This window comes from Loktanella sp. F6476L, assembly GCF_023015725.1.
GTDB lineage: Bacteria > Pseudomonadota > Alphaproteobacteria > Rhodobacterales > Rhodobacteraceae > Yoonia.
This window is the reverse complement of record NZ_JALKAR010000001.1, coordinates 735734-851076: the sequence shown is the minus strand read 5'-3', so window position 1 is coordinate 851076 and position 115343 is coordinate 735734. Positions and strand designations below refer to the sequence as shown.

The following is a 115343-nucleotide window of genomic DNA, read 5'->3' as shown; positions in this document are numbered from 1 at the left end:
TCAGTCCGAGCTAGAACTGGTGCGTAAACTGCGCCGCGAAGCTGGCGCGGATCAAATGCAGGAGGCGGCGCAGTGATTTTGAAAACAAATCAACGGCACCCAATTGAGCGCGCAAAACACTCTTATTGGGCAAAAAAAAGAGGCCGATTAATCGCCTCCGTCGCCGTCTCCATCACTATCCCATTCGCCGCCGTCGGCAGAAGGGTCATCCGAAGAACATCGTTCTCCTCCATGCCATTCAACCCAAACATACATCCCGTCATCGCGTTTTTGCAACGTGCTGCGCCTGCAGTAATCTTTCAAACCGAGAAACGACAAGACGATTACCATCCACACAATTTCGAAGACGCTTTCAGCGACGAAATACACGAAGACAACATAGAGCACAAAGAGCGCATAGGGCCAAACAGCCTGCATAGCCGAGCGACAGCTCGTCATGAGAATTTTCCTTTTTCAATTGAAGATAAGCAGACGAGACAGACGCGTTTGCGTGAAAGCGGGGCAAAGTCTTTAAACCCCTACGCTTCATATCAACCTGTAATTTCGGTTCTGTCTCATGTCTGCCTAAGACGTAACACGGGCTTTGTAACAGATTTGCGACAGCACTTTACTCGAAGACCTGTCCTGACTTTATTGAACGGAAAATCAGAATGACCGATAAAGCATATAACTTCGCATATCTTGATGAACAAACCAAGCGGATGATCCGCCGCGCGATCCTGAAGGGCCTTGCTATCCCGGGGTATCAGGTGCCCTTTGCCTCACGCGAAATGCCAATGCCTTATGGTTGGGGCACGGGTGGTGTGCAGGTGTCTGCCGCCGTTTTGACTCCTGACGACACGTTCAAGGTCATTGACCAAGGGGCGGACGATACGACAAACGCGGTCTCGATCCGCACCTTTTTTGAACGCACGGCGGCCGTGGAAACGACAACCGAAACCAGCGAAGCAAGCGTGATCCAAACACGTCACCGCATTCCCGAAGAACCGCTGACCGAAAATCAAATTCTAGTCTATCAGGTGCCTATTCCAGAACCGCTGCGTTTTCTCGAGCCACGCGAAAGCGAGACCCGTAAAATGCATAGCCTCGAGGAATACGGGCTGATGCATGTGAAACTTTACGAAGACATTAGCCGTCACGGGCATATTGCGACGTCTTATGCCTATCCGGTGAAGGTTGAAGGGCGCTATGTGATGGATCCATCGCCCATTCCAAAGTTCGACAACCCCAAGCTGGGCGATATGGCCGCGATCCAACTGTTCGGCGCGGGGCGTGAACAGCGCATTTACGCATTGCCACCCTACACGCAGGTGGTGAGTCTCGATTTCGAAGATCATCCATTTGAGGCCACGAAAGCGGATCATGTGTGCGGGCTTTGCGGGTCTGATGAAAGCTACCTTGATGAGGTAATCACTGATGATCAGGGCGGCCGTCTCTTTTGCTGCTCTGACACCGACTATTGCATGGGACGCCGCAACGCCGGCCACTTTGGCCCCGCAACAACCGAAAGTGAGGTCGCAGCATGACGCCGCTCTTATCCGTTCACAACCTCACCAAACGCTACGGTGCGCATATTGGGTGCGCTGACGTGTCGTTTGACCTGTACCCGGGTGAAGTCATGGGCATTGTCGGGGAAAGCGGGTCTGGGAAATCCACGCTCCTCAACTGTATGGCAGGCCACCTGATCCCTGACGCGGGCGAGGTCGTTTTTGATACCCGTGCAGATGGCCCCAAAGATACCATCACGATGTCCGAACCCGAACGCCGGATGTTGGGCAGGACCGATTGGGCCTTTGTTCACCAACACGCCCGCGACGGGTTGCGCATGGGTGTCAGCGCTGGCGGCAACGTCGGCGAACGCTTGATGGCCGTGGGCGAACGCCACTACGGCGACATTCGTGACAAGGCGGTGGATTGGCTTGGTCGGGTCGAAATCGACGCCAATCGCGTAGATGACCGCCCCACAACGTTTTCGGGTGGGATGCAGCAGCGGCTACAGATCGCGCGCAATTTGGTGACGGGCCCGCGGCTTGTTTTCATGGATGAACCGACCGGTGGTTTGGACGTGTCCGTTCAAGCACGCCTGCTTGATCTGCTGCGTGGATTGGTGCGCGATATGGGACTGTCTGCGATCATCGTGACCCACGACCTTGCCGTTGTACGGCTGCTTGCCGATCGGTTGATGGTGATGAGGGACGGGCACGTTGTCGAAGCGGGTCTTACCGATCAGGTGCTTGATGACCCGCAACATGCTTACAGCCAACTTCTTGTTTCCTCAGTCTTACAGGTATGACCGATGATTGATCTTAAAGAGGTTTCGAAAACCTTTACCCTTCACAACCAAGGCAGCGCTGTGATCGAAGTGATTAACGATGTCTCGCTGTCCGTCGCTAAGGGCGAATGCGTGGCCCTGACAGGCGCTTCTGGTGCAGGCAAATCAACGCTGATGCGCATGATCTACGGCAACTATCGGACGCAAGCAGGTGAAATTCGGATCGGCGATGTTGATATCGTGCAGGCGCAACCGCGCGAGGTTATCAACCTGCGTCGTGATGTGCTTGGCTACGTCAGCCAGTTCCTGCGGGTCGTGCCACGTGTGCCAACTCTGGATGTGGTGGCCGAACCATTGCGTGCGGTGGGTGTGTCTGCCCAGGATGCCGAAACACGGGCCAAACGGCTGTTGTCACAGCTGAATATCCCAGAACGGCTGTGGTCCCTTTCACCCACAACGTTTTCAGGCGGCGAACAACAGCGCGTAAATATCGCGCGAGGTTTCGCACATGAATATCCTGCAATGCTGTTGGACGAACCCACCGCGAGCCTCGATGCTGCCAACCGCGAAGTCGTGCTGTCTTTGATCGAAGACGCAAAGGCCCGCGGTGCTGCGATCATCGGAATCTTCCACGATGAAGCGGCCCGCGACCGTCTGTGTGATCGTGAAATAGACGTGAGCCAATTCACGCCAAAGGTGGCGGCATGACGCAAGGACGCCTCATCGCAGTAGTTGGGCCGTCCGGCGTCGGCAAAGACAGCGTGATGGCAGGTCTGCATGATTTGATGCCAAGCATGCATCTGGTGCGTCGGGTCATCACACGCGCACCGGGCCTCGGCGGCGAAGATTATGATGCCGCGACCCCTGCCGCGTTCGAAACCTTGGTGCAAAATGGGGCATTCGCGGTCCATTGGGGCGCGCATGGTTTGCGCTATGGCATTCCGCTCAACGTACGTGACAGGCTGCACACTGGGACGAACTGCCTCGTAAATTTTTCACGCAAAGCGCTCAGTGATGCCGTCAAGATTTTTCCCAATTTTGTTGTTTTGAACATTACTGCATCTGAGGAAACGTTGGCCAAACGCCTTGCTGCGCGTGGTCGCGAAAACCAAGAAGACATTGCAAAAAGGATATCAGTCGCAGACAAACCTTTGCCTGCGGGTTTGAAGGTCATCTATGTGTCGAACGACGGCCCCTTGCCCACAACGATCGCACATGCAGCCAAGCTGCTTCAGCCGGTCAGGGCATGACGATGGATCAGTTCAAACCGGCCATCTTCCCGTTCACCGCACAGGGCGATTTGGTTAATCACAAACGGCTTGGGCAAATCGGGCAAATGGCTGCTTGCAACATCCGTCCAACGTGCGATGTCGTGCGCAGGCAAACGCCCCGAAAGGGTCAGATGGAAACGGAACTCTTCCATCACATATGGATAGCCCCATTGCGTCAAAAGCGCGTCTTGGCGCGCACTCAATCCAGCGGCACGGCGGCGGTCCAGTTCAGCCGCGCTGGCGGGCGCGCGAAACGTGTCGAGATCACACACGCAGGCCTGCGCCACGCGCCGTACCCCAGACACATCACCACCTGGCATCAACGCAAGAAAACCGCCCAACGTGGTCAATTCCAAACCACCGCTGACTGCGGGTCTCACCGCCGCGGCAAGATCTGCCGCCGCGCGCTCAAGTTCCGCGAAAGATCGCCCTGCTGCCAGCCTGAATGGCGGCTTCAACGTCCCATGGAACCCGTACTTCATCGGTGTCATCGTGATGTCACGCAAACCGTGCACAGATGGCTGAACAACGTCACGACCTGTCACAACATCCCAACCCAGCCACGCGGCACCAAAATCTGCCAAAGCGCCTTCCGGCGGGATAAAGTAAATCGCAAATCGAGAATATGACATGAATTCCCCTTTTCCTGCGCCAACATTTACAAAGTCTTGTGACACCAGCACGACAAACGACATTTGTTTGGCGAATGCACAGCTCGTTTTGGCAGATCAAGTCCTAACCGGATCGATTACAATCGAACAAGGCGTGATTACCGATATCGCCGAGGATGACGTTGTCCCCAATGGTGCCGTTGACTGTGCCGGTGATCTAGTTCTGCCGGGATTGGTCGAGTTGCACACTGACAACGTCGAACGTCACATGGAACCCCGCCCCAAGGTGGATTGGCCCCATCTGCCTGCCCTTCTAGCACATGACGCGGAACTTGCATCTACAGGGATCACGACCGTCTTTGACGCCATGCGCGTGGGGTCGATCTACAGCAGTCAAAAAGGGCAATATGTTGAATATGCTCGCACGCTTGCAAATGAACTATTGGCGGCACGCGCCGAAGGTCTGTTTAAGATCAGCCACTTCCTGCATCTGCGGGCTGAGATTTGTTCAGAAACGCTCCTTGAAGAATTGGCCACCTTTAGTGTCGACGATCGGGTCGGCATTGTTAGTTTGATGGACCACACGCCCGGCCAACGGCAGTTCCGTGATCTTACAGCGCTTAAAACATACGTCGCCAAGAAACGCGGTATGAACGACACCGAATTTGCGGAACACGTTGAAAATCAAATAAATCTGCAAAAACGATACGGCGCAAAGCACGAAGTCGGCGCGGTTAACGAGGCCAAACGCCTCGGCGCTGTGCTGGCCAGCCACGATGACACCACCGGAGAACATGTTGCAACTTCAGCCAAGAATGGCGTTGGTTATGCCGAATTTCCAACGACTGTTGAAGCCGCACAAGCCTGTCGCGCGCACGGGATCGCAGTGATGATGGGGGCGCCCAACCTAATACGGGGTGGGTCGCATTCCGGCAACGTTGCGGCAGAAGATCTGGCAAACGCTAACCTTCTGGACATCGTGTCTTCCGACTATGTCCCGTCGGCCTTGCTATTATCCGCCTTCCATCTCGCCAAAACTTGGAACGACGTCCCACGCGCAGTCGCCACGGTTACCCGCAATCCGGCCAAAGCCGCCGGTCTCACTGATCGCGGACAATTAGAGGTTGGGCTACGCGGTGACGTCTTGCGGGTGCATCAGAACCGCAAAGCACCGATCTTGCGAAACGTCTGGAGCCAAGGCCGGCAAGTGGGATGACGGCTACTACGAGGGAGGGTGAAACCTGCTGACGGTTGACCCGCCCCCTTTGAAATAAGGCAGAAACCGTCACCGCAGTACGAAATTCATAAAAAAGGGGCCCCCGCAGGGACCCCGTTAGTTTCGCTTATCGGGCTCGTGATTATACCGCTCAATGTTTTTTGCCTGCGGCCCGATCCGCGCCGGGGGTGAGCGCACCCACCCCGGGTCTCGAACTGCGCCGAATCTTCGCGAAGATTCGGCGCAGATAATTTTAGCTACACCCAGACGTCCCGCCACAAGTGTTGCACTTCATGCATGTCCCGTTGCGCACCAGCGTGTAGTTCCCGCATTCGCCGCAAGCCTCGCCTTCGTACCCCTGCATTTTTGCCTTGCTACGGGCGTCCATGCTGGTGGCGACAGCCACGGTTGATGTTTCCGTCACAACAGTCTCGACCGCTAGATCACCCTCACCAGCCGGGGCTTTCGCAGTTTCACCACCGCCGCCGTTCAGCACGATCAGCTCTTGTGGCATCCGCTTGCGCAGGTAACCTGTGGAAGAGATTTGTTTCAGCACCTCTAATGACTTGGACGCTGCTGCATCGGATGGCGCTGTGACGTTGGACACACCTTCTTGTTCGCCGCGACCGATATCATCGAAAGACGCACCTTCCGGTTTGACGTGGGCCAGATCGGTCCGGTCAAGGTAGGACACAGCCAGTTCGCGGAAGATATAGTCAAGGATCGACGTCGCATTCTTGATGCTGTCGTTGCCTTGAACCATGCCAGCTGGTTCGAACTTGGTGAATGTGAACGCGTCGACGAATTCTTCCAGCGGCACACCGTATTGCAGACCAACAGACACCGCGATTGCGAAGTTGTTCATCATGGCGCGGAAACCGGCACCTTCTTTGTGCATGTCGATGAAGATTTCACCAAGCTTGCCGCCCTCGTATTCGCCTGTCCGCAGGTACACCTTGTGACCACCAACGATGGCTTTTTGGGTGTAGCCTTTGCGGCGCTCCGGCATTTTGGTGCGTTCTTGCTCTTTGTAGATTTCCTTGATGATCACCTTTTCGACGATCTTCTCGGCGAGAACAGCGGCCTTTTCGTGCATGGAACCGCTTTCAAGCGTTTCCATCGCTTCATCGTCGTCTTCGACCAAGGCGGCTGCCAATGGCTGGGACAGTTTGGAACCATCACGGTACAGCGCATTCGCCTTCACACCCAGCGACCATGACAATTCATAGGCCTTCTGGCAGTCCTCGATTGTCGCATCGTTTGGCATGTTGATCGTCTTGGAAATCGCACCAGAGATGAACGATTGCGCTGCGGCCATCATGTGGATGTGGCTGTCGACAGACAGGTAACGCTTGCCCTTCTTGCCGCATGGGTTCGCACAATCAAACACATTGAGGTGCTTTTCCTCGAGGAACGGTGCGCCTTCCAGCGTCATTGTCCCGCAGACGTGATCGTTTGCGGCGTCAATTTCGGCCTTTGTGTAGCCCAAGTGGCGCAGCAAATCGAACGTTGGATCGTTCAGTTTCTCGGCTGGGATGCCGAGCGTTTTGGTGCAAAACTCTTCGCCCAAGGTCCACTGGTTAAACACAAAGCGGATGTCGAATGCGGCTTTCAGCGCGCCTTCCACTTTGTCGATCTCGGCTTGGCCGAAACCGTGACCAATCAAGGATGTGTGGTTGATTGCAGGCGCTTGGCCGATGGAACCGTGACCAACTGCGTACGCAATGATCTCTTCAATCTGGGCAGAGCCATAGCCGAGTGTATCCAACGCCGCAGGCACAGATTGGTTGATGATTTTGAAGTAACCACCGCCAGCCAGCTTTTTGAACTTCACCAGCGCGAAGTCAGGCTCGATACCAGTCGTGTCACAATCCATCACCAGACCAATCGTGCCGGTTGGCGCAATCACAGACACCTGTGCGTTGCGGTAACCGTGTTTTTCGCCCAACTTCAACGCTTCGTCCCATGCGCCTTCGGCCAGTTTGATCAAACGCTGATCAGGGCAGTTCGCCTGGTCCAAAGGCACAGGTTTCACGTCCAGCTTTTCGTAGCCGTCTGTATTGCCGTATGCGGCGTTGCGGTGGTTGCGGATAACTTTGAGCATGTGCGCTGCGTTCTTCGCATAACCCGGGAATGGCCCCTGCTCGCCCGCCATTTCAGCGGAAGTCGCATAAGACACACCCGTCATGATCGCAGTCAGCGCGGCACCCATAGAACGGCCTTCGTCACTGTCGTAACCGTAACCCATGTTCATCAGCAAACCGCCGATGTTGGCGTAGCCCAGACCCAACGTGCGGAAATCGTAAGACCGCTGCGCGATTTCCTTGGACGGGAACTGCGCCATCATCACAGAGATTTCCAGCGTCACAGTCCACAGACGCGTGGCGTGCATATAGTCTTCGACTTGGAACTCGCCGTTCTTATAGAATGTCAGCAGGTTCATAGACGCGAGGTTACAGGCCGTGTCATCAAGGAACATGTATTCGGAACACGGGTTGGACCCGCGAATTGCACCGTCTTCTGGGCATGTGTGCCATGCGTTCACGGTGTCGTGGTACTGGATGCCCGGATCGGCACAGGCCCATGCGGCGTGGCCGACTTGTTCCCACAGATCACGAGCGCGGATTGTGCGCTGCACTTCACCGTCACGGCGGTTGATCAGGTCCCAGTCGTCGTCATTTTCGACAGCTTTCAGGAACGCATCTGTAACACGGATAGAGTTGTTCGAGTTCTGGCCAGAGACGGAAGAATAAGCTTCGGAATCCCAGTCGGTGTCATAGGTCGGGAATTCAATCGACGTGTGACCCTGCTTTGCATAATCCAAAACGCGTTTGATATACGTCTCAGGGATCGCAACTTTTTTCGCTTCACGAACAGCTGTTTGCAAGCTCGAGTTCACCTTCGGATCGTAAGCATCCGCTTCCTTGCCGTCCCAGTCTTTGATCGCTTTGAAGATCGCGTTCAGGAACTTTTCGTGCATCTTGGATCCAGCAACGATGGACGCTACTTTCTGCTCTTCGATGACCTTCCAGTTGATGAAATCTTCGATATCTGGGTGGTCCGCATCTACAATCACCATCTTGGCAGCACGGCGTGTTGTGCCACCGGATTTAATCGCACCTGCAGCGCGATCGCCGATTTTCAGGAAACCCATCAGGCCGGACGATTTGCCGCCACCGGACAGGGCCTCACCTTCGCCGCGCAGCGAGGAAAAGTTGGTGCCTGTGCCGGAACCATACTTGAACAAACGCGCTTCACGCACCCAAAGGTCCATGATGCCGCCGTCGTTTACCAGATCGTCAGCAACAGACTGAATGAAGCAGGCGTGCGGCTGCGGGTGTTCGTACGAAGATGTGGACTTCGTCAGTTTGCCAGTCTTGTAGTCAACATAGTGGTGGCCTTGGGCCGGACCGTCGATCCCGTAGGCCCAATGCAGGCCTGTGTTGAACCATTGCGGGCTGTTTGGTGCGGCACGCTGTGTCGCCAACATGTAGCGCATTTCGTCAAAGTAGGCGCGGGCATCTTCTTCATTCGTGAAGTAGCCGCCTTTCCAGCCCCAGTACGCCCATGCGCCCGCGAGACGGTCGAAAACCTGTTTCGCAGATGTCTCACCGCCGAAAGTCGCATCTTTGGTCGGGACAGAGCGCCACAAGAACTCAGGAACACCCTTTTCTTTGACCTTCTTCATCTCTGAAGGAACGCCAGCCTTGCGGAAGTATTTCTGGGCGATGACGTCTGACGCGACTTGGGACCAGCCGTCAGGAATCTCGCAATTGTCCAACTTGAATACGATTGTGCCGTCCGGGTTGCGAATTTCGGACGTCGTCGTGTTAAATGCCAAAGCATCATATGCGTCTTGGCCGGCTTTGGTGAAATTGCGTTCGATTCTCATCGCGTCTGCCCCGTAATGTGCGCCGTCGTTGCGGCCTGTCCCTAGTCCCGAATCCAAAAAACCGGATCCGCATGTCTGCGTGCTTTGACGATGGTCCGAACGTTTCCAGTGGCGAAAACCTAAATTTTCAGCCTGAAAGTCCACAAATTGTATGAGCTTCTGCCCGTTCCCCATCCCCAACACCACATATTGTGTGGTCGTTAGCAACTCGCACAATCTGGCGCATCCCCCCCTTGGGGGTCAACGGATTTTTTACCACTATATGTAGATTAAAGCAGTTGACGACTGAGTTTGAAAAAGGGCGGGAAACACTTCCCCGATTCATCCTCAGAGTTCTCCACAGAAGGTTAACCGGACCTGTGGAAAAGACGAACCGAAGAAGTTTAATAAACTGGCTGACTTAGCCCCAAGGGTTCATCTTTTGCTTTAACGCCGGCGTCAGGCGATTCCGTGAGAATCGGTTCGGCACCCTTCGCGCACTACATTTGGTAGCTGTGCAGATTCGCCACGGCGCAACAAACAAAACAGGCGGTCCGCCACGAAGGCGACCGGCTCGTTTGTCACAATTTTTGTGAAGTGGTCGGGGCAGAGAGATTCGAACTCCCGACCCTCTGTTCCCAAAACAGATGCGCTACCAGGCTGCGCTATGCCCCGACTGAGGCTTGATTTAGAGGGTACGATCGGGATTGAAAACCCCTAAATTCTACAAAATGAAGATTTTTTATTTTGGGCAAGGTAACACGGAATCCGCGCCAAAAGACGGGTGCTGAATCATAGCCCCTTCTGTAATTCCCAACCGTGACGACAAGCCGCCATTGATCTCGAGCACGGCAAGAATCCCTTTACCGCCGTCGATCGTGGTTTCATCGCCGGGAATCGCATTCTCGTGGATATGGGACACCACGCCGGCAGGCGTGATGAACAACATATCCAGCGGAATCAGTGTGTTTCGCATCCAGAAAGTCGCATGACCGGGCTGATCATAAACAAAAAGCATGCCCCCAAGCGTTGGCATGCTTTGAACGAACATCAAACCTTGCGCGCGTTCCTGATCATCATCGGCAACATCAACCTTGAAGTTTGCCTGACCAAAATCGCCAACGACCCGCACTACGTCCTCAGAACAAGCCGCAGACGCAGCCCCTGCCCCAAAGCACACCAGCAGCAATCCTGCCGCACATCTTTTTATCAACTCACGTTGTCCCACGTCACCACATCAATCGCCATTCGCCCACGTTCACCATTGAACAAACGCACACCAATCGCTTCGCCGGCCTGCAAATTGGCCAAACCAGAGCGACGCAGCACATCTATGTGGACAAAGACATCTTCAGGGTCACGGAAGACATTTGCAAACCCAAATCCTTTGGCTTTGTCGAACCATTTCACCCGTGCAGGTTCAATCGTGACTTTCGCGATATCTTCGGGCGATAATTCTTCCATATCCCGTAGCGGGGGAATCGAATCTACGACGACGGCGATATCAACAACGCTGACGGCTTGCAGGCCACGATCTGTTTCCTGCACTTCAATTTCAATTTCGGCACCATCCGCGACAGAGCCTTGCCCAAAGTTGCGCAGCACATTTGCGTGCAACAGCACGTCCTTGCCGCCGTCTTCGGGCACGATAAAGCCAAAACCCTTGGTAGGGTCGAACCACTTCACATGGCCTTTGATAGTGTGGGTCGGAGTGGTCGATGACATTTGTATTACTCTTCGCGCCGAGCGACATTCGGCCGCTGATTAGATTAGGTATACATTAAACGATCAGAAAACAAACCGCCTGACAAGCGTTTACCGTTCACGCTTCGTGAAATTCATGGGTTCAAGCGCTGTATTTCCCACTGTTGACCTCGCGTTGGACGTGTCCACTGGAAACGATCATGCAATCTATAGGCCCCATCGGCCCAAAACTCTATCTCAAGCGGCGTGATCCGATAGCCGCCCCAATGCGGAGGCCGCGCTGGGTTCGTCCCTTTTTGCGCCGTGATTTTTGCAACCTCAGCCATCAATCTGCCGCGCGATGCCAAAGGCTGGGATTGTGCTGACGCCCAAGCCCCTAAACGGCTCTGAAGCGATCTGGACGCGTAATATGCATCCGAAATAGCAGCATCTTCGCGTTCAACCAAGCCGCGAACGCGCACTTGGCGACGTTGCGATTTTGAATGCAGGACAAAGGCGGCTTTGCCCGATGCTTCAATTTCTTGCCCCTTCTGACCTTCATAATTCGTGTAAAAAACAAAAGCGTCGGCGGTGATTTCTTTCAAAAGGACCATCCTAACGTTGGGTAATCCATCCGAATCAACCGTCGCCAAAGCAATTGCATTCGGATCGTTCACTTCGGTTTCAGCAGCATCATCCAGCCAGCGCTGCGCGATCACAAACGGATCGTCCCCCGCGAAAATTCCGTCCCTATCTGCCATACGTCCCGTCCTTCGTATCAGGTCCTATGTAATGAGTTAGGGCGTTCGCACCCATCTGACAATGTGCTTTAACTTGCTGCGCTCCTCCGCATCGCCTAAACCACAGGAGACATGGCACAAATAAATAAGGGGCAGCCACATGAAGTCTGAATTGATGAAGGGCAAACGCGGCCTGATAATGGGCTTGGCAAACGACAAGTCGATTGCTTGGGGCATTGCGAAGGCCTGCGCCGACGCAGGCGCCGAACTGGCGTTCTCTTATCAAGGTGACGCGCTTCTGAAACGTGTTGGCCCACTTGCTGCACAAACAGGATCCGACATCGTTCTGCCGTGTGACGTCAATGACGAAGCATCCATCGACGCTCTGTTCGCTGAACTCGAAAAGAAGTGGGGCAAGCTGGACTTCGTCGTTCACGCCATTGGCTTTTCTGACAAAGGCGAACTGCGTGGCCGCTATGTGGACACCAGCCGTCAGAACTTCCTGACATCCATGGACATCTCTGTTTATTCATTCACCGCCGTTGTGCAGCGCGCGGAAAAGATGATGAACGAAGGCGGGTCCTGCCTGACATTGTCCTACTACGGCGCAGAACGTGTGATGCCGCATTACAATGTCATGGGTCTGTGTAAAGCAGCGCTTGAAGCCTCCGTGCGTTATCTGGCTGAGGACCTCGGCAAAGACGGGATTCGCGTGAACGCGATTTCAGCAGGTCCGATCAAGACGCTGGCCGCATCCGGCATCGGCGATTTCCGCTACATCCTGAAATGGAACGAATATAACTCACCGTTGCGCCGCACGGTAACAATCGAAGATGTTGGCAAATCCGCGCTTTACCTGCTGTCGGACCTCGGGTCCGGCACAACGGGCGAAGTTCTGCACGTTGACGCAGGTTACCACGTTGTCGGTATGAAAGCCGTCGACGCGCCTGATATCACAAAAGAATAAACTGTTTCGGCGGCGCGCCCTGCGCCGCCACCGCAAACGACCACCCAAAGGAAGACACATGACCGACCGCCTGCCCCACGAAAAAGGATTCCACATCAGCTGGGACCAGATCCACCGCGATAGCCGTGCACTTGCATGGCGGCTTGACGGCAAAGGGCCAGACGACGGGGCATGGAAAGCAGTTGTGGCCATCACACGCGGCGGCATGGCCCCTGCGATGATCGTGGCACGCGAACTCGACATTCGGACTGTCGATACCATCTCTGTGGTTTCATATCATTCGGGTGGTGGCGCGGCTGACCAACGTCGCGAAGCAAAGGTGTTGAAATCACCGGACGACGAAATGATGGGCGACGGCACCGGTATTCTGATCGTCGACGATCTGGTGGATAGCGGAAAAACGCTCGAACTCGTCCGCACGTTGTACCCCAAAGCGCATTTCGCCACCGTCTACGCCAAACCCGAAGGTGAACCGCAAGTCGACACGTTCATCACAGGTGTTAGCCAAGACACATGGATTTTCTTCCCATGGGATATGGCGCTGCAATACGTCGAACCATATCGCGGCCAGGACTAAGCGTTCGCCCTTTGCAAACCGAGAGTTGCTTTATCGACGTTTGGACGGCCACCAATCTGGCTTTCGTCTGTCTTCGGCTCTCGGTTCTTCCGGCAATTCACAAAAGTAACGCGGCGCAGCCGCACATTTGGATCACACCATGAGCATTTCGCGGACCAACGCCACGTTTTCACCACCCGTGATGGAAGCCCGCCGTTGGCTCGACGGCGTGATCCATCCCGCAGACCGCCCCCTTTTGAACGTAAGCCAAGCTGCACCCGTCGATCCGCCACCTGCGCCTATGCGCGATGCGATGGCGGATATGATCCGCGACGACGCAGAAACCCACCTTTATGGGCCTGTTTTGGGCCTGCCAGACCTCCGTGCCGAAATCGCGACACGTTGGACGGCTGCATATGGTGGCGAAGTCCGCCCAGATCAGGTCGCGATTACCTCTGGCTGCAACCAAGCCTTCGCGGCCACAATTTCCGCGATCTGTACTGAAGGCGACGAGGTCATCATCCCCGTCCCGTATTACTTTAATCATCGCATGTGGCTGGACATGGCGGGCGTGAAAACCGTCCCGTTGACGGTTGGTGACGGGATGATCCCGGATGCAGATGCCGCCGACGCGCTCATCTCTGACAAAACCAGCGCAATTGCGCTGGTCAGCCCGAATAATCCTGCAGGCGTTGAATACCCCGCGGCCACCCTATCTGCCTTCCGCGATCTCGCGCGCCGCCGTGGCATAAAGCTGATCGTTGACGAAACCTACCGCAATTTTGACAGTCGGACCGGTGCGCCACATGATCTGTTCGTTGATCCGCAGTGGGACGATACGCTGATCCAACTGTATTCGTTTTCAAAGGCCTACCGGCTGACAGGCCACCGTGTTGGCGCGATGGTGGCAAGCACTTCCCTGCTCGCCGAAGCGGAAAAGTTCCTCGATACCGTCACGATCTGCCCAAACCAGCTCGGCCAACGTGCAGCCCTATGGGGGATGCACAATCTGGACGACTGGCTTGCAGGTGAACGGCTTGAAATCCTCGACCGCCGTGCCGCGATCGAAGAGAACTTCCCGCGGATCGCCGCCAAAGGATGGAAACTGCTCGGCTGTGGCGCCTATTTTGCCTACATGCAGCACCCATTTGATATGGCGTCCGACGTCCTTGCCCAGAAACTGGTGCAAGACGCAGGCATCCTCACGCTGCCCGGCACAATGTTCATGCCCGATGATGTCGCGGGCGGCGCACAGCAATTGCGGATCGCTTTTGCCAATATCGACCGCGCAGGTATCGCAGTTTTGTTCGATCGGCTCGAAAACCTGACCCTGTGACCTTGCAGACCGGTGGGCTGCGTCTTATTCATCGTCAACCAAGTTTGAGGGACCGATCCAATGGCCAAAAGTAAAGCAAAACAATCCGCCGCATGGGTGATCGTTGTCCTCTTGCTGATAGGCCTTTTAGGCTTTGGCGCGGGCGGTCTGTCCGGCACAATCCGCAGCATCGGCACCGTTGGCGACAAGTCCATTCCAGTGGTACAGTACCAACGCGCCCTGAACGAACAAATTCGGGCTTTCGAAGCACAAGTCGGCACCCCTGTCAGCTTTGTCCAAGCCCAAGCAATTGGCCTTGATCAACAGGTCCTGAACGGCGTGATTGCGGAACGGACGCTCGACAACGAGGCGGCTAAATTGGGCCTGTCCGTTGGTGACGAACGTGTTCGTGAAGAAGTCCTGCGCGTCCCCGGCTTCCGTGGTCTGGACGGTGGTTTTGATCGCGAAGCCTACCGCAGCAGCCTGCAACGCAATGGCATGACCGAAGCCGAATTCGAAACCAGCATCCGTGAAGAAGCTGCCCGCACATTGTTGCAAGGCGCAATCGTGGACGGCGTTGAGGCACCACAGGCCTATGCTGACACCCTCGCCCGCTATATCGGCGAACAACGTTCAATCACTTGGGCGACCCTGACGGCTGACGATCTGACACAGCCCGTTCCCGGCCCAACAGATGCTGACATCCAGACGTTTTACGACGAAAACCCTGATCAGTTTACAGCACCCGAAACCCGCGCCATCACCTACGCATGGCTGACACCGGATATGATCCAAGACGACGTGACTGTTGATGCGACAGCCGTGCGCCAGTTGTACGACGACCGGATCGCCCAATATGTGCGTCCAGAACGCCGTCTTGTTGAACGTCTGGTCTATCTTGACCAAACCGAAGCAGACGCCGCCATTGCTGCGATCACTGCAGAAGAAACTACTTTTGAAGACCTCGTTGCGGAACGTGGCTTGGCCCTGACCGATGTCGACATGGGCGACGTCGATGAAAACGATCTGGGTGCCGCAGGCGAAGCCGTATTTGCGACAAACCCCGGCGATATCGTGGGACCCTTTGAAACCGACTTTGGCCCTGCTCTGTTCCGGATGAATGCGGTGTTGGCCGCTGACGAAACAACCTTTGATGAAGCAGAACCGGAACTGCGCGCAGAGCTGGCCGCATCCCGTGCCCGCCGTGTCATCGACGATTCCCGCGAAGGCATCAACGACCTGCTGGCAGGTGGTGCACGTCTCGAAGATCTCGCAGACCAAACTGACCTGCGCATCGCAACCATCGACTGGTCCACTGAAAATCGCGACGACATTGCGGCATACGATTCGTTCCGGAATGCCGCAGCGACAGTCGCAGAAGGCGACTTCCCCGACCTGTTCGAACTCGAAGACGGCGGTATCTTCACGCTGCGTCTAGACGGGATCACGCCGCCTGCCCTGCGCCCGCTTGCCGACGTCAAAGACGCAGCTGCAGACGCATGGCAAGTCGCCCGTACCCAACAGGCCGTCCTCGAAGAAGCAGAAGCCGTCGCCGCTGAACTCACTGCCACAGCAGGTTTCGAAACTGTCGCATTGGTTGCCACATCCGAAGAAAACCTGACGCGCCGCAGCTTTGTCGAAGGCACACCACCGGGCTTTATCCAACGTGTGTTCGAAATGGAAACAGGTGAAGTGATAACAATCGACGCAGGCACATTTGCCGCCATCGTCCGGTTGGAAACGCAATCTGTGCCCGCCGCCGACGATGAAACGCTGACCGCTGATCGTGACGTGTTTGCCAATTCGGCATCTGCTGGCATCGCGCAGGACATCTTTGAAGTCTTCAACGCTGAAATCCAGCGTGACACAGATGTTGCGATCAATCCTGCTGCCGTCACGGCTGTTCACACATCATTCCAATAAGGCCTCAGGGCCACCCGTTTAAGACCCGATAGGACGATCATGGCCTTGCTTCCCGACTACACCGACTTTGCATCTGGCTATGAGGCCGGCAAAAATCAGGTCGTCTACACACGGCTCGCTGCAGATTTAGACACGCCTGTCTCGTTGATGCTGAAACTGAATGGCGCGGGCAAGAACGCGTTCATGTTGGAAAGCGTCACAGGCGGTGAAGTCCGTGGCCGTTATTCCATCATCGGTATGAATCCTGATCTGATCTGGGAATGTCGCGGCACATCAAGTCGCCTGAACCGCACCGCACGGTTTGACGAAGCCGCATTCACTGATTGCCCCGACGATCCTTTGACAGCGCTGCGTGGCATCATTGCCGAAAGCCGGATCGATTTGCCTGCTGACCTGCCCGGTGCTGCAGCTGGCCTGTTTGGCTTCTTGGGCTACGACATGATCCGGCTGATCGAACATCTGCCTGACGTCAATCCCGACCCCATCGGCTTGCCCGATGCCGTAATGATCCGTCCGTCCGTTGTGGCCGTGCTGGATGGTGTGAAGGGCGATGTGATCCTCGTGGCCCCTGCTTGGACAGACAGTGGGCTATCCGCTAAAGCCGCCTACGCGCAGGCCGCAGAACGCGTGATGGACGCAACCCGCGCGCTTGAACGCCCTGCCCCGGTTGATAGTCGCGCCTTGGCTAATCCTGATCCTATCGCGCCAGAACAATCCAATTTCAGCCACGACGCCTATCTTGAAGCCGTTGAGAAGGCGAAAGAATACATTCGCGCCGGTGACATCTTTCAGGTCGTGCCGTCCCAACGCTGGACACAAGATTTCCGCGAACCACCGTTTTCGCTGTACCGATCGCTACGCCGCACAAACCCGTCGCCGTACATGTTCTACTTCAACTTCGGCGGCTATCAGGTGATTGGAGCCTCGCCCGAAATCCTTGTGCAGGTGCTTGGCAAACAGGTCACAATCCGTCCGATAGCAGGCACGCGTCCGCGCGGTGCCACGCCCGAACAGGACAAAGCAAACGAAGCCGATCTAATGGCCGACAAAAAAGAGCTGGCAGAGCATCTGATGCTGCTTGATCTTGGACGGAACGACACGGGCAAAGTATCCAAAATCGGGACGGTACGACCGACCGAGAAATTCACAGTCGAATACTACAGCCACGTGATGCACATCGTGTCCAACGTGGTCGGTGAACTCGCCGATGATCAAGACGCGCTGTCGGCTTTCTTCGCAGGCATGCCCGCAGGTACAGTCTCCGGCGCGCCCAAGGTCCGTGCGATGGAAATCATCGACGAACTCGAACCTGAAAAGCGCGGCGTCTACGGTGGCGGTTGTGGCTATTTCAGCGCCAATGGCGACATGGACATGTGTATCGCGCTGCGCACTGCGGTCCTTCAGGACGAAAAGTTGTACATCCAAGCCGGCGGCGGCGTGGTCTATGACAGCGACCCTGAAGCCGAATATATGGAAACCGTCCACAAATCGAACGCGATCCGCAAAGCAGCTGCAGACGCGGCGATGTTCACAGGCTCAGGCAACAGCTAAACAAAAGGCGCCGCGCAATCTGATGCGCAGCGCCCAATTTCTTTCGGTCCTAAATACCTCCGCCGGAGGCATCCCGCACGATCAACGGGCGCAAACGCCTGCGTTTATTCCTCGTCCAGCAAAACCTGTGAAATCGGAACCATGGCGACTTGGCTTGCACGGTTTGCAGCCCCCCACTGGATCAACGCAGAAATCGTTTCACCACGGATCTGGCCAAGCAGAACCACGCCGCTTTCTTGACGAGCACGAAACGCAGCCTGATCTAGGAAACGACGGATAACACGGGCGTCTTGGCCCTCAGCGTCCAGATTGCGGTAGATGATACCTGTCGGCACGCCTTGTTCTTCAGCAGCGCGCAAGGCTGAATTCAGACCGCGTGACACCGTGACCAAGCCCCGTCCATCTTCCGTCAACGCCGAAATCGCCTGTGTGGTGACGTCCTGATCGGCCTGTAAACCAGCCTCGCCTGCATCAAGCACAGCGACCGTTTCAGGCAGTGTGGAAAACGCGGCTTCAAAGAAGATCGCGACATCCGAGGCCGTGGCGGACGCTGGCAAGGCCGCCAGAATACCGACTTCGATGCCAGCAGCGCGGTAGGCTTGCATGCGGTCGGTCGCATCTGGAACCGACGGGTTCAGCATAACAGTGACTGGAAAAGACACGCCCGCAACAGCAGACACCGCACCATCAGAGCTGCCGTCATCCATCAACACAACGGACACCTCAGGGCGGCCCCCTGTATCAGCGTGATCCGCGGCAAAGCGAACCAAAGCAGGCGTTCCTTCGGAGAATTCTTCTTCAGCGACGGTTTCGTCGTCCGTGACTGCGGTCTCGTCTTCTGCACCACCCGTCAGGCGGTTCACCCGTACGCCCGCAGTGCTTGTCGGCAGGCTTGACGCTGTTGCGTCATCTACGATGGCCACAACGACTGGTTCTTCATCTACGCTTTCAGTTGCGGGGGCAGTTTCAGCAACGGGATCGTCCGTCGGCACAACGCCATCCGGTGCTTCAGTTCCCGCAATAGCGGCCGTATCGCCCTGATCCGGTGCCTCCAAAGACGCTGGCTGATCAGGAACAGCAATCTCAGCATCATCAACTACGGCCACGGTCGGGCTTTCAGAGATCACAGTCGGCGCATCTTTTGCAACGGGGGCAGCATCGGCAATTTCTGGCGCTTCACCGGGCAATGGTGCCGCCGGGTTCGTATCCACATCAATCGGTGCTTCGGTTGCAGGCACCAATGGCACAATAGATTGCGGGTTCGGCAAGACAGGCGCTTCACCTGCGACAGTCACGTCCGCCGATGATGTTTCAGCAGGCGCGGCAATCTGGCCCGTGACGTCAATAGTTTGTGGCAGTGCAGCTGGCGCAGTTTCAGACAGGTCTGTCAAATCGTCACTGCCAACGTCCGGCGATTCAGTCTCAGGTGCCACAAGCGGCGAAGGTGCAACGGCTGGAGTCGCCGTCTCTGAATTGCTTTGCGTTTCAGGTGCGACCTGCGTTGCTGCCGTTTCATTTAACGCATCAGGTGCCGCGATCTGCGGTTCAGCAGGCGGATCGTTCCGTGCCGGTTGTTCGCCAACAAGCGACGCACCAGCGGCAGTGATACCGCCAAATACAAGACCCCAAAGTCCACCACTTAAAAATCCGCGCACGACGCGTTCTCCCACCTGCCCTAGTCACCCAACACGCTTCGCCTTGACGGCGCCCCACGTATCAGCCCATTTATATCGGGACTATACCGTCACCTCATGCTTGGACGGTAGCCCCAAATTCCTAGAAAGCCGCCGACAATGCTGCTCTTGATCGATAATTATGACAGTTTCACCTATAATCTGGTGCACTACCTTGGTGAACTCGGTGCGGACGTCGTCGTGAAACGGAACGACGCGATAGATGTCCAAGATGCCATGGCGATGAAACCAGAGGCAATTTTGCTGTCACCCGGTCCCTGTGATCCGGCCCAAGCCGGCATTTGCCTTGCCATGACAGCAGCAGCGGCCGAGACCAAGACACCGCTTTTGGGCGTTTGCCTTGGGCATCAAACGATTGGTGAAGCCTTTGGTGGCAAGGTTGTGCGCTGCCACGATATCGTCCACGGCAAGATGGGGACGATGCACCACACAGGCAAAGGCCTATTCGCGGGCCTGCCAACACCGTTTGAAGCCACGCGGTATCATTCCCTGATCGTCGAACGGGAAACGCTGCCAGATTGCCTGGAAATCACGGCAGAGCTAGAAGACGGCACGATCATGGGGATGCAGCACAAGACGCTGCCGATCCACGGCGTTCAGTTTCACCCCGAATCGATTGCGTCTGAACACGGGCATGCAATGCTCGACAACTTTTTGAAAAACATGAAGGTTCCGGCATGAGTGATGCGATGAAGCCCCTGATCTTTGCAGCCAGCGAAGGTCCACTCTCACGCACCCAAGCGGACATGGCATTCTCATTGTTGTTCGATGGTGCAGCAACCGACGCCCAAATCGGCGGATTATTGATGGCAATGCGGGCACGCGGCGAATCCGTGTCAGAATACGCTGCAGCCGCTGCCGTCATGCGCGCGCGGTGCAATGCCGTCCAAGCACCGGCGAACGCGATCGATATCGTCGGTACTGGTGGCGACGGGATGAAAACGCTGAACATTTCTACAGCGACCGCTTTTGTTGTGGCAGGGACAGGCCTTCCGGTCGCGAAACACGGCAACAAGAACCTGTCGTCCCTATCTGGCGCGGGCGATATTCTGACCGAAATGGGCATTAAGATTATGGTCGGCCCAGACGTGGTCGAGGCTGGTTTGCAAGAAGCCAACATCGGTTTCATGATGGCCCCGATGCACCATCCAGCCGTCAAGCATGTGATGCCAACACGCCAAGAACTTGGATGCAAAACGATCTTTAACATATTGGGACCGCTTACAAATCCCGCTGGGGTCAAACGCCAGTTGACCGGCGCATTTGCACCCGATTTGATCTTCCCGATGGCCGAGACGCTCAAAGAGCTCGGGTCAGAGGCCGCATGGCTCGTCCATGGATCGGACGGCACCGACGAAATCACCATCTGCGGCCCGACGGCGGTCGCGGCTTTGACGCCGGACGGTAAAATCTCGTCGCTAGAAATCCACCCAGAGGACGCAGGCCTGCCCGCGCATCCATTCAAGGACATTCTTGGCGGAACCCCGGCAGACAACGCAGTGGCGTTCCGTGCCCTGCTCGACGGTGCCGAAAACGCCTATCGCGATGCAGTTCTGCTGAACGCGGCTGCGGCCTGTGTCGTAGCGGGCACTGCCGATGGTCTGAAGCAAGGCGTTGATATGGCACGTGAAAGTATCGACAGCGGCAAAGCAAAAGCTGCGGTCGAATCTTTGGCACGTGTCACTTCAGCCGCGTAATGTTTGACACCAGCCGACTTGGGGCATGGGCGGATCTGCCGTTTTTCAACGATGATTTGCCCAACATCAGCGAACAGCTTGCAGAACAGGCGTTCCTGCCGCCTGCACGGCTAACTTTCAAGGCGCTTGAAGACACGCAGCCTGATGCGACCAAGGTCGTGATCATCGGCCAAGATCCCTATCATACGCTTGGCAAAGCGGACGGTTTAGCGTTCTCAATCCCGGATGGTTTTGGCGGCAGGCTTGATAGTTTGGGTAATATCTTCAAAGAGATACAGACCGATCTTCACCAATCACGCACCAAAACGTCGCTTGATGATTGGGCAGCACAGGGTGTTCTGCTGTTGAACACAGCGCTTACCGTCCCGCCCGGTCAGGCAAAAGCGCACGCCAAAATTGGCTGGTCAAAACTCGTGGTTCAGGTCTTACAGCACCTGACCAATAAACCCCGCGCCTTCGTTCTTTGGGGTGGTCCAGCAAAGACCTACGTCAAACACATCACGGGACCGCACCTGATCCACAGCTCGGCGCATCCATCACCTTTGTCGGTGCATCGCGGCTTTTTCGGCTCGCGCCCATTTTCAACAGTGAACCAGTGGCTTATTGAACAAGGGAACACACCGATAAACTGGGCGGACCCGCAATGACCGAAACGATCCTCGACAAGATCAAAGCCTACAAACTCGAGCACGTCGCGGCCTGCAAAGCGGCAGTGCCACTGGCAGACGTCGAAGCCAAAGCCCGCGACGCGAGCCCGACACGCGGTTTCGCCGACAAATTGGCGCAGGCAACCCGCGAAGGATACGGCCTGATTGCAGAGGTCAAAAAGGCCAGCCCGTCCAAAGGATTGATCCGCGCCGATTTCCACCCCGCAGAACTTGCCAAAGCCTACGAAGACGGTGGTGCGACCTGCCTGTCTGTCTTGACCGACGGCCCGTCCTTTCAAGGTGCCGATGAATACCTTGTCGCGGCACGTGCGGCGACCAACCTGCCCGCTCTGCGTAAAGATTTCATGTACGACACCTATCAGGTGGCCGAAGCGCGCGCATTGAACGCCGATTGCATCCTGATCATCATGGCCAGCGTGTCCGACAGCCAAGCGCAAGAACTCGAAGATGCAGCTTTTGGCTGGGGCATGGACGTCTTGATCGAAGTGCACGACCAAGACGAACTCGAACGCGCGACTGCGTTGAAATCGCCGCTGATGGGCATCAATAACCGCAATCTAAAGACATTCGACACCACGCTCGATACCACGCGGACCCTGTCCAAACTGGTCCCCGCCGACCGTCAGATTGTTGCGGAAAGCGGCCTGACAGGCCCTGACGATCTGGCTGATCTGGCCCGTTATGGCGCGCGAACGTTCCTGATCGGCGAAAGCCTAATGCGGCAGGAAGATGTAACTACAGCCACGCGAACTCTGCTTGCTAACCCCTTGATGTCAGGACGCTAAATGCCGGAGCTCAACCACTTTGACGCCGATGGACAAGCGCACATGGTCGATGTATCGGATAAGCCCGTCACCGACCGGATCGCAACGGCGCAAAGTTGGATCAAGATGACACCACAAACCCTTGAACTCATTAAACAAGGGACCGCCAAAAAGGGTGACGTTCTGGGCATCGCGCGGCTTGCTGGTATTATGGCGGCCAAGAAAACATCCGACCTGATCCCGCTGTGCCATCCGTTGCCGATCACCAAAGTGACCGTCGATCTGACGCCCGACGACACTCTGCCCGGTGTGCAAATCACAGCGACGGTCAAAACCTCCGGCCAAACCGGTGTCGAAATGGAAGCGCTCACCGCAGCCTCCACCGCCGCCCTTACCGTCTACGACATGGTCAAAGCGGTGCAAAAAGACATGGAAATCGGCGGTGTCCGCGTGACACTCAAAGACGGCGGCAAATCGGGGCGGTTCGAAGCGGAATGATCACCGTCGCCGAAGCCCAAGACCTTTGCCTCGCCCCTCTGGCCACGTTGGGCGCTGAAACGGTTCCGCTGGCCGAGGCCGCTGGTCGCACCTTGATCCGCACCGCGGAATCCACGCGCCCGCAGCCCCCGTTTGCAGCCTCCGCAATGGATGGCTATGCCGTTGCGGCAGACGCCGTCTCGCCGAACGCAACTTTTCGGGTTATCGGCGAAGCGGCGGCTGGACACGCTTGGGACGGGATCGTGCAAGCGGGCGAAGCTTTGCGTATTTTCACAGGCGCCCCTATGCCCATCGGCACAAGCCGCGTTGTAATCCAAGAAGATGTCAGCCGTGACGGCGATATCATCACATTGAACGACGCACTTGATACATCGGATTATGTGCGCCCTATCGGGGCGGATTTCCCCGACGCATTTGAACTGAGGGCCCCGCGCCGCCTGACGGCATCTGACATTGCCCTGCTGGCGGCGATGAATGTCGCCACCGTTAACGTCGCGCGCCGCCCGCATGTCGCGCTTATCGCCACTGGCGACGAATTGGTCATGCCCGGCGGTGATCCGCGTCCAGACCAGATCATCGCGTCCAATATCTTTGGCCTCAAAGCACTGATCGAGGCAAACGGCGGCACCGCTGATATCCTACCAATCACCGCTGATACCAAAGACGCACTGCACAATACATTCACCACCGCGATCTCGGCTGATTTGATCGTGACGATTGGTGGCGCGTCTGTCGGCGACCACGATCTGGTCGGCGAAGTGGCGCAGGATTTCGGCCTAGATCGTGCGTTCTATAAAATCGCCATGCGTCCCGGTAAACCGTTGATGTCAGGCACGATGCGCGACAAGCCTTTCCTTGGGCTACCGGGTAATCCTGTATCGGCAATGGTCTGCGGCCACTTGTTTTTATTGCCGATGTTGCGGCGGATGGCCGGACTGACGGATGTATTGCCGCAGGTTGTGACAGCCACCCTCGCCGCCGACCTGACCCGCAATGGCCCCCGCGAACATTACATGCGCGCACGGATCACCGAAACCGAAGATGGACGCATGATCACCGCCCATTCCCGCCAAGACAGCGCCCTTCTGACTGTCCTGTCAGACGCAAACGCATTACTGATCCGCCCGATCAATCAACCTGCTCTGCAGGCTGGAACATCCGTGAAGGCAATACAACTTTAACGTTGCAAGTTGACACAAAACAAGAACATCGATAGAACATATCCCAAACAGGTCAGCAACATGACCGACAACAATGGGAAACCGGCGATGCTTACGAAGAAACAACTCGACCTGCTCGAATTCATCCACGTCCGCGTGCAGCGCGATGGGGTGCCGCCATCGTTTGATGAAATGAAGGAAGCGTTGGATCTGCGATCTAAATCGGGGATTCACCGGTTGATCACGGCCCTTGAAGAACGCGGGTTCATTCGTCGCTTGGCACATCGTGCGCGTGCGCTTGAGATCGTGAAAATGCCGGACGCCCTGTCCCAGAAACTTGAAAAGAAAAGTGCAGGCTTCACACCGCGCGTTGTTGAAGGCGGCAAGCCGGATCAAACGCCACCAGCTGCGATGCCGGTTGAGGCGGACGGGTCTGTCAGCCTGCCGATGATGGGTCAGATCGCGGCTGGTGTGCCAATCGAAGCGATTGCACATGCGTCGCATCAGGTGGCCGTTCCCCATTCGATGCTTGGCAAAGGCGAACACTACGCCCTTGAGGTCAAAGGCGATTCCATGATCGAAGCCGGAATCAACAGCGGCGATGTTGTGATCATTCGCGAAACGACGACTGCTGATAACGGCGATATCGTTGTTGCATTGGTCGAAGATCAGGAAGCGACGCTGAAGAAGTTTCGCCGGTCTAACGGCGCCATCGCTTTAGAAGCTGCGAACCCTGCTTATGAAACGCGTGTATTTCGCGATGATCAGGTGAAGGTGCAAGGCCGTCTGGTGGGTTTGATCCGCACCTACTGATCGGCTTGCGCAAACTGCGGGCGATCGCGTTGCAAAATAAACGATAAAGCGGCGGTATCCCCGTCGCTTTTTGCTGTCCAAGGGCGGTCGCCTGTCACGGCATGGGCTGATGTAATCGACAGATCGCCATCCTCGGTAAGTGACAGACCCAATGATCCCGTTTCGCGCAAGCGTTCGATATCAAAAACCGCACAAGGGCGTGGGCCAACTTCGCTCTGGTTGCTGATCAGGATATCCGCTCCGTCACACCCCCGAACCGCGGCAAGTGCCGTCTTTCCAGACACTTGTAAGATACTCCAATCGCCAAGCTTTGTCGAAAAATGTCGCACGCGGCGTGTGATCCCGTCGCGCGTGGCTGCGATATCTTGCGCGACGGGTGCGCCGTCATTTTCAAGCCAAACACCTGTCACAAAACCATCCCCGCGCGGCTTGCTTAATGCACGGCCAGCGTCGGTCATACGCCCGATCATCCCACCGCTATCAGCGATCAAAATTGCCGGGCGCGTCGCTTGTGACCAAAACCCGAAGGCAACCAAAGCGACCGCGACGCCTACATATTTCAAACGGCCCTGCCATAGGATCAGCCACATCAAACCGCCCGCGAGCACCGGAAGGACAAACCACTGCGGTGCCATGACATGACCCACCGCGCCGTCCTGCGCCGACACGACGCTGGCTACCCACAATATCCATTTTAGACCGACGCCCATAATCGCGAGACCAATCCAAGCGAGCCCAAACGGTGCAAGACAAGCTGCCAAGACAGCGGCTGGCATGATCAACGCGCCCATCAACGGTACGCTCAGCAGGTTTGCGATCAGGCCGTAATGGGCGATTTGATTGAAGTGCGCGGCGGCGAAAGGCGCTGTGGCTACCCCTGCGACGAAGGACGAGATGACGACGGAAATGACGCCCCTGCTCCATTTGGGCCAATGCTGCCAGTTCACATGCCGCAGTTGCCGGAACACAAAAACGAGCGCTGCTGTGGCTGCGAACGACATTTGAAAACCGGGACCGGTGAGCGCTTCGGGTTGCAACACCAAGATGATGATCGCAGCGATTGCGACGGCCCGCATCGTCAATGCTGGCCGCCCCAACATCACGGCGATCAACATGACAGAAACCATCGTAAATGCGCGTTCGGTCGCGACATTTCCGCCCGACAATGCCAGATACCCTGCCGCCGCCATCAGCGCACCGAAAGCAGCTATCTTCTTGACGGGCCACAACAATCCGATGCGCGGGATCATCACGAGAATGAGACGCAGCACGGCAAACACAAAGCCCGTGAGCAGGCCCATGTGTAGACCAGAGATCGCCAGAAGATGCGCCAGATTGGACGCCCTTAGGTTCGCCAAGGTCTCTTGCGACATGCCTGATCGGTCGCCGCTCATGATGGCGGCTGCGAATGCCCCCGCTTCACCTGACAGCGTGTCCTGCACCCCGCGTGATACCGCCATGCGCGCCTCGAAAACGCGTAATCCAAAGCCTCCCTTTTCTGCAGGTGCCAATCGGATCAAGGGGTTACGGATGTATCCGACCGCGCCTAGTTGCGCGAACCATGCGTGCCGTTGGAAATCAAAACCACTCGGTTCGGCGGGCCCCGAAGGCGGTGATAGGTGCCCCGTGGTCGCTAATATCTGCCCCGGTCTGACAGGTACGGCGGGCATGGAACCATGAATGGAAATGCGCACCCGTTCGGGTGTTCGGTCTGGCGATAGCCGGTTGAGAAAGACCTGATCCAAGGTTAGCCGCAGCGCGTCGCTGGCCGACCTGTCGATCCCTACGACTCGGCCTTCGATTGGCCCGTAGTAGCGGAACGACAGGACCGGTTCTGCGACGGCTTCGGTACGCCATTTCGCCACACCAACCCCTGCCCCGATCAGCGCCAATGCCAGCAAAATCGGCCTGTGACCTACGTGCACAATGCGTGCACAACCCGTGCACAGCAGCGCCGTGGCTAAAACGGTCATCACAAACGGCCAAGACGGTTCAAACCTGATCGCGAAATACCAGCCGATCCCGCAGGCCAAGCAAAGCGGCACCCAGCCAATCAAATGGCCCCGCTGCGCAAGCAATGCGCCAGTCAACAAGTCCCTGATATTCGCAAGCGGGCGCACTTGTCCTCCGCCGGTTTGCTGCGTATTCCGCAGGTCTGATCCACACCATGTCCAATCATGGTGAACGAAAGGTTAAAATCCGATGTCTGATACACCCGTCGTCACACGTTTCGCCCCGTCGCCCACCGGTGCATTGCACATTGGTGGCGCGCGCACCGCTTTGTTCAACTGGCTTTATGCCCGTGGTCGCGGCGGCAAATTTGTGCTGCGGATTGAAGACACGGACAAAGCGCGGTCAACGGACGAGAACACCAAAGCAATTTTGGATGGTCTGACGTGGCTTGGGCTTGATTGGGATGGTGAGCCCGTGTCGCAAGCCGCCCGCGCAGATCGTCATGTTGAGGTCGCACAGCAGATGCTAGCCGACGGCACGGCGTTCAAATGTTTTGCAACCCAAGACGAAATCGAAGCGTTCCGCGAAGATGCCCGTGCGAACAAGACCTCGACGCTGTTCCGGTCGCCTTGGCGCGATGTGGCAGAGGTCGATCACCCCGACCTGCCCTATGCGGTTCGTGTGAAAGCCCCGCGCGACGGGTCCACGACTTTGCACGATGAGGTTCAAGGCGATGTGACGTGGTCCAATGACCAGCTCGACGATATGATCATTCTGCGGTCTGACGGCACGCCGGTTTATATGCTGGCCGTTGTTGTCGACGATCACGACATGGGCGTGACCCATGTGATCCGCGGCGACGACCACCTTGCGAACGCATTCCGCCAGAACATGATTTACGACGCGATGGGCTGGGATAAACCGACGCTTGCGCACATCCCGCTGATCTTTGGGCCGGACGGCAAGAAGCTGTCAAAACGTCATGGTGCGACTGGTGCCGCTGAATATCAAGCGATGGGTTATCCGGCGGCTGGCATGCGGAATTATCTGGCGCGACTGGGCTGGAGCCACGGCGACGATGAATTTTTCAGCGATGCGCAAGCAAAAGAGTGGTTTGATCTGGGCGGCATTGGCAAGTCGCCATCGCGCTTTGATTTCAAAAAACTGGACAACATTTGCGGTCAGCACATTGCAGTCGCAGACGATGCTGCACTGCTGCACGAAATTGAGGCATTCCTAGCGGCAACTGACGCCACGGCACTGACAGCACAGCAACGTGATGGGTTGAACGCCGCGTTGTATTGCCTGAAAGAACGCGCGAAGAAATTGCCAGATGTCCTTGATAAAGCACACTTTATCCTGACTTCACGTCCCATCGTTCCTGACGAGAAATCAGCGAAATCACTTGATGATGTACACAAAGGTATACTGAGAGAATTGACGCCGCAGTTGCAAAATGCTACGTGGTCCCGAGACGCCTTGGAGGGTGTCGTTTCTTCCGTGGCAGAGGCCAATGAGACGAAACTCGGTAAGCTGGCGGCCCCGTTACGTGCGGTGCTTGCAGGGCGAACCGCGACTCCAAGCGTGTTTGATATGATGCTTGTTCTTGGCAAGGATGAAACGTTGGCGCGTCTGCAAGACGCCACAGCCTGAAACCTTTTCGTTACGTTTCATCGTTACGGGAGACATGAACAACGCGACCACGCCGCGCGGGCCAGAATGGAATGCGCTTCAGAAGGGGAATAAAATGACCGACACACCTAAGACCGCGACGCTCACGATTGATGGGCAGAGCTACGAACTGCCGATCCACTCCCCGACTGCTGGTCCTGACGTTATCGACATCCGCAAGCTGTACGCGCAAGCGGGTGTTTTCACATATGACCCAGGTTTCACGTCAACTGCGGCCTGTGACAGCACGATTACGTTCATCGACGGTGACAAAGGCGAATTGCTGCACCGTGGTTATCCGATCGACCAGTTGGCTGGTCAGTCGCATTATCTCGAAGTGTGCTACGCGCTGCTGTACGGCGATCTGCCGGACGCCGAAACGCTTGAGAAGTTCGAAAAGCTTGTGACCAATCACACGATGATCCACGAGCAGATGCATAACTTCTTCCGTGGTTTCCGCCGTGATGCGCACCCAATGGCCACGATGGTTGGTGTTGTGGGCGCGATGTCTGCATTCTACCATGACAGCACGGACATCAACGACGAACACCAGCGTGAAGTTGCATCCATCCGTCTGATCGCGAAGATGCCTACGATTGCTGCGATGGCTTATAAATATTCCATCGGTCAGCCGTTTGTGTACCCGCGCAACGATCTGGATTACGCGTCCAACTTCCTGAACATGTGTTTCTCTGTCCCTGCGGAAGAGTACAAAGTTGATCCGGTGCTCGCTAAAGCGATGGACCGGATCTTTACGCTGCACGCGGATCACGAACAGAACGCGTCCACGTCTACTGTGCGTTTGGCATCGTCTTCTGGCGCGAACCCGTTCGCGTGTATCGCTGCTGGTATTGCGTGTCTGTGGGGTCCTGCCCACGGTGGTGCGAACCAGGCATGTTTGGAAATGCTCAAGGAAATCGGTTCTGTTGACCGTATTCCTGAGTTCATCGCCCGTGCGAAAGACAAGAACGACAGCTATCGCCTGATGGGCTTTGGCCACCGCGTTTACAAAAACTTCGACCCACGGGCGACCGTGATGAAGGAAAGCGCCGACGAAGTGCTGGAACTGCTGGGTGTTGAAGACAACCCCCTGTTGCAGGTCGCGATGGAGCTTGAAAAGCAGGCGCTGGCTGATCCGTATTTCGCTGAAAAGAAACTGTTTCCGAACGTCGATTTCTATTCCGGAATCATTCTGGAAGCGATGGGTTTCCCGACATCTATGTTCACGCCGATCTTCGCGATGGCCCGGACCGTTGGCTGGATTTCCCAGTGGAAAGAACAGCTGGACGATCCACAGTTGAAAATTGGTCGTCCGCGTCAGTTGTACAAGGGTGAAACAGCCCGCGATTATGTCGCGCCAGACAAGCGCTAAGACTTTGGGGTCGCCTTCGGGCGGCCCTTTTCACATGCTGACCACTGAACGCCTTATTCTACGCGCCGCGCGCCAAGATGATCTGATGGATCTCCACGCGATTTTTCGCGATCCGCGGGCGATGCAGTATTGGTCGACCCCACCCCATGACAGCCCCGAGCGGACCCAAGAAAATCTGGACCGGATGATGGCCGCAGCCGATCCGTTGCTCTATTTCGTGATTGAAATGGATGGCACTGTCGTGGGCACCGCAGGCGGTCACGGCGAGGGCGAAGTTGGGTTTATCCTGCATCCTGACTATTGGCGGCGCGGTATCGTGCTAGAAGCTATGCGCGCGATTTTGCCTCACATCTGGAACGCGACTTCGCTGACACGTGTTTTTGCGGATGTTGATCCGAACAATACCGCTTCGACCGGATTACTGGTGGCGCTTGGGTTTCACGAAACCCACCGTGCGCCAAACACCTATTGTATCAACGGGGTATGGTCTGACAGCGTTTATTTCGCGCTTGATCGACCCACATCTTAACCCGATCAAAATCAGTTTTGCCGTAGTTTCAGGCGATTGCGGACAACTTTCGGTCGCAATCCGCTTTTACCGATGCGCTACAAGAAAATTTTTGAAAGATGGATACACATGAGCGGATGTACAGCCCCAGCAACGTCAATGAGCTTCACCCTTGAAGGTCAGGTCAATGTCAGCATCACAATTACCGAAGTTGACGGCAATTTGCAGTTCGATTTGCAAGTACTCGACGACACTGGTGAAATTGGCGACCTGAACGCAATTTACTTTGACCTGTTCGACGATAGCCTCACAGGTGGCCTGAGCGTCACAGGTGACGACGTCACAGGAACGGCATTCAAAGTTGACGGCGTGACGAAAGTTGACAACTTCACAAACATGAACGGCGAAGTCGTGAAGGACTACGGCAAATTCGACGGTGGCGTTCAGTTCGGCACACAGGGTATGAGCACTGACGATATCCGCAGCACCTCTTTCACCCTGTCACACGAAACAGTCGATCTGACATTGGCTGATTTCAACCTTCAGGACTTTGGCGCGCGCCTCACGTCAGTTGGTACAGAAGACGGCGCACGGGAAGATTCCCTGAAACTTGGCGGCACAGCCCCAGAAGTGCCTGAAGGCCCAACCGAGCCAACAGAAGCTGCCGTTGACGATACCATGACCGTCTTGGAAACTGCCGGGTTTGGCCGTGGCGACACGTTTGATTTCCTCGATTCCGGCGAAGCGTCGATCCTTGCCAATGATCTTGGCGATTGCGACGATCCTTACACCGGATCCGTGGTCAGCATGAACGGTACAACCATTGATCCGATGAGCACACAAAGCACACCGACAATCATCGCAGGTGACAATGGCGGGATGTTGCAGATCACAGCCGACGGCGCGATCAATTTCTCTGCTGACAGCGTCGATGGCACCAACACCTTTGCCGCACTGAATGACGGCGAATCCGCTGTGACAAACTTTGTTTACACCCTTGAAGGCGGTTCGACTGCGACCCTTGAGGTCACAGTCAATGGCATCGGCACCGACGGTGGTGGCGGCGGCGGCGGCGAAACCGACGCCTTCATGATGTAAGAACCCTTAGCGGCCCTCGTAAACCGGGGGCCGTTTTTGCAGGAAGGATACGACGCCTTCTTGGAAGTCGCGTGTTTGGCCACATTTGCCCTGCAATTTGGCTTCGAGTGCGAGTTGCTGTTCGAATGTATTCCCGCTGGATTCGCGCAGCGCCGTTTTCACGTGCTGGTAGGCAACCGTCGGCCCTGCTGCCAGTTTGGCCGCCCGCGCCTGCCAATGCGCTTCAAATTCATCTGCCGCGACGCATTCATAGATCATGCCCCAATCGGCCGCCTGTTCCGCACTGATTTTATCCGCGAACAGGGCCGCGCCCATCGCACGGGCAGTACCGATCTGGCGCGGCAGGAAGTGCGTGCCGCCTGCATCAGGGATCAGACCGATGCGTGTGAAGGCCTGCACGAAATAAGCCGCATCGCTTGCAATAACCACGTCGAACGCCAAAGCGAGGTTCGCGCCAGCACCCGCCGCTGGGCCGTTCACCGCCGCAATTGTCGGGATTTTGCAGTCAACGATGGCCCTCAGCATCGGCACGTATTCGTCCCGCAACGTCCGTTCCAGATCGAGTGCTGCCGCATTGCCGCCGTCGCCCAAATCCTGACCGGAACAGAAGGATTTCCCCTGCCCCGTCATCACCAGCACCCGCGCTTCGGCTTCGGCGGCTTTGACTGCGTGCGTGATTTCGGCGCGCATCTGTGTGTTCAACGCGTTCATGACCTCAGGCCGGCGCAGCGTGATCACCGCCACGTCGTTTCTGATCCAAAGTTTGATTGCCCGATATTCCATGTTCACATTCCTTGACTGCCGCTGACCAGATCAGCCGCTTTGGTCTAACCTAGTGAACCCGTCAGTCTAGAAAAGAGGAACCGAACGTTACGACCGCAAAATCTTGTCTAATGCGGTCTGTTCTTCGTCGGTGAGCGTGCCGTTGGGCGTTTCGGGTATACGTCGAATCGTGGACCAGCCGATCCCGAGTGCCGCAAGGAACAAGCCGGGTGCGGCCAGCCATAAAATCCAGTTCGCGCCGGAGACCGTTGGCGTCAGCAGCACATATTCGCCGTAGCGGGCCACGAGGTAGTCCAGAATATCCTGATCGCTGTCGCCTGCGACGAGGCGTTCCCGCACGATAATCCGCAGTTCTTTGGACAGGTCTGCGTTGGATTCGTCGATGCTTTCGTTCTGGCAAATCGGGCAGCGCAGCCCTGCGGACAGATCGCGCGCACGGCTCTCCAAGACTGGATCGTCGAGCATTTCAGACGGCTCCACGGCCCAGAGCGGGGAAGCGAGCAAAGTGAGGGTCAGGATCAGACGTTTCATTCCGCTGGTCATTCTGCTGGTACCGCCGCTGTGCGTTTCGGCTTTGCCGCACCCGCCCCGACGCGCAGCCTGCGGTCGGTCAAGGAAATCAGTGCGCCTAATGCCATCAGCATGCAGCCACCCCAAATCCAGTTCGCGAAGGGTTTGATATAGATACGCATCGCGTAGCCGCCGTTGGCCTGCGGTTCGCCAATCACGACGTAGAGATCGCGTAAGATGCCGTTGCGGATCGCCGCTTCGGTCGTTGGCATTTGCGCGACTGGATAAAACCGCTTTTCGGGGTACATCACGGTGATGTCACGCCCGTTTTTCGCAACGCCCACTTCGGCCATGGTGGTCACGTAGTTCGGCCCTTCAGCGCGGATCACGTCCTGCAAGGTGAATGTGTAGGCCCCCACGTCATAGCTGTCGCCAAGGTCTGCCACGCGGATATCTTCGGTTTCCCAAGCAAGGATCGCGGCCACACCAAAGGTTGTGACACCGACGCCGATATGCGCGACCGATTTGCCCCAATCCGCACGTGGCAGACGTTTGATCCGGCGCCAACGGCCCGCAAGGTTTTCACGCCCGCCGCGCAACCACAGATCAAGCAGCGCACCGCCGACAACCCAGACGCCTAGCGCTACGCCGACAGGTCCAAGTGCGGACCGCCCGCTTTGCAACGCGTAGGCCAAAGCACCTAGTGAAATCGCGAGCAATGCCCAACCCCAGAGCGGCTTTTTCGCGCGTGTCAGCGTGCCACGTTTCCATGCCAGCAATGACCCGATTGGCAGAACCAGCGCTAAGGCGACCATGAACGGTGAAAAGGCCGCGTCAAAAAACGGCGGGCCAACGGACAGGGTGCGTCCCCAGACCATTTCGGCCACCAATGGCCAGATGGTGCCGATAAAGACGACAAAACAAGACACGGCCAGCAGGATGTTGTTCAGGACAAGCGCGCTTTCGCGGCTGACCGTGCCGAATACGCCGTTTGCTGCGAGTACGCGTGCGCGGGCGGCGTAAAGCGTCAGTGATCCGCCGACAAAGAACGCAAGGATCCCGAGGATGAACACGCCGCGTTCTGGATCGTTTGCGAAGGCATGCACGGACGTCAAAAGGCCGGACCGCACGATGAAGGTGCCAAGCAGAGAGAAACCGAATGCGAGGATCGCCAGCAGGATCGTCCAGCTTTTCAACGCTTCACGTTTTTCAACAACGATCGCGGAATGCAGCAAGGCGGCTGCGATCAGCCATGGCATGAAGGATGCATTTTCAACCGGATCCCAGAACCAGAAACCGCCCCAGCCAAGCTCGTAATACGCCCACCATGACCCAAGGGCGATGCCCACAGTCAGGAACATCCACGCGGCTAACGTCCAAGGGCGCACCCAGCGGCCCCATGCGGCGTCCACGCGTCCTTCGATCAGGGCGGCGACGGCGAATGAAAACGCCATGCTAAGGCCCACGTAGCCGAGGTACAGAAATGGCGGATGAAACGCGAGACCGGGGTCTTGCAAGAGCGGGTTCAAGTCTTGACCGTCAAACGGCGGCAAAGCCAGCCGATCAAACGGGTTCGATGTGAACAAAATGAAAGCGTAAAACGCAACGGAAACGGCCGATTGCACCGCCAACACGCGGGCCCGCAGGGTTTCGGGCAGACCGCCGTCAAACCAAGCGGCACAGCCGCCGAACAGCGTCAGGATCAACAGCCAAAGCAGCATTGACCCTTCGTGGTTGCCCCAAACGCCGCTGATTTTATAGAGCATCGGTTTCAGGCTATGCGAATTCGTCGTGACAACGCGCAGCGAAAAATCGGACGTGACAAATGCCCACGTCAGGGCGGCGAAGGCAAAGCCGACCAAGATGAACTGTGACGTTGCGGCGGGTTGCGCCATGGCCATCCACCCGCGCCAGCCTTTATGGGCACCGACCAATGGAATAACCGTCTGCGCAATCGCGACAACAAAGGCCAGGATCAGGGCGAAATGGGCGAGTTCATTTATCATATGCCCGATATAGCACCGCCCCTCATTCTAGGACAGGCACATCTTGCGGACGGATTGTCACATTTCTGCGGGTTACAAGTTCAGCCCGCCTTGCAATACAAAGGCGACTGCCGACATCAGCAACCCGCCGATCACAAGCCGCACCAGCCACTTGAGCGTATCTTCAATATAACCAAGCCGATCCGCGACATTGTCGCGGTGCACTTCGTTTACGGCACCGCGCGTTTCCAAGGCGTTCAATCGCAGGTCCACCTTTGCGATCCAATCATGATCCATTTTGTGCCTGCCATTCCTGAAGCGCTGCGTTTTCCGTGGTGAATGCCAGCGGTTTTGCGTGGGTTGAAGGTGGCGCTGGCGGTGCGACTGCGGTGAGTGCCTGGATATTTGCGGTCACCTGTCCGGTGCGTGCCATCGTGTCCGCAATGGATTGCTGAAATTCTTGCCCCTTGGCCTGATGCCGTGCCCCGAAATAGAAACTGACAATGGCGCCCATCAGCCACCACAACGGCTCTGGCACAAGTGCAAGACCTTGCATCCGTGCAGCAAACCAAATTGGATCAACCATTGATGCAGCGATCAACGCCAAGGTACCAAAGGCCATCAAAGGGCGTGGTAGACGGTTCAACCCGTCAATGAAGCGGTCGAACCATCCTTTGCGGTTGCCGGAAAATTCAGCCGCGAACTGACGCAAGACTGTGGTTTGGACGTCCGCCGCACGCGCACCAGCGTTTTCACTGTTTTCGCGAAACACCTCAGCCGTTTCGGCCAAGACATTGCGATGATTGCCAAAAAGCATGCCCATGAAATCCGTGATTATCCCCATGATGCGATCCTTTGTGCGTGTTGCGCCGCTGTCAGATGGAACCGTTCGGCAATGAATTCTTCGGCACGGGTGATCCAGCCGCCTTTGCCACCATCGCGGCGTCGAGCATATTTTCGACTGGCGACGCGGCTGTCCGCGAGGGCGTAGTAGTAATTGCGGCGGGCGATCCCGTAGGCATCTGCGATATGATCGGGCGCGGCAGTGGCCGCTCGATTGGCCGCAGCAATCGTTTGCGGACCAATGACGCCATCGACTGTAACAGTGATCCGCATCTCATTGAAAAGCCGCTGCAAAATCTTCACAGCGTGCGATCCGGCGTTCACATACATATCAAACACGCTGGCCTGTAGAACGACCGGCAAGGCGTCGATGCGGGGCCGCGTGAAGTAGTGTTCGAGGAAAATCGCTTCGGCTTGGTCACGGGTCAGACGCTGGACATCACCTGCGTCCACGTCACCGTCGCCGTCCAAATCGAGCCCCAAGCGCCGCATCGTATGGATCGTGACGCCAAAGTTCGTGGCCCCGCCCGGATCGTCGGGGTCGTTCACATAGCCGCCTTCGCGGGCGACGATGTCTCGGGCGATGTCTTGGATGGTTTGCATGTGTGCTGTCCTCTGCCTGCTTACGGCAAAGGTCAGCGCAATTGGTTAATTGGTTGCGTCACCAGCGTCCGGTGCCACGTATTGCCCCTGTTCTTTCAGGGCGTCGATGACTTCCTTGGGCATGTAAGTTTCGTCATGTCTTGCAAGGATTTCAACAGCTTCGAACGTATCGTTCACGTAGCGCCCTTGACCCACCATGCCTTGTCCGTCGCCGAACAGATCAGGCAAAATACCTGTATACACGACCGGAATGACAGCACCGCCATCGGTCACTTCGAAGCGTACGGTTTCGCCCGTGTCGCTTTCAATTGACCCTTCCACGATCAATCCACCGATGCGGAACAGTTCATTCGGCGGCGGAGGCGATTCTGCGACTTCTGATGGGGACCGGAAGAACTGGAACGATTCTTCTGGCAACATTGCGAGGATCACAAGGATCGCCGCCACACAGACACCGGCCAATCCGATGACCTGAATGCGGCGGGTTTTCTTGAGGCTTTTCAATCCGCTCATGGGAACACCGGTGCCATTGTCAGGCCCGCAGTTTCATCAAGACCCAACATGAGGTTCGCGTTCTGAACAGCCTGCCCAGACGACCCTTTGCACAGGTTATCGAGAACAGAGGTCACGAGCACGCGCCCAGAAATCCGGTCTTGGCTAACGCCAATATGGCAATAGTTCGATCCCATCACGTGCCCCGTCCCCGGTTGCTGGCCAAACGGCAGCACCACGACGAACGGTTCATCCTTATAGGCGGCAGCAAGCGCGTCGTGCACCGCCTGCCCGTCACCCTTCACGTAGCACGTGGCAAGGATACCGCGGCTGAGTGGGACAAGATGCGGCGTAAATTGAATTTCGACTTTGCGGCCTGCAATTTCGGTGAATTCTTGATCGAATTCGCCGAGATGACGGTGTTTCCCGCCGTGGGCATAGCCCTGCACGTCGGTCGCACGTTCGGTGAACAGCATGTTTTCCTTGGACGCACGGCCCGCACCCGAAATCCCATTTTTGAGATCGCAAATGATGTCGTCCAGATCAATCACACCAGCGGCGATCAACGGGCGCAGCGCAAATTGCACAGTGGCCGCGTTACAGCCCGTGCCCGCAACTAGGCGCGCATCTTTGATTTGGTCGCGGTAAAATTCGGTCAGGCCGTAAACGGCGGTCTTTTGCAGCTCAACGGCCACATGCGGGGCACCATACCATTTTTCGTAGTCAGCCGGATCGCGCAGCCGGAAATCGGCGCCGAGATCAACAACTTTCACATGCTCGGGCAGGTCCCGTACCAGTGCCTGGGACAGCCCGTGTGGCAGTGCCGCGAACGCGAGGTCTATGCCCGCAAAATCGATCTCATCCAGTTTCACCAAGGGCGGCAAATTCATGTGACGCAAATGTGGGAACACGTCGGCCATCGCCTGACCGGCTTTGCGTTCCGCAGATAGGGCAACGATCTCGAACGACGGATGGGTCGCGATGATACGGACGAGTTCGGCCCCAGTGTAGCCAGACGCCCCGAGGATCGCGATTTTTTGTGTAACTTGATCTTGTGTCACCGGCTTGCCCTATTGCTGTGGTCCTACGTTATGTGGCGTGGACACACGGCAGATGCAAGTCACGCAGCCGCGATCAGGCCAGAAGTGGGGCTGTCTTGCGACGTCGTAACGCAGCCATGCCACCCAACGCGCCGATCAGCAACAAACCAGCGGCAGGCACCGGAACTGGTGACGGATCAACTGACGCCGAATTGCCCGGTACGATTACGCCAAAGGAAAACGCTTGGCTTGCGAATGTCGGCAAGATGCTGACGTACAGGTCACCGCCTGCGTAACTCGCGCCCAAATCATAGGACAAGGTTTGTGACACAACAGCGCCGGCGACGTTGAACGGATCAAAGGACAGATCAAAATCGTTGCCGCCTGCCGGATTGAGCGGATTACCATCATACGCCCAACCTGGGGCAGTTTCTTTGATGCGAACGCTCCCGCCACCATTCTGAAAGCCAGACAACCCGTTCGGGTCTGCGAGGTTGAAGTTAAACGTCAACGTCTGCGCGCCCGCACTGAGACTCGTGAAGTGCAGAAAATCAAAATCCGCTGCAGACACTGTGCCAGTGACTGTCGTGACGTCACTTCCAATAACTGTTGGGGAATTGAACGAGGATCCAAAGCCGCCCGCGACATCTGATTCATTTAAGGTCGCAGCTTGGCCGAAAGAAGCCGTGCCCAGAAACGCAGCCACGCAAAATCGTAATAAACGCATTTATCGAATCCATCATTGGTCCATTAACGATTTGTTAACGTCCAATTCGGGCACGACTGCGGCGTGAATTTGGTAATTGGCTGTCGTTGACTACGGGTAAGCTGCTGTAAACGTAATTTCTTTGCGCAGAAATTGTGTTGCATTGCGCGACACACGCTTAGGATCACCAGTCGTTAAAAACAAGCTTTCTGTTCCCGCCCCGATCATCTCTGGACGCCGCCCAAGGTAATCTGCAAGGCTTTCCGCGACGAGGTTCGCTTGGCTGAACACTTTGACGTTTTCGCCCAATGCGTCCTGAAATGTCTCGGCCATCAACGGATAATGGGTGCAGCCCAAAATCGCCGCATCCGGTTTTGGCATCTTACGGGTCAGCGCATCTACATGGCTACGCACCAATGCGTCCGCCAAGATCAGATCACCGTCTTCGATTGCGTCCACGACACCACCACAGGCCTGCGCTTCGACATCCACACCAATCGCACGGAACGCGAGCTCCCGCTGGAACGCGCGGCTGCGTACCGTTGCAGGTGTCGCGAACAAGGCCACATGTTTAACGTCTACTTCGCGCGGCGGCGAATTATCGCCCCACTGGCGTTCTGTTAGGGCTTCTATGAGAGGTACGAAAACGCCCAAGACGCGTTTTTCTTTTGGTATCCAGCTTTCCTGCATTCGGCGCAAAGCCGCCGCAGACGCCGTGTTGCAGGCCAAAATCACCAGATCACAGCCAGCATCCCACAGCCGTTCGACCGCTTGTGTCGTCAGGTTGTAAATATCGTCGTCGGTGCGCACGCCGTAGGGCGCATGGGCGTGATCGCCGAAATACACAAAGGGCACGTCCGGCAGGCGTTCTTGCACCGCATCCAGAACCGTTAAGCCCCCTACACCACTATCGAATATCCCGACTGCCATTTGACCGCCCCTTATACTTTGCCTCAAATTCATGGCCCAGTCTGGTTGGATCGACCGGGTCCTTGGACAGAGCATACGTGGCCTGACGCAAGAAATCCATCATGCCGTTAGGGTCTTTTTTGCGGGCGTCGATTTCGTGCCGCGGGATCGGTTCGCCGATGACGACACGTACAGGTGCGTTGATTTTGTTACGGAATTCGCGGATCAGCAGCCCCATCCGCAGCGTATTGTGGATATGGCTGGCCAATTGGAACAACCGGCTGTTGTGTCCTTCGAAATAGATTGGCACGACAACTGCATCCGATTTTGCGATCATCTTGGCCGTGAAATTGCGCCACGTCGGGTCCATCGGGCGACCAAAAGGTTTTGCTGACGTCGAAACCGTACCACCCGGGAAAATGCCGATGGCACCGCCTTGCGCCAGATAATCAAGCGCATCTTTACGGGTTTGCATGTTCTGCTTGGCGGCCTCTTTGGTCTCGTCAAAAGACACTGGCAGGATCACCTTTTCCAAGTCCGCAGACCGACGAAAAATCCGGTGTGCCAAAACGCGGAAATCACCCTGTCGCCGATCCGACAGGATGCGCCCCAACATCAGTCCGTCCAGAATGCCGTAAGGATGGTTGGCCACAACAATCACCGGCTTATCGCGCGGGATGTTCTCAAGTGACCCGCCGATGATATCAAGCGTCAGGCCGTAACGGCTTGTAATCACGTGCCAAAAATCAGCGCCCTGTGCGATGTCGTGATCATATCCGCGCGCGCGCCGGATCAGCCGCAACCTGCCAGATGCATTTTCCATCGTCCTGATAAGAACTTTACCAGCCCGCCCCTTGGCCGAACTTGCATAGGAAATATCGCGCGCGATTTGATGTTTCAGCATCACAGGACCTCTTCGTTTACGCGGTGCTACCGATAAATCGTAACACCGCGATGACAAGTCCTTTTGCGTCTACTCTGCCGCCACGGCTGCGGGTGTTGCACGTAGGTTCCCGAGCAAAACTTCGCGAGTTTTGGCGGCTTTGCGCGCGTTGGCTTCTTTCACTGGACCAAAGCCGCGAATATCCAGCGGCAACCGCGCCAGAGCAACCGCATCAGCTTTGGTATCAGGCCGCATCGTCCGAAGAACATCAGCCATGTCGGCCTCATATTCCTTGATGAGCGCCCGTTCCATCCGCCGTTCATCGGTCCGCCCGAATGGGTCGAACCATGTACCGCGCAGCCCTTTCATTTTGGCGAGAAGCGGGAACATCTTTGCCATCCGCGCCCCGTATTGCTTTTTGACGGGTCGCCCGTCTGCACCGGTTCTTGTCAGCATCGGCGGGGCGAGGTGGTAGGTCAGTTTCACGTCACCATCAAACGCTTCCGCCGCTTTCGCATGGCTATCTTGTAGCAATCGCGCGACTTCGTATTCGTCTTTGTATGACAACAGCTTATGGTACCCTTCAGCCACGGCTGCTTTCATATCGGGATCAGCGATGCCGTCCAACAAAGCGCGATACCGCTTGGATAGTCGTTTGCCTTGATAGGCCACCAAATGCTCCGCACGGAATGCGATTTTTTCATCTAGCGTTTTGGGCTTTTCAACCACCGCAGGCGTGAGAACCCGCGCCGCCTGATCGGGATGTAGATACGCCCAACGGCCCAATTCGAACGCATGCAGGTTGCGCTCAACCGCGGCCCGATTCAGCGTGATCGCTTCGCGGATCGCATCGCCGGACAATGGAATACCGCCCATCTGCCAAACCGCGCCGAAGATCATCATGTTCGAGAAGATGCTGTCGCCCATCAAGGCCTTCGCCAGATCAGAGGCATCAAACAGGGCCAAGCGATCCTGCAACCGCGCCTCTAGCGACAATTTCAGCTGATCCGTCGGCAGCTTGAAACCCGTGTCACGGGTGAAATCGCCAGTAATGATTTCGTGGCTGTTCACGACGCCCATGGTCTGGCCCTGCTTCATCAGCCCCAGCGTTTTGGCACCTGCCGAAACCACCAGATCACCGCCGATCAGCGTATGTGCTTCGCCGATTGCCACGCGGATTGCGGCGATATCATCGGGGTTTTCAGCCAAACGACAATGGATATGCACCGCACCGCCCTTTTGCGCGAGACCTGCCATTTCCATCATGCCAGCACCTTTGCCGTCCAGATGGGCCGCCATCGCCATGACAGCGCCGATGGTCACGACGCCTGTGCCGCCGACGCCCGTGATGACGACATTATGCGTGCCATCAATCGCGGGCAGCGTAGGGTCAGGCATGTCCGGCAAATCAACGCTTGCCGTTGCCGCCTTTTTCACGACCGCGCCTTCGACCGTCACAAAGGACGGACAGAAGCCGTTCACGCAGGAAAAGTCTTTGTTACATGACGACTGGTCAATCGCCCGTTTGCGGCCCAGTTCGGTTTCCACAGGCACGATCGACACGCAGTTGGATTGCACACCGCAATCGCCACAGCCTTCGCAAACGTCCGTATTAATGAATACCCGCTTGTCCGGATCAGGGAACGTGCCGCGCTTGCGCCGACGCCGTTTTTCAGCAGCACATGTCTGGATGTAGACAATCGCCGACACGCCTTTGACTTGCCGCAGCCGATCTTGCACGGCGGGCAATTCGGACCGTTCGGAAATTGTCAGACCTTTGGGGAAATACGCGAAGTCCACGTCTTCCTTTTCGTCGTAGACCACTTCGACATTGCGCACGCCCATAGCGACCAGTTCGCGGCAAATTTGATCAGCCGTAAGCCCACCATCATTGCCCTGCCCACCAGTCATCGCGACCGCGTCGTTATAGAGGATTTTGTAGGTGATGTTCGTGTTCGCCATCAGCGCAAAGCGGATCGCTTGCACACCGGAGTGGTTATAGGTCCCGTCGCCAAGGTTCTGGAACACGTGGTCCGTGGTCGAGAAAGGCGCCTCGCCGACCCAGTTTGCGCCTTCACCGCCCATCTGGGTGAACCCAACAGTGTCGCGGTCCATCCATTGCACCATGTAGTGACAACCAATGCCCGCGTAGGCGCGCGACCCGTCCGGTACTTTAGTCGACGAATTATGCGGACAACCTGAACAGAAATACGGAAGCCGCGCCGCGATTTCGGGCTGGTTGTCGGCCTTGCGGGCTTCGGCAAGTTTCGCGAGACCGCCAGTCACGGCGGAAGAACCGCAGCCTTCTTCGACCAGAATGCCGCCAATCTTTTCGGCAATCCAGATCGGGTTCAAATCTGCCTTTGTCGGGAATACTTCTTCACGGCGGCCTTCGGAATGTTCATCGCCTTTGTGCCAGCCGTAAACGCGGCGGCCTTGGCGGTCGTCAAAGATCGCTTCTTTGACCTGTACTTCGATCAGTTTGCGCTTTTCTTCGACAACAACAATCAGATCGAGACCTTCAGCAAAGTCATGGAAGCTTTGCATATCCAGCGGCCAGACCTGCCCGACTTTATAGACGGTGATGCCGAGACGTTCGGCTTCTGCTTCATCTACGCGCAACAAGTTCAGCGCGTGGACCAGATCAAGGTAGTTCTTACCAGCCGCGACAAAGCCGATTTTGGCCCCTGCTTTGCCGAGTTTGCGTTGATCCATTTTGTTAGCGCGGCTGTACGCTTCGGCAGCGAAGCGTTTGTGGTCGATCATCCGCGCTTCTTGCAACTGCGGGGTGTCTACCAGACGGATGTTCAGGCCACCGTCAGGCATATCAAATTCAGGTTCGACCAGCTTCACGCGGTCCGGATCACCATCTACGACAGATGTGACCTCGATCGTGTCCTTCATCGTTTTCAGGCCGACCCATACACCCGCAAACCGGCTGAGCCCCCATGCGTAGACACCGTAATCAAGAATTTCCTGCACACCCGCAGGGCTGACAATCGGCATGTAGGCGTCCAGCATCGCCCAATCGCTTTGGTGTAATGTTGTCGAACTTTCGCCCGTGTGGTCATCACCCATCGCCATGATCACACCGCCATGCGGCGACGATCCAGCCATGTTAGCGTGGCGCATCACATCACCAGACCGGTCCACGCCGGGGCCTTTGCCGTACCAGAGACCGAAAACGCCATCGAATTTGCCTTCACCGCGCAGTTCGGCCTGCTGTGAACCCCAAAGGGCAGTTGCGGCCAAATCTTCGTTCAGACCGAGTTGGAATTTCACATCCGCCTCGCCCAAGACTTTGCTGGCGCGTGTCATCTGCATGTCCACAGCGCCCAGCGGCGATCCGCGGTAGCCAGTGACATAACCGGCTGTATTCAGCCCAGCATCTTTGTCACGCGCTTTTTGCATCAGCATCAAGCGAACAAGGGCCTGTGTGCCATTCAGCAGCACCTGACGCTTGGTTAAATCGTAACGATCATTGAGTGTAATGCGGCCCTGTGTCATCTGCACCTCCCCGATAGGATAACACCCCCACAATAGGTCATACCTTCTGACCTACAAAGCAAAAAGTTCCCCGTAATGCGCAATTGCACCTTAAGAACGTGTTAGCGTAAGGATAATACAAACAAGCACGGGCGCGCAGCCGCAGGAAGAAGATATGGACTGGGACAAGCTAAGAATATTTCACGCAGTGGCTGACGCTGGGTCACTTACACATGCGGGTGATACACTGCATTTGTCGCAGTCTGCGGTATCACGGCAGGTGCGCGCGCTTGAAGAGAGCCTGAACACCACCCTTTTTCACCGTCACGCACGCGGACTGATTCTGACCGAACAGGGTGAGTTGTTGTTCGACGCGACCAAATCCATGAACAAACGTCTCGAAGCGGCATCCGCGCGCATTCGCGATTCCGAAGAAGAAGTGTTCGGCGAATTGCGCGTGACGACAACAACGGGATTTGGCACGCTTTGGTTGGCGCCGCGTCTGCCGAAACTCTATGAACAATATCCGGACCTAAAAATTGACCTGATGCTCGAAGAACGCGTGTTGGACCTGCCTATGCGCGAAGCTGACGTTGCCATTCGCATGAAAGAACCGTCACAGGCTGATCTGATCCGCAAACGTTTGATGTCCGTGCGAATGCGCCTTTACGCGTCCCAGACTTATCTTGATCAACATGGTGCGGTGACGGACATCGAGGAAATCGGCAATCACCGCCTGATTTGCCAGTCCCTGTCATCCGCGCAGGTCAGCGCTGGGTCTACACTAGTACAACACCTGATGAGCTATGATGTCCCGAGCCTGTTCACCGTGAACAACTACTTCGGTGTACTACAAGGTGTGATCAACAACCTCGGGATCGGGGTTCTGCCGGATTACCTTGTTGAAGACTTTCCTGACCTGATCCGCGTCCTGCCTGAACTTGAGTCGGGTGAAGTCCCGGTTTTCCTCGCCTACCCTGAAGAATTGCGCCAATCCAAGCGGATTAGCGCATTTCGGGACTTCGTTCAGGACGAAATCATGGATCACCGACGGAAAATTCGGGATGCGGCAAAAGCCGAATAACGGATTAACAGAAAGCACAATTTGTCCAAAAGTGCTTGAATCGCAATTTGTTAAGCCAAAAAATGGGCAACTCAAGCACGAAGCTATGCATCTGATGCATAGCGGACATGCGATTGTGTATGCATTATTTTCTTGAACGGTGAAGATACCGCTCCTAAGTCAAGTGTCGAAGGCGACGACGCTCTTACGCTCGTCTCCTTCACCTCCCTGTTGGACTTGCCGGGCCTTGCGCCCGGCATTTTTTTTGCCCGAAGCGCAGAAACGCCGCTTCACCTGCACAAAAACGATCCACTGACACAGGTTTTTGACCAAAAACGCAGCGCACAGCGCCTCTCGCACTTCCCCCCCCAGCAAAGCCAGTCTAAAAGGCCGCGAAAGCTCAGGGGACTGCCACATGACCGAACCAGCCATCACATCCGAATTGATCGCATCACACGGGCTGTCGCCTAGCGAATATGACCGTATTCTTGAGATCATCGGCCGCGAACCGACCTTCACTGAACTTGGTATTTTTTCGGCAATGTGGAATGAGCATTGTTCGTACAAGTCTTCCAAGAAATGGCTGCGGACCCTACCAACCGAAGGTCCGCAAGTGATCTGCGGACCGGGCGAGAACGCTGGCATTGTCGATATCGGCGATGGTCAATGTGTGGTCTTCAAAATGGAAAGCCACAACCACCCGTCTTACATCGAACCCTACCAGGGTGCTGCAACCGGCGTTGGTGGTATTCTACGGGACGTATTCACAATGGGTGCCCGTCCGATTGCGGCGATGAATTCCCTGTCCTTCGGGATGCCTGATCACCCTAAAACACGCACGTTGGTCAACGGCGTCGTGGCAGGTGTTGGCGGTTACGGTAACTGTTTTGGTGTACCTGCGGTTGGCGGCGAAGTCCGGTTTGATCCGTCTTACAATGGCAACTGCCTTGTGAACGCGTTTGCTGCTGGCCTCGCGGATACTGACAAGATTTTCTATTCAGCTGCGTCCGGCGTCGGCATGCCTGTTGTGTACCTTGGTGCGAAAACAGGTCGTGACGGGGTTGGCGGCGCGACAATGGCATCTGCTGAATTCGACGACACGATCGAAGAAAAGCGCCCCACCGTACAGGTTGGTGACCCGTTCACTGAAAAACGCCTGATGGAGGCCACGCTTGAATTGATGGCAACTGGTGCTGTGATTTCGATCCAAGACATGGGGGCCGCTGGCCTGACATGTTCTGCTGTGGAGATGGGTGACAAAGGGGGCCTTGGCGTCAAACTGAATCTCGAAGATGTGCCACAGCGCGAAGAAAACATGACAGCCTACGAAATGATGCTGTCGGAATCGCAAGAACGTATGCTGATGGTTCTGAAACCAGAACTTGAAACCGAAGCGCGTGCCGTGTTCACCAAGTGGGATCTGGATTTCGCTATCGTCGGTGAAACCATTGCCGAAGACCGGTTCCTGATCTTGCATAACGGTGAAGTTAAAGCCGACCTGCCGCTGGCCACGTTGTCCGGCTCTGCCCCAGAATACGACCGCCCTTGGGTGGAAACACCTGCGGCGACGCCTTTCAATGAAGCCTTGACCATCGACCCAATCGAGGGCCTGACAGCGCTGATTTCCAGCCCGAACTACGCGGGCAAGCAGTGGGTTTATGAACAATACGACCAACAGGTCATGGGCGACACATCCCGCACACCAGGTGCAGGGTCTGGCATCGTCCGCGTGCACGGCACGCCAAAATCCATCGCATTCACATCCGACGTGACCCCGCGCTACGTCAAAGCCAATCCTGTTGAGGGCGGCAAACAAGCGGTGGCCGAAGCGTACCGGAACCTGACATCTGTGGGCGCGACGCCGCTTGCCACCACCGACAACATGAACTTCGGCAACCCTGAAAAGCCAGAAATCATGGGTCAATTCGTGGGCGCCATCAAAGGTATCGGCGAAGCGGTTTCTGCGCTCGATATGCCAATCGTGTCCGGCAACGTATCGCTTTACAACGAAACCGATGGCGCAGGCATTTTGCCAACGCCGACAATCGGCGCTGTTGGTTTGATCGCGACGCCTGATCTTGCGATCACGGGTACCATGCAGGACGGCGACGTGCTGTTGATGGTCGGCACGACATCTGGCCACCTTGGGCAATCCGCACTGTTAGCCGAAGCTTTTGGCCGCGTTGAAGGCGATGCACCGGCGGTCGATCTGGCCGAAGAAAAGCTGCACGGCGACTTTATTCGCGCCAACCACGCCAACATCCCTTGCTGCACAGACTTGTCCGACGGTGGGCTGGCGCTGGCAGCATTTGAATTGGCAGAAGCGGCGGGTGTCGGCATTGCTGTGACGCTTTCAGACACGGCAACGCTGTTCGGGGAAGACCAAGCGCGTTACCTGATTGCGTGTACACCGGCACAAGCAACCGCATTGGCGGCAGCGGCCAAGACTGCCGACATCCCGCTTACGCAAATCGGCACGGCGTCTGGGACAAACGTAACGTTTGGCACGGCATCCGCACCATTGGCCGCGTTGACCGACACATTCCGCAGCGCGTTTGCCGCGGCAGTGGCGTAACGCCCCATTTCTTTTGGTCATAAATATCCCCGCCGGAGGCACCTGCCCTTGCCGACCGGCGGAACACTTCATACGTTAGGCACAACAGCCCAGAAGGACGCACCATGATCACCGCCCACGACATCGAAACCCTGATCCGCGACAGCTTTCCTGAAGCCAAAATCACGGTGCAAGGCGACGACGGGGCGCATTTCGCAGCCGAAGTCATCGACGAAAGCTTTCGTGGCAAAAACCGTGTGCAACAACAACGGGCCGTTTACGCGGCGCTTAAAGGCAAGATGGACGGCAGCAACGGCGAACTCCACGCACTTGCGTTGACCACGAAAGCCCCTGCATGACTTGGAAGCTCTGGTTTCTTTTGATTATCTTAGGAGGCGCTGGATTGGCCTATGTACTTGGATCGCGTCCAAGGAAATATAGACCTTTGTCTGGAAACCAACCGGGAGCGATTCTTCCTGATGAACCAAAACCAGAGTTGGGCATGGAAGCAATCGACATGGATGTTGTCAAAGAAGCTCAGGCCAAAAATTCAGCTCTTGGAGCCATGACAGGCGGATCGAGAAATGCGGTTGGAGGACGGCAACCAAATCCAAATGCCAGCCTTAACTCGGTAGTGGGCAGATTTGGCGTCAAAGCCATGCGTAAAAAATTTGGGAACAACCGCGACAAATATGGGCGCGACATTTAAACTCACGGGCGCAAGGCGTCGATAGAATAACGCACTCAACGAAAGAGACGGCAAATGACAATCGCAGACCAAATTAAAGAAACCGTCACATCCAACGACGTTGTCCTTTTCATGAAGGGCACAAAATCCATGCCACAATGCGGGTTTTCGTCCCGCGTTGCTGGTGTTCTAAACTTTATGGGCGTTGATTTTGCCGATGTGAACGTGCTCGCCGATGAAGACATGCGTCAGGGCATCAAAGATTATTCTGAATGGCCGACGGTTCCACAGCTTTACGTCAAAGGTGAATTTGTTGGCGGCTGCGATATCATCACCGAGATGACCCTGTCCGGCGAATTGGATACGTTGTTTGCTGAAAACGCTGTGACCTTCGACAAGGACGCTGCAGATAAAATTCGCGAAGCAAACGCCTAAGCACTGCTAAAGAACCAAACGGAAAGCCGTGCCGCCCGAGGTGCGGCTTTTTGTGTTTGTGATCGTGACATGTGTTAGGTGATGCGTAAACTGAACACATTTAGCCCTAGATTTCCACGAGACATAGTCCCATGAACAGCCCCCAGTTTCTTTTCGTTGTCATTGCGGTCCTCATTGGGCAGCTCTTCTTCTTGCGTTGGCTTCTGACGCGGCGCAAAAGCAGCTCAACGCTTGACGCAATTGTCGCGGAACAAGGCTGGGCGCAGCAAGAACTGCCCGCCAGTATTGGGAAAGGCGTCAAAATCGTGCTGCGTGATCCGACGGACAGTTGGGAACTGTATGTGACCTATGCCCGTAACCGAAGCGGCGATGCCGTGATCAATTGGCGTGATACCGTGACCAAAACCGGTGCCGTTGTCGTAGCCCCACCGCTTGCGCCCCATGTCGCTGATATCATGAAAAAAACGCCAGACGGTATGGGCGCGTCAATGGTGACGGGCACCATGACCCAAGCCTTAAAACGTCTGGGCGATCTGCCCGAAGGCGTTGAATTGGATAGAAAAACCATCGGTGAAGCGCAAGGTATCTTGCTAACCAACGAGGCCAGCGTGGCAGTCGCGCAAGACATTTACACGTCCAAACCGCTTGCGACATTGCGTGACGCCCTGCCCCGCAGTGCGCAAACATCCGTCGTTTTGGATGGTGAAGTGTTATCAGTACGTGCCGAAACGGCACCAGGTCAGCCCGGGCACCTGCGTGCTATGGTGGATGCCGGCATTGCGATGCGCAGCTTGCTGACGAAGCGGGATTAACCCGCGCGCCGTTCGACCTCTGCAGCCAATGCTTCTGCTCGTGCCGCGATCTGCGCCATTGCGTCGCTGACTTCGGCTGGGATCACTGGCACTTCGACACGTTCGGTCTGTTTGGGTTGGCCTTCCAGCGTATCAATCCGCGCCTGCAGCTGGGCCATCCGCGTTTCCGCTTCTTTGACCTTTTCTTCCAGTCCAGCGGTTTTGTCGGCTAACATCAGGCCGGACATCAGCAGCATCTTTGCTTCCGGCATCCGACCTATTTGCGCGGACATGTGGGATGCTTCTTCGTTCAGCATTGCTGCGGCAGATTGCAGAAAATGTTCTTCGCCTTCCTGACAAGCCACTTCAAACGTCCGCCCACCAATGGCAATCTCGACATGTGGCATATCAGGCTTCCTCGATCAGGGGTTTGAGTTCTTTCAGGATCGCGTCAACTTCGGCTGATTCCGACGCGCGCTGCGCAGATAATGCTTCAACTTCGGCCATCATGGCGCGGTTGATCAATTCTGGTTCGGCGACACCTTCGCTAGCGGCGGCCCGCAACTGTGCGTTAACTTCGCGCATATCCGCGCTGGATGCCCGCAGACGTTGCAGTTCCGTGTCCAACGCAGCCATCTGATCACGCTGAGCGGAAACCCGCGTTTCAAGTTCTTTGATCTTCGTATCTTGACGGTCTTTCAGCGCTTTCACCCGCTCTTCGAGCTGGGCGTTGGCGAAGCGTTCTTCTTCCAATTGGGTCTCAAGCGCGCCTGCGTCTGCGCCGTATGCGTCATCCGCCGGTGCCTGTTCGGCCATCGCCCCTAAACCGCGTTCAATCCGGTCCATTGCGACGGAAATCCGCTGCTCTAACTGCGTGACGTCTGTCATGCGTCGTCCTCTCGTACCATCAAACCCGCGAATCGCGGAACATTAAGCAAAGCCTAAGCCAACAACAGCGCACCCGCAAATGCGCAACATGATGACGTAGTCCAACCATGCCAAACACTTATGTTGCGTGCTTGATCTTAGGCACCGCCCTGATATGACACCTCCAACGCCAAATTTAGCCCGATAGGACCTTTCCCTTGGATATTGCAGCCCTGCGTGAAGCAAACCCTGACCACTGGATGAAAGCAGCCGCCATTCGCGCGCTGACACTCGATGCAGTAGCCGCCGCGAACTCTGGCCACTCTGGCATGCCGATTGGCATGGCTGATGTTGCAACGGTTTTGTACCAAAACCACCTGAACTTTGACCCAAAAGCACCTGATTGGGCGGACCGCGACCGGTTCATCCTGTCTGCGGGTCACGGATCCATGTTGCTGTATTCTTTGATGTACCTGACTGGTTATGAAGACATCACCCTTCAGGAAATTAAGGATTTCCGTCAGTGGGGCGCAAAGACTGCTGGCCACCCTGAATACGGCCATGCACGCGGCATCGAGACCACAACAGGTCCATTGGGCCAGGGCATCGCGAATTCCGTCGGTTTCGCAATCGCCGAAGAAATCCAGCGTGCCACATGGGGCAAGAACATCGTCAACCACTTCACTTACGTGATCGCGGGCGACGGGTGCTTGATGGAAGGCGTATCTCAGGAAGCGTTGTCTCTTGCTGGTATGCAAGAACTGTCCCACCTGATCGTGTTCTGGGACAACAACAACATCACAATCGACGGCACCGTTGATATTGCGGACAAAACCAACCAGCCGCAGCGCTTTGCGGCGTCAGGTTGGCATGTGCTGGAAATTGACGGTCATGATCCAAAGGCGATTGATGCTGCGATCATCGAAGCGAAGAAAGATCCGCGCCCGTCCATGATCGCCTGCAAAACCCACATCGCGCTGGGTCACGCCGCACAAGATACATCCAAAGGCCACGGCGCTTTGACTGACGCGCAGCAAATGGCCGACGCAAAAGCCGCATACGGTTGGACAACTGGCCCGTTTGAAGTCCCTGCGGACATCAAAAAAGGCTGGGAAGACATGGCGACACGCGGTCAAGCGGCGCACGCCGACTGGCAAGCCCGTTTCGATAAACTGTCCGGCACAAAGCAGGCGGAATTCAAACGCCAGTACGCTGGTGAAGCGCCAGCCAAGCTGTCCGCGGTGATCCGTGCCTTCAAAAAGCAAACGACCGAAGGTGCGCCAAAGATGGCGACGCGGAAGTCGTCTGAGAAGACATTGGAAGTGATCAACGCGATCATGCCGGAAACGATTGGTGGTTCTGCTGACCTGACAGGGTCTAACAACACCAAAACAGCCGACATGGGCGTTTTCCACCCGACTAACCGCAAAGGCCGTTACGTTTACTACGGTGTGCGTGAACACGGCATGGCGGCTGCGATGAACGGCATGGCGCTGCACGGTGGCGCAAAACCATACGGCGGTACGTTCATGTGCTTCACCGACTATGCGCGTGGGTCCATGCGTCTGTCCGCACTGATGGGCGTGCCTGTGACTTACGTCATGACACACGATTCCATTGGTCTGGGCGAAGATGGCCCTACCCACCAGCCGGTTGAGCACCTTGCTATGATGCGTGCGACACCGAACACCAACGTTTTCCGTCCTGCGGATACGGTGGAAACGGCTGAAGCGTGGGAAATGGCGCTGACATCACAAAGCACACCACACGTTCTGTGCCTGTCTCGTCAGAACCTGCCGACAGTCCGTACTTCGCACAAGACAAAGAACTTGTCTGCGCAAGGCGGCTACGTTCTGGCAGAGGCTGAGAACAAGCGTAAAGCTATCATCATGGCGTCCGGGTCTGAAGTCGAAGTGGCACTGGCCGCAAAAGACCTGCTCGAAGCTGAAGGCATCGGCGCACGCGTCGTGTCCATGCCGTGTATGGAACTGTTTGCGCAGCAAGACGAAAGCTACCGCAAGCGCGTGCTACCAGCGGGTCCGGTTCGGGTCGCGGTTGAAGCCGGCGTGCAGCAAGGTTGGGATCAATGGTTGCTTGGCGAACGCGGTAACCACAAGAAAGCCGCATTTGTTGGTATGACTGGCTTCGGAGCCTCTGCACCTGCTGAAACTTTGTTCGAAAAGTTCGGCATCACGGCAGCGGATGTAGCCAAAGCGGTCAAAGACCTGCTTTAAATCTTTATATACAGACGGGCAGGACATCCCTGCCCGTCTGTCCCCACAGATAGTTAAGGTCACTTTATGCATCGTCTGACAATCGCGCTTCTTGCACTTGTGACCGTCAGTGCATGTGCGGCCCCAGTCGAAACGATCAGCAAACGACCAGCTATCATCCCCAAAGCAATTCAGCCGCAACCGACGTCTTTTGCGCCACCGCCTGCAGAACAGGCTAGCATTGATAATTTTGCGCGGTCCTTCCTGAACAGCATCCAGACCCAATCAATCCGAGAACGTCGTGAATTCTGCGGCTTTTTCTTCCGTGATGGCGCAGGTCACTTGCAGGCGACTGCACCACGGCGCGGCACCTTTGCGAGCTGCAACATGCCGGTGCCACAACGGCGCGATAACATCATCGCGTCCTACCACACGCACGGCGCTTATGGTCCGCAGTACGATAACGAAGTGCCGTCTACGACTGATCTGTTGTCCGATTTCCAGCTTGGCGTCGATGGCTACGTATCGACACCGGGTGGCCGGGTTTGGCGGGTCTCAAACGCCAACCGCGATACGTCTCAGGTCTGCGGCCTTGGCTGTGTGATCCGCGATCCGGGCTTTGTGCCCCGCAACGAAAATCAGGTCCGCCAAAGGTATACGGTTGCGACCCTGGCCCAACGCAGCGGCGTTTAACCAACCCGCACGATTCGCGGCGCGCCGCGTTACGATAGCGCAATCCGTTAGCGTTAACGTCCCGACATGGCCAATGATAGCGCCAACCGTTACCGTTAACATACTGATTTATCACGGCTTTGATCTTTGTGAACATCTGCATACAAGTTATAGCAGACCCAACTTTTGGAAAGGTTTGGGTCATGACTGTCACGATTGGTATCAACGGATTTGGGCGCATCGGGCGCTGCACTTTGGCACACATCACAGAGGCCGCGCGCAACGACGTTCAGGTCGTCCGCATCAACGCGACTGGCCCGATTGAGACAAACGCCCACCTTCTGAAATACGACAGTGTGCATGGCCGTTTTGGCAGCCCAGTCAAAGTCAAAGATCAAACAATTGATCTGGGCCGCGGCCCTATTGATGTGATGTCGTCATACGATCCGGAAACGCTTGATTGGTCCGGTTGCGATGTCGTTCTGGAATGCACCGGCAAATTCAACGACGGACAGAAGGCTGACGTTCACCTGCGTCAAGGCGCAAAGAAGGTCCTGATTTCTGCCCCTGCCAAAAACGTGGAACGCACCGTCGTCTACGGTGTGAACCACCGCCAATTGCTTGCCAATGATCGCATGGTATCGAACGGATCCTGCACCACGAACTGCCTTGCCCCGCTTGCCAAGGTACTGAACGATGAAATCGGGATCGAACGCGGTATCATGACCACAATCCACAGCTACACAGGGGATCAGCCAACACTGGACCGCCGCCATTCAGACCTATACCGCGCCCGTGCCGCAGCCATGGCGATGATCCCCACGTCGACGGGTGCCGCCAAAGCACTGAGCGAAGTCTTGCCGGAACTGGAAGGCAAACTCGACGGCACGGCCATGCGGGTCCCTACCCCGAACGTCTCGGCGGTTGATCTGACGTTTGAAGCGGGCAAATCCGTCAGCGTCGAAGACGTTAACGCGATAATGGCTGAAGCGGCTGGTGGCTACATGGGCATGGTCATGTCTTACGACGACGAAGCCAAAGTCAGCATCGACTTTAACCACACCACACAAAGCTGCATTTTTGCGCCAGACCAGACCAAAGTCGTGGGCGGCAAAACCGTGCGCGTTTTGGCGTGGTACGATAACGAATGGGGCTTCTCAGCGCGGATGGCCGATGTCGCGGCGGCCATGGGTCGGATGCACTAAACCACAGTTCGGCATTTTCGAAAAAATTGCCTTTAATGCGCCGTAGTTACATGAAATGGCGCATCCAAATTATTTTGGATGTGACCATGCGCTATTTTGCTATTCTTTCTGTTCTTGCCATTTCCGCTTGTTCTTCGGAGACCAGCACCTTTGAAATTAACGGTGAATCCGTCACCCGTGCTGAATTCGAAGAATATACGCGCGGTTCGCAAACACCCACTGCAGTCGACAGCGTCGCAGACAGCGGGAATGATCTGAGCAATCTTGATCCGGCCTTTGGCGATCTTGCTGACCAGCTCGCGATCCTCGAGGACGCATCGATTGGAAGCCGCAGCAATTCCGCATGGACCGCTGTCCCCACCTCTGGATCGGGTACATTCGAAGGCGTTATCGTCGCGTCCACGTCTGGCGTGCCTGCAGTGAACTATTCGGCAAGCGCCGAAACTACTATTTCGGTCGATTTCTTGGAAAACACGCTGACGGCAGAAAACGGCCAGTTTGTATTGCTAGATGGGAACCTTGAACCGGTCGAAACGCTTAACGGTGATCTTGGGATTTCGCGCGGTTCTATCCGTGGCAGCCGTCAGAACTCTGTCGAGATGTCTGTCAGCGGCACATTGACGGGCGACACCACAACGATGTTCGTCACAGGTGATTTGACAGGTAGTTTCAAAGCATCACCGATCCAAGGCTTGACGGCTGGGACTGGTGACGCAACTGGGATCGTCAATGGTGTTGGTGCCCCAACAACCGTGATTGCAATCGAAGCTCTATCCACAAATTAAGATCATGAGGGTAAGGTCGCACGCATGACCAATCAAATTGCCATCGGGCTTGCGATCTTTATCGTCGGTTTCTTTCTACTGGATCATTTTGTATTCCATTTGGATGCTATGACTGTTGTTCTGCGCAAGATCGTGGGTGCTGTGAAATTCATGGCGTTTTGGCGTTAAGCAGACTGCCCGCAGAAACCGAGCCCCATCTTATCTGGCAAAAGCGGCGCACCCACATGTGGTAAGCCAAACGGCCGTCATCAGAGGTCATAAATCCGCGCGCCCTGTGATTTTAGGCCTGCAGGCCATCACGAAACCTAATCTGCGGTTGACCTTTCGGCATAAATCGCAATGTTAGCGCCAACAGCGGGCATACCCGCACTCACATCTTTGGAGAACCTCCCCATGGCAGTCAAAGTAGCGATTAACGGTTTCGGACGTATCGGACGGAACGTATTGCGGGCCATCATTGAATCCGGTCGTACAGACATCGAAGTTATTGCAATCAACGACCTTGGTCCTGTTGAAACAAACGCACACTTGCTGCGGTTCGATTCCGTGCACGGCAAGTTCCCTGCAACTGTGACGACCACAGAAGACACAATCGACGTGGGCCGCGGTCCGATGAAAGTCACAGCGATCCGCAACCCAGCGGACCTGCCATGGTCTGACGTCGACGTGGTTCTGGAATGCACAGGTATCTTCACATCCAAAGAAGCCTGCCAAGCGCACCTTGATAACGGGTCCAAGCGCGTGCTGATTTCTGCACCAGGTAAAGACGCGGACAAAACTATTGTGTTCGGCGTGAACGATGGCGCATTGACTGCAGACGACATCGTTGTGTCTAACGCATCTTGCACAACAAACTGCCTGTCCCCTGTTGCCAAGGTACTGAACGACGCTGTCGGGATCACCAAAGGTTTCATGACAACCATCCACAGCTACACAGGCGACCAGCCGACATTGGACACCATGCACAAGGACCTGTACCGCGCCCGCGCCGCAGCCCTGTCCATGATCCCGACATCCACTGGCGCAGCGAAAGCGGTTGGTCTGGTACTGCCAGAACTGAATGGCATCCTTGACGGTGTTGCGATCCGCGTTCCAACACCAAACGTGTCTGTTGTTGACCTGACATTTGAAGCGTCCCGCGCGACAACCGTGGAAGAAGTGAACAACGCGATCATTGCAGCTGCAGACGCTGGCCCGCTGAAGGGCATTCTGGGTTACACTGATCTGCCAAACGTCAGCACCGACTTTAACCACGACCCACGGTCTTCCATCTTCCACCTTGACCAGACAAAGGTTCTGGACGGCAACATGGTGCGTATCCTGACGTGGTACGACAACGAATGGGGCTTCTCCAACCGGATGAGCGATACAGCCGTTGCGATGGGCAAATTTCTGTAAGGCCTAAGCCTTCAGCACAAATGAAAGGGCCGTCCTGTTATCAGGGCGGCCCTTATATTTTGTGACGTAAGCCATGCGTTTTGCGCAATTCGGTTATCGCTAACGGTCAGTTGTGCTGCAGTGCAGCACGACCCATATTGAGGGCAGGCAGGAGAAAAGCCTGACGTTACAAAGCGATAATCTGAAGGAGAACGCTATGACTGTACTGAACTTCGTCCGCGACACACTTCAAAAACGCGCGACATATGCAAAGACCAAATACGAGTTGGAAAGCATGTCTGCCCATACAGCGATGGACCTTGGTCTGTTCCGAGAAGACGCCGCGAAAATCGCAAGCAAAGCGATCTACGGGTAATCCAGCGGGCCCACATGGCCTTGAATGAACACCAGCCGCGCCTTACGAGGGGCGGCTTTCGTGTTTCTATTGTGCGTGGGACTGGGACGTCTGTACGATTGCCGAATACTTCGGCAATCTTGCGCGGACTTAAGCGTATGAGACGGTTTTCATTGGCATTGGACGACGGCGTTCTGTGCTTCTGTCATTGAAAGCGACGACGTTGTTGATGCGTTTCTGCAGAAGCAGTGGACGAACGCTTCTAAAGGTTGCGGTCTTAGCGGCGGCGCGTGCTGTGCCTTCGGCCCGGGACTTTGCGAGTGCCTCTAGTGCGATAATACGGCCTGCGCGAGCTTTCATTGCGAGTAGCATGTTATTTCCTCCAGTTTCGTTGTTGCATTAACCATGGAGAAATTTGTGACGCCACGTCAGACCAAAATCTGTATAGTTTTGTCTGCAATGGTGCAGGAAATATCCAAAAGGTTAGTTCTGCACTGATCAAATCGGTATTTTTCGATCATTTTACGCCAAAAAGAGCGAAACCGGACGCACGTTACGGCGTCGGGATTCCAAAATTCTAATGATTATTCGCACCATCAACCCGCTGACGGGCCAATTGTGCGGGCGTTGTTCCAGGAAATTAGAGCATTCATTCAAGATTCGAACTTGAACAAGATATGCAGCGGTTGGGTCAACCGCCGACATTAACTAAACAGTTTACACGCGTTCCCCGTCAGGAAAGCCTATTTGCCCAGTTTTGCCAGCAATTGGTCTTTGACCGCAGGTGGTACAAACTTGGTCACATCCCCGCCAAGGCGTGCGATTTCCTTGACCAGCTTGGACGCAATCGCTTGGTTCTTGGCATCAGCCATCAAGAATACCGTTTCGATCGAATGATCCATGGCGCGGTTCATGCCGACCATCTGATATTCGTATTCAAAATCAGCCACCGCCCGCAGACCGCGCACGATGACTGACGCGCCCACATCGCGGGCGCAATCGATCAACAGGTTTTCAAACGGATGCACCACGATTTCGCAGCCCACGTTTTGACCAAGCGGAACACATTCCGCTTCGACCATCGCTACGCGTTCTTCCAGCGTAAAAAGCGGACCTTTATCACGGTTGATTGCAACGCCGATGACCAAACGGTCAACAAGCGTACACGCCCTGCGGATAATGTCGGTATGGCCATGAGTGACCGGATCAAACGTGCCGGGATAGAGACCAGTGCGCATGGCGAAACCTTTCGTAAGTCTTGGCCGCACGCAACATTATTGCGCGGTGGATTGCAACCGGAAAATACAGATCTAAGGCCAGGTCTTCTAGTGGCCCATAATCATGCCCTGCAGCGCGTCCTTCTCCATTGACAGTTCAGCGAGACGCGCTTTGACAACGTCGCCGATCGAGATCAACCCGATCATCTTGTTGCCATCCATGACAGGCATGTGCCGGAACCGTCCTTCGGTCATTTTACCAAGTACGGTATCGGCTTGGTCTGTCGGGGAACATGTGATGATCTTGGCGGTCATCAATTCAGTGACCTTTTCCGACAAACAGCCGGTTCCGTTTGCGCCCAAGGCCCGCACAATGTCGCGTTCTGACAAGATACCCTCAAGGGCTGCACCATCAGATGACACAACCAGCGTACCAATCTTCTTTTGAGACAGAACTTTGGCGGCATCACCGACGGTCACATCAGGTTTCACCGATATCACGCCGCCTTCCGGCTTTGTTTCCAATATCTTACTGACCAACATGATTTCGCCCTCCGCTTGTATTCCGTAAGTTTAGCGTCGCGCACATGCGGCTATCCTGTCAAGTCTACAGCCGCCTCTAGGCGGGTTACTTCGGCTGACATGCCCGCGCTCAGCGCTTCTGCAAAGCGCGATAGGCGCTCTGATTGGCGGTCAGATCGGTGGCGGACCAGATACAACGTGCGGCGCAAACTGACCTGATCCGTCAGGACCCGCCGCAGTTCGGGGGCCGCGTGAAGCGCAAAATCATGGACAAAGCCGACGCCGCCGTGGCGCAGCATCTGTACTTGAACGGCGACGGAATTCGATGCCATCGCAACTGACCGCGTGCCAATTTCACCTAAGTAGTCGAGTTCCTTGTCGAAAATCATATCTGGAATGTACCCAACGATCCGCCGTTCCGTCAGATCGGACAATTCCGAAATCTGCGGTGCGTCGGCCCTTTGGGCGAGATGCAGTTTATAATCGGTGATCGGTTCAACTGTCAGACGCTGTGCGGCGGGCGGGCTGACCGTGACGGCCATATCGGCCTCGCGTTGCGATAGGTTCACGACGCGCGGCAAGGCGAGTATCTGCACCTCGAGACCGGGGTTCTCCGCCTGTATCTTGGCGACGACCTGCGGCAGCACATAATTCGCAACGCCATCTGGCGATCCGATCCTGATCTGCCCTGTCAGGCCGCGCGTCCCGCCCTGCCCTTCATCCAGCGCTAAGGCCAACGCCTCTTCCGCTTCTGTGGCTCTGTCACGCATCCGCTGACCAAGGTCTGTCAGCGCATAACCTTGCGGCGATTTCACAAACAAGGGTGCGCCCACAGCCAATTCCAATCGCGCGACACGCCGTCCAACGGTTGCTGGATCCATCTTTAAAACAGGCGCTGCGCCTGACAGGCCCGCCGCCCGCGCGACTGCCAAGAATACTCTTAGATCATCCCAGTTCTGCACCATACACCCATACATTTTTGCAAAATGATTTTGGCATATTGACGCTTTTACATGCATTTCCGCAAGGCTAGACTGTACGAAATCAGGAGGAGATTTCCATGCAAGAATTGACCCATTACATCGGCGGCGAACATGTCAAAGGCACGTCCGGCCGTTTTGCTGACGTTTTCAACCCGGCCACAGGCGAAGTTCAGGCCAAGGTGCCGCTTGCCAGCCCTGACGAGCTGGCACGCGCTGTTGAAGTCGCCCAAGCGGCGCAGCCTGCGTGGGCCGCCACGAACCCGCAGCGTCGCGCACGTGTGATGATGAAGTTCGTGTCCCTTCTGAACGACAACATGGACAAACTGGCCGAAGCCCTGTCCCGCGAGCACGGCAAGACATTGCCAGACGCCGCAGGCGACGTGCAGCGCGGCCTTGAAGTGGTTGAGTACTGCATCGGTGCCCCTGAAATGCTGAAAGGTGATTACACCGACAGCGCGGGTCCTGGCATTGATATGTATTCCATGAAACAGCCGCTTGGTGTGACGGCTGGCATTACGCCGTTCAACTTCCCTGCGATGATCCCACTTTGGATGTGTGCGCCTGCGATCGTGTGCGGCAACGCCTTTATCCTGAAGCCATCAGAGCGTGATCCATCCGTGCCATTGATGCTGGCTGGGCTGCTTGAAGAAGCCGGTTTGCCAAAAGGTATCATGCAGGTCGTGAATGGTGACAAAGAAGCCGTTGACGCCATCCTTGATCACGATGTGATCCAGTCGATCGGTTTTGTCGGCTCCACCCCGATTGCGGAATACATCTACGGTCGTGGCTGTTCCAACGGCAAACGCGTGCAGTGTTTCGGTGGTGCGAAAAACCACATGATCATCATGCCGGATGCGGACATGGACCAAGCTGCTGATGCGCTGATCGGTGCGGGCTACGGTGCGGCTGGTGAACGTTGCATGGCGATTTCGGTTGCGGTCCCAGTGGGCGAAGAAACAGCCGATAAGCTGATCGAAAAGCTGGTCCCACGGATCGAGAAACTGAAGGTCGGGCCATACACAGCAGGGACTGACGTGGACTACGGTCCTGTTGTGACTGCTGCCGCTAAGGCCAACATCCTTGGTTTGGTCGAATCCGGTGTGGCACAAGGCGCAGAGCTGGTCGTGGATGGCCGGAACTTTAACCTGCAGGGTTACGAAGACGGGTTCTTTGTTGGGCCGCATCTGTTTGACCGAGTAACAACGGATATGGACATCTATAAGAAGGAAATCTTTGGTCCGGTTCTGTCATGTGTGCGCGCGCAGACCTACGAAGAAGCGATCGGCATGGCCATTAACCATGAATACGGCAACGGCACCGCGATATTTACGCGCGACGGTGACACGGCCCGCGACTTTGCCAACCGGATCAACATCGGCATGGTTGGGATCAACGTGCCAATCCCCGTGCCATTGGCCTACCACACGTTCGGTGGCTGGAAGAAATCCGTCTTTGGTGATCTGAACCAGCATGGACCGGACGCTTTCAAGTTCTACACACGCACGAAGACCGTCACATCGCGCTGGCCGTCGGGCATCAAAGAAGGTGGCGAATTCTCTATTCCTGTCATGGAATAATTTTTCTTTATCTTTTGTGAAACTTTTAGGGCAGCCTTTCCGTGGCTGCCCTTATACGTTCAACAGAGGATATAAATTATGACACTTTTCACACGCCGTAATGTACTTCGTCTTGCTGCGACCGCCGCTGCCGTTCCTGTGGCTGCGAAGATGGCGCAAGCTGCGACAAACCACGTTGTGACAATCAAGAACATGTCCTTTTCGCCAGCGAACCTGACGATCAAAGCGGGCGATACCGTGACGTGGGTGAACGAAGATCGCGCAGCCCACAGCGCATGGGAATCCGCGAATAACGCCTTTGACACGGGGCTGCTATCCACCGGCCAATCCGCCGCGCTGACCTTTGGTGCTGCCGGATCGTTCAACTACCGCTGCCGTCCGCACGGCAATATGCGTGGATCAATTACGATCACGAGCTAGGCTTCAACGCAAAAAATTTGGCTCCGCGCGTTTTCATTTTGACAACGCGCGGGCTTCGCGTCACTTTAGGTATTGAACACTTGTTCAATTCTGGGAGGGATGCATATGGACTTTGCTTTAACCGAAGAACAAACCGCTATTTTTGACATGGCGCAGGCCTTTGGCGCAGAGCATATTGCGCCTTTTGCCCGCCAATGGGAAGCGGACGGCACGATCCCCAAGGAGCTATGGACCGCAATCGCAGAGCTTGGCTTTGGCGGCTTGTACGTGTCCGAGGACAGCGGCGGATCGGGTCTGTCGCGCTTGGATGCTACGTTGGTGTTCGAAGCGCTTTCGCAATCCTGCGCCTCGGTCGCTGCGTTCCTGTCCATTCACAATATGTGCGCGCGCATGATCGACAACTTCGGATCAGACCCAATGAAGGCGGACCTGCTGCCTCGCGTCCTGACCATGGAGACCGTTTTGTCTTACTGCCTAACCGAACCCGGATCAGGGTCCGACGCGGCGGCGCTGAAAACGAAAGCCGTTGAAACCGGCAATGGCTACGCCCTGACGGGGACCAAGGCATTCATATCAGGCGGTGGTTATTCGGATGGCTACATCGTGATGGCCCGTACCGGCGATGATGGTCCGAAAGGCATCAGCGCGTTCTATGTGCCCGAGGGCGCTGAGGGGCTTTCGTTTGGCGGTCTCGAAGACAAAATGGGCTGGCGGTCGCAACCGACACGCCAAGTCCAGTTGGACAATTGCAACATTACTAAGGGCGATCTGCTTGGCGAAACCGGAAAAGGTTTCACATATGCGATGATGGGCTTGGATGGCGGACGGTTGAACATTGCCGCCTGTTCGCTAGGTGCTGCGCAATCAGCACTTGACCAAACAGTCGCTTATATGGGCGAGCGCAAGGCATTCGGCAAATCCATCGACCAGTTCCAAGGGCTACAATTCCGGCTCGCGGATATGGAGATCGAGATGCAAGCCGCACGTGTTTTCCTGCGCCAAGCAGCGTGGAAATTGGACAACAAAACGCCGGATGCGTCTGCGTTTTGCGCGATGGCGAAAAAGCACGTCACCGAAGTTGGCAGCCGCGTCGCGGACCAATGCCTGCAACTGCACGGTGGCTATGGCTATCTGGCCGACTATGGCATCGAGAAAATCGTGCGTGACCTACGCGTTCATCAAATTCTGGAAGGCACAAACGAGATCATGCGCGTCCTAACCGCTCGTCATGTGCTGACGAAATGAGCGATCTGATTGTTCGCATTGATGGTGTCGCGGGAAGGATCACGCTGAACCGTCCCAAGGCACTGAATGCACTGACTTGGGACTTGGTTTTGGGGATCGAAGCGGCGTTGGACGCATGGCGCGATGATGATGCCGTGCAGATCATCGTCATCGACGCGGTAGGCGACAAAGCCTTCTGTTCAGGCGGTGATATCGCAGAGATGTACGCCACTGGTAAAGCTGGCGATTTCACCTACGGCCAACGGTTTTGGCGCGATGAATACCGGTTGAACCGCAAGATTTTCCACTACGCCAAACCCGTTGTGAGCTTCCTTCATGGCTTCACGATGGGTGGTGGCGTTGGTGTCGGTTGCCATGGTTCACATCGCATCGTCGGAGAGACATCGCAGATTGCGATGCCCGAAGTCACGATTGGATTGGTGCCGGATGTTGGCGGTTCGCTGATCCTTGCTACAGCCCCCGGCCATATCGGCGAATACCTTGGGCTAACAGGCACCCGCATGGATGCGACAGATGCGATTTATGCAGGTTTTGCCGATGCTTATGTACCAGAGGACCAATGGGATGTTCTAAAAGTGCAACTCTGCGAGACAGGTGACGTAGCAAAAATTGCTGACATTGCGCAGGGTTTGCCGTCTGGTGCGCTGCAAAAGACGCAGGCTGTTATCGACGGTGTGTTTGGCCAAGACGATGTCTTTAGCAGCGCATCATCCAGCTCGGATGACGTCATTCTGGCCGCGACGAAGAAGATGCAACGCAATGCGCCGCTCGCGCTGCAGGTCACGCTTCGGATGATCCGCGCGGTTCGTGACGCACCAACCATCGAGACAGCATTGGACCACGAATTTCGCTATACGTTCCGGTCCGCGCAATACGGTGATTTTATCGAAGGTATCCGGGCCGCGATCATTGATCGCGACAGGGCGCCTGTTTGGCAACATAGTAATGTCACCAGCGTACCGGCAGCGGATACCGCAAGGATGACAGCCCCCTTGGGCGACAACGCATTGATCTGGGAGGATTAAAGAATGAAAATCGGGTTTATCGGACTGGGCAACATGGGCGCGCCAATGGCCGCAAACCTCGCCTCGGCTGGCCACGATGTCGTGGGTTTCGACACGATGGCGAAGCCGGACGGCTTGACCATGGCGGGCACTGCTGCGGCTGCCGTCGATGGCGCAGATGTGGTGATAACGATGCTGCCAAACGGTGATATTTTGCGTGCGGTGGCCGCAGATATTCATCCGGCGATGAAGGCAGGTGCCGTGCATCTGGATTGTTCAACTGTTGACGTTGCCAGCGCGCGTGCCGTTGCAGAAATGGCCGAAACCGCTGGCCTAACCGCAGTCGACGCGCCAGTGTCTGGCGGGATTGGCGGCGCTGCTGGCGGGACGCTAACGTTTATGGCGGGCGGAACCGAAGCGGGCTTCGCAACCGTGTCGCCTTTGTTCGACATCATGGGCCAGAAAGCCGTGCATTGCGGCCCTGCGGGCAATGGGCAGGCCGCGAAAATCTGCAACAACATGATCCTTGGCGTCACGATGATCGCAACCTGTGAAGCTTTTGTGCTGGCTGATAAACTGGGCCTTGATCGGCAAGCGATGTTTGACGTCGTGAGCACATCGTCCGGCTATTCATGGAGCATGAACGCCTACTGCCCTGCCCCCGGTGTTGGCCCACAAAGCCCTGCCGACAACGATTACACACCGGGTTTTGCCGCCGATTTGATGCTGAAAGATTTGCGCTTGTCGCAGATGGCTGCTGAAGCTGCAGACGCGGATACACCGATGGGGGAAGCCGCAATGGCGCTGTATCAGCGGTTTGTTGAACACGAAGACGGCGCTGGTCGCGACTTTTCCGCGATGCTGCCGCGTTTTGCTGACCGCGGGCGTAACGCGGGTTAACCTTGGTCTAAGCGGCGCGCCCTAGTCTGTCTCGGGCAGCGCCACGACGATTTCTAATGTGTCCGGAATGCTGATAACGGCCTTCGATTGCGCATCAACCGTGCCGATTGCGCAATCCAACGCGGATGCGTCGATGGTTGCGCCAATGATCGCTTCTGCCTCAAGCGTTTCGCAGACCCCGTTGATCTGAAGTGTACCGTTCTCGGTCGCGTAAAGGCTTGTTTCCGTGTAGTTAAATCCACCTAGGGTGACGGTCCCGCCTTCCAATGCCTCGGCACGGATCCGGTCGCCACTGAAGGTTCCCGCGTTGATCTGGGAGTCGTCATACGCCTTGAGCGCGCGCACATCCGGCAGCGTGACGTTCAACACGAGATCATCCTGACGCCCGTACGGAAAAATGAACCAGCGCGTATGCCGGTTCACGGCAAGCCACGGCCCGAATTTCCGCAGGTGAAACTGTTCCACGTCGCCCGAAACCGCGCTGCCTGTGATACTGATTTCATCGCCTTGCGTCACATTCACCGTGATCCCGTTACGGACTTCAATGTTTGTGATCCCTTTGAAATCGAACGTTTTCTCTTGCGCATGAAGCGGCGTCGCGACCGCGATGGCAAGGGCTGCATATTTGATCATTCGTCGTGTCCTATTCGGCGGCCACCGTTTTCGGTTTCGGCGCCAACATGTCCTTGAGGTAGCGACCCGTATGGCTTTCTTCGGCTTTCGCGACCTTCTCTGGCGTTCCTTTTGCCACAATCCGACCGCCGCCGTCACCGCCTTCTGGCCCGATGTCGATGATGTGATCAGCCGTTTTCACGACGTCAAGGTTATGTTCAATCACAACCACAGAGTTACCTTGATCAACAAGTTCGTGCAGCACCTCGAGTAGTTTGCGGACGTCTTCGAAGTGCAAACCCGTTGTCGGTTCGTCTAGGATATAGAGCGTGCGGCCCGTTGATCGCCGCGCCAGTTCTTTTGACAACTTAACGCGCTGCGCCTCACCACCAGATAGCGTTGTCGCCTGTTGGCCGACTTTGATGTAGCCAAGACCAACCCGCATCAACGCATCCATTTTTTCGCGAATGGATGGGACGGCCGTGAAGAAGGTTTGCGCATCTTCTACTGTCATATCAAGCACATCAGCGATGCTTTTGCCCTTGAATTTGATCTCCAGCGTTTCGCGGTTGTAGCGGGCCCCTTTGCAGGTTTCGCATTCCACATAGACGTCGGGCAGGAAGTGCATTTCGATCTTAATGACACCATCACCTTGGCAAGCTTCGCAGCGCCCGCCTTTGACATTGAAGGAAAAACGGCCCGGTTTGTAGCCCCGTGCTTTCGATTCAGGTAGGCCAGCGAACCAGTCGCGGATCGGCGTGAAAGCACCCGTGTAAGTTGCAGGGTTGGACCGTGGCGTCCGCCCGATTGGCCGTTGGTCGATGTCGATCACCTTATCCAGGTGTTCGAACCCTTTGATTGTCTCGCAAGGTGCCGGCGCTTTGCGCGCACCGTTCAGTTTTTGCGCGGCGTTCTTAAACAGCGTCTCAATCGTCAGCGTCGATTTCCCACCGCCGGACACGCCAGTCACGCAGACGAATTGCCCCAAGGGGAAGTCTGCCGTGACGTTTTGCAGGTTGTTACCAGTCGCCTTCACGACGGTCAGCTTCTTGCCGTTGCCCTTGCGGCGTTTCTTCGGCACGGCGATTTCGCGCGCACCTGTAAGGTATTGACCCGTAATAGATTTCGGGTCCGCCATGATGGCCGCTGGCACGCCTTCGGACACAACCTGACCGCCATGCACACCCGCCCCAGGGCCGATGTCAAAAACGTAATCGGCTTCGCGGATCGCTTCTTCATCGTGTTCGACGACGATCACGGTATTGCCTTGATCACGCAGGTTTTTCAGCGTTGTCAACAAGCGGTCATTGTCGCGCTGGTGCAGACCAATCGACGGTTCATCAAGCACGTAAAGCACGCCTGTCAGACCCGATCCGATTTGCGATGCAAGCCTGATCCGTTGGCTTTCCCCGCCCGACAACGTGCCGGAATTGCGCGACAGCGACAGGTAATCAAGGCCGACGTTGTTCAAGAACCCAAGCCGTTCGCGGATTTCTTTCAGGATCGCCTTTGCGATTTCGTTCTTTTGTGCCGTCAGCTTTTCTGGCACCGATTGGCACCAATCGTAAGCTTCTTTGATCGACAATTGCACGACTTTACCAACGTGTTCGTCGCCGATGCGCACGGCCAAAGCTTCTTCGCGCAGACGGTATCCGCCGCATGAACCGCAGGGTCTATTGCTTTGATATTGTTCGAATTCTTCACGAATCCAGTTGCTGTCTGTTTCGCGATAACGGCGCTGCATGTTCGGGATTACCCCTTCAAACACGCGCTTGACGCTATAAACCCGACCGCCTTCGTCGTAGCGGAACTGGATTTCCTCTTTGCCTGATCCGCGCAGGAATACCTCTTGGACCTTCGGATCCAAGTCTTTCCAACGCGCGTTTTTGTTGAAACCGTAATGCTTTGCTAAGGCTTCGATGGTTTGTAGGAAGTAAGGGCTTTTGCCTTTACGCCATGGGGCCAAGGCGCCGTCTGCAATCTTCAAAGTGACGTCTGGGACCACCAGTCCTTCGTCGAAGAACAATTCGACACCCAGTCCGTCACAGGATGGGCATGCACCAAAAGGCGCGTTGAATGAAAACAGCCGCGGTTCAATTTCGGGGATCGTAAAACCAGACACAGGACAGGCGAAGTTTTCAGAGAATGTGAACCGCTCCGCGTCGCCTTCGGATGGTGCTGTTTCCAGTACAGTAATGCCGTCGGCCAAGTCCAAAGCAGTGCGGAACGAATCCGCCAGCCGTGTTTCCAAACCTTCGCGCACAACGATCCGGTCAACGACCACGTCGATGTCATGGCGGAATTTCTTATCGAGGGTTGGTGGTTCGTCGAGTTCGTAAAATGCGCCGTCGACCTTAACCCGCTGGAAACCCTGCTTGCGTAATTCTAGAAATTCTTTGCGGTATTCGCCTTTGCGGTCCCGAATGATCGGTGCCAACAGATAGCCACGCGTCCCTTCCGGCAGCGCCATGACGCGGTCGACCATATCCTGCACCTGCTGGGCTTCAATCGGCAGACCGGTCGCAGGGGAATACGGCGTCCCTGCCCGTGCGTACAACAGGCGCAGGTAGTCGTAAATTTCCGTAATTGTCCCGACGGTCGAACGCGGATTTTTGGAGGTCGTTTTCTGTTCAATCGAAATCGCAGGCGACAGGCCAGAGATGTGATCAACGTCCGGTTTTTCCATCATATCAAGGAATTGGCGGGCGTAGGCCGACAGCGATTCAACGTAACGACGCTGCCCTTCGGCATAGATCGTATCGAAGGCCAGAGATGATTTGCCAGAGCCGGAAAGCCCCGTGATCACCACCAGCTGATCGCGTGGAATGTCCACGTCGATGCTTTTGAGATTGTGTTCGCGTGCGCCGCGTACTTCAATATTCTTTAGCTCAGCCATCTCGGCACGCCCCCAATTATGGCACCCTAAGGTCCGCAGCTCTACTACATAGTCACGTTGATCGTTTTCGCCAGCCCACATTTAGAACATTTGCGGAACATTAGGAAGAAAATAACGCACCCTTCTGAAAACTTAACAGGGTCAGGGTTTCCCGACCGAGGCGATTCAACACTGGAAACGACTCGCTTCGCTGTGATTGGATAGGCTTAACCATTTTTAGGAGACAAACGATGCGCATTTTCGCACCTCTCGCCTGTGGTTTGCTGCTGACAGGCACCGCAACGGCCCAAGACAACCCGAATACCATTCTTGTAATGGACGGCTCTGGGTCGATGTGGGGCCAGATTGACGGCACCGCTAAAATCACTATTGCCCAAGACGTTGTTGCCGAATTAATTGGCACGATCCCGTCGGATCAGGGCCTTGGTCTGACCGTCTATGGCCACCGCGCCCGTGGTGATTGCACTGACATTGAAACGGTCGTTGCCCCTGCCGCTGGCACCGGTCCTGCGATTGTGGATGCCGTGCGCGGGATCAAACCGCTGGGTAAAACTCCCATGACCGACGCGATCATCGCAGCAGCTGAGGCGCTGCGCTACACCGAAGACAGCGCAACTGTGATCCTTGTGTCTGACGGCGTGGAGACCTGTAACCCCGATCCATGCGCCGCCGCGCGCCTGCTGGAAGAAGCAGGTATTGATTTCACGGCCCACGTGGTCGGTTTTGATGTGGGGTCAGACCCTGACGCGTTGGCCCAAATGCAATGCATCGCGGCAGAGACCGGTGGTGATTTTCTGACGGCTGAAAATGCATTGGAACTTGGTGCGGCTTTGACCGCAGTTGTGCAAGAACCGGAACCGATCGTAACGCTACTGACGATGGAAGCGCGTCTGGCGGACGAAAATGGTCCCCTGATCGAAGATCAGATTTTGTGGAGCGTTGATGGCGCGTTTGAAAGCGAACCGGGCAATCCTTATGTCACTGATCTTATCGGAGGAAAGTACCAAGTGTCCGCCTATTGGGTTCAGAGAGAAACCGAAGTTGTGAAGATCGTTGATCTGGTGTCCGACGCCCAGACGACCACCGTGGTGTTTCCGGTCCCTGTAGAAAAAGCGCAATTGACGGGTCCTGAAACGGCTCCATTGGGGGCGACGATCATGGTTGGCTGGGACGGCCCCGACGGCGAAGACGATTACATTGGCATCGGTAAGGTCGGTGCAGACGGTGCTGACGCATGGCAGAACTATGCCTACACCCGCGACGGCAATCCGGTGTCGCTGCTGATGCCGCCAGCTGCTGGCGATTACCAAATCGCGTATTTCCAAGACGGCACGCGCGACGTCTTGGGCATCATGCCGATCACACTGACACCGATTGAGGTCACAGTGACCGCCCCGACAGAGGCAATCGCAGGATCAGATATCCCTGTGGGATGGGTCGGTCCCGATTACGATAACGACTACATCGGAATTGGAAAGGTCGGCGCGGATGGCGCAAGTGCCTGGGAAAACTACGCCTACACCCGTGACGGCGAACCTGCGACTTTGCGTGTTCCGCCGACACCCGGCGACTACGAAATCAGCTACTTTATCAACCAAGACCGCACCGTTGTGGCCACAACGCCCATCACGGTCACGGATGTTGTCGCCAGCGTATCAGCCCCAGCCGAGGCAATCGCCGGATCGGACATTCAGGTTATGTGGACCGGACCCGACTACGACGATGATTATATTGGTATCGGCAAAGTCGGCGCGACGGGTGCAAGTGCTTGGGAAAACTACGCCTACACCCGCGATGGCGATCCCGCGACCGTGACTATTCCGTCGGAACCGGGTGACTATGTGATCACCTATTTCGTAAACCAAGATCGGGTGCCGCTTGTATCCACCCCCATCACCGTCACAGCAGCAGGCGCATCCGTCACCGCACCAGTCGAGGCAATCGCGGGATCCACCCTTTCGGTTTCATGGAGCGGACCGGGCTACGATGACGACTACATCGGGATTGGCAAAGTCGGTGCCACGGGTGCAAGCCAATGGGAAAACTACACCTATGTGCGTGCGGACAGCAGCGGCACGTTATTGGCCCCTGCGGAACCCGGTGATTATGTGATCAGCTACTTTTTGAGCCAAGATCGCACAATTCTCGCCAGCACAAATATCACCCTGACTAAGATCGAAGCTGATGTGACCGCCCCGTCAGATGCACCAATGGGATCGACGATATCGGTGCAATGGCAAGGCCCTGATTATGAGGACGATTATATCGGAATCGGTAAAGCCGACGCGACGGGCGCTGGCCAGTGGGAAAACTATGCCTACACCCGCGACGGCAACCCCGCGATGGTTGTGGTGCCAGCAGAGGCTGGTGACTACGTCATTCGCTATTTTGCGCAGCAGGACCGGACGATGCTGGCATCAACGCCGATCACGGTCACGGATGTAAAAGCCCAATTGATTGCCGAAGGCACTGCAGCGGCAGCGTCCGAAATCATCGTAGGTTGGGATGGTCCTGATTATGCTGACGACTACATCGGGATCGGAAAGATCGATGCGACTGGCGGCGGACAATGGGAAACCTATGCCTACACCAATAGCGGAAACCCCGTGGCAATCGCAACACCGGACGCACCGGGCGACTACTTGATCAAGTACTTCATCGGCCAAGATCGAAAGGTAATCGCGTCAATTCCACTCCGTATCGAATAGACGGTCGATACAGCCATCTTTGGAATTACGAAAAGAAGAGGCGCGCACTAACACTGTGTCGCCTCTTACTTTTTTCACATCAAAGATGACAGGTCCCAAATTTTTTGTAAGCTAAAGATGCGATTCGAGCAGCTTTTCGAGTGTAATTTCAACTCGTACGCTCACCGACCCATTATTATGTCGGATTACGGCGGTCGTCGCGTTCTCATCGGCTATTTGTGCCGAAATGACCATTAAGGATGAAGCATTATGAATAAATTCTCTACAATATCAGCAGGCGCAGCCCTTTTCGCACTTGCAGCCTGTGGGGGTACGACTGTCGACGAAGCGATCGAAGACATTGCAAACGAATTCCAGATTTCTTCCGGTGTGCTTGACGATATTGAGTTGCCAAAAGACGAAGACCTTGCTGACCTTCCGTCTCTTGTATCGGATCTGGTGAATGAATTTGAAGAATTCAACGAAGACTACGACGTAACCTTAACATTGCCGACTGGCAGCGCAGATTACACCGGCACATTGGGCTTTCAGGTCGAAGACCAAGAGACTTACCTAGCGGGCGATTTGGACTTGATCGCCGACTTTGACGCGCTGACGTTTGACGGCACCTACAGCAATATCGCGGGCGTTTCTGAAGATGGGGACACGCTGACGGTGATCGGGAGCGTGCCGGTGGACACGACGATCCGCGATGGAAGTGACGGCGTGACATTTGACGGCACACTGTTCGGAGATGTGTCGCTTGAAGACGAAACATACAGTTTCAACGCCCTGATTGATGGCGCCTTCGGCGGCACGAATGGCGAAATCGCTGTGGCCGAAGTGTCAGGTAACATTGGGGACCCCGATGGTGGTTCTGATGAGATCTTTGGGCTCGTCACACTAGAACAAGATTAAGTCCTATGGGTGCCAACCATCTGAAAAGCGGCAGCAAAACGCCTGCCCTTTGAGTGGACCAGCATCGAGGGATTTGACCGACCGCACAGATATCGTAACAAAAAGGCCCTGCAAACGCGTGTTTGCGGGGCCTTTCATTTAGACGGTGTAAAGCCGGGAAGCCTACATGTGGATCACGCGGTCGTAGGCGTCGAGAACGCTTTCATGCATCATTTCTGACAGCGTCGGGTGCGGGAAGACGGTGTTCATCAGGTCTTCCTCAGTTGTTTCCAACTGGCGTCCAACGACATAGCCTTGGATCAGTTCCGTCACTTCAGCGCCAACCATGTGCGCGCCCAAGAGTTCGCCAGTTTTCGCGTCGAACACCGTTTTGATCATGCCTTCTGGTTCGCCCAAAGCGATCGCTTTGCCGTTGCCAATGAATGGGAAACGCCCGACTTTGACATCAAAGCCCAGCTCTTTCGCTTTGGCTTCGGTGTACCCGACAGATGCGACCTGCGGATGGCAATAGGTGCAGCCCGCAATGGATTCTGGCTTGACCGGATGTGCGTGCTTGCCAGCGATCAGATCGGCGACCATGACACCTTCGTGGGATGCCTTGTGCGCCAACCATGGCGCGCCAGCGATATCGCCGATGGCATAAAGCCCTTCAACGCCGGTCCGGCAGAATTCATCGGTCACGACATGGGTACGGTCAATCTTGACGCCCAGTTCTTCAAGACCAAGGTTTTCCACGTTACCGACGATCCCAACCGCAGAGATGACAGTGTCGAATTCGATCTTTTCGACTTTTCCGTTGACTTCGATATGCGCGGTGACCTTGCCTTTATCTCGATCAAGCTGTTTGACCATGGATTTCTCCATGATTTTCATGCCTTGTTTGACGAATTGCTTTTTCGCGAAGGCCGAGATGTCAGCGTCTTCGACGGGCAGTACGCGGTCCATCACTTCGACCACGGTCGTATCGGTGCCAAGCGTGTTATAGAAGCTGGCGAATTCAATCCCGATCGCACCAGACCCGATCACGAGTAGCTTTTTCGGCATGCGTGGCGGCGTTAACGCGTGGCGGTATGTCCAGACCAGATCACCATCCGCTTCAAGGCCGGGCAATTCGCGAGCGCGCGCGCCGGTCGCCAACACGATGTTCTTTGCGGTGAGATCTTCAGTACCTTTATCGGTTTTGACAGACACCTTGCCTTTCGCAGGCAAGGTCGCTTCGCCCATAAAGACAGTCACCTTGTTCTTCTTCATCAGGTGCGCAACGCCGCCGGACAACTGCCCCGCCACCGTGCGCGACCGTTTGACCACCGCATCCAGATCGTAATCGACGCCGGTTGCTTTCAGGCCAAATTCCTTAGCGCGGTGCATCAGATGGAAGACTTCCGAGGACCGCAACATGGCCTTCGTCGGGATACAGCCCCAGTTGAGGCAGATGCCTCCGAGGTTTTCACGCTCAACGATGGCGACTTTCATGCCAAGCTGTGCGCCCCGGATCGCGGCTACATAACCGCCCGGTCCTGCACCAATTACAATCAAGTCAAACGTCTGTGCGGCCATTGGAATCTCCTCGAGAATGAAATTAGTTTGACGTTAAACTAATTTCTCGGGGACCTCTAGTGACCTGACGTCATAGCAGCTATCGCATTGCGTCAAAACTCGATCATGCCGTCACCTTCGGCGATTTTCCACTTGTCTCTGCCATCTTTCTTCGCGGCGTAAAGTGCTGTATCTGCGGCCTTTATCAGTTCTTTCGCCTGCGTGCCATGTGTCGGATAAATCGCGATACCGGCAGAAATCGTCACTTTTGGTAGTGGCCCACCGACGTATTTGACACGCATTTCCGCGATGGATGCACGCAGTTCTTCGGCAATTTCGCTGGCGCGGGTCCGGTCCGTTGCTGGCAAAAGGATCGAAAATTCTTCCCCGCCGACACGACAAACGACTGCCCCGTCCGCATCCAGTGCGAGCATCTTTTCAGCAATCGCCTCCAGCACGACGTCGCCTGCATCATGGCCATGTTCGTCGTTAAAATTTTTGAACTTATCCGCATCGACCGACAACAGGGCGAAATTTCCTTGGCGTGATGCAGTTTGTGCCAGCTCGCGGCTGAGCGCGTTCATGAAATAGCGCCTGTTATAAAGACCGGTGAGCGAGTCACGTGTCGACTGATCTTGTAATTCGTCGCGCAATTTCACATTAGCAATCGCCATGGAAATATGTTCGCCACATCGGGTGATAAATGCAGGTGCGTCAATGACGCCGGGGTTACGGCTTTCATCAACGAATTCGAGGTGCAGCAGTCCGACGGTGTCCCCATGCGCCACAATCGGCACACATAGATAGATACCCGCCTTTTTTTCCTTACTATGTGCGTCCTTCACATGATCACACACAAAGCAAAGCTCTTCGGGGTCGTAGGTATACGACCGGCCACGCCGTAAGGCCCAGCAGCTGTCCGGCGCGACATTGTCCTGATCCGATCCGCAATTCCAAGCGCAGGCGACTTCTAAAACATCACGTGAATTGGAATAGATAAACAACTGGCCGCGTGTGCCGGGCAGGACCTTGCACATGAACGTTGTGACGATATCGAACAATTCTTTCAGTGACTTGCATGACTGCAACCATTCATCCATCTGGGCCAGCAACGACGCTTCGCGCTGCCGCGCACGTTCATCTTCTAAAACCTCAGATGCTTTGCGTTCAGCCTTTTCCGCTTCCGCTTTTGCGACGTTCAACGCGGCAACTGCGCGCCGCGCTTCGGTCACATCGCTTAGCGTTACGACATGCCCGCCACCGCGCATGGGGCGCACTTTGGCCGCAACGACCCGTCCCGATGGCATCTGACAGTCATACTGGAAAGGCCGCGTGAGCTGAAACATGTCCAGAAGTTCGCGGAGCTTTGCTGTCGAAAACTCCCCACGATCCCGCCCCATCGTCAGAAATTCTTCGAGCGGTGTGCCTTCACCGATGTGTTTGGGTTCAAGTTCGAGAACCTCGAAAGTACGTCGGTTGTGAAGTTCGCAGATACCCGTCGCTGACCAATATATGACGCATTGTTCAAGCGCATCCATGATCAAGCGGGCCGTGCTTGGTTCTGATGCTTGCGCTTTGGTTTTCTTTTGGTCGACTTTCACATGCGAATCTTTTTTCGCAATCGGATCCTGTTTCATTCGTACTTCCCTGCTCGTTTAGAACACCATCACCGAGGGAAGAAAATATCTTCTTAATGTTTCTGCATTGGTTCAAATTAGAATTATTCTGTCGCCGCGCCCTGAACTTTGCGCAGTGCATAACCATAGCCGCCTGCGTCAAGAAATGCCTGTTCAGCCGAGGTGGTTTCGCGCCCTAAGGCCGCGTTACGATATGGGAACCGCCCGAATTCCGCGATGATATTGCGATGGGCTATGCAGTGATCGTGGTTGTTTGCACCGGTTTCAGGCATCCGCGTCGCAAACAATTCAATCGCGAGGTCATGATCGCTAAGATCTTCGGAATGCATCAGTGGCATGTAAATGAATTGCCGCGCGGGTTCGGTGATTTTCATATCCCAGTCCCGCGATAGCGCCAGACGCGTTGCATCCCGACTGGCCGCATCCGTCGCGAAAGCGTCCCCGCTGCCACGAAACATATTGCGAGGAAATTGGTCGCAGAGGATCAGGTAGCTGAGCAGGTCATCCTGCGTGTCTAGCCAGTTCTGACAACCGCCATCACGCGCCACACGCCACGTTTCTTGAAATTGCTGGGTAATGTCCGCGTCAACGGCATCATTGGCGATATACCAATCCTTTGGCTTTAACGTTTCAAGCCAATAGGTCCGGACATCAGTTGGTGTCGCGATCTGTGTCATCTGAAGCCTCCTGATCAGCGTTTGCTTCATCATCTGCTTCTGCTTCCGCTTCGGCAATGACTTCTTCTTCCGCCTCGATGTAGACCTCTTGTGCGACCTCGGCGATCACAGCAGTACCTGCCGCAGAAATCGGCGCGTATGGTACGTTGTCGTATTCGATATCGCGTTCGCGTTGCGTCATCCGGAACAAGGCGTAAATAGCGATGCCCGCCATGAGCACCAAAAGGAACATCCAGTATCCACCGGGTCCAACTTGATCCATCATCCACCCCAAAATCAACGGACCCGACACAGCACCCACCCCATTGACGAACAACAATCCGCCAGACGCACCAGCCATGTCTTCTTTTTCGAGGTAGTCATTGGTGTAGGCGATTAGTAGTGCATAAAGCGGATTGGATGTCCCCCCCATGATCACGCCGCCGATCACAATGGCGACAAAGCTGTCTTCCACGATCGCACCCGCGCCATACGCCACAAGACAGCCACCTGCCCCGAATGCGCCAAGGCCCACAATCAGGATGCGCCGATCAATCCGGTCCGATAGCCAACCGATGGGATATTGGAAAACGAGCGCGGAAATATAGATCGCCGAGATGAAGACCGAGATTTGTCCAACCGTCAGCCCCACGCGTTGACCGTAGACAGCCGACATACCGAATTGGGCCGCAAACACCCCGCCCAACAGGAACATCCCGACGCTGCCCAATGGCGATGTCTTGATCAATTGCTTGATGCTCATTGGCTTGGCTGTGCCGAATTCGGGGATACGTCCCGCGCTCAGTAAAATTGGTGCAAAAGCCAATGAAACTAGCATTGAGGCCACGATAAACAGGACGTAGCCGCTGATATCGCCCAAGGTCACAAGGTATTGCGCCGAAACGATCCCCGCCATTTGAACGATCATGTAAATCGACAGCGCTTGGCCACGGTTTTCGTTATCGGATGAATCGTTCAGCCAGCTTTCGGCGGTGATATACACGCCGCAAAAACAGAAACCGATCACGGTCCGGCCCAATATCCATGCCCAAGGTTCCGTCAAGACGGGATATGCGATCAGAACAGCTGAAATCGTGGATGCCAACGCCGCAAAGACACGGACATGCCCGACCTTGCCGATCATCTTAGGGGTGAACCGCGACCCGCCGAGAAAGCCCAAGAAATAGGCCGACATGACGATCGAAATTTCGAGCGTTGAAAAACCTTCAACTTCCCCGCGCAGACCCAACAGCGTCCCTTGCAGGCCGTTGCCGATCATCAACATAAACATGCCTAGGAACAATGCCCAAGACGCAAAAAACACCTGTACCATGTTGATCTCCTTACGGGTCGGCTTACCGCCGCGCCTACGCGCGAGACTCCGGTGGGTCTAGTCTGAAAACGACACCATTAGCGACATTTTGCTAACGCAGCATAAAGTTCCCCTTTTCATGCAGAGGTTGCATATAGAGTTTCAGTTTAGCGCGCTCGTAATTTCGCCTAGTTTAGGGTCAACGCGGGGTGTTGTGCATCACCCCATTGCCGCGGTGATTGCCCATACAAGCGTTTGAATTCGCGGCTAAATTGCGATGGACTGACATAGCCGACATCAAGGGCTGCTTCATTCACCGTCATGCCACCCGCAATCTTCATCGCTGCATTATTTAAGCGCATCGATTTTACAAACTGGATCGGAGACATCGTCGTCGCGTTCTTAAATTTGCGGTGGAAAACGGCACGGCTCATCCCCGCACGCGCAGCCAAATCGTCAATTGAAATGGGTTCGTCGAGGTGTGTAGAAACGTGCGAAATAGAACGCGCAATTGCGTTGCCAACGCCGAACGCCTGTCGCGCGAAATACCCTGCTTCGCCTTTCAGAACCGCATAAAGCAATTCGCGCAGCCGCGACTGACCCAGCACCGCCTGATCCGTTTCGTTTCCCACCAGCGCGAGTAGCCGCATCAAAGCATCTGCGAATGCGTCATCCCACTGCGCAAGCCTGATCCCTTGTGACACCAAGACTTGTCGCGAAGGTGGCAAACCGCCACCTGCATCTTCCATTTCGCGTGCAAGTTCCCCCATGATGCGTGGATCAAGCGATATATAGACGCCCACCAAAGGATCATCAGGCGATGCCTGAGGCGTCCCTGCTTCGACTGGCATCGACATGGGGCAAACCATGTATTGTAGACGATCATAGACGTAGCGATGGCCGTCCAGCACCGCTTCTTTCGCGCCGGATGCAATGATCACGATGCTGGGTTCGTATACCGCAGGAACGCATGGCACAGGGTCCGACACGCGGAACAGTTTTACCCCGGCAATACCGCTTTGAACCAATCCATCCGTCGTCATCTGACGGTTGATGATATCTTTGATCTGGTCTTGTTTCATGGCGCCACCCTAGCAAGGCGTCGCGCGCATACGCAATGACTTGAGACGATTAGGCAAGTATTCGAGATGATACAGACTATTTACGTACGACGCCGACATTTATCTACAATCACAGCAAAGGAACACCAAACGCGAAGCTGCTTCGCGACAGCACGAGGAACTTGATATGACTGATACGCAATTTGGCCCGCAGGGCTGGACACCGGAAAAGCTTGGGTCACTGACTGGCAAGACCTATGTCATCACCGGTGCGAACGCTGGAACCGGATTTCAAGCCGCACGGATTTTTTTATCTAAGGGCGCGAAGGTTGTGATGCTGAACCGCAGCGCTGAAAAGTCCATGAAGGCAATCGATGATCTGAAACAGGAATTCGGGGCAAATGCCGATGTCGGTTTTGTTCAAATGGATTTGGCAGTGCAGGCAAGCGTCCGTAGCGCAGCTGCAGAACTGCTCGATATCGCCCCGCAGATTGACGCGTTGATCTGTAACGCGGCGATTGCACAGGTTCCGACCCAAAAGCTGACCGTGGACGGGTTCGAAAGCCAATTGGGGACAAACCACTATGGGCATTTTGTGCTTTGCGGCCTGCTGTTTGACCGGATTGAACAATCGCAAGGCCGTATCGTGGTTGTCGCCAGCCTTGGTTACAACATGGGGATCAAAACTATCCAGTTCGATGACATGAACTGGGACAAAAACTATAGCCCGAACCCCGTCTACAGCCAAAGCAAGCTTGCGCAGATGATGTTTGCCTACGAATTGCAGGACCGGATCAAGGCCGCGCATAAAGCAGTGGACGTTTTCGTCTGCCACCCCGGGTCATCCGCAACGTCGCTGATCTCGACCAGCGGAAGCCTTGTCATGCGGGCGATTTTCCGGCTGATGGCGATGTCCCTTTTGGTGCAATCTGCCGAAAAAGGGGCCTATCCCGAAGTCATGTGCGCGACCCAAGATGGGCTTGAGCACCGCGCTCTATATGGACCGACCGGCCGCATGGAATGGGTTGGACCCGTTGGCAAGGGCACGTTGGAACCGCATGCCTACGACAAAGCAGTGATGAGCAAGCTTTGGACCGTTTCAGAACAAGCGACCGGATTTGATTGGTCATTGGACTAAAGTAGGTTCCACTGCGTCGCGCATCACCCCTTGGGCAGCAATACCGATGAATCCCCGTAGGAGAAGAAACGGTAGTCGTGATTGAGTGCGTGGCTGTAGATCGCTTTGATCTGATCCACACCCATCAATGCCGAAACCAGCATCATCAATGTTGATTTCGGCAGGTGGAAGTTTGTCATCAACCCGTCAGTCAGTTGGAACTGAAACCCTGGTGTGATGAAGATATCTGTGGCCCCCGACCATGCGTGCAACTGGCCGTCCTTCGCTGCACTTTCGATCAGGCGCAGCGCTGTGGTGCCGACGGGAATAATGCGCCCGCCTGCGGCTTTGGTTGCGTTCACTTCCGCCGCCGCTTGCGCTGTAACGTCTCCCCGTTCGGCGTGCATTTTGTGGTCGGCAATATCGTCGACTTTCACGGGCAAAAAGGTGCCTGCGCCGACGTGTAGTGTCACCTTGGTAAAATCGACGCCCATATCGGCCAGCGTTTTCAGCAGTTCATCATCGAAATGCAGCGACGCAGTAGGGGCTGCAACCGCGCCAGTGTTTTCAGCCCATGCCGTTTGATAATCGGTTTTGTCCGCTTCATCCGCTGGCCGTTTTGCCGCGATATAGGGTGGTAGAGGCATCGCCCCGACGGCGTTCAATGCCGCATCAAAGTCATCGCCAGTGAGGTTGAATTGCAAAAGCCCCTGCCCGTCCGCGCGGCTGATCATCGTCGCTGACAGATCGTCGGAAAAGATGATTTCTTCGCCGTCTTTCACCTTTTTCAACGGTTTGATCAAGGCGGCCCATGCGCCATTCGGTTGCGGGTCCAGTAGCGTGACTTCGATCTTCGCCGACATCCGCCCCTGCGCCGTATCGCGCCAACGCAGGCCGGATAGGCGTGCGGGAATAACCTTTGTGTCGTTCAGGATCAGACGGTCGCCGAGGCGCAGAATGCTTGGCAGATCGAACACGTGTTTGTCTGTGATCTGATCCCCTTGCGCCAACAACAGTTTGGCGGATGTGCGCGGCTTTGCAGGGCGCACCGCGATCCGGTCGTCAGGCAGCGAAAAGTCGAAATCGGAAAGCTTCATTGGGGAACCTGTGGCGGGGCACGGCGAAAGATTTCGCGGAACATGCCGGGTGTCAGTGCGGACAGTGGATTGACGCTGACTCTGGGCGCGTCTGCTGTGCCGCCGATGTTAAAGTTGAACCCGATGAGACCTTCTCCACGGCGTGTGAAAATCGACCCAATCGCGTTGATGATGTAGAGCGGTGAAATCACGCCCTGAAAGTCCATTTGTTTGCTGGCGAGCGTGTAAATCCCATCCAGCGAAATGCCAAGCCCCGGACCCACCGCGCTTGATTGTGTCAGGATGACTTGCTGTGGGGTCAGGCGGAACCGCGCATCGACTTCGTCAAAGGCGATGCCCTGCCCGTCCAATTGCTGCAACAGGCCAACTACGCTGATGGCATCCAGAAGCGCGGCTATCGCGGGGGCATCTTGGATGCGCAGGCTACGGATCGCCAAGGCCCCATCAAACGTCCCGTCCCCGCCCGTCGGCAGCAGCGTCAGGTCAAGCGTGCCGCCCCGTGCCCCCCGCAAAAGACCCGTTGCACGCGCCACACCGCCCGCATCGTCACTGAGCAAGCGCACCGCAGACCGCCCGTTGCGCGGGGCAACCGTTCCTTGAATGTTGGCTGCATCGTTGATCTTTGCTGTGAACTGGCCTGCAAAGCCACCGGAGCTGGTGAACTCACCGGCAAATCGGTTCAGGGCAATCCCTTGCGTCACCTGCAACCTGTCGAGCGCGATTGAAATCGGCCCTGTCGCACTGCCCGAACTTGGGCCAAAATTGGCGCGGCGCAGATCGATAGCGCCGCCTCTGATTTCGACACCAACGGGACGGCCTTCACCGCGTCCTCGCAGCGTGATCGGTGCGTTGAGCCAATTTCCGACCTGTACCTGTGAAAAACGGGCACGGTCCAAGGACCCGTCGCCCTTGAATGTGACGTCACCGCGAGCGCTTAACCCGCCTCCTGAGATTGCGATTTCATCGACCTGTGGCGCATCCCCCAAGCGACCAGCCACGCGCAAATCTCCGGGTGTTTGCCGCGCTTTTGCCCACCCCACCGCAGGGATCGCCACGCGCATGCCGCGCAAATCTGAGGATATTGTATATTGTGGTGCCTGCCCCGATGGTATGCGCAGGTCGATCCGCGCAGGCGCAGTGCCAGCCACCGATCCCGGTGGGAGCGACACATTGAAAGCGCGCATTGCGTTTTCCGACAAAGTCAGCCCAGCTTGCAGCCTACTGCCCGTTCCATCGAAGCGCTGGACCCAAGATCCATTCATCCCGATTCCGTCAACAGTCGCGGCACCCGAAATTTCAAGCCTCGTTTGATCCGCGAACAGTGAAAGGCGATCAGCCGATAGACGACGATTGGGGATCAGCCGGTTTGAATTGATGCCGCGCAGTTCAGCCGTCACTTCAACATCAAAATCAGCAGGCGTATTCCCGCGCCGCATTGGATGACGCAGATTGATCCGCGCGTTCACACTCCCGTCGGCGACATCAACGGGCAGTTTCGCACGTGTCGTAAAGCCGAGCGGCGGCAGGTCCATCATCGACATCACTGCTGTCATTGATCCGCTGAGGCGAATGTCATGTTCCGCAGGGCGCGGATCTTGTTTCAGATCAGGCATATGCAGGACCGATCCTGTCGCATCTAACCTACCGCCAACTGGGGCTGCCACATGGCCAGCGTCCAAGGTTGTCGTGAACGTGTCGGCTGTAAATGTGCCCAGGCCAGCGGCACCAACAATGGGTGGCATCGAATTCAGGAACCAGATTTCCGCGTTTTCAAATGCGTAGTTTCCTGCAACTTGCGCGGCGGCCCCTGGACGTTTCCGAAAGGCGAAATGCAAATCGGAATAGTCTGCCAAGGGAACTTGACGTTCAAGCCAACCGCGCACTTTCCCGAGTGATTGCGCGGGCCAAAGCTGCAACAACGCAGCTTGATCGAACTGATCAATGCCCGCGTCTACGGCCACGTCCCACCCTGCATCTGTCGCCGCAAACCTGCCTTTACTGAGGATGTTGACGGTTTCGGTTTGCACAAAGACCTGACCAAGATCAATCGCAAAGGGACTGAGATTCAAGCGCATATCGACTTGCGTGTTGGGGAGTGTCAGGCCGTTTTCATACAGACCCGGCGGGTTTAACAATGTATCGGCAAAGCTGAATTGCCCAACAAGCGATTGCGGAAGACCATCTTCGATGTCTTTCAGAAACGCCTGACCATTTGCGCGTAGATTGCCCCAATCACTGCTCACCTCAATCTGATCAAAGCTGATCGTCTGTGTGGCTGGATCGAAATTGAGATACGCCTTGGCGGCGTCAAATCGGATCGGTTCAGTTGCCGCATTGGGCTGCAACGCACCCCGCCCCAAGGCCAACGTGGCATTCAGTGGGCCAAGTGCGCCTTCTTCATCCATAACAGTTCGCAGCGTCAGCGAAATAGGGGCGTTGATATCGGCCATCCAGCTTAGCGCCGCTGATTGCGCCGCGATATCGGACGCGAAGGCATCTGTGACGTTCACGCCAAAATCTGCCGCGCGGCTGCCGCGTGGGCTATTATATGTCAGTGCTAGATCGGTGACACCTGCCCCGCCAGACAATACCGAAAACGCGCCGCGTAAGTCGGTTTGGTCGTCGCGCAGGTCCAGATTGATCTGGCCGCCATCCACAGTCCACGCCTTGCCCGCGCGCGCATCTTGGTAATTGACGATCAATCCATCCGCGCGGATCGTTTCAAGCGCGGCAAGAGCAGGCTGTTCGAACGCTTGATCCACCTGATCCAGCAATTCGGCAAAGCTGCCCGCCTGCCCCACGTCCTGCCCGCCCGTCTGAAATGCGAGTGCGACGGTCCCGTCTGCGTTGCGGCGTAAATTAATCTGCGCACCACTTAACTGAACGTCCTGCATCAACGCTTCGCCTTGCAGCACAAGACCGCGTGGTGACATCAAACCACGCACGACCGGAATGCGCGCCACTGTGGTGCCTGCCGCATCGGTCAATGTGGTATCGCGCAATGTGACACGCGGATGCAGGTCGCGGCCCAGATTGACGGTCACTTCGCCGAAACTCAGCGCGCCACCGCTTAGAAAGTCACCTGCTGTCGCCTCTACGCGCGATTTGATCCATGAAGGTGCGGTAATATCGCGATCTAGTATGGCAACGGCCACGATCATCGCAATCACAAGCGGCGTCAGTAACAAGACGGCGGAGAGCTTGACGCTATGTCGCGTCCAATGACGCCACGCGCTGCGCGGCGGCTTTGCCCGCGTCGCCGGTTCTTCGACCGCGTCTAGCTGTGGTTCGTCGTTCATCGCTGCCCATTACGGCGATCTTGGAAAGAACCCAAGAAAAAGCGCCGCATTTTGTGTCCCGGGCTTTATCTTTGCGCGCCTTGCCCTAAAACAAAACCTTAAATGCACAGACCGAAGGGTAAACCATGACAAATCTGACTGTTGGCGATCCGGCCCCCGCAATCAATCTACCACGCGACGGCGGTGGCATGGTTGATTTGTCCGAGACCAAGGGCATGAAGGTCGTGGTCTACTTTTACCCCAAAGACGACACACCCGGATGCACAAAAGAAGCGATTGGGTTTACCGAACAGGCCGCCGCATTCGCAGAAGCCGGTGCCGTTGTTTGGGGTGTCTCGAAAGACAGCGTCTCTAAACACGAAAAATTCCGCGCCAAATATGAGCTGGGCATTCCTTTGCTGTCTGACGAAGACGGCACCGTCTGTGAAGACTACGGTGTGTGGGTCGAGAAAAACATGTACGGCAAAAAATACATGGGGATCGAACGCGCGACCTACCTGATTGACGGAGACGGAAAGATTGCGCAGATCTGGCGTAAGGTGAAAGTGCCGGGTCACGTGGACGCCGTGCTTGAATCAGTCCGCGCGCTGTAAGGATCCGAATTTTCTACGAAAATTTAGGCCTCCGTCGGGGATGTTTGGTGCCAAAAGAATTGAAGGACAACGCAATGCTGCCACTGGCACAGATGGCCGTGACCGTCTTAACGACGGCTGACGGACGCGAAAAAACCGCGATATCACGCGAGTTTGCGCAAGCATGGCGCGATGCACGTGCGGCGGGCGAAGTACCCGAGATTGGTCATGCCAACCCGCCGGATATACCTGCACGTCCCGCCGCGCCAGAACTGCTGAACCCACGCGATGTGCCACACCGCAAGCCCGGCACACCCGAGGGCCGCATCGCGTTGTTGCATGCCGTGGCCCATATTGAGCTGAACGCCGTTGACCTGCATTGGGACATCATTGCGCGCTTTACGGACGTGAAGATGCCAATAGGGTTCTACGACGATTGGGTCCAAGCCGCAGACGAAGAATCCAAACATTTCAATCTGATGTGCGACTGTCTTGAAGCGGAGGGATCGCACTACGGCGCCTTGCCTGCCCATGCGGGCATGTGGCGTGCTGCTGAGGATACAAAGGGCGATCTTTACGGGCGCTTGGCCGTCGTGCCAATGGTGCTGGAGGCGCGTGGGTTAGACGTGACCCCCGGCATGATCAAGATTTTCAAGCAGGCAAAAGCCCACGATGCTGTGGCCGCACTTGAGACAATCTATGCCGAGGAAGTCCATCACGTGGCATACGGATCGAAGTGGTTCCACTATCTATGTGGGCGTCAAGAAGAAGATCCAACGCCCTTCTTTCACGCCCTCGTCCGCAAGTATTTCCACAGTGACCTGCGCCCTCCGTTCAACGAAGAAAAACGCGCCGAAGCGGGTATTCCACCGGATTTCTACTGGCCGTTAACCAAGGACGGACGACCGACTTAACCGTAGATCGGCAGAAACCCGCGCAAAAACGTCGAAAATGACGTGTTTTCGCCTGCTTAACTGCCAAAGTTGTTGCGGGACGCCGACCTATTCCCTAACACAATCGCACGCGGACCAACGGGTGTGGGAGCTTGCCGTGTAGGGAATTGGGACAAGAGGGCATCACGTGCGATCACGGCTGACTAACCGCATTCACCATTGGCTTGAGCAATACTTTCCGGAGAAGCGCCTTTTCTTGCGCTCGGATTCTGAAACACGCTTCATTCGTTTGATGCCAGAAACACAGCTTGTCGCTTGGGCTGGCAGCATCGTGGTTGTCGCGTGGACGATCATCGCCACTGCGATTTTGCTGATGGACAGCATCGGATCTGGTAACTTTCGGGCGCAGGCCCAGCGTGACCAAATGGTCTACGAACACCGCTTGAACGCTTTGTCTGCCGAACGCGACGCCCGTGCTGACGAAGCAATGGCGGCGCAGGAACGGTTTAGTTCAGCGCTTGAGCAGATTTCGATCATGCAATCCGAATTGCTGGCCACCGAAGATAAACGCCGCGAATTGGAAACCGGTCTTGAGGTTGTTCAAGCCACGCTGCGCAGCACGATGCGCGAACGTGAAGATGCACGCGACCAACTGGCCACAATTGCCGCGGACGGCACTGACCCTGCCGCTGTTGACGCCATCAGCGAAGAAGCAAACGGCACGGTTGAATTGCTGGCCTCTGCGCTGGCCGAAACATCTGCCGAACGCGACCTGATCGCCGAGGATGCCAAATTCGCGATTGATCGCGCTTCAGAAATTGAACTGGAACTGCGCCTGCTGCAGGACAAGAACGACGAAATCTTCCGTCAGTTGGAAGAAGCCATGCTTGTCTCTGTTGAACCGCTGGATGACATGTTCCGTGCCGCTGGCATGAACCCCGACAACCTGCTTGCCCAAGTCCGCCGCGGATATTCTGGCCAAGGTGGCCCACTGATGCCGCTGTCATTCTCAACCCGTGGCGGTGCACCTGATCCAGATGCAGAACGCGCGAACGGCATTCTTGGCAAACTCGACCGGATCAACCTGTACCGTATCGCAGCCGAACGCGCCCCATTCGATATTCCTGTGAAGTCAAATTACCGCCTGACATCTGGTTTTGGTCAGCGTTGGGGACGCCTGCATGCTGGTACTGATTTCGCAGGTCCTGTTGGTACGCCTATTTATGCAACCGCTGACGGCGTTGTCACATCTGCGGGTTGGTCGTCCGGTTATGGCCGCCTGATCAAGATCCAACACGAGTTCGGTATTGAGACCCGTTATGCCCACCTGAACCGTATGCGCGTGTCAGTTGGACAAAGGGTCTCGCGCGGCGAGCGGATTGGTGATATGGGGAACTCCGGACGGTCTACCGGACCGCACTTGCATTACGAGGTTCGCGTTGGCGGATCACCTGTTAACCCGATGATTTACATAAGAGCTGGACAAGATGTTTTCTAAAAGCAAAATCAACGAACCTGCACCTGCCGCCGGCGACAAGCCCGCTACAGACACTGCTACAGCAAAGCCTGCTGCATCCACTGGCTCTGCTGATTACAAAGCTGCCGCACCAAAAGCGAAGCCGCCAGCGTCCACGCTGTCCGCTGACCTTTTGATCACTGGCAACATCAAAACAACCGGCGATATCAATATCGAAGGTCAAGTAGACGGCGACATCCGCGCCCACCTGCTGACAGTTGGCGAAGGCGCAACTGTGAAAGGCGAAGTTGTTGCTGATGACGTTGTGGTTAACGGCCGCGTTGTTGGCCGTGTGCGTGGCCTGAAGGTCCGGCTGACAGCGACAGCACGTGTTGAGGGTGACATCATCCACAAGACAATCGCTATAGAGTCTGGTGCCCACTTTGAAGGTTCTGTGCAGCGTCAGGACGATCCATTGTCCACTGCAGGCACAGCGCCAAAAGCAAAGATGCCAGAAAACAAGTAAGCCGTTTACGCAGCTCACACGACAAAGGCGCCCCATTTCTGGTGGCGCCTTTTTTGTTGCTTGAGTGCTTATGTCACGAGCCGTTACTGCGCAGCGAAGATCACACCACCCATCGCTTCGCCATTGAATGCCGCTGCAAGCTGGCCTTCCGGATAAAATCCGCCGGACAACGCACCGCTTTCGCCAGCGTATGTCACGCTGCCCGTCAGTGTGGTTCCATTGGCAATCGCTGCGACACTGACGTCGCCGTCAACGCTGATCAATGTATTGTTGCCGAAGGTGTAAATCACTTCAAGCGGGCCAGTTGAGGTGCCGCTTGCGTTTGTCACGGCGTAATTGCCGGTAAATGTCGCGTTACTCTCGGGGGCCGTTGTTGCGGTTGTACCGGTGATACCTGCAAACCCCACGCCATTGCTGATCCCACCAATCGCAAGCATATCCGCGCTTTGCACTGCGTTCCCGCTGGTTTCATCGTCAGAAAACGCTGAGATTTCAGTATCCGTCAACGTCAATTCGGGGATGTCGATTGTCCCGGTGGTTTGCTCAATTGAAACGGCACCGTCAGCGTCTTGGTTTACCGCGCCCGGATCGACGTAGGTTGCCACATCGTCCGGTAAGTCAGTCGTGAAGTTGAACGGGTTTGACCCGTCGCCACAGGCGCTTAATGCCAAAGTGGTCAATAGAAGTGGGATAGGGAACCGGATCATCTTGCTGCCTCACGCTTGGATCATCCCTCTTTGCGAGGGCATCGTTTACACGTCAGCATCAAGATTTGGCTCATTGGCGCAACGCATGAGTGTGCTGCGCCAATGGATCGCGTTTAGTTTGTGCCGTAAAAGACACCACCGATGGCGTCGTTATTGAATGCGCCAGCAACAGCATCATCGCCGTAGAAGCCGCCTTCGAATTCAGCAGTTTCGCTACCGAATGTCACCGAACCGGTAACTTGACCGTTTGATGCAACATCGCCGTCAACAACAAGTGCTGCGCCAGCGGCGCTTTCCAGCGTGTTGCCGGACAAGTCATAGACCAAGCTAATCGGACCGGTGCGTCCTGCGCCCGACGTTTCGCTCACGGCAAACCGACCGTCAAATGTAGCGTCACCTGCTGGGGCGTCACCAAGAGTTCCAGTAATACCAGAGAACGCAGTGCCGCCTGCCCCGCCAGACACGCCGCCAATGGCAGTCACGTCGTCGGTGATAAAGCTGTTCGCGTTGTCTACGCCGCCGTTAAAGCCCGTTTGCCATGCAAGTTGGCCATTCGACGTGAAACGCGACGCAGGCAAATTGATCGTTTCGCCGCCTTGGACGATCGTAAACGACCCGTCTGCATTGGTTGTGACGACGCCAGCTTCAAATTCGACAGCGGGCACTGGAACCGGAACGGGCGTAACGGCACCACCGCCCCCCGATCCGCCACATGCGGCCAAAGTTGATGCTGCAGCGATTGCAAAAAGCGATGTAGATTTCATATATCCGTCTTCCTCGTTAACTCAGTTACATCAATCCTCAGCCGTCGCATCGGCGCGGCTCATTCCTGATACGTCCATGGCGAGCGTTGCGGCCATCAGGCCATCAAGGTCACCATCAAGAACACCTTGAGTATCGGATGTTTCAAACCGTGTCCGGAGATCTTTAACCATTTGATATGGCTGCAGAACATAAGATCGGATTTGGTTGCCCCATCCCGCATCACCAGCATTCTCGTGAACTTCATTAACTAACGCAGAACGTTTATCAAGTTCGATCTGGTACAATCGCGACTTGAGTGCCTTCATCGCGATGTCGCGGTTTTGGTGTTGGGATTTTTCAGATGACGTGACCACAATCCCTGTTGGGTGGTGGGTAATCCGGACTGCGGAATCGGTGGTGTTGACGTGCTGACCACCAGCACCGGAGGACCGGTAGGTATCTAGACGAATATCTGCCGGGTTCACTTCGATTTCGATGTTGTCGTCAACAACCGGATACACCTTCACAGATGTAAAAGACGTGTGCCGCTTGGCGGCACTATCAAACGGTGAAATGCGCACGAGCCGGTGCACGCCGCTTTCCGACTTCAACCAACCATAAGCGTTCTGACCGCTGATCTTGTAGGACGCGGATTTGATCCCCGCTTCTTCCCCCGGTGTCGTCGACTGCAATTCGACTTTGTACCCTTTGCGTTCGGCCCAACGGACATACATCCGCGCCAGCATCGACGCCCAGTCACAGGATTCGGTACCGCCTGCGCCAGAGTTGATTTCGAGGAACGTGTCGTTGCCGTCCGCTTCGCCGTCAAGCAAGGCTTCGAGTTCTTTCTTGGCCGCAAGTTCAGCCAGTTCGCCTAGCGATGTTTCGGCTTCCGCCACCACTTCCGCGTCGTCTTCCATTTCGCCGAGTTCGATCAGGTCGACCGTGTCGGTCAATTCCTGTTTAAGCTTTTCGTAGTTGTCGATCCCGTCCACAAGATTCTGACGATCGCGCATCAGCTTTTGGGCCGCTGTCGCATCATCCCACAGGTTCGGATCCTCAACGCGCGCGTTGAATTCTTCCAAGCGATGCGGCGCTGTTTCGTAATCGAGCCGCTGTGCGAGCAAAGCCAATGACTTTTCAATGGCCGCAATCGTGTTTTGTGTCTCAGCGCGCATGGATCGTTTCCGCAAATATAATGTGATTTCAAAAGGTGATAGCCCGCCGCATCGCGACGGGCAATCGTGCTAGTACAAACCGCCAGAGGAGAGTGACCCAAAGGACGCCTTTGGCCCCACAGTCGCAGTGCCACCAGTGGACGTGGTGACCTGACGAGCCGCGCGCGGCACTTCTTCAAACAGCGGCAGGTTGGCTGATACGCCAAAACCACCGTCAAATGTGATCCCGAAGACAGGTTCTTCGCCCGGACGGAAACATTCCGCGATCACGTTGTCGCCTGTCGCACCATCCGGCAAACGCGCACCAGAAAAGCGGTCGATCCGGATAAATTGGCAATCTTCAGGCGCACGGAACGCGCCGCCGCCGAAACGTTCAACCGCTTTGGTCATGAAGCGGTTAAAGACTGGACCACATGTCCCGCCACCGGACGCGCCGCGCATTGTGCGTGGCGTATCATATCCGATGTAGCACCCGGCCACGATGTTCGATGAGAAGCCCACGAACCAAACGTCTTTGGTGTCGTTCGTTGTACCTGTTTTACCAGCGATTGGCACAGACTGGTTCACCGTCCGCTTGGCTGTCCCGCGATCCACAACGCCCTGCATCATGGATGTCAGCTGGTACGCCGTGATTTCGTTCATCACGCGTTCGCGGTTGGACACGATACGTGGCGCTTCGCCTGCACCGAGTTCGTAGCCCGTGCAGTTGACGCAATTCCGCTGGTCATGACGATACACAGTCGCACCGTAACGGTCTTGCACACGGTCGACCAATGTTGGCTCCACACGTTCGCCGCCATTCGCAAACATCGCGTAGGCCGCGACCATCTTGAACACAGTGGTTTCATCCGACCCCAATGACGCCGCCAGAACGCGGTTCATATTGTCGTAAACGCCGAAACGTTCGGCATATTCCGCAATTGTCCCCATCCCGACCTCTTGCGCGAGACGAATGGTCATCAGATTCCGAGATTGTTCGATCCCCGTGCGCAAAGGCGTCGGGCCATAGAACTGATTGGAAGAGTTTTGCGGACGCCAGACACCTTGCGGCGTGTTAATCTCGATCGGGCTATCGACCACGATCGTCGCAGGCGAATAACCGGAGTCGAGGGCTGCTGCATAAACAAAAGGTTTGAAGGATGACCCCGGCTGACGACGGGCCTGCGTCGCGCGGTTAAAGACTGAGTTCTGATAGGAAAACCCGCCCTGCATCGCCAGCACGCGGCCTGTGTTCACGTCCATCGCCATAAACCCGCCCTGCACTTCTGGCACTTGGCGCAGCGTCCAACGGATAAATGCACCGTCGCTGTCTTGGGTCATGCGGCGCACGTGGACCACGTCACCGATTTCAAAATTGTCGAAGAAATTACCGCGCATCCACTGGATGTCTTCGCGGGGGACGACCTGTGGTTCGGCGGCGGTTTCAACGATGCCTTCAATACCTACGCGCAGTTGCTGGTCTTCGATCCCTAGCACAACGGCTGGAAACCATTCGTTTTCCAGTTCGATATCGCGGGCGACACGGACGTCGGACAATGCATCGCGCCACGATGCTTCATCGACCAAAGCCTCTGCCGGAATGGATTCACCTGTGCCGCGCCAGATTCCAAGACCGCGATCAAAGTCCTCAAGCGAAATCTGCAGCGATTCTGCGGCTACCTTTTGCAGTTCTTCGTCGATGGTCGCGCGGATCGACAGACCGCCGTTGAAGAATTCTTCTTCACCAAAGTTAGCAGACAGTTGGCGACGGATTTCATCTGTAAAGTAATCACGTGGCGGGCGTTCATCGAAGTGCGACGGGAAATCCCCGCCCTGCACGGTTAACAATGGGTCAGCCTTCGCGACTTCCCATTCTTCATCCGTGATGTAGCCGTTTTCGTGCATCTCGCGCAGAATAAACGCGCGGCGATCAAGCGCGGCTTCGCGGTTCCGCACTGGGTGGTAGCTGTACGGCGCTTTTGGGTGCACGGCGAGGAATGCGGCCTCTGCCGGGTTCAGTTCGGACAGCGATTTGTTGAAATAACTTTGCGCCGCCGCTGTCACACCAAAGGACCGGACACCAAGGTCGATTTCGTTCAGGTACAGTTCCAAAACGCCATCTTTACCAAGCGTTTCTTCCAGCCGAGGTGCCAGAATGATTTCTTTGATCTTCCGTGAAATCCCGTCCAGACCGCGCCGCGATCCGTCCAGAAGGAAGTTCTTGGCGACCTGCTGTGTAATCGTAGACGCACCACGCAGGTCTTCACCGCGTGATTGGACTGCATCCACGAACGCGGACGCCATACCGCGTGGATCGTAGCCCGGGTGTTCGTAGAAATTCTTATCTTCCGCAGAGATGAACGCCTGCTTTACGATGTCAGGAATTTCTTCGATCGGCGTGAACAAGCGCCGTTCGGTCGCGAATTCATCAATGATCTTACCTTCACCAGAATAGATTCGGCTGATTGTTTTAGGCGCGTATTGTGAAAGCACGTCATAAGACGGCAGGTCACGCCCGTAGGCATAGAACACGCCGCCCAGCCCCAGCGCACAGATCGCAAGACCAAACGTGAGGGTCGTGAAGATACCCCCGAAGAAAGATAATATAAACCGCAGCAAGCCCGTAATCCTTTTGGATTTGTTGGCCGCTGGTATACGCGCTGTTGCGGTGATGGTCAAAAGCCGATTACGGGGAAACCTGCTGGAATTCGCCTATTTTTGCGCCCCGATGATCACGTTTTACTGGCGAACCAGCGGCGCGCGCGCGGCCTCTTCGCGGGCCCAGGTCAGTACGCCTGAGACAATCCCTTCCACGACGGGCGCGCGGCCCGATGGCGTGGACAGCATCGCGCGGTCATTTGCGTTAGACAAAAACCCGACTTCGATCAAAACGGACGCAAAATCAGGTGCATTCAAAACGGCCAACCGCCCTTCGCGGCGCGGCCTTGAATTGAGACGGGCACCTGCGTCGCGCAGCGCTGCCACCGCCTGTTCTGCAAAGCGTTGGCTTTGCGGTTCGGTTTCGGCGCGCGCAAGGTCCATCAAAACGGTCGCGACCCTATCGTCTTGTTCTGACAAATCGACGCCCGCCAGCAAATCGCCCCGTTCGTGTCGTTCGGCCATTCGAGCGGCGGCGCGGTCCGACCCTTCAGCGTTGAGTGTGTAGATCGACGCACCACGGGCTTCGTCCACTTCCAACGCATCGGCGTGCAACGAAATAAACAGGTCCGCCTTCGCAGCGCGTGCAATAGTCATCCGCCCTTCCAATGGAACAAAGATGTCGGCTTCACGGGTCAAGATGGCCCGCACTTGGCCTGTTCTGTTCAACGCTTCTGCCACTTCGATGGCAAGTTTCAGCATCAGATTTGCTTCGACAACGCCGCCCTGAATTGCGCCGGGATCAACACCGCCGTGCCCCGGATCCAGCACCACTGTCAGTGGGCCGTCTTCTGGCGTTGGTGCTGGCAAACTGGGTTGTGCGGTGGCGATATCCCACGCCGCACTGACAGGTGCGCCAGAGGTCGCAGCAAATTCGACTTGGTCTGCATCACGCAAAACTAACGTGAGCTTGGCGGTGTTATCCAATTGATTTACAGTCATTTCTGCCGCTTTGAGCACAACCGGTTCTGATAGATCAACGACAAGCCGCGACCAACCCGCTTGAAAAGCGCCAAAGCGGATGTCGCTGGCAATGTCGGACTGATCAAGTTGGGTCTTATCTGTACCCGTCCAATCAATTTCGCGAAAATCAACAACCAGACGACGCGGTTCATCCAGCGTGAACACGCGGTAAGGTACAATCTGCGACAGTTGCAAATCCACAGCCATGCCTTGGCGCGTATCTGTGATCGCGCTGGCGGCATGATCTATGCGCGCCAAGCCACTAAAATCTTGCGCAAACGCAGATCCCGCCGTCATCAAGAACGCCGCCACGACGCGGATCATGCCGCACGCCCTTTCATAAAGGCGGACAACCTAGCGAGACCTTCGGTGATGTCTGTCGTGCCACGCGCATAAGAAAACCGTAGCCAGTGGTGCCCGCGTTTGGGGTCAAAATCGAGCCCCGGCGTGACGGCAACCCCAGCCTGATCCAAAATCTCGCCCGCAAAACCGAGCGCGTCATCAGTGTAATCCGACACATCGACGTAGACGTAAAACGCCCCGTCAGGTGGTGCGAATTTGGTGAACCCTGCAGCCGTCAGGCCATCAATCATCAGCTGTCGGTTTGCGGTGTAGACGTCGATATTCTGCGTAAGCTCTGCACCACAATCCATTGAATACAATGCTAAACGTTGGGCTGCGTGCGGTGCGCAGATAAACATATTTTGCGCCAGTCGTTCCACGATCCGCACGTGATCTTCAGGCACAATCATCCAGCCGACGCGCCAACCTGTCATCGAGAAATACTTGGAAAACGAATTGATCACGTAAGCGTCGTTGGTGACCTCTAGCGCAGAGACAGCGCGACGGTCGTAGCCAAGCCCGTGGTAAATCTCGTCTGATATCAACGCCGCCCCGTTTTCGGTGCAGGCTTTGGCCAAAGCCGCAAGTTCACCTTTGTCCAGCATCGTACCAGTCGGGTTCGCGGGGGATGCCACGATCAACCCAGCCAGATCGTGATCAACAACTGCAGATGGCTGTGGTTGGAACCGATCCGCAAGCGTCGTTTCAATATCAACAGGCGTTAGGCCAACAGCCTTTAGAATTTGCCTGTAGGATGGATAACACGGTGTGCCCAGCCCCACCCGTTCAGCGTTATCAAACAACGCACTAAAGGCCAAAAGGAAAGCACCCGACGCCCCAGACGTGATGACGACACGGTTCGGATCAAGATCAACGTCATACCAGTCGCGGTAGTGTTGGGCGATCCGTGCGCGCAATTCCGGCAGGCCCAGCCCCACGGTGTAACCAAGCGGGTCATCCAGATCGGCCGCCAGTCGCGCACGTGCTTCTGCGGGCGCACCCGTTCCAGGCTGGCCGACCTCCATGTGGATGATGTGACGCCCTGCAGCTTCGGCCTGACGTGCGGCCTCCATCACATCCATCACAATAAACGGATCGACCATACCACGGGTTGAATGACGCATCTGCTGCCCTTTATGATTTTGGCAGAGTTTTGCACGCAAGCGCCATGCGGCGTCAATGGCACTTGGCACGCAGTGCGCGATATGGTTTTCAGGTGACGACCCTGTATAGGAAAACAGATTATGCTTCGTTTCGCCCCTCTCGCCGTGATGGCAGCTCTTGCCACACCTGTTGTCGCACAAGACATGACACCAGAAGAACGCACAGCGTTCCGGGCCGAGGTGCGTGCATATCTACTGGAAAACCCTGAAGTGTTGATGGAAGCCATCGGCGTTCTCGAAGATCGTCAGGCGGCGGACGCACGGGCGAACGACGTGAACCTCGTGGCACAAAATGCCGACGCATTGTTCAGCAGCGATACATCTTTCGTCGGGGGCAATCCGGACGGCGATTTCACAGTCGTTGAGTTCCTTGATTATCGGTGCGGTTACTGCAAACGCGCCCACCCCGAGGTCGCGGCTTTGATCGATGGCGACACAAATATCCGCTATGTGATCAAGGAACTGCCGATCCTAGGGGAACAGTCCGTTTTGGCATCCCGTTACGCATTGGCCGTACAACAAGTCGTGGGCGATGACGCCTATTACGACATCCACAACACGCTGATGGAATACCAAGGGAATATCACGGACGCGAACCTTGCGCGGATTTCAGACGCGTTTGGATATGATCACGACGCATTGGCGGACATGATGAACGGCCCGGAAGTCAACGCAGTGATCGCAGAAAACCGTGCACTGGCAGACGCCTTGGCAATCACAGGCACGCCGTCCTTCGTGTTCGAAGACCAAATGTTGCGAGGTTACGTACCATTGGCGCAGATGGAACAGATCGTCGCCCAACTACGGTCCCGCGACGGATAATTCGGCCTTATCGATAAATCATCTGGCCGCTGCGACGGAACGCCCTAGGTGTAGCGTATAAAGAATATGCACAACCAGGAGATTGCCATGCAGCGCCTGTCCCAAAACCGCCGTCAGTTCCTAATTCACACAGCAGCAGCCAGCACGCTGACTGTCCTGCCGTTCGCAGCACATGCAGATGGGCACGGCGCGGACAGCTTTCCGACCGTCAACGGCTCGATCGAAATTACCCCTGTGGACCACGCATCATTCGTGATGAAGACGCCAACTGCGGTGATCTACGTCGACCCTGTGGGAGATGCGTCCAACTACGAAGGCTTCCCGACTGCCGATCTTGTACTGATCACGCATGAGCATGGCGATCACTTCAACCCCGATACACTCAATGGCATCGTTGCGGAAAACACAGCACTGGTCACCAACCCTGCCGTATTCGATATGTTGCCAGAAAACATGCAAGCCAAAGCGATGCAGATGGCAAACGGTGATGACACGACATTCGGTGATATCGCGATTGAAGCAATCCCTGCGTATAACACGACAGAAGAACGTTTGAACTTTCACCCTAAAGGCCGCGACAACGGCTACGTTCTGACCGTAGATGGATCCCGCGTCTATATTTCCGGTGACACCGAAGACATCCCGGAAATGCGCGCATTGGAAGACATCGACATCGCGTTTGTTTGCATGAACTTGCCATTCACGATGAGCGCAGAAGCCGCTGCTGTTGCCGTGAACGAATTCAAACCCGCGAACGTTTACCCGTACCACTATCGCGGTCGGGACAATGGCACACAGGACCCGATGGCATTTGCCGAAATGCTTGCTGATGGTATTTCCGCAAAAATGGGCGGCTGGTACGGCTAAACGCGGCAACTTGCGCAGGGGGCATTTTTCAGATGCCTCCGGCAGGGATACTTAGAGCCAAAAGAATAAGGCGGCAGAGATTACTCTGCCGCTTCTTTTTTGGCTGCAAGCGCGTCGAGTTCAGCGGCTTTCTTTTCGACCTGTTCGACAATGTGTTCGACCATACTGTCGTTGTCTTGTTTGTGGCTTTGCTTGCCCGCCAGATAGACCATGCCGTGACCCGCACCGCCGCCTGTGAAGCCCACGTCGGTCATCAGTGCCTCACCCGGTCCGTTCACAACACACCCGATAATGCTAAGCGACATGGGCGTTTTGATATGCTCAAGCCGTTGTTCAAGCGTTTCGACCGTTTTGATCACATCAAACCCTTGGCGGGCACATGACGGACACGAAATGATGTTCACGCCGCGGTGGCGCAGTCCCAATGATTTGAGTATCTCGAAGCCCATTTTGACTTCTTCTACGGGATCAGCGGACAGCGACACACGGATCGTGTCCCCGATCCCCATCCACAACAGGTTGCCCATGCCGATGGCGGATTTGACTGTACCACTGATCAAACCGCCGGCTTCGGTGATACCAAGGTGGATCGGTGCATCAGTGGCTTCGGCAAGCTGCTGGTAGGCAGCTGCCGCCATGAAAACGTCAGACGCCTTACAGCTGATTTTGAATTCGTGGAAATCGTTGTCTTGCAGAATCTTGATGTGATCGAGACCGGATTCAACCATCGCGTCAGGCGTCGGTTCACCGTATTTATCCAGCAAATGTTTTTCCAGCGATCCGGCGTTCACCCCGATCCGGATTGAGCAATTGTGGTCGCGGGCCGCTTTGATGACTTCCTTGACGCGTTTTTCGTCGCCGATATTGCCGGGATTGATACGCAGACAGGCAGCACCCGCTTCTGCCGCTTCAATACCGCGTTTGTAATGGAAATGGATATCCGCCACGAGAGGCACTGACACCTCTGGCACGATCAACTTTAGCGCCTTGCTGGACGCTTCGTCCGGCACGGACACACGTACAATGTCGGCCCCCGCTTCTGCCGCTGCATTGATCTGTTCGATCGTTGCCTTCACGTCTGTTGTCAGCGTGTTGGTCATCGTCTGGACAGAGATCGGCGCACCGCCCCCAACGGGCACATTGCCCACCATGATCTGACGGCTTTCACGCCGGTAAATGTTACGCCAAGGACGGATATGATTCAGCGACATTGGGGTATGGCCTTTGAATTACGCGATTGGCCTTAACCTATGCTTGCCGCCGCCTCACGGCAACGGGTAAGCCGCAGGTTATTGTGCCGCAGGGGCCACTTCGGCGACGCGGACGACTTCTGCCAAATCGCTGTCAGCTGCGATATCCGCGACAGAGTAGCTGGCTGTCAGATTATCAACCGACATTGCAAGGTTCGACGTCACCTGACCACGTGGACCAGCAGGCCCGTAATGAGTGCCGTTGATCGCGAAATAGATCGCACCAGATGCACCAACCCGCAAAGTCGCGGGGTTTTCGGTTTGTGGTACCGTGAAGGTGTCACCAGCCTGCATTGTGGCTTCGTAGATCGTTGTTCCGTCAGCCGCTTTCACGCGCACCCACGCAGGGCGCACGGCGACCATCTGCACCGCAGGCGCAGGCGTTTCAAGAACCTGCACACTGGACGGTTCAGGGAATGCGGCAGCTTCGGCAACGGCCTGTTCCAAAGTCGTTTCAGGCGCCAAGGCGCCAAATGATCCCGGGTTCAATGATGCGATAGGCCCGTCACGCGACACCAGTACTGGCACATCAAGAGCGGCAGGACGGTAAAGGCGATCCAGCGCTTCGACAGACGGGGCTTGAAAGGATGCAACATCTTCGACTTCTGGGGCGATATTCGCGCCGCCTGCCAGTGGATCAATGTCGGACACTACCGTCGGCGTCTGTTCAACGGGTGCAAACTGCACGCGCTGGACTTCTTGCAAGACGGTCCAGCCGCCATAACCGATGCCACCGATCAACGCGACAAGCACAAGCACGGAACCAATCGCGCCCGGTTCGATCCGGCTGAACATTGCGTCGCCTTCCGGCACAAAAGGTGTCGCGGATGACGAGAAAATATCGTTGCCTTTGGCTGGCGTCTTCTGAAGCGTAGATGGCTTCGCAGCGGATGCTTCGGCGGACATGCCGTGTGCCGTTGCAAAACCGCTTTCGCCACAAAACGTATCAAACGCCCAATCGGGGTCCATGTTCAAGTAACGCGCATAAGACCGTACATAGCCCGCAATAAAGCCCGGCGTATCAAACGCAGTCGGGTCTGCATTTTCGATCGCTGCGATGTAAGCTGCTTTAATTTTGAGTTCGCGCTGCACGTCCAACAGGCTTTTGCCCATGGTCGCACGTTCACCACGCATCAGGTCACCAAGACGCAAATCAAATGCATCAAATCCGGTCGATTCAGCTTCTTGCTGAACGCGATTGCGTCTGAATCCCTTGACGATCATAGTATACCGTAGCCCGCTTGTGTCCCCATGTACTGCCGAAACCTGTCCCGAATCCTAGCAGTAGCACCACTGTCCTACCACAACATGAAGATGTTTGCACATGCGGAAAGAGTCAAATTTGCGGCTTAGCCCGCCATTTCGGCACGATTCAGCGCACAGTGGCTCCACAGTGTATCCAATCCGGAAACAAGCGCATCCATTTCGCCAGGACCGTGTACAGGCGACGGTGTGAACCGCAAACGTTCGGTTCCGCGCGGTACAGTTGGGAAGTTGATCGGCTGCACATAAATTCCGTGATCAGACAACAAACGGTCTGACAAAACCTTGGTGTGAACGGGATCACCCACAATTAGCGGCACGATATGTGATCCGTGATCGATGATCGGCAGCCCCATACCTTTTAGACGGTACTTGAGAATCGCAGCTTGTGTTTGCTGCTGATCACGCAAGTCCTGATCCGTCTTCAGATGCGCCACAGAAGCGGCCGCACCAGCGGCAATCGCGGGTGGCAATGATGTTGTGAAGATAAAGCCAGGCGCATAGGACCGGATCGCATCGCACATACGAGCAGATGCCGCGATGTAGCCGCCCATAACGCCATAAGCCTTCGCCAATGTGCCGTTGATGATGTCGATGCGCCCCATCAGGCCGTCGCGTTCTGCAACCCCTGCCCCGCGTGGGCCGTACATGCCAACGGCGTGCACTTCGTCGATGTAAGTCAATGCACCAAATTCGTCGGCTAGATCGCAAATCTCTCCGATGAGGCCAAAATCGCCGTCCATCGAATAGATGGATTCGAACGCGATCAGCTTTGGCGCGTTGCTGTCATCTGCTTCGAGCAATTCGCGCAGGTGCGCCAGATCGTTGTGACGGAAGATCCGCTTGGCGCCGCCATTGCGGCGTACGCCTTCGATCATGGACGCGTGATTTAACGCGTCGGAATAAATGATCAACCCAGGGAACAGCTTTGGCAGTGTGGACAATGTTGCATCATTGGCGATGTAGGCCGATGTGAAAAGCAGCGCTTCTTCTTTAGCGTGTAGATCAGCCAGTTCGGCCTCAAGCTGTTTGTGATAAACAGTTGTTCCTGAAATGTTACGTGTCCCGCCAGAGCCCGCGCCTGTGGCTTCGATCGCTTCATGCATCGCAGCCATCACAACCGGATGCTGGCCCATGCCGAGATAGTCATTGCCGCACCAAACGGTGACAGGCGCAGTGGTCCCGTCTTCTTTGTTCCATACCGCGTGGGGGAACTGACCGCGTGTGCGTTCGATGTTGATAAACGTCCGGTAGCGTCCTTCGTCGTGAAGACGGGTGATCGCTGCATCAAGTTGTGCGTTATAATCCACCGGGTATTCCTTCGTCTTAACAGCGGCCCAAGTCACTGATGGCGCATCAGTCTAGAACCTTTCTAGGTCTCATATAGGGCACAAGACCGCGCATCAACATGCTTTGACGCGCTACAATTTGACGCCCCCTATTTGATCAAGATCACACAGGGCCGAATCCAAAGACATGATCTAGATCAATTCCTTGGCAGGCTTTCAAATAAATACCCCGACCCAGCAAGCGCGAGATCGGGGTATTGTATTGCTTATCGTGAAATCCGCCTTGGATTATTCAGCGCCTAGCCGGACGTCTTCCAGCGGATAGCCCAATGAATCCTGATCAGCGTAGGCTGCGTGACAATCATGGCAGAAGGATTGTTTGACGCCCATTGTTTTGCCGTTTGGCTGGACGCCTGAATAGATCCAGTTGCCGAATTCTTCGGCTTCTGTGCCAGGCTCGACCTTAGTCATGATCAAAAGCGGCCCCAGACGTGGTGTGCCGTCGTTGCGCAGCTTGTAGGATTCTTTGGCAATGACAGTCCCGACTGGCATTACGAAATCTTCGCCGTAGCCGTAGGTCACGTAGGTATCAAAGCCCGCTTCGTTCACGAATGTATTCAAGAAACGTTCACCATGAACGCCCGGCAGCGCAGGACCCGTCGCCGCGTTGCCCCATGTGCGGTAAACACCGCCAACTTCATGATCTTCGGCGCTATAGCCCGCTTCAAGGTCATCGGACACGCACGCGTACAGCGCTGCAACGTCTGCTTCGTCAAAATCGAAAACGTCCTTATCAAAGGTACACGCGTCCGCATGGCTGTCAGCCGCAGCACTGTGTGCGCCGCCAAAAAGTGCAACAACAGCCGCCGTCGCAATAATCATTCCCGATTTCATCAAATTCTCTCCCTTTAGGTATTCATCGCCCACCTCTGAGCGTCGTTCTGTCGCATACTAGCCATGCCACCCGTTTGTGCATAGCCAACACATTGTCACAAAACTGCGAGGATTGCGTGATACATTTAGCATCGGTTTATAAGCGATAGGTTAACCCGATCTGTTTGCATGACCTGAGATTTTGACGTCCTATGCAGGCAAACTCAGCCAGACACAGAAAGCGTTCACTCATGACCCTTGATCCCGTCCTTGCCCAGATTGATGCCGACCTTGATGCGGCCACTGCCCGTCTGTTGGACTTGCTGCGCATCCAATCGATCTCGACCGATCCGGCGTACAAAGACCAATGTGATGCCGCTGCCGACTGGCTGGTCGATGATCTAGCCAGCATCGGTTTTGATGCATCTAAACGCGCCACACCCGGCCATCCGATGGTGATGGGTCACACCGGCGACGATGGGGCACACGTCCTGTTTTACGGCCACTACGACGTGCAACCCGTTGATCCGATTGACCTATGGGACAACGACCCATTTGACCCACAAGTCGAAGATACCGCCAAGGGTAAGGTCATTCGTGGTCGTGGATCATCTGACGACAAAGGCCAGCTGATGACTTTTGTCGAAGCCTGTCGCGCTTGGAAAAAGGTCCACGGCACCCTGCCCGGCAAAATCTCGATCTTCTTTGAAGGCGAAGAAGAATCAGGGTCCCCGTCGTTGGTGCCTTTCATGAAGGACAACGCGGAAGAACTGACTGCCGATGTCGCACTCATCTGCGACACGGGCCTCTATGGCGACAGCACGCCTGCGATCATCACGCAGTTGCGCGGGCTGCTAGGCGAAGAGATCACGATCACGGGTCCCAGCCTTGATCTGCATTCCGGCATGTACGGTGGTTTAGCAATGAACCCTGCCCGCGTTTTGGCAAAAGTCATCGCAGCGCTGCACGACGAAAACGGCGCAGTCACTGTGCCTGACTTCTACGACGGTGTGCCTGAGCTGTCGAACGAACTGGCGGCAAGCTGGGATGATCTGAAATTCGACGAAAAGGAATTTCTAGGCGAAGTCGGACTGTCAGAACCCGCAGGCGAAAAAGGCCGTCGTCCTTTGGAAATGATTTGGTCGCGCCCCACTTGCGAAGTGAACGGGATGATTTCTGGCTACACCGGTGATGGTTTTAAAACTGTACTGCCGTCCAAAGCGAGCGCGAAGATCAGCTTCCGTCTTGTGGGTACGCAAGACCCACACAAAATCCGCGAGAATTTCCGCAAGATGGTACGGGACATGATCCCAGTCGATTGCGACGTGGAATTCCGCGGACACGGCGCGTCAGCAGCGGGCCAAATGTCCACCGAAAACCCTGCGTTCGCAAAAGCTGCAAATGCTTTGTCTGATGAATGGCCAAATGCAGCAGCCTATGTCGGTTGCGGCGGGTCGATCCCGATCGCCGGGCATTTTAAGACCGTCCTGGATATGGATGCGATGCTGATTGGTTTCGGCAAAGACGACGACGCCATCCATAGCCCCAACGAAAAGTATGACCTGTCCAGCTTCCACAAAGGTATCCGTAGCTGGGCGCGTATTCTGCATTCACTTTCAAAGGACTAAAGAATGAAACGCATCTTAGGATGGATCGCGGGGATCGCCATTTTGGCGGTCGCCGTTCTTGGTATCAGTTGGGTCAAATATGCCCCATCCCAAGACCTGCGCGGTGTATGGAAAACAGACGGCTACGGGTTGATGTTAGATGTTGGTGCACTGACCATCGATGTCTACGAGGTCAGCGATATCCATTGCACGAAAGACCAGACAATCCCCGCGCACATGTGGATCGTCGATTTCCTTGAAGGGGTCACTTTATTTCGCGATGACACACAGCTGGTGCTGGCCGCTGAAGGTACGCTTAACCCGATCACTGCCGATCCGGTTGCGGCCCTGCCCGACAGCTGCGATGCTCCCCTGCCCAACACGCCAACAGCGGTATTTGACGTGATGTGGGAGGTGATGAATACGCATTATTCCCATTTCGACACCCACGGCGTCAATTGGGACGCCCGCCGCACCTTGCGGCCTGAACCAGGCACCCAGATGGACGACGCCGCGCTGATGGCTGTCCTGCAAGAGGCCCTGACAGGTTTGGACGACGGCCATACGTTCATCGCGACCGGCGATAGCATCTGGTCGCCATCTGTCCGCCCAGACTGGCACGACGTCCGGCACGAGGTGCGGGATACCACGCTGGCTGCCGTGAGCGATCTGTCCGCACCAAGCGATACGGGCTTACGCGTCGGTTGGGCCACGCCAGACATCGGCTATGTCTACATCGAACACATGAACCCAGAAACGGGGCTTGGCCAATCGGCCGCGACGGTGGCTGCGGCATCATTCCAGCAAGTGCTCGACTACCTCGCGGACGCCAAAGGCATCATCCTTGACGTTCGGTATAACCCGGGTGGCTCAGATGACATTTCACTAGCCTACGCGGGGTTCTTCACCGACGAACCACTGCCGGTTTTAACCAAAACGACGCGAACCGAAACAGGCTATACAGCGCCACACACGGCCTTGTTAGAACCGCAAGAACCAACGTTCGATCAGCCCGTCGTGGTGCTAACAACACCTTACACCGGCTCTGCCGCCGAGATTTTCACGATGGCGATGCGCGATCTGCCAAATGTCACGGTGATGGGCGAACCGACCTCTGGCGGGTTGTCAGATATCATGAGTATCGAACTGCCCAACGGCTGGGAACTGGGCTTTTCCCACCAAGTCTATCTCGCGATGGATGGTGCCGGTTTTGAACGGGTTGGCGTGCCACCGGATGTCGACGTACCCGTCGACGTGTCTGCGGCCCAAGCCGGTGACGACACGATCCTGTCTGCGGCAATCGCGCGGCTAGATGGTCAATAAAGGACACGACAGCCTAAAGTACTGACAATTCAAGATTAACAGAAAAATTTTGAAGATTTATTAACGTCGCTCCCGATACTCGCCTGCGTGCGCACAGGTACGAAGGGAGCGACGACATGCTACAAGCAAATATGGCTGCGGGATACGCGGCCCAAGCGACACAACCCACCTCCATCACCAGCCAGCAGGCCGAAAAGCTGACAACGTTTTTGGCCGACTTCGATTCTTCCAAATTGACCGAATCTGATACCAAAAAGATCGTCACGCAGATCAAAGAAATTGGGATCAGGCCGGGGTCCGGATTGGAATCACTGCTGAGCGACAACGGGATTGATGCAAAAGACCTTGCCAACCAAGCTGGCATCAAGGGCGGCGACCGTCCACCGCCTCCACCGCCTGAAGGCGGCCAAGCTGGGTCACAATCCAAGGGATCTGTTGACGCAGGGATCGTCGCGTTGATCGCAGATGCGGTTGAAGCGTTTGCAGTGGCGGATGATGCCGAAACGGTGTGGTCGTTGCTACAACCAACCTTGGAAGAAGCGGGTTATGACACATCACAGCAGATGATCGACGTGTACCTATGATCTGACTAACACTTCATTCAATTGCACTGAACGACGTCGATCAAACATATGGTGGAAAGTGGCGCGGTTGACGGGGCTCGAACCCGCGACCCCCGGCGTGACAGGCCGGTACTCTAACCAGCTGAGCTACAACCGCGCGTGAGGGGTGGGATAGAAGGAAGTGTCACACCCGTCAACGCCAAATCGCGCGGTTTTTGTACTTTTTTGATCGAAGACTAAACTAAGTGCTAAGCCGAAAGGACTTCGGGCCAATTTGCATCCCCCGCAGCGATATATCCAGCCGTGTCACGTTCCCATTTACGACGGATGCGGCGCGAATAGTTCAGGTACAGCTTTCCGTCTACAATCGACCAAGCAGCAGGCGTCGTAGACGCCGTATAGCCCTGTGATACGGCGTAGGCGCAGTAGCCGCCGTATTGCGGGGCATAGGCGTATGGATCAGCCTCAAACGCGGCACGGTTTGCGGCGGTTGAAAACTGCCACGTAGCCCCCTGCCACATCACTTGATGATCAGGAGATCCAGCTACGGGTTCGCCGTCGGTAAAATACGCAACGGGGTCCGTGCCATCGATTGCGATACCATCTTCGGCATATATGGCTGGCGTCTGCGCAATGGCTTGAGTTGCGACCATGCTCACCATTGGTAGTGAAACGGACAGGGTCATGAATTGGCGGCGGGACAGTGACATCTGCGATTCCTTAATTGATCTGTTGGAATCGAACATAAGGATGCAAATCGCGCGCGTCTGCTACGTGACAGCGTTCTCATGCTGATGTGAAATCTTGTCATATTTCTGGGAAAGGAGAGAGGATGGCGCGGTTGACGGGGCTCGAACCCGCGACCCCCGGCGTGACAGGCCGGTACTCTAACCAGCTGAGCTACAACCGCGCATCTCTCAACATCTTGCGACGTTGTGGGGCTTCTATGCCGGGTGTTTCGGGGCGTCAAGAACGCACAGGCAAGAAGTGCAAAGAAAATGCATTTTCTTTTGAATGACCGTGGTTAACGGGTCCGTCCCGTACGCCTTTCGCGGACGATCAGGGCAAAATGGGCCTGATGAAATGTAAGCATACACCGAAATGTGTGGAAACTCATTCGCATCGGAAAATTTCAACAGATTGCGAACGTTATGCGCAATTTACCGATCACATCCTCCCCGTGCCGCAATTGGCGAAACGGGGTTCCCAGCAACCGCAATGTCCAAATCTCAATAGAAGTTTAATCAGCGCAGCGCGGGACCGATCACTTCAATACGGTTGGTCCAGATATATCCGTCAAACTGCACGGGCACCCGCGCGAGCGTTTCCAAGTCATCGACCCCACTGGAGAAACCTGACCCGTCGTAGGGTCCCCACAAGATCACCTCTGTCCTAACAGCATGCATGCGGCGTGTGAATTTATGCGGCCAGCCCCAAAGATAGGGCGCGTAATCCATCGGCACGGCGACCGTCATATCGGCGCAAACCGCAGGCGCCCTGCCCGTCCAACCGGTCAACGCGTATCTGAACAGGCAAGCCTTTAAGGTTTGCCGGCTAAACCCAGTCCAATCGGAGCTATTCATCGCACCACTGGTCGGCGGGCCGCCACCGTATACGCCCCAAATCGGTGCTTCTGTCTGGTGAAACCGATCAACCAACACGTCACCGGATTCGGGTCGGTTGCTTTTGAAATTAACGAGAAACCGACCGTCTGGGACCGTTTCGAAAACCTCTGTCAGTGTCGGCATCCGCCCCACTGCAGTCCCGCGCAAGGGATAGGTTTCACCATCGCTTGTATATCCATAGCCTAAGTCGAGACCACGCAGATACGCCATGTCCTGCTTATGCGTCACGCCTGTGCCGTCGGTTTGACAGTCCAACGTCCAATCGTGAAAAACCGCAAATTGGTCGTCGGTGGTCAAATGCACGTCAACCTCGACCACGTCGGCGCCTGCGTCAAACGATGCTTCGATCGACGCAATCGTGTTGGCAATGAAGGGATGCGCCATTGGCATGACAGGATTGGCGGTACAGGTATCGGCGTTACGATCATTGCCAGCGTAGATCTGATGAATGCCTCTGTGCGCAATCAGCTTTGGCTGCTGATCCGCAGGCAGGCTGACAAATGCATTCGTGTTGGCCAGCCAAAGGGCAGCACCCAGACAAACAATGACAGCAAAAAGCTGTTTTATACGTCGCATATGCGACGATTGCATGGGGCTAGCGGGATGTGAAGTGGTGGGTGATGAGAGGCTCGAACTCCCGACATCTTCCGTGTAAAGGAAGCGCTCTACCAACTGAGCTAATCACCCGTGAGGCGTCGTTTAGGCTATCGGTTCGGGTTACTCAAGCAGTTTTTGCACGCCGTCTTTCAAATGATAGACGCAGCCCTGCCCGCCATGAATCGTCGGCACCGAAACTGCACCTTCGCCCGCCACGATAGACCGCAGCATCCGGCTGGTGATTCCGTGCGTAATCAGGACGCTTGGGCCCTGCAGATCAGCAAGCAATCCGCGGCAACGGGTTTCAAGCCGTTCGAATCCCTCACCATTTGGTGCGATTTCATACTGCGCCATGAACGGGTCTTTCCCTTCAGGCATCGGCAAGTCGTCCCGCAGCAGACCCGACCAATCCCCGACGCCAATTTCGCGCAGGCGATCATCCGTGCGCACGTCGGTCGCGATTCTGCCAAGGGCGATCCCTGCGGTTTGGAACGCGCGGCCTTGCGGACTGCATAGAAATGCAAATCCGGTCAGATCAAGGGTCTGCAAAATTTCACCCTGTCGTGCGGCGTCCATTTCGCCCTTTCGCGTCAATGGGGAATTCAATTCACCCTGCATACGGTTTTCGGCGTTCCATTCGGTTTCACCATGTCGCAGGATATAAAGCTCTGGATGGGACATGGTGCGCCTCGCGGTTGATACAGAAAAGGCGCACCAACTTGGTACGCCTTTGGAAAATCTGGTGGGTGATGAGAGGCTCGAACTCCCGACATCTTCCGTGTAAAGGAAGCGCTCTACCAACTGAGCTAATCACCCGATAACGGTGGATTTAAAGCCGGATTCGTGTGGGCGCAACCCACAAAGTTCACTCTGACGTATTTGGTGTGCGCAATTTCAGCGTGATCGCCTTAGCGCCCTTGCCAACGTCCTTCGTCTTTACGATTTTCAGCTTGCCCAAAGGCGGCAGTTGCATGTCTTCGGCGTTGATCAGCTTGTCGGCCATGACTTCAAACAGGGCTTCGACGACCAGTTTCGCGTCGGACCGTTTGATGCCGCTTTTCTCGACGACAGCATCCAAAATCGGCCCCTTTTTAACAGGGCCATCATCACTGACGACAGCTTTGGGCGCGCTGGCTGGCGCGGATTTCGGTGTCGATACAGGCACCGCCTGCGGCACAGACACGACGACGGGCTTAGGCCCTGTGCTGACCGGAGCAAGCTTTGCCTTCGCGTTCGGTTTGCCAGGTTTCAATTTGACGGTGTTCGTGTCGGGGGTGTCATTATCAGCCATCGGGCCCTCTTTTTCTCTTTGACCTACCCTACCCCGTCGGATCAATGCCGCAACGGGGAAAAGCAAAAGGGCGCAACCAACGCTGCGCCCTTTTTCAAATTTGTGGCTTTGACAGCGCTTAATGTGCGATAGCACCCGCACCCGCACCACCAGCGGCGAGAGCTTTGGCCGCAGCGGCGGCTTCTTCAGCCTCTGCATCCCATTCAATCGCTTCTGGTTTACGGACCAACGCGTGTTCCAAAACTTCGGAAACGTGTTTGACGGCGATGATCTCGAGGCCCTCTTTCACGTTGTCCGGAATGTCCGGTAGATCTTTTGCGTTATCTTCGGGGATCAGAACCGTTTTGATCCCGCCGCGCAGCGCTGCCAGCAGTTTCTCTTTCAAACCGCCAATTGGCATCGCGTTACCACGCAACGATACCTCGCCTGTCATTGCAATATCGCGGCGCACCGGAATATCAGTCAGAACAGACACGATAGACGTGACCATGGCCAAGCCCGCAGATGGACCATCCTTTGGTGTCGCACCGTCGGGGACGTGCACATGGATGTCGATCTTGTCGAACTTTGGCGGCTTCACACCGATTTCGGGGCTGATGGAACGCACGTAGGATGACGCGGCATCGATGGATTCTTTCATCACATCGCCGAGCTTACCCGTTGTTTTCATGCGGCCTTTGCCCGGCAGGTTCAGCGCCTCAATCGACAGCAATTCACCGCCGACAGATGTCCACGCCAGACCGGTCACAACCCCAACCTGATCTTCGGTTTCAGCCAGACCATAACGGTGCTTTGGCACGCCAAGATAATCGTCCAGATTGTCGGCGTTGACCTCTACGGCCTCGACTTCCTTTTTGACGATCTTGGTCACCGCTTTCCGTGCGATCTTTGCGAGTTCCCGTTCGAGATTCCGCACACCTGCTTCGCGGGTGTAACGCCGGATCATTTCGGTCAAGGCTGCGTCATCAATTGCGAATTCCTTGTCCTTCAACCCGTGGTTTTTCAGAACCTTTGGCAGCAAATGCTGACGGGAAATTTCGCGCTTTTCGTCTTCGGTGTAGCCCGACAGCGAAATGATCTCCATCCGGTCCAAAAGCGGGCCCGGCATATTGTAGGAGTTCGCAGTCGTCAGGAACATCACGTTCGACAGATCATATTCCACCTCAAGGTAGTGATCGACGAATGTGCTGTTCTGTTCCGGATCGAGAACCTCAAGCATCGCAGACGCAGGGTCGCCACGGAAATCCTGACCCATCTTGTCGATTTCATCGAGCAAGATCAGCGGGTTCGTGGTTTTCGCCTTTTTTAGCGCCTGAATAATCTTACCCGGCATAGACCCGATGTAGGTCCGACGGTGGCCACGGATTTCAGATTCGTCACGCACACCACCAAGGGAAATGCGGATAAATTCGCGACCTGTCGCCTTCGCCACAGATTTACCGAGCGACGTTTTACCAACACCAGGAGGGCCGACAAGGCACATGATCGGGCCTTTCAGCTTCTTCGAACGCTGCTGCACGGCCAAATATTCAACGATCCGTTCTTTCACCTTTTCAAGGCCAAAGTGGTCAGCGTCGAGCACCTTTTGCGCCCCACCCAGATCCTTTTTCGTGCGGGATTTCACGCCCCACGGCACGCCCAGAATCCAGTCCATGTAGTTGCGCACAACCGTGGCTTCTGCGGACATCGGTGACATGTTCTTAAGCTTTTTCAGCTCTGCGTCGACCTTTTCGCGGGCTTCTTTGGACAGTTTGGTTTCCGCGATCTTTGTCTCGAGTTCTTCGACCTCGTTCTGGCCTTCTTCACCGTCACCAAGTTCCTTCTGAATGGCCTTCATCTGCTCATTCAAATAATATTCGCGCTGGGTCCGCTCCATCTGGGATTTGACGCGTGTCTTGATCTTTTTCTCGACCGACAACACGGACATTTCGCCCTGCATCAGGCCGTAGACTTTTTCAAGCCGTTCGGACACGGACAGCGTTTCCAGAAGCTCCTGCTTTTGGGCAACTTCGATGCCAAGATGGCCTGCCACGAGGTCTGCCAATTTCGCAGGTTCGGTTGTTTCACCCACAGCAGCCATGGCTTCTTCGGGAATGTTCTTCTTAACCTTCGCGTAACGTTCGAATTCGGTCGCGACAGAACGGATCAACGCCTCTGTCTCTTCTTCGTTGCCCGGCATTTCGGTCAGATATTCAGCTGATGCTTCGAAGAAATCAGGGTTATCCAAGAACCCAGTAATCCGCACACGTCCACGTCCTTCGACAAGCACCTTTACGGTACCATCGGGCAGCTTCAACAGTTGCAATACATTGGCCAGAACACCGGCCTTATAGATGCCGTCCTGCGCTGGATCGTCCTCACCGGGATCAATCTGGCTAGATAGCAGAATTTGCTTGTCGTCCTGCATCACTTCTTCAAGCGCGCGGACTGACTTTTCACGGCCCACGAACAGCGGCACGATCATGTGTGGGAACACAACAATGTCGCGCAACGGCAGTACGGGGTATGATGAACTCAACGGTTCTTGCATTTCTTTTTCCTTACTTTGCGGCAAACAGATCGGCCCCGCATCGCGGCTGCACGCCCTGTTTCCTGTCTGGTTCCTACATCTGGGGTCTTAGGGCCCCGTATTCAACCAGTGCTGCTTTCTCATTCCGTTGTATTTTGACCCTTTGCGCAGGAAGGAGCAAGCCATCGCGCAAACAAATCCTAGCCCGTCCAAATAAGCGAGGCACGCCCCGCAATCATGGGGTTAGAGTGTCCATTTCTTTGCGTACTACGCGGGTATTATGGATTGTTTCTTAAAATTGTCACTTTTGCGCCCAGAACCAAACATTTCAGCGTCTTACGCCAAAAAAGTTGTTCCCCGTTTGTAGGTTAGTCGGCCCAACTCTTTTCATAGGCTTCCTAAATTTATGCTTCATAACGTTATGCGTCAGCGCCGCCGTATTGCCTTTGCCGTGCTGTTTACCCAGCTTGCTTCGCTTTGGTTATGGCCCGGCGTTGTGATGGTCGGCGTTATGGCACTGTGTGTGATGGTGGTTGCGGTCATCGTCACCGTCGCTGCCAAAGATCTCCGTCAAAGCGTCGAATGTGGCGCTGTAGGGTTCTATGCCGCAGCGATGATGCCTCCGGTTTTGATGGTCCCGATGATCATCGCGGCAACCGTTTTGACCTATGCGATCTTTTACACGTCGTTTCTGGACCGTCTGCCTGTACGGATCGGCCTACGTAGTCAAAAACGCTTTCACGCCCCTTTCGACCGCCGCACGACATGGGCCAAAGTGGTTCCTGGCCAAGGCCATGCAGCTGCACATTGGACGGGTACAATGATGTCAGCGCGCGCTGATTCAGACGACGAAAACACACTATATCTGACTTTCGAAGGAGACCGAAACCAGATCGAACACGCCACACTGACATATCTCACGCTAAACCCGCACTTTAATGCGTCGTACCTGTTGGAACGCGACAGCCATATCGAGGGTGAAGAGATCATCATGTCCTACACATTCGCAAAAGCAGGTCCCGAAAGAACAACGATCCTTTCAGATATGCAGGTCAGCGGCTTGCCGATCCGCGTCGCATTGTTGCGGTATTTTGACGACGTGCTGGGCGACGAGTTGGACAGTTTCGCGCGCATGAGCGATTGTCACCGCGCTTGGCGTTTTCGCGATCCCAAGAAAGCGAATCTTACGGACGAACTCGCATCGACCGAGAATGTGCAGAGTATTCGTACGTTGGGTGAACCAGTTGAGGTGGTTGAAACCAGTGTAAAACCTGCGACTGAAAGGGCCAAGGCACACCGGACTAACGCCGCTTAACGGAACAGCGGGCGCGCCTCGTGACGCCCCCGCCCAATCTGTCATCGGCCCTACAATGGTTCGATATCGCCCTGAGCACGGCCTGCGTGGAAATCAGCCTCCCATGCTGCAAATGTCCCCGCTGCAATCGCGTCGCGCATGCCCTGCATAATTTCCTGGAAGTAATGCAGGTTATGCCACGTCAGCAGCATGCCGGAGATCATTTCTTGCGACCGGAACACATGGTGCAGATAGGCACGCGAATATTTCGAACAGGCGGGGCATGTGCAGGCTTCATCCAGAGGACGCGGATCATCTGCGTGGCGGGCGTTCTTGATATTGACCACGCCATTGCGTGTAAACACTTGGCCCGTGCGCCCTGACCGTGATGGCAGCACACAATCCATCATATCGATCCCGCGTTTCACGGCCCCAACGATATCGTCAGGCTTGCCGACACCCATCAGATAGCGGGGCTTATCGACAGGTAACTGTTCCGGCGCGAAATCAAGACAGCCGAACATGGCCTCTTGGCCTTCGCCCACAGCCAGACCGCCCACAGCATATCCATCAAAACCAATGTCAGTCAGCGCCTTCGCGCTTTCTTCGCGCAGATCTTCTTCAAGACCACCCTGCTGGATACCGAACAACGCATGTCCGGGCCGATCCCCAAAGGCATCGCGGGATCGCTGCGCCCACCGCATCGACATTTGCATAGACTCGTTGAGTCTTGTCCGGTCGGCAGGCAGCGCGGGGCATTCGTCAAAACACATGACGATATCGGAACCGAGAAGCTTCTGAATTTCCATTGACCGCTCAGGCGACAAGAAATGTTTGGACCCGTCGATATGGGACTGAAACTGAACGCCCTTCTCGGACATCTTGCGCAGATCAGCGAGGCTCATCACCTGAAAACCGCCACTATCCGTCAGGATCGGTTTGTCCCAATTCATGAATTTGTGAAGACCACCAAGGCGGTCGATCCGCTCTGCTGTTGGACGCAGCATCAAGTGGTACGTATTGCCCAGCAGAATGTCTGCGCCGGTCGCGGCCACACTTTCAGGCATCATCGCCTTCACAGTGGCGGCGGTGCCCACTGGCATAAAGGCTGGTGTGCGGATGTCACCACGCGGCGTTGAAATCACACCCGTACGGGCGCGACCATCAGTGTGGTTCAGCGAAAATGAAAAACGATCTGTCATGCGCCCCACATGATCCAAAATTACAAAAATGCCAAGACGTCACGGCGACGCGAAACAGGTATCCGCAGATCGGCGGATAATTGGTTAGCAAATACAAACGTATATGCTGGCTCTCTAAAGATACCCCGAACATCGGGCATCGTGCCGCACTTTGGACACAAATGGGATTCAAGTTTGAGGGACTAGCAAAACAAGAAGCGCGGGACCTTTACCGGTCACCAGTGTTCAAACGAAAAGGCGAGAGTATGACACGTAGATTAACACAAGTGCGGCTAACCACGATTTGCCCACCATTCGAATTGCTTGCCTGCGCAGCAGGGCTGATCATCATTCTGATGCAATGATGACGAACGTAACGAATGAACTAACGTAACGGCGGTAAGACGCCCTGACACAACGGGACCCGCATTGGCACTTTCGGTGCGGGTCCATCTTACGGATAGCCATCTGTCAATCAGGACGTGAAGGGCCATCCCATTTGCAGAACCGTCTTCGACAATGAAAAGGTCAGCCAGTTTGATTTACGTGGTGCAGCTTTCGGCAGTCGTTGTGCCAACCTTTCGTCTGCTTCGGCAGACAGTCGTGCAATCATGTCCTGTTGGATAAGTGGAAACTGAGAATTCATCGTAGCGTGTGATGCGTTGTACATGCGTTGTCTCCTTTAGGTTTACTGTGTGTCCTAAAGGTGCACGAAATGGTCCGGTCCTGAAAAAGGGAAGCGATGCACTGCTTTCCCCCTACGCTACGTCAACTTAGCGAAAATCCCTTAAAATATGCACTTTTCGGTCCCGGACTCAAAAGAGCATCTTGACAGGATTCAGCAAGGATCGCCGATTCGGGCATGTTTTTTGATGCAAAACTCAAGTTTTTAACGACCATTGCCATACCTCGCGTGCGACAAAATCATTGCAAAAGAATGCCGCGACCGCCCCCTTTACGCCCCCTGCCCCTAACCCTATATGATTGGTCAGGATTAGGCAGGACCAAGCTCATGACAGATGCAAGCACACCGATGGAAGGCGCACCACTGATCGCGCCATCAAGCACGGATCACCCGTTGTATGATGACATCGTCATGGCCTGTAAGTCCGTATTTGATCCCGAAATTCCAGTGAACATCTACGATCTGGGCCTGATCTACACGATCGATATTGCAGAAGATAACGCAGTGAACGTGATCATGACACTGACGGCACCGGGCTGTCCCGTTGCAGGTGAAATGCCGGGATGGGTCGCCGATGCAATCGAACCGTTGCCCGGGGTGAAACATGTTGACGTGGAAATGACGTTCGAGCCGCAGTGGGGCATGGACATGATGTCTGACGAAGCGCGTCTTGAACTCGGCTTCATGTAACTGGCCTGTCACGAAACATTAACGAAACCATCCGATAACCGTCACATAACGCTTCTACCCCGTGCCCATCTTTGCATAGGGAAGAAGACATGAAACTGACGACACCCACACTGCTTGCTGCAGCACTTCTTGGGTCATCGGCAATTGCTGATACAAACGCAGGCCTGACATACGGCCCCCGCCCCGCTTATTTGATCAGCCAGATGGCTGACGGTGCACTCAAAGACAAACTGCTGTCCTGTGTAGATCAAACACCCACCCGCACCGATTTCTCAATCGGCCACCGTGGGGCGCCGTTGATGTTCCCTGAACACACCGTCGAATCTAACGTGGCAGCCGCGCAAATGGGTGCTGGCATCTTGGAATGTGACGTGACTTTCACAGCCGACCATCAGCTGGTTTGCCGTCATGCCCAGAACGATTTGCATACAACAACAAATATCGTGGCAACCGAGCTTGGTCAGAAATGCACCACGCCTTTTAGCCCAGCCCAAGGCGACGCATCGGCGACTGCGGAATGTCGGACGTCCGACCTGACGCTTGCCGAATTCCGAACGCTGCGCCCGAAAATGGATGCTGCAGACAGCGCTGCGACCTCTGCCGAAGACTATCTTGGTGGT

At 55.6% G+C, this 115343-nt stretch carries 106 protein-coding genes and 5 tRNA genes (2 of these 111 running past the window's edge); 55 read left to right on the top strand and 56 right to left on the bottom strand.

The genetic code is table 11. From position 1 onward, the window contains the following. On the top strand, window positions 1-76 hold the 3' end of the coding sequence (locus MWU61_RS04285; protein ID WP_247127005.1) for a carbon-phosphorus lyase complex subunit PhnI. It extends 1013 nt beyond the left edge of the window; 76 of the gene's 1089 nt are visible here — the last part of the coding sequence; its start codon lies beyond the left edge, outside the window; the stop codon is at window positions 74-76. Between the two features lie 71 nt (window positions 77-147). Here MWU61_RS04285 and MWU61_RS04280 read toward each other — a convergent pair whose 3' ends face one another. After that, window positions 148-438: a hypothetical protein gene (locus MWU61_RS04280; protein ID WP_247127004.1), complete on the bottom strand. Its 291-nt coding sequence runs from the start codon at window positions 436-438 to the stop codon at window positions 148-150. A 212-nt stretch (window positions 439-650) separates the two neighbouring features. Here MWU61_RS04280 and MWU61_RS04275 point away from each other — a divergent pair, with 212 nt between their 5' ends. From MWU61_RS04275 to phnN, 4 genes are read left to right on the top strand one after another with little or no spacing between them, the layout of a single operon-like run. Next, entirely contained in the window at window positions 651-1526 is an 876-nt protein-coding gene (locus MWU61_RS04275; protein ID WP_247127003.1) for an alpha-D-ribose 1-methylphosphonate 5-phosphate C-P-lyase PhnJ, read from the top strand. Beyond that, complete coding sequence (gene phnK / locus MWU61_RS04270; protein ID WP_247127002.1) at window positions 1523-2293, top strand: phosphonate C-P lyase system protein PhnK; 771 nt, start codon at window positions 1523-1525, stop codon at window positions 2291-2293. Before MWU61_RS04275 ends, phnK begins: the two co-directional genes overlap by 4 nt. A 3-nt stretch (window positions 2294-2296) precedes the next feature. Further along, window positions 2297-2980, top strand: coding sequence for a phosphonate C-P lyase system protein PhnL (gene phnL / locus MWU61_RS04265; RefSeq protein ID WP_247127001.1), 684 nt, complete (start codon window positions 2297-2299; stop codon window positions 2978-2980). Further along, the gene (phnN, locus tag MWU61_RS04260) at window positions 2977-3522 is read left to right on the top strand and encodes a phosphonate metabolism protein/1,5-bisphosphokinase (PRPP-forming) PhnN (protein WP_247127000.1); all 546 of its coding nucleotides are present in this window, start codon (window positions 2977-2979) and stop codon (window positions 3520-3522) included. Before phnL ends, phnN begins: the two co-directional genes overlap by 4 nt. Here the strand turns inward: phnN and MWU61_RS04255 are convergent. Continuing rightward, a complete protein-coding gene (locus MWU61_RS04255; RefSeq protein WP_247126999.1) occupies window positions 3504-4175 on the bottom strand; it encodes a DUF1045 domain-containing protein in 672 nt (223 codons plus the stop codon). The genes phnN and MWU61_RS04255 overlap by 19 nt on opposite strands. Between MWU61_RS04255 and MWU61_RS04250 the strand changes: the two genes are divergently transcribed. Next, window positions 4174-5370 (top strand): alpha-D-ribose 1-methylphosphonate 5-triphosphate diphosphatase, encoded by a 1197-nt coding sequence (locus tag MWU61_RS04250; protein ID WP_247126998.1) that lies wholly within the window; start codon window positions 4174-4176, stop codon window positions 5368-5370. The genes MWU61_RS04255 and MWU61_RS04250 overlap by 2 nt on opposite strands. Before the next feature lie 253 nt (window positions 5371-5623). Here MWU61_RS04250 and MWU61_RS04245 read toward each other — a convergent pair whose 3' ends face one another. The 5 genes from MWU61_RS04245 to pdxH all read right to left on the bottom strand — a co-directional run bounded on the left by MWU61_RS04245 (window position 5624) and on the right by pdxH (window position 11685). After that, window positions 5624-9262 carry a vitamin B12-dependent ribonucleotide reductase gene (locus MWU61_RS04245; protein ID WP_247127216.1) on the bottom strand — a complete coding sequence of 1213 codons (3639 nt, stop codon included), beginning with the start codon at window positions 9260-9262 and terminating at the stop codon, window positions 5624-5626. Window positions 9263-9839: 577 nt separating this feature from the next. Then, a tRNA-Pro gene (locus MWU61_RS04240) sits at window positions 9840-9916 on the bottom strand. A gap of 67 nt (window positions 9917-9983) precedes the next feature. Then, window positions 9984-10454 carry a DUF192 domain-containing protein gene (locus tag MWU61_RS04235; RefSeq protein WP_247126997.1) on the bottom strand — a complete coding sequence of 157 codons (471 nt, stop codon included), beginning with the start codon at window positions 10452-10454 and terminating at the stop codon, window positions 9984-9986. Next, window positions 10451-10966, bottom strand: coding sequence for a cold shock domain-containing protein (locus MWU61_RS04230; protein ID WP_247126996.1), 516 nt, complete (start codon window positions 10964-10966; stop codon window positions 10451-10453). The genes MWU61_RS04235 and MWU61_RS04230 overlap by 4 nt, the downstream gene beginning before the upstream one ends. Window positions 10967-11079: 113 nt before the next feature. Next, window positions 11080-11685, bottom strand: coding sequence for a pyridoxamine 5'-phosphate oxidase (gene pdxH, locus MWU61_RS04225; protein ID WP_247126995.1), 606 nt, complete (start codon window positions 11683-11685; stop codon window positions 11080-11082). Between the two features lie 139 nt (window positions 11686-11824). Between pdxH and fabI the strand changes: the two genes are divergently transcribed. The 5 genes from fabI (at window position 11825) to trpE (ending at window position 17976) form a co-directional block, all read left to right on the top strand. After that, complete coding sequence (gene fabI, locus MWU61_RS04220; RefSeq protein ID WP_247126994.1) at window positions 11825-12631, top strand: enoyl-ACP reductase FabI; 807 nt, start codon at window positions 11825-11827, stop codon at window positions 12629-12631. Window positions 12632-12689: 58 nt separating this feature from the next. Then, entirely contained in the window at window positions 12690-13208 is a 519-nt protein-coding gene (gpt, locus tag MWU61_RS04215; protein WP_247126993.1) for a xanthine phosphoribosyltransferase, read from the top strand. Window positions 13209-13347: 139 nt separating this feature from the next. Beyond that, on the top strand, window positions 13348-14523 hold the full coding sequence (locus tag MWU61_RS04210; RefSeq protein ID WP_247126992.1) for an aminotransferase: 1176 nt from the start codon (window positions 13348-13350) through the stop codon (window positions 14521-14523). A 60-nt stretch (window positions 14524-14583) separates the two neighbouring features. Beyond that, on the top strand, window positions 14584-16425 hold the full coding sequence (locus MWU61_RS04205; RefSeq protein ID WP_247126991.1) for a peptidylprolyl isomerase: 1842 nt from the start codon (window positions 14584-14586) through the stop codon (window positions 16423-16425). A gap of 39 nt (window positions 16426-16464) precedes the next feature. Further along, on the top strand, window positions 16465-17976 hold the full coding sequence (gene trpE, locus MWU61_RS04200) for an anthranilate synthase component I (RefSeq protein ID WP_247126990.1): 1512 nt from the start codon (window positions 16465-16467) through the stop codon (window positions 17974-17976). A gap of 104 nt (window positions 17977-18080) precedes the next feature. Here trpE and MWU61_RS19845 read toward each other — a convergent pair whose 3' ends face one another. Continuing rightward, window positions 18081-19631, bottom strand: a complete 1551-nt coding sequence (locus MWU61_RS19845; RefSeq protein ID WP_247126989.1) for a divergent polysaccharide deacetylase family protein — start codon at window positions 19629-19631, stop codon at window positions 18081-18083. 138 nt (window positions 19632-19769) lie between these two features. Here MWU61_RS19845 and MWU61_RS04190 point away from each other — a divergent pair, with 138 nt between their 5' ends. From MWU61_RS04190 to lexA, 7 genes are all read left to right on the top strand, one after another. After that, window positions 19770-20351: an aminodeoxychorismate/anthranilate synthase component II gene (locus MWU61_RS04190; protein ID WP_247126988.1), complete on the top strand. Its 582-nt coding sequence runs from the start codon at window positions 19770-19772 to the stop codon at window positions 20349-20351. Then, window positions 20348-21367 (top strand): anthranilate phosphoribosyltransferase, encoded by a 1020-nt coding sequence (trpD, locus tag MWU61_RS04185; protein WP_247126987.1) that lies wholly within the window; start codon window positions 20348-20350, stop codon window positions 21365-21367. The genes MWU61_RS04190 and trpD overlap by 4 nt, the downstream gene beginning before the upstream one ends. Then, window positions 21367-22014 carry a uracil-DNA glycosylase gene (locus MWU61_RS04180; protein ID WP_247126986.1) on the top strand — a complete coding sequence of 216 codons (648 nt, stop codon included), beginning with the start codon at window positions 21367-21369 and terminating at the stop codon, window positions 22012-22014. The genes trpD and MWU61_RS04180 overlap by 1 nt, the downstream gene beginning before the upstream one ends. Then, window positions 22011-22820: an indole-3-glycerol phosphate synthase TrpC gene (gene trpC / locus MWU61_RS04175; RefSeq protein WP_247126985.1), complete on the top strand. Its 810-nt coding sequence runs from the start codon at window positions 22011-22013 to the stop codon at window positions 22818-22820. The genes MWU61_RS04180 and trpC overlap by 4 nt, the downstream gene beginning before the upstream one ends. Then, window positions 22821-23297 (top strand): cyclic pyranopterin monophosphate synthase MoaC, encoded by a 477-nt coding sequence (gene moaC, locus MWU61_RS04170; protein WP_247126984.1) that lies wholly within the window; start codon window positions 22821-22823, stop codon window positions 23295-23297. After that, window positions 23294-24478, top strand: coding sequence for a gephyrin-like molybdotransferase Glp (glp, locus tag MWU61_RS04165; protein ID WP_247126983.1), 1185 nt, complete (start codon window positions 23294-23296; stop codon window positions 24476-24478). The genes moaC and glp overlap by 4 nt, the downstream gene beginning before the upstream one ends. Before the next feature lie 87 nt (window positions 24479-24565). After that, entirely contained in the window at window positions 24566-25270 is a 705-nt protein-coding gene (gene lexA, locus MWU61_RS04160) for a transcriptional repressor LexA (protein WP_247127215.1), read from the top strand. Here the strand turns inward: lexA and MWU61_RS04155 are convergent. Continuing rightward, on the bottom strand, window positions 25264-27360 hold the full coding sequence (locus MWU61_RS04155) for a ComEC/Rec2 family competence protein (protein ID WP_348645571.1): 2097 nt from the start codon (window positions 27358-27360) through the stop codon (window positions 25264-25266). The genes lexA and MWU61_RS04155 overlap by 7 nt on opposite strands. 112 nt (window positions 27361-27472) lie before the next feature. Between MWU61_RS04155 and gltX the strand changes: the two genes are divergently transcribed. From gltX to MWU61_RS04135, 4 genes are all read left to right on the top strand, one after another. Next, window positions 27473-28876, top strand: coding sequence for a glutamate--tRNA ligase (gltX, locus tag MWU61_RS04150; protein ID WP_247126982.1), 1404 nt, complete (start codon window positions 27473-27475; stop codon window positions 28874-28876). Window positions 28877-28970: 94 nt separating this feature from the next. Beyond that, entirely contained in the window at window positions 28971-30266 is a 1296-nt protein-coding gene (gltA, locus tag MWU61_RS04145; RefSeq protein WP_247126981.1) for a citrate synthase, read from the top strand. A gap of 34 nt (window positions 30267-30300) precedes the next feature. Beyond that, entirely contained in the window at window positions 30301-30795 is a 495-nt protein-coding gene (locus MWU61_RS04140; protein ID WP_247126980.1) for a GNAT family N-acetyltransferase, read from the top strand. 108 nt (window positions 30796-30903) lie between these two features. Then, window positions 30904-31872 carry a VCBS domain-containing protein gene (locus MWU61_RS04135; protein ID WP_247126979.1) on the top strand — a complete coding sequence of 323 codons (969 nt, stop codon included), beginning with the start codon at window positions 30904-30906 and terminating at the stop codon, window positions 31870-31872. A 6-nt stretch (window positions 31873-31878) separates the two neighbouring features. Here the strand turns inward: MWU61_RS04135 and MWU61_RS04130 are convergent, their stop codons facing one another. The 12 genes from MWU61_RS04130 to MWU61_RS04075 form a co-directional block, all read right to left on the bottom strand. Then, window positions 31879-32655: an enoyl-CoA hydratase-related protein gene (locus MWU61_RS04130; RefSeq protein WP_247126978.1), complete on the bottom strand. Its 777-nt coding sequence runs from the start codon at window positions 32653-32655 to the stop codon at window positions 31879-31881. A gap of 87 nt (window positions 32656-32742) precedes the next feature. Next, on the bottom strand, window positions 32743-33186 hold the full coding sequence (locus tag MWU61_RS04125) for a cytochrome c-type biogenesis protein (RefSeq protein WP_247126977.1): 444 nt from the start codon (window positions 33184-33186) through the stop codon (window positions 32743-32745). 8 nt (window positions 33187-33194) lie between these two features. Beyond that, on the bottom strand, window positions 33195-35171 hold the full coding sequence (locus MWU61_RS04120; protein WP_247126976.1) for a heme lyase CcmF/NrfE family subunit: 1977 nt from the start codon (window positions 35169-35171) through the stop codon (window positions 33195-33197). 72 nt (window positions 35172-35243) lie between these two features. Further along, entirely contained in the window at window positions 35244-35447 is a 204-nt protein-coding gene (locus MWU61_RS04115) for a hemolysin XhlA family protein (protein ID WP_247126975.1), read from the bottom strand. Continuing rightward, a complete protein-coding gene (locus tag MWU61_RS04110; RefSeq protein WP_247126974.1) occupies window positions 35437-35994 on the bottom strand; it encodes a holin family protein in 558 nt (185 codons plus the stop codon). The genes MWU61_RS04115 and MWU61_RS04110 overlap by 11 nt, the downstream gene beginning before the upstream one ends. Continuing rightward, on the bottom strand, window positions 35985-36596 hold the full coding sequence (locus MWU61_RS04105) for a holin-associated N-acetylmuramidase (protein ID WP_247126973.1): 612 nt from the start codon (window positions 36594-36596) through the stop codon (window positions 35985-35987). The genes MWU61_RS04110 and MWU61_RS04105 overlap by 10 nt, the downstream gene beginning before the upstream one ends. Window positions 36597-36641: 45 nt before the next feature. Continuing rightward, window positions 36642-37109 carry a cytochrome c maturation protein CcmE gene (gene ccmE / locus MWU61_RS04100; RefSeq protein ID WP_247126972.1) on the bottom strand — a complete coding sequence of 156 codons (468 nt, stop codon included), beginning with the start codon at window positions 37107-37109 and terminating at the stop codon, window positions 36642-36644. Then, window positions 37106-38149: an N-acetyl-gamma-glutamyl-phosphate reductase gene (argC, locus tag MWU61_RS04095; protein ID WP_247126971.1), complete on the bottom strand. Its 1044-nt coding sequence runs from the start codon at window positions 38147-38149 to the stop codon at window positions 37106-37108. The genes ccmE and argC overlap by 4 nt, the downstream gene beginning before the upstream one ends. A 73-nt stretch (window positions 38150-38222) precedes the next feature. After that, window positions 38223-38855 (bottom strand): VPLPA-CTERM sorting domain-containing protein, encoded by a 633-nt coding sequence (locus tag MWU61_RS04090; RefSeq protein WP_247126970.1) that lies wholly within the window; start codon window positions 38853-38855, stop codon window positions 38223-38225. A gap of 90 nt (window positions 38856-38945) precedes the next feature. After that, window positions 38946-39764, bottom strand: coding sequence for a glutamate racemase (gene murI, locus MWU61_RS04085; protein ID WP_247126969.1), 819 nt, complete (start codon window positions 39762-39764; stop codon window positions 38946-38948). Next, a complete protein-coding gene (locus tag MWU61_RS04080) occupies window positions 39742-40647 on the bottom strand; it encodes a lysophospholipid acyltransferase family protein (protein ID WP_247126968.1) in 906 nt (301 codons plus the stop codon). Before MWU61_RS04080 ends, murI begins: the two co-directional genes overlap by 23 nt. Window positions 40648-40716: 69 nt before the next feature. Then, window positions 40717-44133, bottom strand: a complete 3417-nt coding sequence (locus MWU61_RS04075) for an indolepyruvate ferredoxin oxidoreductase family protein (protein WP_247126967.1) — start codon at window positions 44131-44133, stop codon at window positions 40717-40719. 154 nt (window positions 44134-44287) lie between these two features. Between MWU61_RS04075 and MWU61_RS04070 the strand changes: the two genes are divergently transcribed. From MWU61_RS04070 to MWU61_RS04045, 6 genes are all read left to right on the top strand, one after another. Next, entirely contained in the window at window positions 44288-45196 is a 909-nt protein-coding gene (locus tag MWU61_RS04070; protein ID WP_247126966.1) for a LysR family transcriptional regulator, read from the top strand. 394 nt (window positions 45197-45590) lie between these two features. Then, window positions 45591-47750 carry a phosphoribosylformylglycinamidine synthase subunit PurL gene (purL, locus tag MWU61_RS04065; RefSeq protein ID WP_247126965.1) on the top strand — a complete coding sequence of 720 codons (2160 nt, stop codon included), beginning with the start codon at window positions 45591-45593 and terminating at the stop codon, window positions 47748-47750. Window positions 47751-47854: 104 nt separating this feature from the next. Further along, window positions 47855-48088, top strand: coding sequence for a BolA/IbaG family iron-sulfur metabolism protein (locus tag MWU61_RS04060; protein WP_247126964.1), 234 nt, complete (start codon window positions 47855-47857; stop codon window positions 48086-48088). Next, window positions 48085-48438: a hypothetical protein gene (locus tag MWU61_RS04055; RefSeq protein ID WP_247126963.1), complete on the top strand. Its 354-nt coding sequence runs from the start codon at window positions 48085-48087 to the stop codon at window positions 48436-48438. Before MWU61_RS04060 ends, MWU61_RS04055 begins: the two co-directional genes overlap by 4 nt. A gap of 54 nt (window positions 48439-48492) precedes the next feature. After that, window positions 48493-48852 carry a Grx4 family monothiol glutaredoxin gene (gene grxD / locus MWU61_RS04050; RefSeq protein WP_247126962.1) on the top strand — a complete coding sequence of 120 codons (360 nt, stop codon included), beginning with the start codon at window positions 48493-48495 and terminating at the stop codon, window positions 48850-48852. Between the two features lie 131 nt (window positions 48853-48983). After that, window positions 48984-49664, top strand: coding sequence for a hypothetical protein (locus MWU61_RS04045; RefSeq protein WP_247126961.1), 681 nt, complete (start codon window positions 48984-48986; stop codon window positions 49662-49664). Here MWU61_RS04045 and MWU61_RS04040 read toward each other — a convergent pair. Together MWU61_RS04040 and MWU61_RS04035 are read right to left on the bottom strand one after the other, a co-directional pair. Next, window positions 49661-50050, bottom strand: a complete 390-nt coding sequence (locus tag MWU61_RS04040) for a cell division protein ZapA (RefSeq protein ID WP_247126960.1) — start codon at window positions 50048-50050, stop codon at window positions 49661-49663. The two genes, MWU61_RS04045 and MWU61_RS04040, sit on opposite strands and share 4 nt — an antisense overlap. A 1-nt stretch (window position 50051) precedes the next feature. Beyond that, a complete protein-coding gene (locus MWU61_RS04035) occupies window positions 50052-50531 on the bottom strand; it encodes a hypothetical protein (protein WP_247126959.1) in 480 nt (159 codons plus the stop codon). Window positions 50532-50728: 197 nt separating this feature from the next. Here MWU61_RS04035 and tkt point away from each other — a divergent pair, with 197 nt between their 5' ends. The 7 genes from tkt (at window position 50729) to MWU61_RS04000 (ending at window position 57138) form a co-directional block, all read left to right on the top strand. Continuing rightward, complete coding sequence (gene tkt / locus MWU61_RS04030) at window positions 50729-52744, top strand: transketolase (RefSeq protein WP_247126958.1); 2016 nt, start codon at window positions 50729-50731, stop codon at window positions 52742-52744. 66 nt (window positions 52745-52810) lie between these two features. After that, window positions 52811-53416, top strand: coding sequence for a DUF4329 domain-containing protein (locus MWU61_RS04025; protein WP_247126957.1), 606 nt, complete (start codon window positions 52811-52813; stop codon window positions 53414-53416). A 182-nt stretch (window positions 53417-53598) separates the two neighbouring features. Beyond that, window positions 53599-54600 (top strand): type I glyceraldehyde-3-phosphate dehydrogenase, encoded by a 1002-nt coding sequence (gap, locus tag MWU61_RS04020; RefSeq protein ID WP_247126956.1) that lies wholly within the window; start codon window positions 53599-53601, stop codon window positions 54598-54600. An 86-nt stretch (window positions 54601-54686) separates the two neighbouring features. After that, window positions 54687-55385 (top strand): hypothetical protein, encoded by a 699-nt coding sequence (locus tag MWU61_RS04015; RefSeq protein ID WP_247126955.1) that lies wholly within the window; start codon window positions 54687-54689, stop codon window positions 55383-55385. A gap of 24 nt (window positions 55386-55409) precedes the next feature. After that, a complete protein-coding gene (locus MWU61_RS04010; protein WP_247126954.1) occupies window positions 55410-55553 on the top strand; it encodes a hypothetical protein in 144 nt (47 codons plus the stop codon). Window positions 55554-55778: 225 nt separating this feature from the next. Continuing rightward, window positions 55779-56783, top strand: coding sequence for a type I glyceraldehyde-3-phosphate dehydrogenase (gene gap / locus MWU61_RS04005; protein ID WP_247126953.1), 1005 nt, complete (start codon window positions 55779-55781; stop codon window positions 56781-56783). 196 nt (window positions 56784-56979) lie between these two features. Further along, window positions 56980-57138, top strand: a complete 159-nt coding sequence (locus tag MWU61_RS04000; protein ID WP_247126952.1) for a hypothetical protein — start codon at window positions 56980-56982, stop codon at window positions 57136-57138. A gap of 722 nt (window positions 57139-57860) precedes the next feature. Here MWU61_RS04000 and coaD read toward each other — a convergent pair. The 3 genes from coaD to MWU61_RS03985 form a co-directional block, all read right to left on the bottom strand. After that, window positions 57861-58355 carry a pantetheine-phosphate adenylyltransferase gene (gene coaD / locus MWU61_RS03995; protein ID WP_247126951.1) on the bottom strand — a complete coding sequence of 165 codons (495 nt, stop codon included), beginning with the start codon at window positions 58353-58355 and terminating at the stop codon, window positions 57861-57863. A gap of 87 nt (window positions 58356-58442) precedes the next feature. Then, a complete protein-coding gene (locus MWU61_RS03990; RefSeq protein WP_247126950.1) occupies window positions 58443-58877 on the bottom strand; it encodes a CBS domain-containing protein in 435 nt (144 codons plus the stop codon). A 50-nt stretch (window positions 58878-58927) separates the two neighbouring features. Continuing rightward, window positions 58928-59821: a LysR family transcriptional regulator gene (locus tag MWU61_RS03985; RefSeq protein WP_247126949.1), complete on the bottom strand. Its 894-nt coding sequence runs from the start codon at window positions 59819-59821 to the stop codon at window positions 58928-58930. Between the two features lie 95 nt (window positions 59822-59916). Between MWU61_RS03985 and MWU61_RS03980 the strand changes: the two genes are divergently transcribed. The 5 genes from MWU61_RS03980 (at window position 59917) to mmsB (ending at window position 64985) form a co-directional block, all read left to right on the top strand. Beyond that, window positions 59917-61416 (top strand): CoA-acylating methylmalonate-semialdehyde dehydrogenase, encoded by a 1500-nt coding sequence (locus tag MWU61_RS03980; protein WP_247126948.1) that lies wholly within the window; start codon window positions 59917-59919, stop codon window positions 61414-61416. 78 nt (window positions 61417-61494) lie between these two features. Further along, on the top strand, window positions 61495-61836 hold the full coding sequence (locus MWU61_RS03975; protein WP_247126947.1) for a cupredoxin family copper-binding protein: 342 nt from the start codon (window positions 61495-61497) through the stop codon (window positions 61834-61836). Window positions 61837-61941: 105 nt separating this feature from the next. Continuing rightward, window positions 61942-63081, top strand: a complete 1140-nt coding sequence (locus MWU61_RS03970) for an acyl-CoA dehydrogenase family protein (RefSeq protein ID WP_247126946.1) — start codon at window positions 61942-61944, stop codon at window positions 63079-63081. Next, window positions 63078-64106 carry an enoyl-CoA hydratase/isomerase family protein gene (locus MWU61_RS03965; protein WP_247126945.1) on the top strand — a complete coding sequence of 343 codons (1029 nt, stop codon included), beginning with the start codon at window positions 63078-63080 and terminating at the stop codon, window positions 64104-64106. The genes MWU61_RS03970 and MWU61_RS03965 overlap by 4 nt, the downstream gene beginning before the upstream one ends. 3 nt (window positions 64107-64109) lie before the next feature. Next, complete coding sequence (gene mmsB / locus MWU61_RS03960) at window positions 64110-64985, top strand: 3-hydroxyisobutyrate dehydrogenase (protein ID WP_247126944.1); 876 nt, start codon at window positions 64110-64112, stop codon at window positions 64983-64985. 21 nt (window positions 64986-65006) lie between these two features. Here mmsB and MWU61_RS03955 read toward each other — a convergent pair whose 3' ends face one another. Both MWU61_RS03955 and uvrA read right to left on the bottom strand, forming a co-directional pair. Beyond that, complete coding sequence (locus MWU61_RS03955; protein WP_247126943.1) at window positions 65007-65618, bottom strand: DUF2807 domain-containing protein; 612 nt, start codon at window positions 65616-65618, stop codon at window positions 65007-65009. 10 nt (window positions 65619-65628) lie between these two features. After that, the gene (gene uvrA / locus MWU61_RS03950) at window positions 65629-68493 is read right to left on the bottom strand and encodes an excinuclease ABC subunit UvrA (protein WP_247126942.1); all 2865 of its coding nucleotides are present in this window, start codon (window positions 68491-68493) and stop codon (window positions 65629-65631) included. Window positions 68494-68723: 230 nt separating this feature from the next. Between uvrA and MWU61_RS03945 the strand changes: the two genes are divergently transcribed. Both MWU61_RS03945 and MWU61_RS03940 read left to right on the top strand, forming a co-directional pair. Then, entirely contained in the window at window positions 68724-71201 is a 2478-nt protein-coding gene (locus MWU61_RS03945; RefSeq protein WP_247126941.1) for a VWA domain-containing protein, read from the top strand. A 249-nt stretch (window positions 71202-71450) separates the two neighbouring features. Beyond that, the gene (locus tag MWU61_RS03940) at window positions 71451-72098 is read left to right on the top strand and encodes a hypothetical protein (protein WP_247126940.1); all 648 of its coding nucleotides are present in this window, start codon (window positions 71451-71453) and stop codon (window positions 72096-72098) included. A gap of 162 nt (window positions 72099-72260) precedes the next feature. Here the strand turns inward: MWU61_RS03940 and lpdA are convergent, their stop codons facing one another. From lpdA to MWU61_RS03915, 5 genes are all read right to left on the bottom strand, one after another. Then, the gene (gene lpdA, locus MWU61_RS03935; protein WP_247126939.1) at window positions 72261-73655 is read right to left on the bottom strand and encodes a dihydrolipoyl dehydrogenase; all 1395 of its coding nucleotides are present in this window, start codon (window positions 73653-73655) and stop codon (window positions 72261-72263) included. 92 nt (window positions 73656-73747) lie between these two features. After that, window positions 73748-75271 carry a diguanylate cyclase gene (locus MWU61_RS03930; RefSeq protein WP_247126938.1) on the bottom strand — a complete coding sequence of 508 codons (1524 nt, stop codon included), beginning with the start codon at window positions 75269-75271 and terminating at the stop codon, window positions 73748-73750. A gap of 83 nt (window positions 75272-75354) precedes the next feature. Continuing rightward, entirely contained in the window at window positions 75355-75948 is a 594-nt protein-coding gene (locus tag MWU61_RS03925; protein ID WP_281501935.1) for a DUF924 family protein, read from the bottom strand. Next, window positions 75923-77260: an MFS transporter gene (locus tag MWU61_RS03920; RefSeq protein ID WP_247126937.1), complete on the bottom strand. Its 1338-nt coding sequence runs from the start codon at window positions 77258-77260 to the stop codon at window positions 75923-75925. The genes MWU61_RS03925 and MWU61_RS03920 overlap by 26 nt, the downstream gene beginning before the upstream one ends. Before the next feature lie 167 nt (window positions 77261-77427). Beyond that, the gene (locus tag MWU61_RS03915; RefSeq protein WP_247126936.1) at window positions 77428-78321 is read right to left on the bottom strand and encodes an AraC family transcriptional regulator; all 894 of its coding nucleotides are present in this window, start codon (window positions 78319-78321) and stop codon (window positions 77428-77430) included. A gap of 166 nt (window positions 78322-78487) precedes the next feature. Here MWU61_RS03915 and MWU61_RS03910 point away from each other — a divergent pair, with 166 nt between their 5' ends. After that, entirely contained in the window at window positions 78488-79438 is a 951-nt protein-coding gene (locus tag MWU61_RS03910; RefSeq protein WP_247126935.1) for an SDR family oxidoreductase, read from the top strand. A gap of 23 nt (window positions 79439-79461) precedes the next feature. On the opposite strand, the gene queA is transcribed toward MWU61_RS03910, so the two are convergent. Then, window positions 79462-80514 (bottom strand): tRNA preQ1(34) S-adenosylmethionine ribosyltransferase-isomerase QueA, encoded by a 1053-nt coding sequence (gene queA, locus MWU61_RS03905; RefSeq protein ID WP_247126934.1) that lies wholly within the window; start codon window positions 80512-80514, stop codon window positions 79462-79464. Further along, the gene (locus MWU61_RS03900; RefSeq protein ID WP_247126933.1) at window positions 80511-83813 is read right to left on the bottom strand and encodes an AsmA-like C-terminal region-containing protein; all 3303 of its coding nucleotides are present in this window, start codon (window positions 83811-83813) and stop codon (window positions 80511-80513) included. The genes queA and MWU61_RS03900 overlap by 4 nt, the downstream gene beginning before the upstream one ends. A 125-nt stretch (window positions 83814-83938) precedes the next feature. Between MWU61_RS03900 and bcp the strand changes: the two genes are divergently transcribed. The 4 genes from bcp (at window position 83939) to MWU61_RS03880 (ending at window position 87260) form a co-directional block, all read left to right on the top strand. Next, the gene (gene bcp, locus MWU61_RS03895) at window positions 83939-84406 is read left to right on the top strand and encodes a thioredoxin-dependent thiol peroxidase (RefSeq protein WP_247126932.1); all 468 of its coding nucleotides are present in this window, start codon (window positions 83939-83941) and stop codon (window positions 84404-84406) included. Window positions 84407-84480: 74 nt separating this feature from the next. After that, window positions 84481-85299 carry a ferritin-like domain-containing protein gene (locus tag MWU61_RS03890; RefSeq protein WP_247126931.1) on the top strand — a complete coding sequence of 273 codons (819 nt, stop codon included), beginning with the start codon at window positions 84481-84483 and terminating at the stop codon, window positions 85297-85299. Window positions 85300-85465: 166 nt separating this feature from the next. Beyond that, entirely contained in the window at window positions 85466-86776 is a 1311-nt protein-coding gene (locus MWU61_RS03885; RefSeq protein WP_247126930.1) for a M23 family metallopeptidase, read from the top strand. Beyond that, entirely contained in the window at window positions 86766-87260 is a 495-nt protein-coding gene (locus tag MWU61_RS03880) for a polymer-forming cytoskeletal protein (RefSeq protein ID WP_247126929.1), read from the top strand. The genes MWU61_RS03885 and MWU61_RS03880 overlap by 11 nt, the downstream gene beginning before the upstream one ends. Before the next feature lie 83 nt (window positions 87261-87343). Here the strand turns inward: MWU61_RS03880 and MWU61_RS03875 are convergent, their stop codons facing one another. The 6 genes from MWU61_RS03875 to MWU61_RS03850 all read right to left on the bottom strand — a co-directional run bounded on the left by MWU61_RS03875 (window position 87344) and on the right by MWU61_RS03850 (window position 94955). Then, on the bottom strand, window positions 87344-87967 hold the full coding sequence (locus tag MWU61_RS03875; protein ID WP_247126928.1) for a hypothetical protein: 624 nt from the start codon (window positions 87965-87967) through the stop codon (window positions 87344-87346). A gap of 113 nt (window positions 87968-88080) precedes the next feature. Beyond that, window positions 88081-88731 (bottom strand): hypothetical protein, encoded by a 651-nt coding sequence (locus MWU61_RS03870; protein ID WP_247126927.1) that lies wholly within the window; start codon window positions 88729-88731, stop codon window positions 88081-88083. Window positions 88732-88761: 30 nt separating this feature from the next. Continuing rightward, window positions 88762-89889 (bottom strand): peptide chain release factor 2, encoded by a 1128-nt coding sequence (gene prfB / locus MWU61_RS03865; RefSeq protein WP_247126926.1) that lies wholly within the window; start codon window positions 89887-89889, stop codon window positions 88762-88764. A gap of 69 nt (window positions 89890-89958) precedes the next feature. After that, window positions 89959-92487, bottom strand: a complete 2529-nt coding sequence (locus MWU61_RS03860) for a PBP1A family penicillin-binding protein (RefSeq protein WP_247126925.1) — start codon at window positions 92485-92487, stop codon at window positions 89959-89961. 120 nt (window positions 92488-92607) lie between these two features. Continuing rightward, window positions 92608-93813 carry an N-acetylmuramoyl-L-alanine amidase gene (locus MWU61_RS03855; RefSeq protein ID WP_247126924.1) on the bottom strand — a complete coding sequence of 402 codons (1206 nt, stop codon included), beginning with the start codon at window positions 93811-93813 and terminating at the stop codon, window positions 92608-92610. Then, window positions 93810-94955, bottom strand: a complete 1146-nt coding sequence (locus tag MWU61_RS03850; protein WP_247126923.1) for an aminotransferase class I/II-fold pyridoxal phosphate-dependent enzyme — start codon at window positions 94953-94955, stop codon at window positions 93810-93812. Before MWU61_RS03850 ends, MWU61_RS03855 begins: the two co-directional genes overlap by 4 nt. A 120-nt stretch (window positions 94956-95075) precedes the next feature. Here MWU61_RS03850 and MWU61_RS03845 point away from each other — a divergent pair, with 120 nt between their 5' ends. Both MWU61_RS03845 and MWU61_RS03840 read left to right on the top strand, forming a co-directional pair. Beyond that, window positions 95076-95816 (top strand): DsbA family protein, encoded by a 741-nt coding sequence (locus MWU61_RS03845; protein WP_247126922.1) that lies wholly within the window; start codon window positions 95076-95078, stop codon window positions 95814-95816. 96 nt (window positions 95817-95912) lie between these two features. Beyond that, window positions 95913-96683: an MBL fold metallo-hydrolase gene (locus tag MWU61_RS03840; protein WP_247127211.1), complete on the top strand. Its 771-nt coding sequence runs from the start codon at window positions 95913-95915 to the stop codon at window positions 96681-96683. Window positions 96684-96763: 80 nt separating this feature from the next. Here MWU61_RS03840 and ispG read toward each other — a convergent pair whose 3' ends face one another. The 4 genes from ispG to MWU61_RS03820 all read right to left on the bottom strand — a co-directional run bounded on the left by ispG (window position 96764) and on the right by MWU61_RS03820 (window position 101379). Continuing rightward, window positions 96764-97894: a flavodoxin-dependent (E)-4-hydroxy-3-methylbut-2-enyl-diphosphate synthase gene (ispG, locus tag MWU61_RS03835; protein WP_247126921.1), complete on the bottom strand. Its 1131-nt coding sequence runs from the start codon at window positions 97892-97894 to the stop codon at window positions 96764-96766. A gap of 78 nt (window positions 97895-97972) precedes the next feature. Continuing rightward, window positions 97973-99157: a RodZ domain-containing protein gene (locus tag MWU61_RS03830; protein ID WP_247126920.1), complete on the bottom strand. Its 1185-nt coding sequence runs from the start codon at window positions 99155-99157 to the stop codon at window positions 97973-97975. Between the two features lie 125 nt (window positions 99158-99282). Beyond that, on the bottom strand, window positions 99283-100506 hold the full coding sequence (hemA, locus tag MWU61_RS03825) for a 5-aminolevulinate synthase (RefSeq protein ID WP_247126919.1): 1224 nt from the start codon (window positions 100504-100506) through the stop codon (window positions 99283-99285). A gap of 267 nt (window positions 100507-100773) precedes the next feature. Continuing rightward, complete coding sequence (locus MWU61_RS03820; protein ID WP_247126918.1) at window positions 100774-101379, bottom strand: recombinase; 606 nt, start codon at window positions 101377-101379, stop codon at window positions 100774-100776. Window positions 101380-101609: 230 nt separating this feature from the next. Here MWU61_RS03820 and MWU61_RS03815 point away from each other — a divergent pair, with 230 nt between their 5' ends. The 3 genes from MWU61_RS03815 to MWU61_RS03805 all read left to right on the top strand — a co-directional run bounded on the left by MWU61_RS03815 (window position 101610) and on the right by MWU61_RS03805 (window position 104872). Then, entirely contained in the window at window positions 101610-102986 is a 1377-nt protein-coding gene (locus MWU61_RS03815) for a M20/M25/M40 family metallo-hydrolase (RefSeq protein ID WP_247126917.1), read from the top strand. Window positions 102987-102989: 3 nt separating this feature from the next. Then, the gene (locus tag MWU61_RS03810; RefSeq protein WP_247126916.1) at window positions 102990-104288 is read left to right on the top strand and encodes a S41 family peptidase; all 1299 of its coding nucleotides are present in this window, start codon (window positions 102990-102992) and stop codon (window positions 104286-104288) included. Window positions 104289-104404: 116 nt separating this feature from the next. After that, complete coding sequence (locus MWU61_RS03805) at window positions 104405-104872, top strand: hypothetical protein (RefSeq protein WP_247126915.1); 468 nt, start codon at window positions 104405-104407, stop codon at window positions 104870-104872. Window positions 104873-104931: 59 nt separating this feature from the next. On the opposite strand, the gene MWU61_RS03800 is transcribed toward MWU61_RS03805, so the two are convergent. The 9 genes from MWU61_RS03800 to lon form a co-directional block, all read right to left on the bottom strand. Then, window positions 104932-105008, bottom strand: a tRNA-Asp gene (locus MWU61_RS03800). 91 nt (window positions 105009-105099) lie between these two features. Continuing rightward, entirely contained in the window at window positions 105100-105561 is a 462-nt protein-coding gene (locus MWU61_RS03795; RefSeq protein ID WP_247126914.1) for a YHS domain-containing (seleno)protein, read from the bottom strand. 123 nt (window positions 105562-105684) lie between these two features. Continuing rightward, window positions 105685-105761: transfer RNA gene (locus MWU61_RS03790), tRNA-Asp, on the bottom strand. Between the two features lie 334 nt (window positions 105762-106095). Further along, complete coding sequence (locus tag MWU61_RS03785) at window positions 106096-107052, bottom strand: glycerophosphodiester phosphodiesterase family protein (protein ID WP_247126913.1); 957 nt, start codon at window positions 107050-107052, stop codon at window positions 106096-106098. A 35-nt stretch (window positions 107053-107087) separates the two neighbouring features. Further along, window positions 107088-107163, bottom strand: a tRNA-Val gene (locus MWU61_RS03780). Window positions 107164-107193: 30 nt separating this feature from the next. Then, entirely contained in the window at window positions 107194-107754 is a 561-nt protein-coding gene (locus MWU61_RS03775; RefSeq protein WP_247126912.1) for a histidine phosphatase family protein, read from the bottom strand. A gap of 59 nt (window positions 107755-107813) precedes the next feature. Then, window positions 107814-107889, bottom strand: a tRNA-Val gene (locus MWU61_RS03770). Between the two features lie 49 nt (window positions 107890-107938). Further along, window positions 107939-108364: an HU family DNA-binding protein gene (locus MWU61_RS03765; protein WP_247126911.1), complete on the bottom strand. Its 426-nt coding sequence runs from the start codon at window positions 108362-108364 to the stop codon at window positions 107939-107941. Between the two features lie 118 nt (window positions 108365-108482). Beyond that, entirely contained in the window at window positions 108483-110894 is a 2412-nt protein-coding gene (gene lon, locus MWU61_RS03760; protein WP_247126910.1) for an endopeptidase La, read from the bottom strand. Between the two features lie 385 nt (window positions 110895-111279). On the opposite strand from lon, the gene MWU61_RS03755 reads away from it, so the two are divergent. Next, window positions 111280-112188 (top strand): hypothetical protein, encoded by a 909-nt coding sequence (locus MWU61_RS03755; RefSeq protein ID WP_247126909.1) that lies wholly within the window; start codon window positions 111280-111282, stop codon window positions 112186-112188. 50 nt (window positions 112189-112238) lie between these two features. Here MWU61_RS03755 and tgt read toward each other — a convergent pair whose 3' ends face one another. Beyond that, entirely contained in the window at window positions 112239-113369 is a 1131-nt protein-coding gene (gene tgt / locus MWU61_RS03750) for a tRNA guanosine(34) transglycosylase Tgt (protein WP_247126908.1), read from the bottom strand. Window positions 113370-113823: 454 nt separating this feature from the next. Next, the gene (locus tag MWU61_RS03745) at window positions 113824-114018 is read right to left on the bottom strand and encodes a hypothetical protein (protein WP_247126907.1); all 195 of its coding nucleotides are present in this window, start codon (window positions 114016-114018) and stop codon (window positions 113824-113826) included. Between the two features lie 342 nt (window positions 114019-114360). Here MWU61_RS03745 and MWU61_RS03740 point away from each other — a divergent pair, with 342 nt between their 5' ends. Next, entirely contained in the window at window positions 114361-114723 is a 363-nt protein-coding gene (locus MWU61_RS03740; protein WP_247126906.1) for an SUF system Fe-S cluster assembly protein, read from the top strand. An 89-nt stretch (window positions 114724-114812) separates the two neighbouring features. Then, window positions 114813-115343, top strand: partial view of a glycerophosphodiester phosphodiesterase family protein gene (locus tag MWU61_RS03735; protein WP_247126905.1) — the beginning only. The gene runs 681 nt beyond the window's last position; the window shows 531 of its 1212 coding nt (coding positions 1-531); it begins with the start codon at window positions 114813-114815; its stop codon lies off the right edge, out of view.

Excerpts from the sequence above, each read along its gene's own strand:
- MWU61_RS04280 (WP_247127004.1), bottom strand. The coding sequence starts at position 438 with ATGACGAGCTGTCGCTCGGCTATGCAGGCTGTTTGGCCCTATGCGCTC.
- MWU61_RS04275 (WP_247127003.1), top strand. The coding sequence starts at position 651 with ATGACCGATAAAGCATATAACTTCGCATATCTTGATGAACAAACCAAG.
- phnK (WP_247127002.1), top strand. The coding sequence starts at position 1,523 with ATGACGCCGCTCTTATCCGTTCACAACCTCACCAAACGCTACGGTGCG.
- phnL (WP_247127001.1), top strand. The coding sequence starts at position 2,297 with ATGATTGATCTTAAAGAGGTTTCGAAAACCTTTACCCTTCACAACCAA.
- phnN (WP_247127000.1), top strand. The coding sequence starts at position 2,977 with ATGACGCAAGGACGCCTCATCGCAGTAGTTGGGCCGTCCGGCGTCGGC.
- MWU61_RS04250 (WP_247126998.1), top strand. The coding sequence starts at position 4,174 with ATGAATTCCCCTTTTCCTGCGCCAACATTTACAAAGTCTTGTGACACC.
- MWU61_RS04255 (WP_247126999.1), bottom strand. The coding sequence starts at position 4,175 with ATGTCATATTCTCGATTTGCGATTTACTTTATCCCGCCGGAAGGCGCT.
- MWU61_RS04245 (WP_247127216.1), bottom strand. The coding sequence starts at position 9,262 with ATGAGAATCGAACGCAATTTCACCAAAGCCGGCCAAGACGCATATGAT.
- MWU61_RS04230 (WP_247126996.1), bottom strand. The coding sequence starts at position 10,966 with ATGTCATCGACCACTCCGACCCACACTATCAAAGGCCATGTGAAGTGG.
- pdxH (WP_247126995.1), bottom strand. The coding sequence starts at position 11,685 with ATGGCAGATAGGGACGGAATTTTCGCGGGGGACGATCCGTTTGTGATC.
- fabI (WP_247126994.1), top strand. The coding sequence starts at position 11,825 with ATGAAGTCTGAATTGATGAAGGGCAAACGCGGCCTGATAATGGGCTTG.
- gpt (WP_247126993.1), top strand. The coding sequence starts at position 12,690 with ATGACCGACCGCCTGCCCCACGAAAAAGGATTCCACATCAGCTGGGAC.
- MWU61_RS04210 (WP_247126992.1), top strand. The coding sequence starts at position 13,348 with ATGAGCATTTCGCGGACCAACGCCACGTTTTCACCACCCGTGATGGAA.
- MWU61_RS04205 (WP_247126991.1), top strand. The coding sequence starts at position 14,584 with ATGGCCAAAAGTAAAGCAAAACAATCCGCCGCATGGGTGATCGTTGTC.
- trpE (WP_247126990.1), top strand. The coding sequence starts at position 16,465 with ATGGCCTTGCTTCCCGACTACACCGACTTTGCATCTGGCTATGAGGCC.
- MWU61_RS04190 (WP_247126988.1), top strand. The coding sequence starts at position 19,770 with ATGCTGCTCTTGATCGATAATTATGACAGTTTCACCTATAATCTGGTG.
- trpD (WP_247126987.1), top strand. The coding sequence starts at position 20,348 with ATGAGTGATGCGATGAAGCCCCTGATCTTTGCAGCCAGCGAAGGTCCA.
- MWU61_RS04180 (WP_247126986.1), top strand. The coding sequence starts at position 21,367 with ATGTTTGACACCAGCCGACTTGGGGCATGGGCGGATCTGCCGTTTTTC.
- trpC (WP_247126985.1), top strand. The coding sequence starts at position 22,011 with ATGACCGAAACGATCCTCGACAAGATCAAAGCCTACAAACTCGAGCAC.
- moaC (WP_247126984.1), top strand. The coding sequence starts at position 22,821 with ATGCCGGAGCTCAACCACTTTGACGCCGATGGACAAGCGCACATGGTC.
- glp (WP_247126983.1), top strand. The coding sequence starts at position 23,294 with ATGATCACCGTCGCCGAAGCCCAAGACCTTTGCCTCGCCCCTCTGGCC.
- lexA (WP_247127215.1), top strand. The coding sequence starts at position 24,566 with ATGCTTACGAAGAAACAACTCGACCTGCTCGAATTCATCCACGTCCGC.
- gltX (WP_247126982.1), top strand. The coding sequence starts at position 27,473 with ATGTCTGATACACCCGTCGTCACACGTTTCGCCCCGTCGCCCACCGGT.
- gltA (WP_247126981.1), top strand. The coding sequence starts at position 28,971 with ATGACCGACACACCTAAGACCGCGACGCTCACGATTGATGGGCAGAGC.
- MWU61_RS04140 (WP_247126980.1), top strand. The coding sequence starts at position 30,301 with ATGCTGACCACTGAACGCCTTATTCTACGCGCCGCGCGCCAAGATGAT.
- MWU61_RS04135 (WP_247126979.1), top strand. The coding sequence starts at position 30,904 with ATGAGCGGATGTACAGCCCCAGCAACGTCAATGAGCTTCACCCTTGAA.
- MWU61_RS04130 (WP_247126978.1), bottom strand. The coding sequence starts at position 32,655 with ATGGAATATCGGGCAATCAAACTTTGGATCAGAAACGACGTGGCGGTG.
- MWU61_RS04125 (WP_247126977.1), bottom strand. The coding sequence starts at position 33,186 with ATGAAACGTCTGATCCTGACCCTCACTTTGCTCGCTTCCCCGCTCTGG.
- MWU61_RS04120 (WP_247126976.1), bottom strand. The coding sequence starts at position 35,171 with ATGATAAATGAACTCGCCCATTTCGCCCTGATCCTGGCCTTTGTTGTC.
- MWU61_RS04115 (WP_247126975.1), bottom strand. The coding sequence starts at position 35,447 with ATGGATCATGATTGGATCGCAAAGGTGGACCTGCGATTGAACGCCTTG.
- MWU61_RS04110 (WP_247126974.1), bottom strand. The coding sequence starts at position 35,994 with ATGGGGATAATCACGGATTTCATGGGCATGCTTTTTGGCAATCATCGC.
- MWU61_RS04105 (WP_247126973.1), bottom strand. The coding sequence starts at position 36,596 with ATGCAAACCATCCAAGACATCGCCCGAGACATCGTCGCCCGCGAAGGC.
- ccmE (WP_247126972.1), bottom strand. The coding sequence starts at position 37,109 with ATGAGCGGATTGAAAAGCCTCAAGAAAACCCGCCGCATTCAGGTCATC.
- MWU61_RS04090 (WP_247126970.1), bottom strand. The coding sequence starts at position 38,855 with ATGCGTTTATTACGATTTTGCGTGGCTGCGTTTCTGGGCACGGCTTCT.
- murI (WP_247126969.1), bottom strand. The coding sequence starts at position 39,764 with ATGGCAGTCGGGATATTCGATAGTGGTGTAGGGGGCTTAACGGTTCTG.
- MWU61_RS04080 (WP_247126968.1), bottom strand. The coding sequence starts at position 40,647 with ATGCTGAAACATCAAATCGCGCGCGATATTTCCTATGCAAGTTCGGCC.
- MWU61_RS04075 (WP_247126967.1), bottom strand. The coding sequence starts at position 44,133 with ATGACACAGGGCCGCATTACACTCAATGATCGTTACGATTTAACCAAG.
- MWU61_RS04070 (WP_247126966.1), top strand. The coding sequence starts at position 44,288 with ATGGACTGGGACAAGCTAAGAATATTTCACGCAGTGGCTGACGCTGGG.
- purL (WP_247126965.1), top strand. The coding sequence starts at position 45,591 with ATGACCGAACCAGCCATCACATCCGAATTGATCGCATCACACGGGCTG.
- MWU61_RS04060 (WP_247126964.1), top strand. The coding sequence starts at position 47,855 with ATGATCACCGCCCACGACATCGAAACCCTGATCCGCGACAGCTTTCCT.
- MWU61_RS04055 (WP_247126963.1), top strand. The coding sequence starts at position 48,085 with ATGACTTGGAAGCTCTGGTTTCTTTTGATTATCTTAGGAGGCGCTGGA.
- grxD (WP_247126962.1), top strand. The coding sequence starts at position 48,493 with ATGACAATCGCAGACCAAATTAAAGAAACCGTCACATCCAACGACGTT.
- MWU61_RS04045 (WP_247126961.1), top strand. The coding sequence starts at position 48,984 with ATGAACAGCCCCCAGTTTCTTTTCGTTGTCATTGCGGTCCTCATTGGG.
- MWU61_RS04040 (WP_247126960.1), bottom strand. The coding sequence starts at position 50,050 with ATGCCACATGTCGAGATTGCCATTGGTGGGCGGACGTTTGAAGTGGCT.
- MWU61_RS04035 (WP_247126959.1), bottom strand. The coding sequence starts at position 50,531 with ATGACAGACGTCACGCAGTTAGAGCAGCGGATTTCCGTCGCAATGGAC.
- MWU61_RS04025 (WP_247126957.1), top strand. The coding sequence starts at position 52,811 with ATGCATCGTCTGACAATCGCGCTTCTTGCACTTGTGACCGTCAGTGCA.
- gap (WP_247126956.1), top strand. The coding sequence starts at position 53,599 with ATGACTGTCACGATTGGTATCAACGGATTTGGGCGCATCGGGCGCTGC.
- MWU61_RS04015 (WP_247126955.1), top strand. The coding sequence starts at position 54,687 with ATGCGCTATTTTGCTATTCTTTCTGTTCTTGCCATTTCCGCTTGTTCT.
- MWU61_RS04010 (WP_247126954.1), top strand. The coding sequence starts at position 55,410 with ATGACCAATCAAATTGCCATCGGGCTTGCGATCTTTATCGTCGGTTTC.
- gap (WP_247126953.1), top strand. The coding sequence starts at position 55,779 with ATGGCAGTCAAAGTAGCGATTAACGGTTTCGGACGTATCGGACGGAAC.
- MWU61_RS04000 (WP_247126952.1), top strand. The coding sequence starts at position 56,980 with ATGACTGTACTGAACTTCGTCCGCGACACACTTCAAAAACGCGCGACA.
- coaD (WP_247126951.1), bottom strand. The coding sequence starts at position 58,355 with ATGCGCACTGGTCTCTATCCCGGCACGTTTGATCCGGTCACTCATGGC.
- MWU61_RS03990 (WP_247126950.1), bottom strand. The coding sequence starts at position 58,877 with ATGTTGGTCAGTAAGATATTGGAAACAAAGCCGGAAGGCGGCGTGATA.
- MWU61_RS03985 (WP_247126949.1), bottom strand. The coding sequence starts at position 59,821 with ATGGTGCAGAACTGGGATGATCTAAGAGTATTCTTGGCAGTCGCGCGG.
- MWU61_RS03980 (WP_247126948.1), top strand. The coding sequence starts at position 59,917 with ATGCAAGAATTGACCCATTACATCGGCGGCGAACATGTCAAAGGCACG.
- MWU61_RS03975 (WP_247126947.1), top strand. The coding sequence starts at position 61,495 with ATGACACTTTTCACACGCCGTAATGTACTTCGTCTTGCTGCGACCGCC.
- MWU61_RS03970 (WP_247126946.1), top strand. The coding sequence starts at position 61,942 with ATGGACTTTGCTTTAACCGAAGAACAAACCGCTATTTTTGACATGGCG.
- MWU61_RS03965 (WP_247126945.1), top strand. The coding sequence starts at position 63,078 with ATGAGCGATCTGATTGTTCGCATTGATGGTGTCGCGGGAAGGATCACG.
- mmsB (WP_247126944.1), top strand. The coding sequence starts at position 64,110 with ATGAAAATCGGGTTTATCGGACTGGGCAACATGGGCGCGCCAATGGCC.
- MWU61_RS03955 (WP_247126943.1), bottom strand. The coding sequence starts at position 65,618 with ATGATCAAATATGCAGCCCTTGCCATCGCGGTCGCGACGCCGCTTCAT.
- uvrA (WP_247126942.1), bottom strand. The coding sequence starts at position 68,493 with ATGGCTGAGCTAAAGAATATTGAAGTACGCGGCGCACGCGAACACAAT.
- MWU61_RS03945 (WP_247126941.1), top strand. The coding sequence starts at position 68,724 with ATGCGCATTTTCGCACCTCTCGCCTGTGGTTTGCTGCTGACAGGCACC.
- MWU61_RS03940 (WP_247126940.1), top strand. The coding sequence starts at position 71,451 with ATGAATAAATTCTCTACAATATCAGCAGGCGCAGCCCTTTTCGCACTT.
- lpdA (WP_247126939.1), bottom strand. The coding sequence starts at position 73,655 with ATGGCCGCACAGACGTTTGACTTGATTGTAATTGGTGCAGGACCGGGC.
- MWU61_RS03930 (WP_247126938.1), bottom strand. The coding sequence starts at position 75,271 with ATGAAACAGGATCCGATTGCGAAAAAAGATTCGCATGTGAAAGTCGAC.
- MWU61_RS03925 (WP_281501935.1), bottom strand. The coding sequence starts at position 75,948 with ATGACACAGATCGCGACACCAACTGATGTCCGGACCTATTGGCTTGAA.
- MWU61_RS03920 (WP_247126937.1), bottom strand. The coding sequence starts at position 77,260 with ATGGTACAGGTGTTTTTTGCGTCTTGGGCATTGTTCCTAGGCATGTTT.
- MWU61_RS03915 (WP_247126936.1), bottom strand. The coding sequence starts at position 78,321 with ATGAAACAAGACCAGATCAAAGATATCATCAACCGTCAGATGACGACG.
- MWU61_RS03910 (WP_247126935.1), top strand. The coding sequence starts at position 78,488 with ATGACTGATACGCAATTTGGCCCGCAGGGCTGGACACCGGAAAAGCTT.
- queA (WP_247126934.1), bottom strand. The coding sequence starts at position 80,514 with ATGAAGCTTTCCGATTTCGACTTTTCGCTGCCTGACGACCGGATCGCG.
- MWU61_RS03900 (WP_247126933.1), bottom strand. The coding sequence starts at position 83,813 with ATGAACGACGAACCACAGCTAGACGCGGTCGAAGAACCGGCGACGCGG.
- bcp (WP_247126932.1), top strand. The coding sequence starts at position 83,939 with ATGACAAATCTGACTGTTGGCGATCCGGCCCCCGCAATCAATCTACCA.
- MWU61_RS03890 (WP_247126931.1), top strand. The coding sequence starts at position 84,481 with ATGCTGCCACTGGCACAGATGGCCGTGACCGTCTTAACGACGGCTGAC.
- MWU61_RS03880 (WP_247126929.1), top strand. The coding sequence starts at position 86,766 with ATGTTTTCTAAAAGCAAAATCAACGAACCTGCACCTGCCGCCGGCGAC.
- MWU61_RS03875 (WP_247126928.1), bottom strand. The coding sequence starts at position 87,967 with ATGATCCGGTTCCCTATCCCACTTCTATTGACCACTTTGGCATTAAGC.
- MWU61_RS03870 (WP_247126927.1), bottom strand. The coding sequence starts at position 88,731 with ATGAAATCTACATCGCTTTTTGCAATCGCTGCAGCATCAACTTTGGCC.
- prfB (WP_247126926.1), bottom strand. The coding sequence starts at position 89,889 with ATGCGCGCTGAGACACAAAACACGATTGCGGCCATTGAAAAGTCATTG.
- MWU61_RS03855 (WP_247126924.1), bottom strand. The coding sequence starts at position 93,813 with ATGATCCGCGTCGTGGCGGCGTTCTTGATGACGGCGGGATCTGCGTTT.
- MWU61_RS03850 (WP_247126923.1), bottom strand. The coding sequence starts at position 94,955 with ATGCGTCATTCAACCCGTGGTATGGTCGATCCGTTTATTGTGATGGAT.
- MWU61_RS03845 (WP_247126922.1), top strand. The coding sequence starts at position 95,076 with ATGCTTCGTTTCGCCCCTCTCGCCGTGATGGCAGCTCTTGCCACACCT.
- ispG (WP_247126921.1), bottom strand. The coding sequence starts at position 97,894 with ATGTCGCTGAATCATATCCGTCCTTGGCGTAACATTTACCGGCGTGAA.
- MWU61_RS03830 (WP_247126920.1), bottom strand. The coding sequence starts at position 99,157 with ATGATCGTCAAGGGATTCAGACGCAATCGCGTTCAGCAAGAAGCTGAA.
- MWU61_RS03820 (WP_247126918.1), bottom strand. The coding sequence starts at position 101,379 with ATGAAATCGGGAATGATTATTGCGACGGCGGCTGTTGTTGCACTTTTT.
- MWU61_RS03815 (WP_247126917.1), top strand. The coding sequence starts at position 101,610 with ATGACCCTTGATCCCGTCCTTGCCCAGATTGATGCCGACCTTGATGCG.
- MWU61_RS03810 (WP_247126916.1), top strand. The coding sequence starts at position 102,990 with ATGAAACGCATCTTAGGATGGATCGCGGGGATCGCCATTTTGGCGGTC.
- MWU61_RS03805 (WP_247126915.1), top strand. The coding sequence starts at position 104,405 with ATGCTACAAGCAAATATGGCTGCGGGATACGCGGCCCAAGCGACACAA.
- MWU61_RS03795 (WP_247126914.1), bottom strand. The coding sequence starts at position 105,561 with ATGTCACTGTCCCGCCGCCAATTCATGACCCTGTCCGTTTCACTACCA.
- MWU61_RS03785 (WP_247126913.1), bottom strand. The coding sequence starts at position 107,052 with ATGCGACGTATAAAACAGCTTTTTGCTGTCATTGTTTGTCTGGGTGCT.
- MWU61_RS03775 (WP_247126912.1), bottom strand. The coding sequence starts at position 107,754 with ATGTCCCATCCAGAGCTTTATATCCTGCGACATGGTGAAACCGAATGG.
- MWU61_RS03765 (WP_247126911.1), bottom strand. The coding sequence starts at position 108,364 with ATGGCTGATAATGACACCCCCGACACGAACACCGTCAAATTGAAACCT.
- lon (WP_247126910.1), bottom strand. The coding sequence starts at position 110,894 with ATGCAAGAACCGTTGAGTTCATCATACCCCGTACTGCCGTTGCGCGAC.
- MWU61_RS03755 (WP_247126909.1), top strand. The coding sequence starts at position 111,280 with ATGCTTCATAACGTTATGCGTCAGCGCCGCCGTATTGCCTTTGCCGTG.
- tgt (WP_247126908.1), bottom strand. The coding sequence starts at position 113,369 with ATGACAGATCGTTTTTCATTTTCGCTGAACCACACTGATGGTCGCGCC.
- MWU61_RS03745 (WP_247126907.1), bottom strand. The coding sequence starts at position 114,018 with ATGTACAACGCATCACACGCTACGATGAATTCTCAGTTTCCACTTATC.
- MWU61_RS03740 (WP_247126906.1), top strand. The coding sequence starts at position 114,361 with ATGACAGATGCAAGCACACCGATGGAAGGCGCACCACTGATCGCGCCA.